The sequence below is a fragment of the Pirellulales bacterium genome, from assembly GCA_036499395.1.
Classification (GTDB): Bacteria; Planctomycetota; Planctomycetia; order Pirellulales; family JACPPG01; genus JACPPG01.
On sequence record DASYDW010000019.1, the window covers coordinates 57,672 to 173,014 of the forward strand.

The window sequence follows — 115,343 nt, forward strand, 5'->3', positions numbered from 1 at the left end:
ATCGCCAAGCATTAGGCCGTTACCTTTGCCTTTCGGATGGACGCCCTTCACACGCGCCGCAACCGCCCGACAGCAGCAACCCCATGACGAACGAAGCGACCGAAACGAAGCCGGCCCCCAAGACGCGCGTCCTCTCCGGTATCCAACCGACCGGACGGTTTCATTGGGGCAACTACTTCGGCGCCATCCGCCAGTACATCGATTTGCAGGACGCCGGCGAGTCTTATTACTTCATCGCCAACTTGCACGCCCTGACCACGGTGCGCGATCCGGAGCGGCTGCGGCAGTTATCGCTGGATGCCGCGATCGACCTCTTGGCGCTCGGGCTCGACCCGAACCGGGCGGCACTCTTTCTGCAATCAGACGTGCCCGAGGTTTCCGAGTTGTGCTGGATCCTGATGACCGGCACACCGCTGGGATTGCTCGAGCGCGCCCACGCCTACAAGGACAAGAAAGCCAAGGGGCTGACGGCCGACGTTGGGCTGTTCACGTACCCGGTCCTCATGGCGGCCGATATTCTGATCTACGATTCGACGATCGTACCGGTCGGTGAAGATCAGGTGCAGCATATCGAAATCTGCCGCGACATTGCCGGCAGCTTCAACCATCAGTTCGGCGAGACGTTCGTACTGCCGAAGGCGCAGCTCTTGGACGGTTCGGCCCGCGTGCCAGGCACCGACGGCGAAAAGATGTCGAAGAGCTACAACAACACCCTGGAACTTTTCGAGCCCGCCGCGGCGCAGCGCAAGAAGATCATGCGCATCACGACAGATTCTCGCCCCATGGAAGAGCCGAAGGAGCCCGACGGCGATCACCTGTTTCAGCTTTTTTCGTTGTTCGCCAACGAGGCCGAGCGTGCCGACATGGCCGCGCTCTATCGCCGCGGCGGCTTCGGATACGGCGAAGTGAAAAAGGCACTGGCCGAGCAAGCCGAAAAGTACTTTGCCGAGGCGCGTGCTCGGCGGGCCGACTTCGAAGCTCATCCCGAGCGCGTCAGTGCCATCCTGGCTGACGGTGCCAGCCGCGCCCGGAAAAGAGCGTCCGAGGTCCTCAATCGGGTCAAAAAGGCCTGCGGCATTCAGCTCTGATCGCGCGCGTTTAACCGACTTCGCGCAATTGAGGTTCTACCCCGCGCTCGGCTACGATTGCGGGCATGGAATGCGCGCAACCTGGCTCAACTGCTAATCCAATCACCCCGCCGGTATCTCGCCGTTTTCGGCCCGTGCGGTTCGCAATCTGGCTGACGGCTGCCATCGGATCGGCAATCGTTCTCTCCTGGTTGGCCGTTGAGGCCGCGGCCTACTTTGCACCGCTCGTCGTCTTCCCCACGGCGTTAGGATTGGCGCTGGGTGGCGTCGTCATCCTCGTGGCGCGTGTCACTGACACGGCCCATCGATCAAGCGTGCTGGCCGGCACGTTGTTGGCCGGCGCTATCCTGGCGCTCGGGCAGCATTATGCAAGCTATCTCTCGGCGCGCGCGGTCGAATCTTCGGCGACCACCGCGCTTGCCGCGCATGCGTTTCCCGAGCTTCAGGACCGCCTCAATTCGCGCAACGCCGGCTTCGTGGAATTCATGCGTGACTCGGCGAACCATGGCATGACGCTTGCCGGCGCCACGCTGCGTCCGCGTGGCGTCTGGCTGTTTTGGATTGCCAACGCGCTGGTCACGATCTCGACGGCCACGATCGTCACCGCGATCGCCCTGCGGCAATCGTATTGCGACCGCTGCGGTAGTTGGTATCGGCTGACGCGCCACGGGCGACTGGATGCAGAAGTGGCAGCAGCCGTTGGTGATTGTCTCGGCTGTGCGAACTCTCCATCCGAAACAGCCCAATACGAAATCCGCACCTGCCGTGGCGGCTGCGAGCCGGCCGGTTGTACGCTATTATGGAAAGGTGCCCCTGGGCGCCGCGAATTCGCCTGGCTCGATCGATCCGCACTGGCCAGAGTCAATTCTTTGATCCATTAAGGTGCGGCCGCGAGCCCACGATCTGGCCAGGGAAGTTCGCGGATTTTTGACAACCATGCAGGCCGGCCAACTCGGACATCGATCGCCCCGGACACGGAACGGATAGTGAGCAACGACGACAACCTGCCTCGAAACATCGTCGGCATCGGCACCGACATTGTCGAATGCCTGCGAATCGCGCAAATGATCGAGCGGCACGGCGATCTGTTCATCAATCGCGTCTATACGCCGCTCGAGATCGGCTACTGCCAAAGCCGCAAGGCCTCGACGCAACATTACGCCGGTCGCTGGGCCGCTAAGGAAGCCATCCTCAAGGCGATCGGCACCGGCTGGCGGCGCGGCATTAGTTGGCGCGACGTCGAGGTGCGTAACGACAAGTCCGGCCGCCCCGTAGTTGGCATGCGCGGCGGAGCGCGTGAAGCGGTCGAGTTGCTGGGGATCCGCAAAATCTTGGTTTCGATCTCGCACTGCCGCAGTCACGCCACGGCCTATGCCATCGCGCTCGGGCGCGAGCGAAAACGCAAACGCAAGCCGGCCGAATAGTTTTGGCAACCGCATTTTCGGCAGATCCGCGCCTCGCGTTTCTGCAGCCGGCTTCTGCGATGCCGGGGCGTTTCTCTAGCTGGCCTCGACCACGCTATGCACTCACCGCGCATAACATGACGCGGCGCCATTGAGCATCGAAGTAGTCTTGAAAACGCTGCTCTAGCCCTGCAGGGGCGGCATAGTGTAGCCGTGTGGCGCAAGCCCACGGTTAACCGTTTCGCAGCGCAATTAAAGCCCCGCAAGGGGCGACAGCGATCGTCCCCCGACAATTCGCTGTCGCCCCTCGCGGGGCTTACGACGGGTATAAGCGCTGAACGTTTTCCGTGGGCTCACGCCGCACGGCTACACGCTGTCGCCCCTTACGGGGCTCGAATGCCTTACTATTGCTGTGAAAGGCACCCGGTAATTGCATCATGTTATGCGCGCTTGGGTCGCAGCCCCCGACCACAGATGTTGCGGTTCTTCTGCTGTCCCTTCTGCCGGCTGCTGCACATCCGCGCGCCGGTTGTTACGATAGCGCCGGGTAAGCTTTGGGCAATACAGTCGCCGTTAACGCTTCACCGACCTTACGCAACGCAACGAGAAACGCATGCCTTTGCCACTGGCTCAATCGCTCCTTTCCCGCAGCCGATCCCTCCTGCTCGCATCGATTGTCGGTTCGCTGCTTCTCGGTTTTGCCCTGTGCCGGGCGGCCCCTGCCCAGGAAAAAATGGCCTCGCGCCATTTTCCCGCGATCATGGTCGATTGGGTTCCCTATGAAAAGAATCCCGTCTTCACCGCCGCCGGGCCGGGCAACTGGGACGTAAAAATCCGCGAACGTGGCTGGATCCTGCGCGACGGCGACAAGTACCTGATGTGGTACACCGGCTACAACGGTCAACGCACCGGGTTCAAATCGCTCGGGCTCGCCACCAGCGACGATGGAATCGCCTGGACCCGCTACCCGAAGAACCCGATCTACGACCAACACTGGACCGAGGACATGATGGTCGTCAAGCAGGGGGGAACTTTCTATATGTTCGCCGAAGGCTTTCGTTTCGGCCGGGCGTACCCCTTCGCGGGGCGCCTGCAAGATGAGCCTCATTTGCTCACCTCGGCCGACGGCATCAAGTGGACCCGTCCCGGGTCGCTCACGTTCCAGAATCGATCGGGTATCAAGGCCAGCGGCATCTATGGCACACCGGTCGGCTGGTACGAGGACGGCCAGTGGTATTTGTTCTACGAAAAGATGGATCTGGGCGTCTGGATCGCGCGCTCGCGCGACCTGCTCACGTGGACCAATGTGCAGGACGAGCCGGTGATCATGCCGGGCCCCAGCGATTACGACAATCGTATGATCGCGCTCAACCAGATCGTGAAATACAAGGGACGCTACTACGGCTACTACCACGCCATGGGGGATGCCGAGCCAGGCAAGTGGTCGACCTGCGTCGCCGTTTCGGACGATTTGCGCCAATGGCACAAGTATCACAACAATCCGCTCGTGAAGGACAACAAGTCGAGCGGCATCCTGGTTCCCGACGGCGATCACTTTCGCATGTACACAATGCACGACCAGGTCGACTTGTACTTTCCGAGGAAACAATGATCAGCACGCCGCAATCGGGCAATGATTGGACCGTACTGTCTTTCAACGGCCCGCTTCTATTGGTCGTGCTCTTCATCGCGGCCCTGATTCTCGTCGAGCGTAATTCCGTAACGGCTGCCGACCGTTCGGCGATCCCCATTCTCGACGTCGCCACTCCGCTTCCCCCGCCCGACTGGGCGCTTCTCGAGCGCGAGCTTCTGCGTGCGACGAGCACAGCATGCGATCTGTACTTCGCACGTTATTTCGACGATCGCGGCTATCTGGAATGTGTCGAGCGGTGGGGAGGCGATGACGGGCCAGACGATGCCATCGAATGCCTGGCCGATTGGCCGCTGCTGTATGCGCTGGGGGGCTCGCCGCGCGTGCTCGATCTGTACAAGAATGCGTGGGAAGGGCATCTCCGGCAATACACCGCGGCGCGGACGGTCGACGTCGAAATGGCGCGGGAAGGGATGTATTACAAGGAGTTTCCCGTCTCGCTCGATTGGCTGCACCACGCCGAAGGGCTGACTGCATTTATCAACTCGGCGTTGGCCGATCCGCACGACCCGGCCTTCGCGCGCCGCATTCGCCGCTTTGCTGGATTCTATTTGGGCGAAGAGCCCGGCGTCACGAATTACGATCCGCAGCATAAGATCATTCGCAGCCTGTTCAACGGCAGCCGTGGCCCCTTATTGCGCAAGGCCACCGCACTGGATTGGGCCGGCGATCCCATCGAGGTCGAGGGACGGTTCTCGCCGCAACATGGCGAGCGCAGCTACGCCGAAATGCTCGCCCATTTCAAGGACTACAACGACATCGTCGGCGACCACCCGCAAAATCTCTGCGCTACGAGCCTGGCAACCACGGCCTTTATGCTCGGCCACGAACCGAAATACCGCGACTGGGTTCTCGAATATGTCGACGCCTGGGTCGGCCGCATGCGATCCAACGACGGAATCATTCCCACCAACATCGGACTCGACGGTTCGATCGGTGGCGAGTGCGGGGGACGCTGGTACGGGGGCGTGTACGGTTGGGGCTTTACGGTCGTCACGCCACAGACAGGCGCGCTGGCGAATCGCAACACGCACCATTTCGGCCTCGTCGGCTTTGGCAATGCCACACTGCTCTCTGGCAACCCGCGTTATGCAGACGCCTGGCGCCAGCAAATCGAGGCTGTGAACTCACACGCCCGCGTCGAAAAGGGCGTCACAGAATATCCGCAAATGTGTGGCGACCAGGGTTGGTACGCCTTCGCGCCGGCGAAGTACAGCCAAGGTGCGCAGGACGTGGCCTATTGGTCGATGAAGCCGGACGATCAAGAGCGAATCGCGACCGGCGGTTGGCAAGCCTTTCTCGCCGGCAAGGATCCTGGCTACCCTGCCACGGCTCTGCGGGCTGACCTGGAAACGCTGCGTGCCCGGATCGTCTCGATCCGCAACGACAAGACGACGCCCGACACTCGGCTGGCCGACGATCCGCTCGGTTTCAGCCCGGCCATTGTGCCGTCACTCGTCAATTTGACCACCGGCGGACTCTATCCGGGTCACGTGGCATCGCCGCTACACGCTCGGGTGCGCTATTTCGATCCTGACACGCATCGCGCTGGACTGCCCAACGGTGTGGCCGCCCTCGTCGAAAAGCTCTCGGCCGACGCTGCGACCGTGACGCTCGTGAATATCGACCCGCTTGCCTCGCACTCAGTCGTCATGCAGGCGGGCGCTTACGGCGAGCACAGCTTCGAGACGGCAAAGATCGCCGACCGGGATACCGCGATCGATGGCCCGCTCGTGCTCGTACGCCTGCAACCGGGCTGCGGCACGCGCATCGACCTTAAGACTCAGCGATATGCCAATCCGCCGACGTTGGCCCAACCGTGGGACGACGCGAACTAAGCGGCGGACACCTCGCTGGCGAAAACTTTCCGCCACCTCTCGGCAGCTTGCAACCCATTGTCAATCAATGAGATGTGGCGATACATGAGCGGTGCAAGGCCACCTTTGGCCGGCTTTTTGCTTGCAATCGGACCGGCCACTTTGTATCACTCATACACGATTGCTGATGTGTTGATATGTTGCTGTTTTGAGCACCTTAATCACACGCGAGTAATTCACCCACCTGAAGTACGGCGCTCTGCAAAGAGCGTCACCTGCCCCGAGAACTGACTCCGGCCCTGCCCTCCAGGAAACCCGCGAGTCGGTCCGACACCGGCCGGTCGCCAGACCAGCCGGAACTTGCCAGCGGAGGAAGCTGCATACCTTGCGTGGATGCAGTCGACTTCGCGCGTTTCGTTTCCGGATGACGGTGCGTACCGCCCGTCGGGCAATGTTGCTCGACTCGTGACGCCCGCCTCGGATCGCGGTGCGCGCGGGTCACCCCCTCCGCCGATTTTTACCCAGATATCGGAGGAGACACTCATGCGGACGCCGACACAGAAACGTTCGTCACGCGGTTTCACACTCGTCGAGTTGTTGGTGGTGATCGCGATCATCGGGATTCTGATCGCGCTCTTGCTGCCAGCCGTGCAAATGGCCCGCGAATCCGCCCGCCGCTCGCAATGCAAGAACAACCTGAAGCAGCTTGGCCTGGCCCTGCAGAACTTCGAATCGGCCCGCGGCGTCCTCCCCACCGGCGGACAAGGGTCGAAGACTGTGCCAGGCAACCCCGCGACTTATACGTCCACTTGGGACGTGCAAGGGACCTTTGCCTACATCATGCCGTACATGGAGTTCACGCAGGTGGCGGACCTGATGAACTTGATGCTCGCTTACAACGACAAGCGAGCAATAACGAATCAAACCGCGGCGCGCGTGCAGCCCCCCTCGTTTATCTGCCCGTCGAATGGGCTCTACGAGGAGGATCCGCAGGGTTACGGTCAGGCGGACTATGCTCCGACGGTGGGCACTTCGATCGATCCCACGACAGGCGTGCCCAACAACACCATGCAGGCCGCGGGGGCGCTCGGCGTCGGATCGGTTCGCATGGCGCAGATCACCGACGGTACGAGCCAAACCATCGTCATGGCCGAAGACAACCCGATCAACTTTCCCACGCTTTACCCCAACGTCGGCGCCGGCGGTGCCGATCCGACGATCGCGGCTGGCAATAGCGCAGATCCGATCATCACCGATCCGATTCTCGGTCAGATTACCGGCCGCGCGACGAATCGTTGGGCTGAGCCAGACAAGGCGATTAATATCTCCGGTCCCTCCAATGGCAAGGCCGGCGCACTGAAAAGCTTCGTCAACAACAACAGCTCGCCGACCGGTGGTCCGAGCGACTGCCCCTGGAAAAACGGCGATTGCGGTCCGAACGGCGAGATTTTCAGCCAACATCCGGGCGGCGCGAATGTGCTGCTGTGCGACGGCAGCGTCTCCTTCATCACCGAAGGAATCGACTTCCGCGCCATTCGCTGTCTACTTACACGCGAAGAGGGCGTGCCGGTGCCGGCCTATCAGTGAACCCCCGCTTGGCCCGCGCCGCGGCGCTCCCTGACTGCCGCGGCGTGGGCCTTCTCTTTTTGCTAACGGCTTTCCGCGAAAACCACGGACAAACCGGGTACTTTTGCCTACACGCGGTAGATGCGCACCATCACGAACTGGCTTTTTGCTTGCAATCCGGCCGGTCCTTCTGGGATACTCATGCGGGCTTGCTGATGCGTTAAGTTGCAGGCACGCCCCCTGCCCTAACTCACACCAACAAACTCCATCCCAATACATAACACCCTGCAACTTTGCAGGCCCCGCCCGATTACTGCCCGGCCACGATCGTCTCGCACACGTTTCACCGGCCAGCGCCCCCTGCCGAGTAAGAATGCTCGGTGGTCCGCCCGTTACCGAGGAGTTCGCATGCCCCACTCCACGGGTCGAGCCCAATACGAAGCGCCCCGCTCGGTAGCCCCGGCTGCCCTGCTGGTGGCTGCGCTCGCTTGCGTCGTCAGCACATTGCCCGCGGCGCGCGTGATTGCCGATGAGTCGCTGCACGAACGGATCGACCGCCTGATCGAGGCCGATCAGGTCATTCCGCTGGCGCCGCTGGCCAACGATGCCGAATTTCTGCGTCGCGTCACGCTCGATCTCGTTGGGCGTGTTCCGTCGGTCAGCGAAGTGCGCGCGTTCGCGGCCGATGCTTCGCCCGAGAAGCGTTCCGTACTTGTCGATCGCCTGCTGGCCAGCCCCGAGTATGCGCGGCACATAACGAACGTCTTCGACGTGATGCTGATGGAGCGCCGGCCCGAAAAGAATGTGCCGATCGCCGAGTGGCAGAAGTATTTGTACGAATCGTTCGCGGCGAACAAACCATACGACCAGCTCGTTCGCGAGATTCTGTCGGCCGACGGCGTCGATCCGGCCGCCCGTGCTCAGGCGCGGTTTTATCTCGATCGCGAAGGTGAACCGAATCTGCTGACGCGCGACGTCGGCCGTATCTTCCTGGGCATGGACCTGCAATGTGCCCAGTGTCACGATCATCCGCTGATTGCTGACTACTACCAGGCCGACTATCAAGGCCTGTACGCCTTCTTCAATCGCAGCATCCTGTTCACTGACAAGGACAAGAAGGTCTTCCTCGCCGAGAAGGCCGACGGAGACGTCGCGTATGTCTCGGTCTTCGACGCCACGCGCAAGGGAACGGCCCTGCCACAATTGCCCGCAGGTGAGCCGGTCCCCGAACCGAGCTTCAACAAGGGGGAGGAATACACCGTCGCCCCGGCCGACAACGTGCGACCCGTACCAAAATACAGTCGTCGCGCTCAACTTCCCGAGCAGTTGACAGCCAAGCGGAATCCTCACTTCGATCGCACGATCGCCAACCGGCTCTGGGCTCTACTGCTTGGTCGCGGGCTGGTCGATCCTGTGGATCTCGATCACGAAGGCAACGCTCCTTCGCATCCGGCCGCGCTCGCTCTCCTGGCCGAATCGCTGCCGGCGATGAAATACGACCTTCGCGCCATGCTGGCCGAGTTGGCGCGCACACGCACCTACGCCCGTTCGATCGATCTCGCGGCTGAACTGCCGGCGCAGGCCCAAACGCTCGAACCACAACTGTCGGCCTGGGAGGCTGATCGCGCCGCGCGAGCTGCGGTGTACGAAGCCTCGCAAGACAAAGCCGGCAAAATCGGCGTCGAATTCGCCGCAGCCCGCACTGCCGCAGCGCCCGTGGCGGACGAGCTTGCGAAATCACGTACTACAGCGGCCGAGGCCAAGAAAAACGCCGAGGCGGCCGTGGCGACTTTCACCGCCGCGCAAAATTCGCTCCCCGCCCGGCAAGAGGCCGCCGCGCTCGTCGGCGAAGCAAACGCAAAAACGGCCGCAGCCGCGCAAAAACTCGCGGACGACAAAGAGTTGGCCGACGCGGCCGCGAAATTGAAAGCCCGCTCCGAGCATCTTGCGACCGAGGTCGTGACGCTCACCAAGGCCGTGGCCGACGGCCCGGCGGCAGTAAAAGCCACATCCGAGGCGCTCGCGGCCGCCGACCAGACGCTGGCCGCAACCACCGAGAAATTCGCTCCCTTGCAGGCGCGGGTCACGGAGTTAACCGTCCAAGCCAAGATGGCCGACAATCAGTCGCGCGCCGATAGTGCGACACTCACCACGATTGTCAGCAAGATTGACGACGCCAAGGCCGTGGTCGATTTGGCCCGTTCGCAAACAACGGTGGAAGCCGCGCGCGCGTCCGTCGTAAAGGCCGACGCCGATGTGGCTACAGCGCGACAAGCGATTGCCAACCATCAAGGTGAAATCGATCGCGCGAACCAGGCACTGGCCGGCGCCCAGCAAGCGGCCACTGCGGCAAACTCGGCCACCGAAGACGCTCGCAAGCAAAAATCCGATCGCCAAGCGACCTATGATGCCGTGGCCGAGGCGGCAGCCAAGACCCAGATCGCGCAACAAAAGCTCCCCGACTCCGCAGAGCTGGCGCTGGCCGCACAGTCACTGCAAGGCAAAGCCAATGAACTGGCGGCGGGCTTGAAAATGGCCGACGCCCAGGTTGCCGAGCGCGAGGCCGTCGGCAAGACCATGGTCGACCAACTCACCGCCGCGCAGTCGGCCGTTACCGCGACCGCCGAAGCACGTGCAAAACTCGTCGAGCAAGCCCAGCCATTCGAGCTGGCGTCCGCTACGGCAAAGCAACAACTGGACGCTGAATTGGGTACGGTCGACACGGCACGTCGTAAAGTGATCGATCGTAGCGGCGCCCGATGCGCCGTCGCCGTGCTGAAGCCACTCACGCCTGAGCAACTAGCTTGGAGCATGTTACAAGCCTCGGGCGTGGCCGATCGCGAACGGGCCGCGGTCGAGGCCGAGTGGAACAAGAATCATCCCACGCCAGACGACGCGGCACAGGCCGCGCGACCGCGCGATCTTGACCGCGCACTGAGTGACAAGCTCAAAGGGTCCGTGCAATCCTTCGTGGCGCGTTTCGCCGCGGGGCCGGGTCAGCCGCAACAAGCCTTCCAGGCCACGGTCGACCAGGCCCTGTTCCTGGCCAACGGCGGTGAAGTTCGTTCGTGGCTCGCACCGGTCGAAGGCAGTCTCACCGATCGCGTCGTTAAACTGGCCAATCCGCAGGAAGCGACTGCCGAACTGTATCTCACCGTGCTTTCCCGCGCGCCCACGGATCAGGAAACGGCCGCGGTCGCGACTTACCTTGCCGGTCGCGACGCTGATCGCGCCGCCGCCGTAGGAGAACTCGCCTGGGCACTGTTTTGCTCGGCCGAGTTCCGCTTCAATCATTAAAGAGGGAGGACTCCTCGATGCGCTGCGACTACGCTTGCCACTCGCCCGAGCACTTGCTCGCCCGGCGGCGATTTCTCGGACAACTGGTCGCCGGCAGCGGCGTCTTGGCCGTGGGTAGCGGAACGCTCGGCGGTCTGGGGAGCCTGGTCCAACCGGCCGCGGCGGCGCAGCTCGCGAAAGATCAAAAGCGAATCCTCTGCTTTTACATGGCGGGCGGGCTAAGCCAATTGGAAAGTTGGGATCCCAAGCCCAGCACGGATACGGGCGGCCCCTTCCGCGCGATTCCCACGTCGGTGCCCGGCGTACACATTTCGGAATTGCTGCCGAACATCGCCAAGCAAATGCAGCATCTGATGATCGTGCGCGGTGTGAACACCAAGGAAGACGATCACGGTAAGGGTGGGTACATGATGACGACCGGCCGTCGGCAAACACCGGCCGCCGATTACCCCACGCTGGGCGCGGTCACGGCCAAAGCACTCACCCCGAACGATGCAGCCATACCTGGCCATATTCGCATCACGCCTGGAGGTGGCGGTGGACGCGCGGACGACGCCGCTTATCTTGGCCCGCGTTATGCCAGTATCGTGCTGGGCAACGGCAACCCGCCGGCCGATAGCGCCCGCGATGGATCGCTGTCGCTCACCGCCGACGAGCAACGCAATTTGCTCCGCCGTCAGGCTGACGAACGTTTCTTGTCGCGGCGCCGCACGGCGCTGACCGACGCCTACACCTACAGTTATGAACAAGCACAGCGCCTGATGGGCGAGCGCGATCTGTTCGATGTGAGCAAGGAGCCCGCCGCGGATCTCGAACGTTACGGCACGTACGATCTCGGGCGGCATTGCCTGCTCGCGCGGCGGCTACTCTCCGGCGGTGCGACGTTCGTGCAGGTCACCCACTCGAACTACGACACGCACAACGAAAACTTCGATTTCCATCTCGAACAGCTTGGCGAGTTTGACCGCTCGTTCGCGGCCCTCGTGGCCGACCTGGCTGACCGTGGGATGCTCGACAGTACGTTGATCGTGGTGATGGCCGAATTTGGGCGCACACCGCGGATCAATCATTTCTACGGTCGCGATCACTGGTCCGCCGCTTGGAGCGTTCTGCTAGGCGGCTGCGGCGTGCAGCGTGGCGGCGCCTTCGGCAAGACCAACGCCAATGGCACCGAAGTCATCGAACATCAGGTCGATCACGCCCAATTGTTCCACACGTACCTGTCGGCGGTCGGGCTGGATCCCACGGATAGCTTCGACGTTGGCGGCCGGTCGATGCCGATGGCCGATCCGGCGGCCGGCGCCATCAAGGAACTGCTGGTATGAGCGACCCGGTCCCCAAAGCAGATCCCGCGCAGACGTACGTTGCGACGGAGTGGAAATACACGAGCCCCTTCATCTCGTGCCGCTTCGATCCGACAGGCCGCTTCGCGTTCGCGAGCGCCCAGGACAACACCGTGCAGCGCTGGGAGGTCTCGAGCGGCGCGAACGTCTCGCTAGCTGGTCACGAAAGCTGGGTTCGGGCTTTGGCTTTTTCACCCGATGGCCAGACGCTGTACACCGGCGGGTACGAAGGGCGATTGATCTTCTGGCCTGCGATGGCCGACGCGCCGACTCCGCTGCGCACCATCGAAGCGCACACCGGCTGGCTGCGCGGCGTGGCGGTCAGCCCCGATGGTCAGCGCATCGCGACCTGCGGCAATGACAATCTCGTCAAGCTGTGGAACGCCGCGGACGGTGCGCCCGTATTGACACTTCCCGGGCACGCGGCGAACGTTTTCAGCCTCTTGTTTCACCCCACGGGGCAATGGCTCCTATCCGGCGACCTGCTGGGACAAGTGCATCAGTGGGAGGTCGCTAGCGGCAAGCTTGTGCGGACATTCGACGTCAAGGAACTGCACACGTACGAAAATGGCCAGGCCGTGCATTACGGAGGTGTGCGCAGCCTGGCCCTCTCGCCGGATGGCAAAAGCCTGGCCTGCTCGGGATTGCACAAGGCGACCAATCCGCTGGGCGCCGTGCAAGATCCGCTGGTGATGGAATTCGACTGGGAATCGGCGAAGCCACGGATCACGCACGCCCCGGACGCGAAATCGATCGCCTGGCGCATCGTCTATCATCCGGACGGCTATCTCGTAACCTGCTGTGGCGGCACCGAACCCTTGTTCCTGTTCTTCAAATCGGACCAGGACAAGGAATTCTTCCGCTTCAAGCTCCCCAACACAGCCCGAGATATGGACCTGCACCGCGACGGCGTGCAGCTGGTCACCGCGCACTTCGACAATCACGTGCGCATCAGCCGCATGACGCCGAAACCGGCATAACGTGCGATTCAGAAGCGGTGTGGGTGCCATACTTTTTCGCCGTAGGCGAATAAGCATGCTGATGACCGCGATGAGAATGCCCTCGCAACTCCCCACGCGAAATGAAACTGCCTCAGATGGCGCCGATGGCTCGCTCAAAGCATCGGGCGCCACCTGAGGCCAGTGTGGCGGTCACAACGATTTTTTCAAGGACTTCAGTCTGTCGACCAGATGTTGTTTCGATCCTGCGCGATTCCCGCGGCAGCCCCCTCGGCGGCACAGGCCACGGTGTTCTGGACGGCTTTATCCCCTGTGTGAGCCGGGTCGAACTGTGCTTCTTCGGTCGAACCAGTGAGGGCCGTGGTCGAAGCCTCGCCGCGCGACACGCATTGCGTCACCTGGTCGAAGTAGCCGGTGCCGACGAATCGTTGATGTTTCGTCGCGCGGTAATCTCCTTCGGCTTCGCAGGCGAACTCCCGCTCTTGGAGAGCGGCGTAGGCCGTCATGCCGTGGTCGCGATAGCCGCGTGCCAGCTCGTACATCGACAGGTTCAACGCGTGAAACCCCGCCAGCGTGATGAACTGAAATTTGTAGCCCATCGCTCCCAACTCGCGCTGGAAACGAGCGATCGACGCATCGTCCAGCTTCCGTTTCCAGTTGAAGCTGGGCGAACAGTTGTAAGCCAGCATCTTGCCGGGGAAGCGCTCATGCACCGCTTCGGCGAACGTACGGGCTTCTTCCAAATCGGGGTGCGAGGTTTCGCACCACAACAGGTCGGCGTACGGAGCGTAGGAAATCGCCCGATCGATGGCGACTTCCAGCCCGCCGGTCATGCGGTAAAACCCTTCGGACGTGCGCTCACCGGTCAGGAATCGCCGGTCGCGAGCGTCGATATCGCTGGTGACCAATCGCGCGGCGTCGGCGTCGGTGCGTGCGATCAGGATCGTCGGCACGTCGAGAATATCGGCCGCGAGTCGGGCCGTGGTCAGCGTGCGGACGAAGTGTGACGTCGGCACCAGCACTTTTCCGCCGAGATGGCCACACTTCTTCTCGCTAGCCAATTGATCTTCGAAGTGGACCGCCGCGGCGCCCGCTTCGATCATCCCTTTCATCAATTCGAAGGCGTTCAGTGCGCCCCCGAAACCGGCCTCGGCATCGGCCACGATCGGCAGAAAGTAGTTCCTGTCGTTGCGTCCTTCGGCATGTTGAATCTGGTCGGCACGGCGCAGGGCGTTGTTAATCTTGCGCACCACGTTCGGCACGCTGTCCGCAGGATACAGGCTCTGATCCGGATACATCTGGCCCGCATTGTTCGCGTCGGCCGCGACTTGCCAACCGCTGAGGTAGATGGCCTGCAACCCGGCTTCGGCCATTTCGATCGCCTGGTTGCCGGTGAGCGCCCCGAGCGCGTGAACGTACGGCTTGCTCTGCAGCAGCTCCCATAGCCGCTCGGCTCCGATGCGGGCCAGGCTGTGTTCGACGTGTACGCTGCCGCGAAGACGCGCGACTTCCTCGGCCGTGTATTCACGGCAAATCCCTTCCCAGCGCGCGTCGGCGTCCCAACGCTCCTTCAACTCTCCGATCGACGGACAGGCACGGCGAATCATCACAGTCTCCCCCAAAATGGCTTTTACAAGGTTTGCGATGCGGCGAAAAATCGATATTCAACAAGCTTTAGAAACGAAAGATGCTAGTCAGCGCTACGGCAGATCGTCGTAGGCTGGCAGCGTAAGGAACTCGACGAACTCATCGCTGGCTACGATGCTGTCCATAATCTCGGCGGCGCGCTGATACTTCCCAGCGTTAAAGGACTCGTCACCGACGGTGGCGCGAATCTTGTCGAGTTCTTCTTTCAGCACGTCCTGGAACAGCGCGAGCGTCACGCGTCGTCCGTCGGCGAGCATGCCTTGCGGATGGCGAATCCATTGCCAGATCTGCGTGCGGCAGATTTCGGCCGTGGCGGCATCCTCCATCAGGTTGTAGATCGGTACGCAGCCGTTGCCGCGCAGCCACGACTCGAGATACAGCAGGCCGACGTTGACGTTGATCCGCAGTCCGGCCTCGGTGATCGGCCCTGTCGGCACTTCAAGCAAATCCCTGGCCTCGATCCGGACGTCGTCACGGCGCACGTGCAGTTGATTGGGGGTCGGCATATGCTCGTCGAAAATCGCGAGCGCCACCGGCACTAGCGCCGGATGAGCGACCCAGGTACCGTCGTGGCCATCGGTCACTTCACGCAACTTGTCTTGGCGCACTTTTTCAAGTGCCACTTCGTTGGCGGCCGCGTCTCCTTTGATCGGAATCTGAGCCGCCATGCCTCCCATAGCAAAAGCGCCACGGCGGTGGCACGTTTTGATCAGCAATTGCGAATAGCTGCGTAAAAAGTGCGTGGTCATCGTCACCAGGGCCCGATCCGGCAGCACGAAATCAGCCCGCTGGCGAAACTTCTTGATGAAGCTGAAGATGTAATCCCACCGGCCGCAATTCAGCCCGACGCAGTGTTCGCGCAGCTCCCACAGGATTTCGTCCATTTCAAAGGCGGCCAGAATCGTCTCGATCAGCACCGTCGCGCGGATCGTGCTGCGAGGCAAGCCGAGTTCGTCCTCGACCGCGACGAACACCTCGTTCCACAGCCGCGCCTCGAGATGGTTTTCCATCTTCGGCAGGTAGAAATACGGGCCGGAACCTTTCTCGAGCAATTGCGCCGCGTTGTGATACGCATACAGCGCGAAATCAAACAGCGAGGCCGATACCGGTTGCCCATCCACCTGCACGTGCTTCTCGACCAGGTGCCAACCGCGAGGGCGGACCAAAAGCGTGGCCGTCTGGCGGTTCAATCGATATTGCTTTCCCTCAGGCGTCGTCAGTTCGATCGTGCCGCGCACCGCGTCGCGCAGGTTGATCTGCCCTTGGATCGTGGCATCCCACGTCGGCGCGTGCGAGTCCTCGAAGTCTGCCATGTACATCCGGGCGCCGGAGTTGAGAGCGTTGATCACCATCTTCCGATCAACCGGGCCTGTGATCTCGACCCGACGATCTTGCAGGTCAGCGGGAATGTCCACCACGCGCCACGCGCTGTCGCGGATGCCGCGTGTCTGCGGCAGGAACTCGGGCAAGTACCCCTCGTCGATCCGCTCCTGCATCTGGCGGCGGCGGGCCAATAATTCCCGGCGACGACCGTTGAAACGGCGTTGCAGCCGGGCCACGAATTCCAGGGCCTGCGGCGTCAAAATCTCGGCGAATTCGGGCGTCATTGGGGCCGTCACCTGGGCGGCCGACAGTCGGGGGCGGGCGAGCGTCATCGAACACATGACAAGGGATCCCTTCTACGTTTGCTGCGGGCGGTGGCGTGGTCGCGATGCTTTGACCGGCAAGAAATCCGTCCAGCCGGCGATTTCTCGAGACGCGAATAACAGCGTGTATTTCGCGAGTCGTTGTCACGATCGTACGGCGTGAGCTATTATTTGTGAAAGTAATTGTGTCAATAGATTGAATTGCTACAATCAATCAAATACTCAGCATTTGCTATATCAATGCTTCGCGGGAGCGCCTGATTTATGGCCGGACGACGCCTCACACATGCCTACAAGGGAAGCCGTTTGCCGCAGCTGCGCAGCTTCTGTTTCGCGGCTCAAGCCGGCAGCGTTTCGAAGGCGGCCGAGCGCATGTTTCTCAGCCAGCCCACCGTTTCGCTACAGATTCAAGCGCTCGAGCGCGAGTTGAAAACCGCGCTCTTCGAGCGGCGCGGGCCGCGCATCACGCTGACGCCCGAAGGAAAGACGATGTACGAACTGGCGCTGCCGCTGGTCGAAGGGATCGATGCGCTCGGCGAGAAATTCGCGGCGCGCCGCGGCGGTATCGAGGCGGGCCGGTTGGACATCGCGGCCGGCGAATCAACGCTGCTATATCTGCTGCCGCCGTTCATCAAGGAATTCGCCGATCGCTATCCGGCCATCGAGTTGAAGTTGCATAACGTCACCGGCCGCGATGGCGTGGCCATGCTCCGCGCGGACCAGATCGATTTCGCCGTCGGCCCCATGACCGAAGAAGGCGAAGGCATGGACTATCGCGACATGTTCGCGGCCGAGCCGATGCTGATCACATCGCGCGACCATCCGCTGGCGAAAAAGAAGGAGGTCACGATCCGCGACGTGGCGGCCCATCCGTTGATCCTGCCGCCGCGGCACCTGGCCACCTGGCGCGTGGTCGATTTCGTCTTCCACAAGCACAAGCTGAAATACCACGTCAAGCTCGAGGCAGGCGGCTGGGAAGTGATCAAGAAGTACGTCGAGCTGGGACTCGGCATCTCGATCGTGGCCAGTCTGTGCCTGACGGGCAAAGAGGCGCTAGCGGCCATTCCGATGAAGCGCTACTTTCCGACGCGGCGCTACGGCGTCGTCACCCGACGTGGCAAATTCTTATCGCCGCAGGCGCAGCGATTCCTGGAAATCATGGCCAAGGCCGTGCCGAAGCGCACCGTCGCCCCGGCAGCGCAAGGAAGTTAATGCGCCAGGTACGCGTGCATGATCATGACGCAGCTAATCCTTCGCGATCATCACATCCGACGCTTTGATGATGGCCGTCACGCGATCCCCCGCCGCCAGCTTCATCCGCTCGGCCGAGGCGCGCGTGATTGCCGCCACGATCTCGACGCCTGCCGCTGAAATCACGACTTCCGCCGCCACCTCGCCCAATTTCACCGCGGTAATTTGGCCCGGCACTTGATTGCGCGCACTAATCATGGAACAAGTCTCCTATCGTGTGATGCGCCCCGCATAATAATGCGGCCGACTGGATCCGAGTCGAAAGTTTACCGATTCGCCCGCCCCCGGCCCAGAACATCGCGCCCGCCCAAGGTAGGATTGTAGGTGCCGGTCCCACAAGTATTAATTTGCTCGCGGTAGCGGCGGCAACTTGCTGGAACGAGCCGACGAGCGATAAAATGCCGTGACGCCGGTTTGCCTTCGCCCGCGATCTCGCGACGCGAAATTCCCCCGACAGTCTGCAACTTACGGATGCGCATGAGCGAGGATTACTACAAGACACTCGAGGTCGCCCGCGACGCCTCGCAGGACGATATTCAGAAGGCTTACCGCCGGCTGGCGCGAAAATTCCACCCCGACCTGCACCCCGACGATAAAACGGCCAAGAAGAAATTCCAGGAAGTACAGGGCGCATTCGACGTTCTGAACGACCCGAAGAAACGCGAAATGTACGACCGCTACGGCAGCTCGTACGAAAGCGCCGCGGCAGCCGGTGCCGGCGCGGCGCCCGGAGGCGCGCAGTGGCGCACTGCGCCCGGGGGCCCGGAATTCGAGAACGTCGATTTCTCGCAATTCTTCGGCGACCGGTTTGGTGGCGACGAGGGAGGCGGTTTCTCCAGTATCTTCGGCAATCTCGGCGGCGGTCGAGCTGGCAAGCAATCGCGGCGGGGCCGTGCCGCGCAAACGCCGGGCGCTGATCTGGAGAGCAAGATCGAAGTCTCGTTCGAAACCGCGGTGGTCGGCGGCAAAGCGCAACTCAGCGTGCAGCGAGGCACCGGCAAGGTCGACACGATCGACGTCAAAATTCCGGCCGGCATCGAAGACGGCAAAAAGATCCGCCTCCGCGGTCAAGGCGAACCCAGCCCCAGCGGTGGGCCAAGCGGCGACATCTTGTTGACGGTGCATGTCGCCCCGCATCCGTTCTTTCGCCGCCGCGGCGACGACCTGGACGTGCGCGTTCCCGTCACGCTGCTCGAAGCGGCCGAGGGGGCCAAGGTCGACGTGCCGACGCCGCGTGGCACCGTCACGCTGCGCATCCCGCCTAAGACCTCGAGCGGCGCCAAGCTGCGTGTGAAGGGGCACGGCGTCGCCAAGAGCGGCAAAACGCCTGGGGATTTGTACGCCGAAATCGCAATCATGCTCCCCAAGCAATTGAGCGCTGACGATATTGAGCAGATTCGCGCCATGTGCCAGAAGGGGCCCATCGATCCACGAGCGGAGTTGCGATGGTAAACGCCTGGGGCGTGCGAGTCGTCGCCCCTTTCCTGGATCCGACGTCCGCCGTCCTGTGGGCGGCCGACGACGCGGCCGCTGAGCCCGCCGGCGACCTCGACCCGGCTACCCGCGCCACACTACTGCTAGCACTGCTGGCGATTATCGTATTAGGGATCGGGCTGATCGCGATGGTCATTCTCGGTGGCAGCATGGTGCGCCGCTGGGCACGACTGACTCCGCCGTCACGCGTGCCGGTCCGAGTCCCTACGCCGCCGCCGCGGGAGCTGATTCTCGATCTTGAAGATGATGAAACCGACGCTGAAACCAATCATGGAAACGATGCCCGGCCATGAATTGCCGCCGGAGTATCGCCTGAAATCTCGAGGAGATTTCGCGCGCGTTTTCAGCCATCGCGTCACGGCCACCGACGGCGTGTTGCGCCTGCATGCCAGCATCGCCACGTCAGGGCATCCTCGCTTGGGCCTGTCCGTTTCCCGGCGGGTAGGTAACGCTGTGGTGCGAAATCGGTACAAGCGACTGCTGCGCGAAGCCTTTCGATTGATACGCGATCAATTGCCACCACTGGACATCGTCGTCATTCCTCAAGCGCGCCAGCAGCCGGAACTGCAAGCGTTTCAAGCGTCGCTGGTGAATCTGGCCCGCCGCCTCGACCGGCGTCTGCGGAGCAATTCGCCATGAAGGCCCTGCTGCAAGGCTGCGTGCGATTGCCGGGCGAGTTGCTGATTCTGTTCGTCCGCGTCTATCAGTACACGCTTAGCCCCATCGTAGGGCGTCAGTGCCGGTACGAGCCGACTTGCAGCCATTACTTTATCGGCGCCGTCCGCAAGCATGGCGCCGTGGTCGGCAGTTTGCGCGGTCTATGGCGCATTTGCCGCTGCCACCCGTTTCATCCGGGGGGATACGACCCGCCGTGATGTGCGCGCCACGAACATCGTTGGCGAACTGGGGGAGCCGAATGGTTATCGGCAACCTGCGTTTGAAGTGACGTTGGGGTAACTTCGCCTTGACGCCCCGACAGCGTGCCACTATCTTCCCCGCCCGTCTACCTTTCTCTCTTCCTTTCGCGACATTTGCCAGCGCTGGTCAGTGACGGCCTTCGTGCGCCTTGCGCATGCTTTTCTTGGGCCGTGATTCGACAGGCGCACACGTACGGAGCGCTGTGGCATGAGGCCTGAACGCTTGTCGTTTGTCGTCGTTCTGGTCGCTCTATCGGGCTGTGCGAGCTCGTTCTTCCGCTCGCAAAGCCCCGAGCCCGACGTCGACATGCCCCGCACGAAGCTCGTCGGCGATTACGCCGTTCCCTTCGGCTTGCATCCGGTCAAGGTCGAGGCCGTGGGCCTGGTTACCGGGCTGCCCGGCACCGGCAGCGATCCCGATCCCTCGGCGCAGCGCGATGAACTCATGGCCGAAATGAAGGCCTACAGCGTTTCGCATCCCAACGAAATCCTGGCCTCGGGCACGGCCTCGCTGGTACTGGTGCGCGGTTATTTGCGTCCTGGCATTCAGCAGGGAGACCACTTCGACCTCGAAGTGCGCGTTCCCAGCCGCAGCGGAACGACCAGCTTGCGCGATGGTTGGCTGATGGAAACACGATTGGCCGAAATGGCCGTGTTGCACGGCAGCGTGCGCGAAGGCAGTCTGCTGGCCAAGGGACAAGGCGCGGTCCTGGTCGATCCCTCGGCCGACAGCACCGACGACAATCACGTCTCGATGAGCCGTGGCCGAGTGCTGGGCGGCGGCATCGCGCTGAAGTCGCGCCCGTTGGCGCTGGCTCTCAAGCCTGACCATCGCAGCGCGCATCTCAGCGAGCAACTTGGCCGGTCGATCAATCATCGCTTTCACACTTACAACGGCGGCATCCAAAAGGGAGTCGCCAACCCGAAGGATGATCAGCATATCGAGCTGATCGTCCACCCGCGTTACAAGGACAACGTCGAGCGCTTCGTACAAGTCGTGCGTTCGATCGCACTCAAGGAAAGCTCGGGCCAGCAGATGGCGCGTATTGTCTTGCTCGAACGCCAATTGCTCGACCCGATCACGGCCGCGTCGTCGGCGCTCAAGCTCGAAGCGATCGGCAAGGACGGCATTCCGACCTTGCAAAAGGGACTGCAATCGTCTGACGCCGAAGTCCGGTTCTACGCGGCCGAAGCGTTGGCCTATCTGGATCAAAAAGAAGCCGCCCCGCCGCTGGCCGAGGCTGCTCGCGATGTGCCAGCCTTCCGTGCTTATGCCCTGGCGGCTCTCAGCGCGATGGACGATTTGGCCGCCTACGAAGGCTTGCGCGAGCTGCTGGACATGCCCAGTAACGAGACTCGTTACGGCGCCTTCCGCGCTTTGTGGGCCATGAACGATCAAGATCCGCTGGTACGCGGCGAACGCTTGGGCAACCATTTCAGCTACCACGTGCTCGATACGATGGGTCCGGAATTGGTTCACGTGACGCGCAGCTACCGGCCCGAGATCGTCGTCTTCGGACAAGAGCAACGCTTGACGACCCCGTTTATGTTCGAGGCCGGCAAGGAAATCATGATTTCGGGCAAGGACGATCGTGTCACCATTGCTCGATTCGCGCCGAATCAACCCGATCAGAAACGGGTCGTCTCGACGCGACTCGACGACTGCATCCGGGCCATCGCCGACCTAGGGGGCAGCTATCCCGATGTCGTGCAAGCCTTGCAACAAGCCAAAGCCAAGGGAGCCCTCGCCGGTCGCTTCGCGATCGACTCGATTCCCAGTGGCGGCCGCCGGTACGACCGTGGCAATTCGACCTCGAAATCGGATGATGACGAGCAGTCCGACGGTGAAAAGCACGTGGACGAGGGCGGAACCGTATCGCCCGACGGGGATGAGGACGAGGTCGAGGACGGCCCCGGCGTGGCCATGGCCAATCCCGTGCCCGGATTGTTCGACAATGGCCGGCGGACCTTCGATCGGGACAAGAACAAGAAGCCCCTCAGCGCCGAGCCGGATACGAATTCCGAAGAGAAGAAGGCCGGGTCGCTGGGCTCGTGGTTGGGTACAATAAAGTAACGCCGGTGCCTGGTCGATCCGGCGGCGGGCCTTAACGGCCCCGGCTCAATAGGGCGGCCTGGCCGGCATGGCTTTCGCCGTTCGAGGCCAGTCCGGCGTGCCCGGTGGCAAGTCGCCCGGGGTCCTCATACCTTCAACCACGATCTCGAATCTTCGTCATGCTTAAGGCGCTGGAACTTGTCGGCTTCAAAAGCTTTGCCGACAAGACCCGTTTCGACTTTCCGCGCGGCATTACGGCCGTCGTCGGTCCCAACGGCAGCGGGAAGTCGAACGTCGTCGACGCCATTAAGTGGGTGCTCGGCGAGCAAAGCGTTAAGAGTCTGCGCGGCAAGGAAATGGCCGACGTCATTTTCAACGGCTCCGCCAGCCGAACGCCGTTGAACTTTGCCGAAACGACTCTCACGCTCGATAACAGCACCCGCCGCCTACCGATCGACACCGCCGAGGTGTTGGTCACGCGCCGTGTCTATCGCAACGGCGAGGGCGAGTACATGCTCAATCGCCAGCCGTGCCGGCTGCGCGACATTCGCGAGCTGTTCTCCGGCACCGGCGTGGGCGCCGAGGCCTACAGTGTCATCGAGCAGGGTAAAGTCGATGTCCTGCTGCAATCGTCGCCGCGTGATCGGCGGCTAATCTTCGAAGAGGCGGCCGGCATCAGCCGCTTCAAAGCCAAGAAAATCGAATCGCTACGGCGACTCGAACGCGTTGAGCAAAACCTGCTCCGCTTAGGAGACATCGTCGCCGAAGTCGAGCATCGGCTCCGCCAGGTCCGACTGCAGGCCGCTAAAGCCCGCCGCTACAAGGAATACTCCGACCGCATGCAGCAGCTCCGCACCCACGTGGGCATGGCGGACTGGCGACAACTGAGCGCGCAGTTGGAAGAAATGGACAGCGCGTTCGCTGCTCTACGGGGACAGCGCGACGAAGGGACACTGGCTGCCGACCAAAGCGAATCGGCCGCCACGACGGCCGAGCAGAATTCCCTCGCGGCCACCGATGCGATTCGCGCCAGCGAATCCCACGGCGCACAGATCCGCGAAGCAATCGCCACGCGCGAGGCCGCGCTCGACCACCATCGCCGCCGCGCGGTGGAGTTGGAAAAGGAAGCAGATCGTTTACGCCGACAATTGGCGGCCGTGAACGTCCGCGCAGGATCGCTCGATCAGCAGTTCGAGCAGCTCACCGCGCAACTCGGCACGGCCGAAGCGGAATACGCGCGCGTTGCCGCCGCCACTTCGACCGAAGATTCCCGCCTGGTGGAAGTCAGCAGCCGGCTGTCGACCTTGCGCCGCGAGGCCGACAAATCGCGTGAAGCTTACCTGGCCGAGATGCGGCGGGCCGCACAATGGGAAAGCGAAATAAGCTCGCTCACCGCAAGGCTGGAATCGGCTCGCACTCGTCGTGTGCAGCACGAGCAGAAGCAAGTCGATCTGACCGCGGGACGCGAGAGCATCAATACTGAGTTGGCCGCGTTCCAAACTCAGAGCACCGAGCTGATAACGGCGCTCGACGACGCGCGTCATGCCGCCACGGCCGCGGCCGAAAAATCGGCCGAGCTAACCGCGCGGCATGTCCAGATTCAACAGGCCATCGCCCAGCTACGCGAACAACTCTCAGCGGCACGCGAGCGTGCCACGGTCCTGGAAGAATTCCAGCGGCGGCGCGAAGGTTATTCCGAGGCCGTCAAGGAAATCCTCGAGGAAGCCGGGGCCGGCACAGGTCCCTTTCAGCATGTCCAGGGAGTTGTCGCCGAGCTGTTGCAGGTCAATCTCGAGATGGCGCTGCTCATTGAAGTGGCTCTCGGCGATCGGGCGCAACACATCGTGGTCGGTTCGCTGGAAGAAGTGATCGCGTCGGTAAAGCAACAACACTTTCCCAGCCAGGTAACGTTCACTCCCATCGACGCGCGCGAATACCGCACCGCGGCACGCGAAGTCGATCTGCACAACCAGCCCGGCGTCTTGGGACGGGCCGACGATTTCGTCCGCACTTCGACGCAGTTCGTCCCACTGGCGGTTCGCCTGCTGGGCCGAACGTGGATTGTCGATACACTCGATCGCGCGACGAGCCTGGCCGCCGCGAATCCCGGGTTGAGCTTTGTCACGCTGGCAGGCGAAGCACGCTCGGCCGACGAAACGTTATCGTTCGGTCCCTGCTCGCCGGCCGCCGGCTTAATTTCCCGGCATAGCGAGTTGGCCGCGCTTCACGGCCAGGTACAGACGCTTGAAGAAAGGCTGGCCGCAGAAGCCACGGCCGTCGCCGAGATCGCGGCCCAGTCGGCCGTGGCTCAGCAGGCGCGTGCCGCGGCCGAAGCGGAAGCTGCGCGTTTGAAGTCGGTGCAGGGCGAATTGCAATTGCGCACCAAGACAGCGCGCGATCGCGCCGCGGGAATCGACGAAGAATCACGTCGCCTGGCGCTCGACCTCGACGCAACAACAAAAACGATCGACGCGATCGAGGCGTCGCTGCAATCCTCGCGCGAGCGGATTGATGCCTCGCGCGTTGCCCAATCCAACCTCGAAAGCGAAGCGGCGATACTGGCCGAGAAGACCTCGGCGCTCGATACCGAGCGCTCCACGATCGAAGCCGCGGTCGCGACCGTCAAAGTCGAACTCGGCAAAGGCGAGGAGCGGCTGGCCAATCTACGACTACGGGCCAGGCAACTCGAACAAGATCAGCGCGAACGCCGACGCACGGTCAGCGATGCCTCGGCCGAGCTGTCCCGTTGCCTGGACCGCATCTTGGATTCGGATCGGCACGTCCTGGCCACGGAATCGGAGCTCGCGCTGCTGTACCTGGACAAAGAGGCAAACCTGGCCGGCACCACGGGGCTCGTCTCGCAGGAAGAACTTCATCGCGCGGCCCGCCTGGCGCATCTCGCCGAAGCGCAGCGCTGGCGCGCCGCCACGCGCGACGCCGAAGAGAAATTGCACGCGCAAGAACTTGCGGCACACGAAGTTCGTCACGCCCGCACGACCATTGCCGATCGTTTGCGCGAAGATTACGCGCTCGACCTGACCGTGGTCGAGGCCGCCGAAACAATCGAAGAAAGTCGACAACGTGAGGAAATCGACGCCGAAATCGCCGATTTGCGCCGAAAAATTACGCACATCGGCAACGTCAACCTCGACGCGCTGGCCGAGCTCGAAGAACTCGAAGTGCGGTTCGCCCATCTGTCGGAACAGCATCGCGATCTGACGGGCGCCAAGCAGTCGCTGGTCGAAATCATCGACCGGATCAATACCGACAGCCGCCGGCTTTTCGCCGAGACGCTGGCGGTGGTGCGGACGAACTTTCAGACGCTATTCCGCAAGCTCTTCGGCGGAGGCCAGGCCGATATCGTGCTGGACGAAGGGGCCGACATCTTGGAAAGCGGCATCGAAATCGTCGCCCGCCCCCCCGGCAAAGAACCGCGTAACATCTCGCTGCTCAGCGGCGGCGAAAAAACGCTAACCTGCGTCGCGCTGCTATTGGCGATTTTCCAGTTTCGTCCCAGCCCCTTCTGCGTGCTGGACGAAGTCGACGCGGCGTTGGATGAAGCCAACATCGAGCGTTTCATCGGCGTCCTGCAGGAATTCCTGGCCTGGACGCAATTCATCGTCATCACGCATTCGAAGAAGACCATGACCTGCGCCACGACCTTGTACGGCGTAACGATGCAAGAGTCGGGGGTCTCGAAGCGCGTGGCTGTCCGATTCGAAGACGTCACGGCCGACGGCGAACTACGTGCGCCGACAGACGAGCGCTCGGAAGAGACCGACAGCGACGACGAGACCCAGGCTGCCTAAATCGCGCCTTCTTCTTACCGCAGCCGTTCGCTGCCCTTGCTTGCAACGCGTTATCGCCGCGCGATGGCTGTCTCGGCGAGTGAATTGACTAGTTGCTGGCAGCCGTTGTTACAGCGACTCTCTTCTGCAGTCGTTATGGGTGCCGTGCAGATTGTGCCGGTGATCCACATTCTCTTGGCCGGCGGTAAATCCGGAATAAGCCCGCCGCCCGGCAATAATCGAACAGGGATCGCATCCGGCCGTTCCCACGCAGATAGGCGGCTTTCTGTCCGCGCCAAGAGCGGCACGATCAGGGAGGCCGTTACGATTGGAAAAAGTTTCTAAAGTCACAAGCGGCTTTCTCTCGAAACTTACTTTCGGATAGTTCATCGGGCACACAGCGCCTCAGCCGAGGTTTGTGCTGCCGGGATGAACTCGCAGGGGGGACCTGCCACAAGACACGCCTGATTTGCTGGTCGGTTGGCCATTACGGTCAACCCGTGCGCCGGCTCCCCCCTCCGTGCTGTTTCGCCGCATTGCCTTGCTTTTAGCTAGCAGAGACTCTCCGCTTTGGCGCGATGGGAACGCGTGTTCCCTAGATTGCGGATTTTCTCTGCGTGCTGATTGCAGTGCATGCCGATACGGAGCTAGTAAGGCACCGGTCAGAGGGAGCTGAGCCAGAGCCGACACAAGCAAATAAGTAGAGCCCCGACCCAGATGCTTGCCCGAATTGCGGCCCGGTTGCCCACAGCCGGCACGAAGGACCGCGAGCAGGTCGCAATTGGTGCGCAAGCGAGGGGCTGATGCTCGTCCGAGACCCTGGTCGTCTCGGGAGAGCGAAGATCCCAAACAACGTGAACGAATTGGAGAGTTTGCGATGAAGGTCTTTACAACTGGACAGGTCGCGAAGATCTGTAAAGTAGCGCCCCGCACAGTCAGCAAGTGGTTTGATTCCGGCCGGCTGAAGGGCTATCGCATCCCCGGCTCGCAAGACCGGCGGATTCCCCGTGAGTATTTGATTCGCTTCCTCAAGGAGCACGGCATGCCGCTGGGCGACCTGGAAGATGAAGCGATGGCGAAAGTGTTGATTGTCGGTCAGGATCAGGTCCTGATCGAGAATCTGAAGCGCGAGCTTCCTGCCGAGCGTTCGTTCCGCGTCGCGGTTGCCGCCAGCGGATTCGAGGCTGGCATTCAGGCTGAGAGCTTCCATCCGGATTCGATCATCGTCGATTTCTCGATCGGCCGCACCGAAGCCCTGCAGATCTGCCAGAACCTGCGTCGCAACTCCGAGTACTCGGACACGATCCTGATCGCTCTGCTGCCGGATGACGGCAACGCGAACAGCTTCGATCGTTCGAGCATCAACGAGACGTTCAAGAAGCCGTTTGACGTGGCTCTCTTGGCCGAACGCGTCCGCACGTTGATTGGTGCCCGCAAGGAACTCGTCTAAGCACTCACCCGCGAGTGTTTCGCTTCGCCGACCATGTGATCAACCCGTCGCGGTAGACCCCCGCGACGGTTCGGAACCAAAGAGGCAGCCGAACGAATCGGCTTATGGCAAAGCTGGGTATTCCCGGACCCAGCATTGCCCCTCAAGCTCTCGCCTGCGGCGCCGCACACGCATTCGGCGGCGCCGCATTCTGCAGTGAGGGGCGTCGCGCATCTCGCGAGCCCCGGTTCAGAACGAACGGAACTCCGCTGTTCATTGGCCCGCCGGACCGTGCGCCGGCGTTTCGTTCGTCGCCGGTTCCGACTCTCGACGCCGTCCGCGCCGCGCTTACAATGGCGTCTTGTACTTTACATCTTTGCCGGACGCGCGACGTCGATGGGAAAGCTCAGCCATTTCGATGAGCAAGGCGCCAGCCGCATGGTGGACGTCAGCGCCAAGCCCGTCACCACACGCATGGCGCGCGCCAGCGGTCGGGTAAGGATGGCCCGCGAGACGCTCGCTCTCGTGCGTGACCGCCGCGTCGCCAAAGGGGATGTGCTGGAAGTGGCCCGGCTGGCAGGCATCATGGCCGCAAAGCGCACCAGCGACCTGATCCCGCTGTGCCACCCACTGGGGTTAGACTCGGTCGAAGTAGCTTTTGAATTTCCCGACGACGAGTCGATCCTGATTAGCGCCACGGCACGTCTGGCGGCGCGAACAGGCGTGGAAATGGAAGCTTTGGTCGCGGTAAGCGTTGCGGCACTCACGATTTACGACATGTGCAAAGGCGTCGATCGAGGGCTGGAAATCGGCCCTATCCGCCTCGAGGAGAAACTGGGGGGGCGAAGCGGACATTATCAACGCGATGCCGGCACCTAAAGAGGCAGGTTTCCGATAGTGCCTGGATCGGTTAAAACCCGAGAGGCCGTGCGGTTAGGGTGCTGGCGAGAGAGAGGCGAAAAAGATGGCCCGGCGCGAGAGCTTAGGCAGCTTCCCGCAACCTAAAATCGAACGCGTGATCTGCCACGGAGCGGCAGCGACACCGCGCGAGAGGATAGGACGACAGCACTCTACTGAGGTGCGCCCGCCTAAAGTGTTTGGGGCGGGCTTCCCCTTGGGGACCGGCCGCCGGAAGTCAGGAACCACCTACAGCGCATGGCAGCGAGTCGAGGAAAGGCATGAGCCGATTGGCTGACGTTTCCGGGGAAAGTAACAAAGGGCTGCTCGAGCGGCTGTACAATCCCATCGCTGAGGAGCTCGCTCAGGCCGAAGATATCTTGCGAAGCGAGCTGCGCAGCAAGTTTCCCTTCGTCGATGAGCTGGTGCGACACAGCTTTCGCCTGGGGGGCAAACGCCTCCGCCCGGCCTTGGTCCTGTTGGCCGCGAAGGCGACGGGCACAGTCGCACACGATCATCTCGTACTGGCCGCGGTAATGGAGATGATCCATACCGCCACGCTCGTTCATGACGACGTGCTCGATCAAGCCAGCCTGCGGCGCCATCTCGACACCGTAAACGCTCGCTGGGGTAATGAAACCAGTGTGCTGTTGGGCGATTACCTGTTCACGCACTCATTCTACCTGGCCAGCACGCTGGGCACGACGTTCGCCTGCCGGACCATCGGTAAAGCCACGAACATCGTCTGCGAAGGTGAGCTGCGACAAATCGCCAGCCGGGGCAACTATGACCTGACGGAGCAAGCGTACTTCGACATCATCGAGGCCAAGACGGCCGAACTCTGTTCTTGCTGCTGCCGTCTGGGCGCACACTACGCCGGCGCGGATGCCGAGGTCGAAGAATCGCTGGCCCGTTTTGGTCGCTATCTGGGCATCGCCTTTCAGATCATCGATGATCTGCTCGACATGCAAGGCGATGAGGACACGACCGGCAAATCGCTGGGCACCGACCTGGAACAACGTAAGCCGACGCTTCCCCTGATTCGACTGCTTGGACAGGTCGACCAGGCGCAACGTGCCACGATCATCGCGGCGCTGGAAACCAATGCGCCGGATTGCGACGGCGCGCTGGATCGATGGTTCGAAGCGAGCGATGCTCTGGCCTACACCCGCGACAAAGCTCGCTGGTACGTCGATTTGGCCCGCGCCGAACTCGCCCAGCTTCCCACCAGTGACGCCCGAACGGTGCTTGAGTCGGTGGCTGAGTTCTCGCTCGAACGTCAGCATTAGAGCGTCGATACTCGCGCGTTGTTATGAGCAAGGCAGTCGCTGCGCGACGAATTGCGCTAACTTTGCCGCCGAACGCGACAACGCTTGGCCGCGGCGATGGCCGAAATTCCCACGCCGACCGCGAACAGCAAAATGCTCGCCGGCTCGGGCACACCTGCCGCTTGAGAATTCGTCGGAACCATGGCAGCGGAAGTCGTGCCCCAATTGGCCGAAATCAGGGCCAGGTCCTGACCGTTGACGATGCCGTCGCCGTTGACGTCTCCGGTCAAACCGCTGCCGCTGGCCAGCCAATTGCTCGACACCAGCGCCAGGTCTTGACCGTTGACCACGCCATCGGTATTCACATCGCCGGGTAGCGCCACGAACGTGTAATCCGCCACCACCGGCAAATGGTCTGTAATGGTCGTCAAAGCCGAGAGCACCGCCGATTGGTTCGGCAGGTCCGACAGGGCCGTATTGCTGCTTGCTGCAACGGTGCCTCGGTAAACCGTCGATCCGTTATTGCCAAATGCCGTGTAAGAGCCGGGCACCAACTGCATGCCGTACTCATTCTGCATCGGGCCGGTGCTCAATTGCACATCGTCGCGATATTGCAGCCGCGTGGCGCTCTCGGTGAAGATGCCGGTGAATGCGGAAGTGTCGGTCCAATTCTGCGCGGGATTCACCGGGTCAAAGGCTTTTCCGACGCCGCTGGCGACCAGAGTCTTGTACGTCTGCTCACTGCTGTCGTTCAGATTCCAATCGCCCGCATAAATGATGTGCGCGTTGGCTCCCAAAGTCGCCGCGTCGGCCCGAACCGCGGTCGCCTCGATGTTGCGGCGTGTGGAGTCGGACGCCGTTGTGCCGGATTTGGCATGATCGACGTACAAATAGAAATCCGACGCACTGCCGTAGCCGACAGGTGCCAGTTCAAAACGCATCGGATCGCGCGGCGCGCCGCTGCTGCTGGGCGTGCCGATCGCGACTGCTCCTAGATCCTGCACCGTGTGGGTGTTGTAAATAAACCCACTCGGTCCGTTCCCGGTAAGAAAGTTGCCATTCGTAGGATCGGTCGTGGTGTCATAGGCGTAGGTTCCTGCGCCATAAATGGCGTTTAGCTGTCCGACGACGTATTGCAACGTCGTGGTTGGATTGCCGTACAGCTCTTCGAGCGCAAGTACATCAATCGGCTGTGAGTTGCCGGCCAGGCTCGCGGCGCCAATGGCTTGCAATACTGTGGCCATGCCCGGTCCCGAGGTCGGGCCGCCGGATTGTCCGGTTGCTCCGCCGGTATCCGCGTCGATGTTATAAGTCACGACGCGCAGCGTCTGGGCCCTAACGTCGTCGACCAGAATTTGCACACCAGCCAGCACCGCCAACGAAAGAATCGCAAGGCGGAGAGTCTTGTCGCTTTTCAAACCGAGCATTCGTCTTACTGTCCTTCGCGCTGATCCCGGCCCCTGTAAATTCGCGGCACGCGAAGTGAAGAACGCGCGTCGCGTCTGGCGATCACGTGTTAAGTTCACGGCGGAGTGGCCGGCTCGCCGCCGTTGCGGGTTCCCAGGGCGCGCCACACTTGCAGGTCGACGCCATTGGTGACCGTGCCGACATGACCGTCGCCATAACAGACGTTGACCACGCCGGGATGTTCGCTGCGAGCTGACACCAAGGCATGCTCGCCGGGCGTGTCCGCGATCGGATCGTAGGCGCAGTCGTAGCCCTTCCAGTTGGGCGTCGCGACGTGGTTGTACATCGTCGCATCGTAAGCAGCGAAGGGCCAGCCGTTGGAATAGCTGGTCGTCGCTTCGGTGAGCCAACGCCCGGTTGAACTGAAGCTGTACTGGCTAACCGTCGGAACGTAATTTAGGCAGGCGTTATAAATCGTATCAACCGGCACGAGTCCGGCGGGAATCGAACGCATGTCAACAATATCTGCGCGCGTCGGCAGCGCCGTCGTCATATCCAGGCCGCTCCCCTTGGTACGTTCCGAGAAGAAGGCCGTATTCGACAATCCGTCGCTGAAATCGCCTGTTCGAAAGGCGGTTCCATACGTAAAGGCGCCGTTGCCCAGGCTCACATCGGTGCGCGTCGCCTGGCTGCTTGTGTCGACGGCACCGGCATAGGGCGTGGAACCACCGAAGTTATACCGGTAGTTATTTTCCGAAGTGACCACTCCCGTGTTGGGATCGGTCGGACAAATGAACAAGCCAAGCGCCTGCGAATAAGCGTTGTAGTTCACGTTCACCGGACTGCCATTGATGGTCATGACGTTGGTCTGGCCAACGTTCAGGTTCATCTGGTCCGAAATGACCTGCTGCTCCATGTACGGCAACAGAAATACGTGAACCGAGATATTGCCCGTTTGCCAGCTCGCGGTCTGGGAAACGCTGCCATAACTCGTATAGCTCGTCTGAATCGGCTTGCTGGAACTTTTGTTTTGCAGGTCCGGATACTTGCGACCTTGAGGGAAGGCCTGCAGCGCGCTTTCGTGATTCGAGAGCGCCACGCCGATTTGCTTCAAATTATTGATGCATTGCGTCCGTCGCGCCGCCTCGCGCGCCATTTGCACAGCCGGCAACAACAGCGCAATCAGGATGCCGATGATCGCGATCACGACCAGCAATTCGACCAGCGTAAACGCCGTGCGAATCGGAACCGTCTGTCTGCTTCGCACCCCGACATCCTGCAACATACTCGTGCGCCGCGCGTGTTGAAGGGCATTCCTCGCCCGCGCGTCCCCAAACTGCATGACAAACACCACTTTTGAAAAAGCACGCCGCATGCCAAGCGAATAGGAGCGCCTACGTCCGCTTAACCGAGGCAAGACGAACTACCCGAAAAGCCGCCTGTCGCTTTGTCCGCGTCGTAACGGCACGCAGCAAATTCCCGCTACTTGGCGCACCGCCAGCTTCCGCTCGGCGCGACCTGTCGCGCCGAGCAGAATTCTAGCTAGCAATTGTTTGCGCCTTATTTGGCTCACTTCAGAAACACGTTAGGAGTTCGTGAGGAAACGTGAAGAGACCGCTTCACACCCTCCGACTCGTTCACGCGTTCTTTCCACTGCGGGCGCTGGCGACGACGCTCAACAGCTCGTCGTCGATGTTCGACGTCAGCAGGTCGTCCTCCAATACGTCGGTGATCGATGACTGGTGATCGACGCCCGACGCCGTCACTTGGCCATTGCCGGCAGCTGTACCCTGCGACGACACCGGAGCAGCAACGCCCGCAGCCGCAGCGGCATCGAATCGGCCAACAAACGCCGCCACACGATCCGGTTGGATCGGTCCGGCAAACGACGCCGTGGAAAGCGTGCTCAGCACCGCACTGTGCTGCACGATCGATGGCGAGAAGTTGCCTTCAATCGGCCCGATGCTGCTCAAATCAATCGCGATTGGGCTCGTGGCCGCCGCACTTTGCGCTGCCGGAGCGACTGTTACAGCAGCACTCTCGACCGAGGCCTGCGCACCGCCGGCGGGCAACGTCGCCAGCCAACTCGAGGAAATGGCCGCCAGGTCCTGGGCATTGATAATCCCATCGGCGTTAACATCGCCGTGCGGGCCACTCTTCAACCAACCCGAAGACACGATTGCCAGGTCCTGAGCGTTGACGACGCCGTCCTGATTGGCATCGCCAGGCAAAACGTTAAAGCCGAAATTGAAGTCGCCGCCAGCGGTCCCATTGCCCGAAGGATACGAGCTGACACCGTTGGTCCACTCGCCATCCAACGGATCCCCGGCGGTGTCCGTCACGGCCCCTGCGCCGCTGGCATGTACGACCAGGTTCAAGCGATCGCGACTGATTCCATTAACCAGTGTCCAGGTAGCCGTGAACGTCGAGGGGTTATAGCTGAAATTGCTGACCGCGTACGAACCGTTAACTCCGGTCACGCTTAAGCTCGATTGCGAAACGTTCACCGCCTCGCTGAATGTCACCTGCACCTGGTTCACATTGCCCCAAGGAAGCGAATTCAGCTGCGCTGTCGATCCCACGGGGAACGAATAGCCCAGGCCATTTCCCTGACCCGCGGCTTGCAGGGCACTTAACGCCGTGGGCGACCAGCTAGTGCCGTCCACGACGACACCCGTTATCGTCGGTGGGGTGGCAGCCACGGTCCCGGTCTCAGTCAACAGCGTCAACTGTGGCTGACTGACGAGGTAGTTACCCTCCCAGTCGGCCGCCACGGGGCTCCCCTGCGACGGCGTGATCGCGAAGCGGATTTGCGACGCGCCGCCCGAATTCAAATCGCTCGCGAGCGCCGTCCGCACGGCAGCCGGCAGGTTATCAAATACGAAATCGTTGTAGCCGACCTGGTTGTTCGTGAAGTTGGCCGTGCCGACGTAAATCGGAGTGGCTTGCGTGCCGATCACCGCCGGTCCGGTCGTTCCGTTACCGCCACCATAGACCAGCGCGGTGTCGTCCACGGTGTTGTCGGTCAACAGGTAGAGATCGAAGCTCCCCGGCGTGCCGGCAAAACTGCCCGAGGTCGCCAGATTGAACAGGCTCAGCTTCAGGCTATCGACGGTCGAGGCCGTCGTGCCCGTGAAAACCGTCGAGCCAGCGCCGAACGTCAGGACCGGCATCGTGGCAAAACCGAATCCCGAATGCGGCGTTGACGCCAGGTTCATGAAGTTGTTGACGTAGAACGGACCGTTCGTCTCGACGCCCGAGGTCTGGGTTGTGATACCCGTGGGAGTGTCGCTATTGGCGACCGTGTTATCGGTGATCGCGACCGTGGTGGCACCCGGCGTCGTGATCTGCGTCCCCGTGCTGACGTTGCTCAGCGACGCGGTGAACGAGCGAGTGCCGGCGAAGGTCGCCACGTTGATTAGCGGAACATTGATCGTCGCCTGCGACTGACCAGCGGCAAAATGCACGGCGTATGTGGGTGCGGTCGTATTGCCCGACGTGCCGAAATCGCGGCCGGCCTGAGCGTCTTGCGGGTTTTGCGGATCATTCTGATACGCCAACCCACTGGCAGTCGACAAGGTCACGTCGGCCGTGGAACTATTCACATTGCTTCCCGTGCGATCGATCTTGATCGCCACGGTGCCGGCCGTTTCGTTGACGTTGTACGAGCTTTGATCGATGAAGACCTGCCCGGCTTGCAGATAGTTGATCGTCAGCGGCGCCGTGCTTCCGCCCGCCGGAAAGACGGGGGCGATGGGATTGCCGCCGTGATCGGTCAACGACAGGCTTATGCTTCGGCTGGGGTCGCTGGTCGTAATGTCGTTGAAGCTGACGGTAAAGGTCTTGTCGCTCGTGTCACCGGCGTCCCAGTGCAGCACGCCCGAAGCCGCCGTATAGTCAGCCGGCTGGTGCGCCGTGACGTCACTGGTCTGATAGTTTATGTCTAGCGACGTGCTGGGGTTACCACTGCGATGGACCGAAATCGTCGCTACCGTGGTATGGCCTGAGATTTGATCGACTTCGTTGACCGAGAAGCTCGACGAGCCAAAGCTCACCAGGGGAGCCTGGTTAACGTCCAATTGGACCTGCGGATACTCGTTGTTGAAGCTGCCTTCCCAGTCTGCCTTTCCGGTGTTGTCCAGCGAGACAACGACGAAACGCACGTTCGTGCCATTGTTCAAATCGGTCGCGATGCCTGTCTTCGCGCCGCCCCCCAAGCTGTTGAACGTGAAGGTGGAGTATCCCTGCGGCAGTCCCGACGTGACGCTGAACGTGCCGACCAAGTCCGACGAATCGATGCCCAGCGTCGAGGCTCCGCCCGTCGTGGTGCCGATGGCCGCCAGGTCGACCTGCGTTCCGGCCTTGGTTCCGGTCGGACCGCCAAAGCGCATGCTGCTGACGGGCGTCGTATTGTTCGGCACGAAGTAAACGGCGAACGAACCGTCAGTCGGCGCGAACTTCCCGGAGGTCGCCGTGTTGAACAGATTCAAGCTCAGGTTGTTCACTCCCGACACGCCCGAATTCAAGGCAAAGGCGCTCGCAGGAACATCGATATTGCCAAACGACGAAAACCCGCTGTAGGAATTCGGACCGCTTCCGACCGGCAAAAAGGTGCTGAACGGGCCTGTGTATTCGATCGTCGTCCCGACGCCATTGGCTAGCGCACTGGCGGTCAGCAGCTCGCGTCGCTCGAGCGGTTCCAGCCGGCACACGCGGCGACTCTTGTTGTTGTTGCGCCGCATCGAACTGCCGCGATCGGAACGGAACGAATGGGTCATGAGATGCTCCCTTGAGAATGAAAATGCGAGCCGCGAAACTTTCCTTGCCAGCGCCGAGACGACGCTCGAGCGCCCGAGACTCGCGATTACAAGCAAAGTTTGCGGGATCGTAACGCGCGCACGTTTGCAAGCAATGAACGCCGTGTGAGAGTTGCAATAGATTCGCGTTAACGCTGCATGTGCGAAATATCAGTGCGGCGTTAGAGTTTCGTGAGAAGTTGGCGCGCCGCTTGACGACTGGCCGGCACCGCGTAGATTCGGCGCGACTCGTCTGGTATCAACGCACGACGAGTGGAACCACTAATCCGCACCCAGAGCTGTGTTTCTATGCGACTTCGACGGATCGTTACGCTGGCCTGTTTGCTACTGCTCTTCCCCGCGTCCGCCGTGCGTGGCTGGAGCGAGGCCGGGCACAAGATCATCGCCTCGATCGCGTTTCGGCAACTTTCCCCAGCGCAGCAAAGCAAACTCGCCGCCTTATTGAAGCAGCACCCGCGCTATGCCGAAGACTTCGCCCCGCACATGCCGCCCGAAGTAGGCAAGGGCGCGGCCGAGATTCAAGGCGAATGGTTGCTGCAACAGGCGGCCATCTGGCCCGATATGGCGCGCGGTCTGCCGGATGACTTGAAGCAGAAATACAACCATCCCACCTGGCACTACATCGACCTGCCGACATTTCTTAGCGATGCGGACCGGACGGCCATCGAGAAATCGCTGTCGTTGAATCAGTCGCTCGACCCGCCGAATAGTCCGCAGTCGGACATGAACGCGGTGCAAACGATTCGCCTGGCGCGCAAGACGCTCGCCGCGCGACCGGCCTCGGAGGCTGAAGCCGCGGTCTGGCTCTGCTGGCTGTTGCATGACGTCGGCGATCTGCACCAGCCGCTGCATTCCACGGCGATGTTCTCGACAAATTTGTTCCCCGAAGGAGACAAAGGGGGCAATTCGGTACCGACGCAGCAAGGCTTCAACTTGCACGCGCTGTGGGACGAGTTCCTGGGCGATTGGACCACGTTCGCGGCCGCCCGGCGTCGTGCCGGCGAACTCTCGGCCGATGTTCGGCTCGCACAGCTCGGTCGAACCGCCGCCGCGCAACTTGACGAAAAGCAATGGCTGACCGAAAGCCGGCAACTCGTCGATTCGGTCGTCTATACGCCGGAAGTGCTGGGCTACCTGCGCGTACAACCGGCGCGCACCGATGGGCGTCCCCCCCTTCCCCTCCGGGTCAGCGAGGAATATCTAACGACCGGCGTGCGCATCGCCACGGATCGCGTGGTGCAAGCCGGTTTTCGATTGGGCGCGGTGCTGAAACCGCTCGCCGGCGAGTAGAGAACCTAGCAGCTATGGCGCCGGCTCGTTCTTATCGAGCATCGGCTGCAGTTCCTCGACAAAATCGCGGACATCCTCGAAGTCGCGATAGACGCTGGCAAACCGCACGTAGGCCACCTGGTCGAGTTGCCGCAGGTGTTGCATGGCCAACTCACCCAGGTTGCGGCTGTTGACTTCGGCGTCGAAGTTGGCAAAGACCTCGGCCTCGATCGCCGCGACCGTGGCCTCGATCTGTTCGTCGCTGATCGGCCGCTTCCAACAGGCCCGTTCCAACCCCCTTTTGAGTTTGTCGCGCTCGAAAGGGACGCGCACGCCATCCTTCTTCACCACCTTGACGGCCTGCTCCTCGATCCGTTCATACGTGGTATAGCGGCGGTGACAGTTCACACACTCGCGGCGGCGGCGAATAGCGAAGCCATCCTCGCTAGCTCGCGAATCAGTCACGCGGTCGTTGTCGACCCGACAGAAAGGGCACTTCATAAGTGGCTTGCCAATCTCAGTCCGATGGCCGTCGCAGGTTTGCAACGCGGCAATCTACGCTTCCGGCCGGGCGAAGAGAATCGGGGGATCGCACCATTCACCATCGATCGATGCGTCCTCACGGCTCAGGCGCCCTCCCCCGCACGGGGAAATTCCAGGCCCAGACCTATAGGCCCAGCCTAGAGTTCAAGTCTACTCTACCGCTCTCGGACCAAGTAGGACTTATGCCAGCATGGCGCCGTACGTGTAACGGCTAGTCGCCGTCACCTTCGCCATCGGCAGCGTCATCGTCGAGGGCGGCCGCCAAATCTCCTGCGTGCCCCGCCGCTCCGTTCTGCGATGCGGAATGCTCGCCTGCCGCGGCCTCGCCGGGGGCAATCGTCCAGTCGCGCCGTTGGCGGGAGCTGGGAATCTTCATCGCCTTGCGATACTTGGTCACTGTGCGGCGGGCCACGGAAAGGCCGTGCTTTTCCAACTCCTTGACCAGCTCGTCATCGCTATGAGGATGCTGCTTGCTTTCGCCGTCGACGATCTCTTGCAGCTTCAACCGCACCGCGTCCCAGGCGACTTCCTCGCCCGCCGCGCTGACGGTGCCGCCGCCGAAGAATCGCTTCAAGGGGAAGATGCCGCGCGGCGTCTGGATCCATTTATCGTCGACGGCTCGGCTGACCGTCGTGACGTGGACCCCCACCTTGTCGGCGATCTGCTGCATCTTCAAAGGCTCGATCGACTCGGGGCCTTTCGTCAAGAATTCGGTCTGGTGATCGACGATCGCCTGCGCCACGCGCGTCAGCGTATTGCGGCGCTGCTCAATTGATTCAATCAGCCACTGCGCCGAGTTGATCTTGCGCTTGATCCATTCCTTTTCGGCGTCGGTCGCGTCCCCTTTCATCAGCATCTTGCGATAGTAGGGGCTGATGAACAGGCTGGGCGTACGACCGTCTTCGAGCCGGACCTTGTACTTCCCCCCTTCGATGACGTCGATGAATACGTCGGGCGTAACCGTCGGCGCCGGCACTTCGCCGAAATCGGCCCCCGGCTTAGGATTCAACTTGCGCAATTCCTGCAGCGACTCCTGGATCAGCTCCATCGAGTAACCGGTGCGCCGCTGAATTACGGGCCAGCGATTGTGCTCGATATCTTCCAAGTGCCCCGAGACCAGCGTCCGCAACTGTTCGTAGCAGTGCATGACCGGCGTCAGTTGCAATAGCAGACACTCGCGCAAGTCATGCGCGCCAATACCGGGGGGATCGAGCTTTTGCACCACGGCCAAGGCGCGTTTGGCCAGGGCCAGTTGTTCGAGCCCACCGTTGGGATCGATCAAATCCTCGAGCTGTCCGCGCAGCCAGCCATTGGCGTCCAGGCTGTAAATGATGCGCTCGGCCATCTGCCGAGTGCTTTCGTCGAGCTCGAACCAGCTCAACTGATCGCACAGGTAATCTTGCAACGTCTGCGGTCGCGCCACCATGTTGGCGATCGCATCATGCTTGCGATTGGCGTCTTCCTCCATCCGCGTGCTGGAGGTGCGTGGCCGCTCGTCGAAGGTGTCCGGCCACTCTTCGTTGAGGTTCAGCAGCCGCTCGAAATCGTCTTCGTTGTTCTTCGTTTCATCGACGACCAGCTCGCGTTCCTCTGCCGTCGGTGCGTTCGGGTTTTCTTCGATTTCGCCCGTCTCGTCTGGCAAGTCAGGATCGTTTTCCAGCTTGTCGAGGCACGGGTTTTCAGCAATCTCTTGCTCGATCCGTTCTTGCAGCTCCATGATCGGCAACTGCAGAATCTCCATCGACTGGATCATCCGCGGCGCCAGAATCTGCTTCTGGACGAGCTTCAGCTCTTGACCAAAGGACAAACGCATGCGAGTTGCTTCTTCTGCTTGATGTCAGCCGCCGGCGGAATCCTCCGCCCACGCTGGCCCCCAGTGGCATTCTATAGCGCCGCGCCCCAGAACGGTGCCGACGATTACGCGAAATGACTTAAAACTTCTGCCGCCCCGACAAGGCATCTGCAAGGATCTCCTTGTTAGCAAATTCTAGCACGCTGCCGGTCGTGATTCCCCGAGCAAGTTTCGTGATTTCCACCCCAGATTCGGCCAAACAGTTGGAAATGTAAAGCGCCGTGCCATCCCCTTCCAACGTCGGATTCGTACCCATGATCACTTCGCGAAACTCACCGACCCGCACCCGCTCGGTCAGTGCATCGATCGTCAATTGATCCGGTCCTACGCCTTCCAGCGGCGCAATCCTTCCCAACAGTACGTGGTACAGGCCGCGATAGGTTCCGGCCTGCTCAAGCGCCATCAAGTCGCGTGGTTGTTCGACCACGCATAACAGCTTTTGATCGCGGCGTGCGTCGCCGCAGATCTCGCAAAGCTCGCCTTCGGCCAGGTTGTAACAGACCTTGCAGTAATGAACGTTTTCCTTGACGTTGCGAATCGCATCCGCAAGCGCCAGCGCCTCGGTCTTGCTGACGCGCAAGACGTGGTACGTCAATCGTTCAGCGCTCTTCTTGCCAACGCCCGGCAAGCGCGAAAACTCTTGCACCAGCCGGCTCACCGATTCCGTCAACTGCGGCACGTGTGCGATTCCTCTCCGTCAAGTATTTTGCTCAACCGCCGGGCGCTCAACCGCCGGGGGACGGTCCGCCACCCAGTTTCGCCAGCGCCTCGCTGAAGCCGGGCATATCCGCGCCCCCCATCACCTCCTGCATCGCCTGGGCATGAAACTGCCGGGCCTTGGCAATCGCGTCATTCGAAGCGCCGCGCACCAGGTCTTCCAGCAGCTCACGATCCCCCTGAGCAAACAGCGAAGGGTCGATCCGGCAACTCAGCACTTCCTGTAATCCATTGACCTCGATTTCGACCATGCCGCCGCCGGCGCTCCCCGTGGCGCGCTTGCCGCGTAATGTATCGTTCATGCCTTCCAGCTTGCCACCGATCTGCTGGGCTTGCCGGAGCATCGAAGCCAGGTTTCCTAATCCGCCGAACACACGTTCCTCCACTGGCGCTTACGCACCGTGATGATCATTCCTACCAGTCGGTGTGGTTCGTTGCCGAACTCGATCTGCAACTGGTTAGCTTCTCCGTTCGTCGACCCGCACCGGACGAGCGTCGAATAACTCCATCGCACGGGTCACCATCGGATGTTTCGCCACCTCTCGCACTCGATCCCGCCCTTGTGTCGGTCTCGGGGCCGCGGTGGCCGCCTCGGGACCGGCATCCTGGTCGAGTTCAAAGGTGACGCGCACCATCCGGCCCGCCACTTCGGTCAAAGCCCGCTCGATTTTTTCCGCCTGTTCAGGCTTCTCACAGAAGGCTTTGGCCAAATTATACTTCTTTGCGAAGGTAACGACCAGCGAGTTTGGCGCAGAAATTGCTACACGATCAGCCGAAGAGGCATAATCGGCAGTCATGCCTTGTAGACGCGCCAAGGTTTGCTGCCACAGACGTATGGCATCGGCCGGTTGTAGCGGCACCGCGGCTGGCGAAGTTTGAGCTGTCTGCGCGGTTGAAGTTTTTACAGCGGGTGCAAGAGCAGACGACGTCGATTCGCTTTCTTCATCAGCTAAGACTGGCTCATCGTTTTTTTTTAACGAAGCGTCCGCTGCGCTCGGCAGCGCTACACGTGGCGCCTCTGGACGAGACAGTTCAGCACGAGGCAACGTCACGCGTTCCGTTGAGCGCGCAGAAATCTCAACTACGCCCGCACCGGATCGCACCTGCTCAACCAACGTCGACAGTTCTTCCAGATCCGCGAGTTGGCAAATACGTACGAGTGCCAACTCCGTCAGCACGCGCCCTTGCGTGCTGTACCGCAGCCGCGCGATCGTGTGATCCAGGATCTGCATCGCGGCCATCACGGTTTGCAACCCGAGTTGCTCGGCCTGCTCGATCGCAAGGCGCTGCGAGGTCGGATCGGTTTGCAGCAAGATTTCCGACGATCCGCCGACCGCGGCCACCATCAGATCGCGGAAGTAAACCAGCAATTGATCGAGCAATTGCCCGGTATCGACCCCTTCGGCCGCTGCCGCATCCAAATCGGCAATCGCCGCCGCGGCATCACGCGCGACTAAGTGTCCAGCGAGTCGCGACAACCGCTCATCGGACGCTGTGCCCAGCAGATTGTTCACGTCATCGACCGTGATCTGCTTGCCGCCGACGGCCAATAACTGCTCTAACAGCGATTGGCTATCACGCATCGAACCACCAGCCCGCCGCGAAAGCAGCACAAGTGCCTGTTCGTCGGCGCTGATCCCTTCGGCGGCCACGATTTGCTTCAAGCGGCCGACGATCGAGCCCGCCTGGATGCCGGCGAAATCGAACCGTTGGCAGCGTGACAGAATCGTGACCGGAATCTTCTCGGCCTCGGTCGTGCAGAAGATGAACTTCACATGCTCCGGCGGCTCTTCCAGCGTTTTCAGCAAGGCGTTAAACGCCTCGCGCGTGAGCATGTGGACTTCGTCGATGATGTAAATCTTAAAATGCGAACGGCTGGGACGAATGCCCACGTTATGCCGCAATTCGCGCATCTCTTCGATGCCGCGATTGCTGGCGCCGTCGATTTCAAGCACATCGACATCGTCGCCGGACGCGATGCTCAGGCAGCTATCGCAACGGTCGCACGGCACGGCGGCCGGCCCTTCGACGCAGTTCAGGCACTTGGCCAGGATTCTTGCCGCGGACGTTTTGCCAACACCGCGGGCGCCAGTAAACAGATAGGCGTGGCCTACGCGATTGCTCGTAATCGCGGCCGTCAGGGCTCGCGCGACATGCTCCTGGCCGACCAACTGCCCGAAAGCCTGTGGCCGATAACGCCGCGCGACAACGACGTACTCTTTACGGCCGTGGTCCCGCTGGCCAGCAAGGTCGGATGGCGGGGCGTCGTCGTCCTGCGTGTCCTGGGGCAGACGCTCGCTCGCCATGAGAATTCGCCTCCTTGATGCACCTCAAAGATCGTCGTGCTCGGCGACCGCTCGCGGATTCGCACCTGTGCGCCGCGCGGCGTAGCCTCGACGGAACGGGGGCGGCTCGAACCAGCTAAACGTGGAATCGGGCTCACCCAGGATCGCTGGTCAGGCGACCGGTGAGAGACCCCCGCACAAAGAGCTGACTGCTTATGGCTGCTGGATTTCTCCCCTGACCAGGTTCACAGCGCCCCATTGCGGGGGCCTCTCATCGGCAGCCATCTCGCTGCCGCGCCGAGCGACCTCCCTTTTGTACGGTCCGCAGGGCGATCCGTCAAAGCGGGGTCCGAAATCGGTCGGCAGCGGCGGCAAAGGTGTTAAACGCTGCCCGACGAGCGTCTTCCCAGCCGGGGCCAGACTATGCAGCAGCCCGGGGTCAGAGGCGGTCGAGCCCCTACGTCCAGCTCAGTTGATAGGTCTCGCCGGGGCGGGCCGCATTGATGCGCCAATAAGCCAGGTTGCCGGGCACAAGCGCCAGCGGCTTCTCGGCCGCAGGCAACAGCGGCGCCCCCGCCTTGCGACGCCATAATCCGCGCAGCACGCGAAATGGTTCGTTCGTCGGAAACTTCACCAACAGCGTCAAACTATCGGTCGGGTAGGCGACGTGCGCGGGAAAAACCTTCTGATGCGGGCGCGAGAATCCATCGTTGAATTCCACCCGATTCTGCACGAGGGTCGCGTCGGAGCGCGGCTCGGAAAGTGTCAGCCGAAGCGCCCGAAATCGATCGCGCGGGGCATGTTCACTTTCGCGCAGGCGAACTTCGCTCATGCCCATCCACGCCGCATTCCTGGCGTGCGACAATGACACTCCGTCGATCTCTCGGCCCGGATAATAGAACATGATCTCCGCGGCATGCTCAGGCGCCCCGCGCAGACAAACCGTGTCGGTCAGTACGGCCATCTTGGTCGACGCGACGTCCGCGCCGCTGGTGGAATTGGCCGCCGAGGACGGCAGTTCCAGCAGCTTGATGTTCTCGCGGAAGGCCAGACCGCTATTGCCTCCTCTTGCGGTTCCCTCCGTGTCCCGTCGCCGCATTAGCAGGTCGGATAGCTGCACAGGCCGGCCCAGGCAGACGCCCAGCACTGTGGCGATGGCCGTCAGTGTTGCCGCCGTGGTGGGACGTCCTCCCTCGACGTTCCCGATCGTGCGCAGGCCGTAGCCGGCTCGTTGCGCCATTTCGTCTTGAGTCAGGCCAGCCTCGCCACGTAATGTGGCAACGCTAGCGCCGTCCGGAAGGACGTGTCCTCTTGGCATAGGGGAAGCTCTCTGAACCGGGAGCAAGATAGGTTACTTGCACTACGCGGCGAGTTCGCTGCGCGTTCATTACCTTGCCTTCGCCCGCATTTCCGGTAAAGATCGTCGCACCGCGAATCGGTTGGGGGGATTGCAGGGGTTCCCCTACCACATCTTCGCCGGCTCAGTCCGGCCCAAGGTTCGCGCCGCTTTCGTAGAGCCAGTAGCAGCGCCTCCCCGCGCGCCAAGTCGCGACAAAAGTTCGGGGAAACGGCTCGTCTCGCAAATACAGGCGTTGGCGTTCGCGCACTCGCGAAACGAACGCGGCGCAGGGAAACACCACCAGGAACTTGCACCATGAACAAATGGAATCAGCAGCGAAACTGGCTCGCGCGCTTCGGTCGCTCAAACAGCCCAAAGAAACAAAAACCTGGCCGCCGGATGTTCGGCGCCCGCACTTTCGAAATGCTCGAAGATCGCAATATGCTGGCCGCCGGCGTGCTGGCCACCTATACGCTCACCAACGATTGGGGCTCCGGCTATCAGGCACAGCTTCAACTTACGAACCAGCAGGCCACGAGCATTCCGAACTGGCAGGCCCAGTTCGATCTGGCCCGCAATATCACCTCGATCTGGGATGCCAAGGTCGTCAGCCACACCGGCAACCATTACGTCATCCAAGGGCTGTCGTACGACAGCACGCTGGGTGCGAATTCCAGCGTGAGCTTCGGCTTCGTCGCCAGTGGCGGCGGCAACATCGCGCCGACGAACTACGTCGTCAACGGTGTGGCAGCCGGCGGCGGCGGTCAGCCTGCCCCCGCGCCAACACTCTCGATTGCCGACGTCACGCAGGCCGAAGGAAATTCCGGCACGTCGAATTTTGTTTTCAACGTCTCGCTTTCGGCTGCCGCGACGACGCCGGTCACCGTCAAGTATTCAACCGCTAACGGCACTGCGACCGCCGGCAGCGACTACTCGACCACCACCGGCACGCTGACCATCGCCGCTGGGCAAACCACCGGGCAGATCGTGGTACCCGTACTTGGGGACACCACGGTCGAATTAAACGAGACCTTCACCGTCTCGCTCAGCAATCCCACCGGCGCGACGATCAATCGCGCAACGGCAACCGGCACCATCACCAACGACGACACCGCCCCCTCGACCGGCAATTTCAAATACCAGGTCACCAGCGATTGGGGATCAGGCTTTACCGGTCAGGTCACCGTCACCAACAGCAGCCAGCAGCCCGTTACGAATTGGACCCTGGAATTTGACTTCCCGGCCACGATCACATCGATCTGGGACGCATCGATTGTCAGCCATACGGGCAATCACTACGTCATCACGAACGCCGGTTGGAACAGCACGATTCCGGCCGGAGGCACGGCTTCTTTTGGATTTAACGGCAGCCCCGGCAATTCGACGGTCGTGCCCACCAACTATCTGCTGCACAGCGGTTCCACAACAGGTGGCACATCGGGCGGAGGCACAACCAACCATTCCCCAACGCCGGCCGCCGATGCGCTGCTGGTAAACCCTAATCAGGCCACGATCGTCAACGTCTTAGCCAACGACACCGATCCCGATGGCGATCCGCTAACCGTCACCGCCGTGACTAAGCCATCGCACGGCACGACGCTGCTGAACTCCAACGGCACCGTGACGTACACGCCCACGACCGGTTACCTCGGCACAGACAGCTTCTCGTACACCGTCAGCGATGGTCGCGGCGGTACCGGCTCGGCGATCGTGACGCTGACGGTCGGAACCCCGGCGTCGACCGTGGCCTGGCCGGCGCAGTACTACGCGCCTTACGTCGATGTGACGCTGTATCCGACCTACAACCTGGTGTCCGCAACGCAAACGCAAGGCGTCAAGTATTACACGCTGGCCTTCATTACGGCCGACGCGCAGAATCAGCCTGCCTGGGGCGGTTACAGCGAGTATGAAGTCAACGGCGGCGCCTTCGACATGGCGCTGCGTCAGCAAGTGGCTTCGGTCCGATCGCTCGGCGGCGACGTGATGGCATCATTCGGTGGCGAAGCCGGACAGGAACTCGCCCAAGTCATCACGAATGTAAAGACGCTCACCGCGGCCTATCAAACCGTCGTGACGGATTACAACCTGACGCACATCGATTTCGATATCGAAGGGGCCGCCGTGGCGGATCACGCCTCGATCGATCGTCGCTCGCAGGCCCTCGCCGCACTGCAACAGGCGCAGGCCGCGGCAGGCCAGCCTCTGACGATCTGGTTCACACTGCCGGCACTCCCCTCGGGCCTCACGGCCGACGGGTTGTACGTGTTGCAATCCGCGCTGAAATATGGCGTGCAGATCGGCGGTGTCAACGTCATGACGATGGATTACGGCGAGTCGGCCGCGCCGAACCCGCAAGGGCAGATGGGGACCTTTGCCATCGAGGCCGCCAATAGTCTGTTCGCGCAATTGCAAGGACTTTACGGCACGGCCAAGACCAGTGCGCAGTTGTGGCAGATGATCGGTGTCACTCCGATGATCGGTGTCAACGACGACACGAACGAGGTCTTCGACAAGCCTGCCGCCCAGCAGCTTACGACCTTTGCCCAGCAGCATGACATGGCACGGATATCGATGTGGTCGCTCAATCGCGACACCGCCGGAACGGCCAAGAGCTACGTCGACAACACGTCGAGCAGCATCACGCAAAGCGCGTTCGACTTCTCGAAGATCTTCGAGACGATCTGATCGCGTCGTTTGCGTTCACGATGCACGGGCCGTGGCGGTGCGGTCGCGGGATCAATTCCCTTGCCAGATCCCGGACCAGCCGCCACGGCTTTTTTTCACGCTTGGACGCTTCGATTGGCGCGCGTCGATGGGGGCCAGTGCTTCTGTTGCACAGGACGTCGAATTTACGTGGCCTGTCCATCGACGGGAACGCCGGCCGGACCAATCCCCGCCAGCAATTGCCGCAGAGTATCGAGGCTGGTCGGCTTTACCAGGTGATGATCGAAGCCGGCCTCTAGCGCTGTCCGGCGGTCGTCTTCCTGCCCGTAACCGGTCAGCGCCACCAGCACGACCTCAGGCAATTCCGCCCGCATGCGGCGTGCCACGTCATACCCGCTCATGCCTGGCATGGCGATATCCAGAAATACAACGGCCGGCCGGTTGGCGAGCGCCCACTCGATGCCGGTCGGCCCGTCGTTCGCCTCGGCCACCTCCTGGCCAATCACGCGCAGCATCATGGCCAGGGTATGCGCCGAAGCGCGTACGTCGTCGACGACGAGAATGCGGTGCGCCGGCACACTGGCCACCTGTTCGACGCGATAGCGCATCTCCTGGCCATCGCCGTTGGCGTCTGTCGGAGCAAGCGTGGGCAACTTCACGACGAATTCGCTGCCGCATCCCGGACCATCACTGTGTGCCTGGATTGAGCCGCCATGTTCCTCGACCAGCCGTTTGACCAGCGTCAGGCCAATGCCCAGTCCGCCGTTGGCTCGCTCCAGCGAGTTGTCTCCTTGGCGAAACATCTCGAAGATTTCGCCCAGCATATTGGTGGGAATGCCCGGTCCGTTGTCGCGAAATCGCACGACGACATGACCGTCGGTGGATTCTGCGCTGACCCAGATGACACCGTCGCGGCCTGTGAACTTCGAGGCATTGTTCAGAATATTTCCAAAGACTTGCGTCAGACGGGCCACGTCCCCATCGACTAATACGGGGCTCTCCGGCAGCGTCACCGTCAAACGTTGCCCGGCCACATCGATGAATGGCTTAACCGTTTCGATCGCCTCGTTGATCGGGGCCGTGATATCGACCTGTTGTTTTTGCAAATGAATGTGGCCGCGCGTCACGCGCGAAACATCCAAGAGATCGTCGATCAAGCGATTCATCTGCCGCAGTTGTCGCACCATCAGCACGCGCAGGCGTTCCAATTCGGCCGGGTTGTCCTTCACGAACGGCCACAACTGCAGGGCATTGCTCAGGGGCGACAACGGATTGCGCAATTCGTGCGCCAATGTCGCCAGAAACTCGTTCTTGCGACGATCGTCCTCGGCCAATTGATCGGCATGCGACATCAATTGCCGCTCGTACAACTTTCGCTCAGTGATCTCGCGAAACACCAGAATCGCTCCTCGGACCTCGCCGGTGCGGGTGCGAATCGGTGCGGCGCTGTCGTCCAGCGGCCACTCGACGCCATCCTTCGCGATCAGGATCGTGTGGTTCGCCAACCCCACGATTTGCCCTTCGCGCAGCGCGCGCTCGGCCGGGTTGTCGACAACCTGCCGCGTTTCCTCGTTAACGATATGGAACACGCGGGATAGTGGCTGGCCTGCCGCGTCCGACTCGTTCCAGCCCGTCAGCCGCTGCGCCACCGCATTGAGAAAATTGACGCGCCCCTCGTGGTCCGTGGCGATCACACCGTCGCCAATGCTGATCAGCGTGGCGTGCAGCAGCTCGCGCTGGTCGTGGATTTCGGCCGCCGACTTGTCAAGCACCTGCAAATAGCGATAGACCAGGTACCAGACGGTCGCCAGCGCCGCCAGGCCCACGAGCACGTTAACGATCACGTTCCGCAGCGCGGACGAGAACGTCCGGTTGTTCGCCGTCTCGCGCTCGGCGAGCAAGCTACGCTCGTCTTGCTGCATCTCGTCGATCAAAGACCGAATTTGGTCCATCGACGCAAGGCCCCGCCCTTCCTTGATGCGCTCGCGCGCTCCGGCGGTATCTTGATTCTTCGCCAGTTCCAAGGGGACTTGCAGCTCGGCCAGGCGCTTACGAACCACCTCTTGCAATCGTGCAATCTTTTCCTGCTGGTCCGGGTTGTCGCCGGTCAACTTCTCGACTTCCGCCAAGGAGGCCTGGCAGTCGGCTTGTGTGGCGTCGTACCGGGACAGGTAATCGTTGTTACCCGTAATCACGAAGCCGCGTTGGCTGGTCTCGGCGTCAGTGATCGTGGCAATACACTTTTCCAACGCACCGATCACCTCGTGCGTGTGGGCCACCCAGCTCGAGTTTTCGTGCAGCGCGCTGATTTCCCGAAAGCAAATGCTGCCGGCAACAATCAACAAGCACGCGAAAATGCCCGTGGCCAGCGTTGTCCAGGAATGTGTGCCTGCACGCATATCGGGTGGGTCTGTTTTCAAGGCGATAGCGATTGCAATAGGCGTCCCGAAACGCCGCCGAGGAAGCCGGTCCGTGAGTCATCACGTTAGAAAACCGGCGTTGCAAGCTTGTATCGGATCGGACGATCGGGAAAGATTCGGCGGGTGGCAGCGCAATTTTCGCGAGCGCGGCTGATAAGGTCAACCCGCGTTTCGCAATGCCGAATCGCAAGATACGCCGATGACGTCACGCTGGTCGCGAAACGACCAGCATGGCATTTAACAAAACATTCAGGCACGAATCGTTCAGGCGCTGCCTGCAACCACGACGCCGGTCTCGTTCAAGACTGGCCCCGCCGAGGCGGCGTCCGGCGGCGCAGGAATTTCGCCCGCCGTAACCGGGGGCGTCCCGCCCAGCGCGCCATTCTCGGCGCGACCGGCCCGCGCCAGATCGTGGATGAAGCGCAGCTTCGCCACGACGGGCTCGACGAAGATCTCGGGCACCACATCCAGCAACCCCATGCTGCGATTCACTTCGTTCAGCGCGATCCCCAATTGCTGATAGCGCCGCACCATTGCGTCGAGATCCGCGGCGATCGGCTCGGCGACGCCACCAAAACCGACATGTTGGGCCGTATCAAGGCCGCTGATCATGTCCAGATAAGTGGCCCACGTCTCGGCGAAATCCTCCCAAGGATGCATCGTCGCGTAGGCGCTGACGTAATTCTGCGACCAATCCACGGGCGCACCGTCCTTGTAATACTTTTCGATCGCCTCGGCGTAAGTTGGATTATCGTGGTCGCCGAAGACGGCGCGGCACTCATCCTCGCGCCGGCCCTTCACTAGTTGGTCCCAGTAATAATGCCCGATCTCGTGACGGAAGTGGCCGATCAGCGTACGGTGTGCCTCGCCGAAGTCCACGCGTAGCTTTTCGCGCTCGACATCGTCCGCTTCGCGAATGTTGATCGTGATCCGGCCAGCGGCGTGCCCGGTGAACACCTTTTCGACCTTGCCGATCGAGCGCCAAAAGTTCTTGACGGGGATTACGTCGGCCTTGAAGTCGAACGTGAGCGGCGGATCGACCTGATCGCAGGCCTGACCGTACGGCAGGCCGAGTTCCTCCAGATCATAAAACAGCCGGCGTTTGGCCGTTTCCAAGCGTTGCCATTTCTCCCAATTGCCCGCAACGGACAGGTCCGGAATAGTTTCGTTGAATCGGCAACAATCGCATAACGTCCCCGCGGCATCGGCCGGTACGCTACGATTGCAGACGTTATGTTCTGCGTAGTTCTGACACTTGGCCAGTGCCGCGCCACATTCGGGGTTGCCGCACAGGTACCCGCCCTCTTCTTGAGGCAACAGTGCGACCACCAGCCGGCACGTGGGGCAGAATCCTTGCTCCCGCCTGCAAGCGATGCATTGGCTGTTGTGGAAAAAAATAGTATTTCCGCAGACGCAGTGATAGTTGCGCATAGCTGTCCACCCAAACGTTTATCGAATCGGCCGCCGCAGATCACGGCAGCCCCCCCTTGCGGAGCGCATCACGATCCCGCCACCGTCAGGATCGCTCCTCAAGCTTAGCTTAGCAACAGCCGTGCCAAATTCGATTCACAGTCGGACGGCGGACGTCGGCGGAATCTCGCTACTCACTCGGCGAACACACACTTTTCCCCAGGGCGTGTTTGCCCATCTTATTTGCCTGCCGTGCGAAAGCGATAGACGATCGCCTTTAGGGGGACGCCGAAGCTGCTTTGGAAATTGACGTTGTGGGGATCATTGAGCCCGATTTCGTAATCGTGCCCTGGTTCCAGCTTCACCGAGATTGCGCACACCCGGCCATCCGACGACCATCGTGGCGGGATCGTATTGTCCATCTTGGGAACTTTCGGCCCGCGGCCGGTCCACGACATTCCTTCTCCCATCGGCCTGTCGAACGTGACCTGCAACTGCGTCGTACTTGGATCAACATCCTGCGCATCATTGGCGGGCGAGAGGGAGACGATTTTCGGAACTTCAACCCGAGCCGCCACATCGGCATTCGCCCCCTTGGTCGCAAAATACAAGGCCGAGGGGGGCGCCGGCGGACCGCCCTGGGCTCGAAAATTCCGGTAGCTCGTCGAATTGATGCCCAGCCGATAATAGGTGCCTGCCGCCAGTTTGACGGGCAATACGCAGGTGCGTTGGTCTTTCCATTTCGCCTGGCGTTTCTCATCCGTTTGAGGGAAGAAGGGCGGACCACCGGTCCAGCTCATGCCGTCGGCCATGTCACGATCGAAGGTGACCGTAATCCATTGCAGGTCTGCTGCCACGTCCGTCGCGCCGATCTTGGGGGTCGTGGAAACAATCTGGGGATAAGGTGTTTTCTCCGGCAAGTCCGATGCCTTGCCGGGCTGACTAGCGCCAGGCGCTATCGGCAGCACAAGCAGGGCCAAGGCCGCGACTGCCAACCGGGACCACCAACCAAATCTTCGTGCCGCGGATTCGTGATTCACGATCTCCTCCAATCGGTTTTGCAGTTTTGTTCCACGTTCGAAAACACCGACCAGACTGCCCGTCGCCATCGACCTCGCGCGCGCCGCCATCAACACCCGCACGATCGAGTCGCCGTACTGCTGCGGGCGTACTTCGCCAAGTCGCAGCACTGCCTCGTCACAAGCGCATTCACGCTCGTGGCGTAGCTCGCGGTTAACCCACCACAGGAACGGATGAAACCAGAACATCCCCTGCCCCACGACTTGCAACCAACCGATCCAGACGTCGCGGCGCTGCCAATGAATCAATTCGTGCGTCAACACCGCACGCAATTCGGTTTCGTTTAAATCCGCCATCAAGGCCGCCGGCAGGACAATCCGTGGCCGTAACGCTCCGAACAGAAAGGGACTGCTCACGCGCAGCGTGGCCAGCAACTCGGGCAGGCGCTGCAAGTGTAACGCCAAGCCAATCCTCTCGGCCAAAACCCGGATGGGCCCCTCGTCAATGACCGTTGCCTCGCGAACGACGCGCAAAACCTCTACATACCGAGCCAGGACAACGACGGCGAACACAAAGAGCCCCGTGAGCCAGGCCAACATCAAGCAGGCGCGAGTTGAGAGCCCAACCGCGTCCTTGGTCGCCCGCGCCAGCCTGGAGTCATTCTGCGCCGCAACGATTCCCGCGGCATCGTCGTCGACAGCAATCGAGCCATCTTCAGTCTCGGTGCTGTCCGCCTTTTGAATGGCGCCGTTAGGCGAAAGCGAAATCCCTGCGGCCGCAACCCGCGGAGCCACGAACCGGCCGATGCTCCACGGCGCCGTCAGGCCGGGGGGCAGAAAGACTTTTACCAAGACGATCAGCCATAGGGCGTGGCGCAATCGGGGCGAGGCACGGCGCAGCAGTGCCACAAGCGCCCCGACGACGCAAGTCACAATCGCTAACTGCCAGCTTGCCGCGACAATCCAGTTCCACCAGCGACCCGACAGCAGCTCAATGGTGTCCACGCCTTCTCTCCCGTGTCGCTAGCGCGAGCGATCGTTGCGCTTCTGATCGAGTTGCCGCTTCAGCGCGCGAATCTCTTCGTCCGAAAGCTCGGCTTCTTCGATGAACTGCGCCAGCACGGGCGCTGATGCCTCGCTAATCAGGCGTTGAAAGATGCTGCGAACTTCCTGCCGCGTCATCCGCTGCCGGTCGACGGCCGCACGATAGAGGTACGAATTCCCGACCTGGTCGTAGGCCAAGGCGTCCTTGGCGACCAACCGCGACAGCAGCGTCTTCACGGTCTTGTAGGCCCAGCCGTGTTGGTCAGGCAATCGTGCATAGACGTCGCGCGCCGCGAGCGGCCCGTGGTCCCACAGGACCTTCATCACTTCCCATTCCGCGGGCGATAACGGCGTTGGCTCTTCACGAGCAGCCATGACCAGACCTCTTCATCAAGTCGTTCGCCTACCGATGACGCCATTAGACTATACTTGTAGTCCTTTGTCAACAAAATAAACGCCGGATGCAGCTTCTACGAATGGACACACCAAGTCAGCGCCGGCGGCGGGGCGTTTGCGACGACTTATGCCGACGCGCTCGCTGCGGCTTCGATATGTTGCGCGCGCTCGAGAAGCCTCTGAAGACCGCATCGGCGTCTAGAAGCTTGCCCTGATCGGCCCGTTCCATGGCAGCACGAACGTCGCCACGAAGCTGGTCGCGCCGTTTCAAGAGCGCCAGCGCTTCGTCAATCGCTATGCTGCTCATCATCGTCGCGCGTTCTGCCTACGGCGTAACAATCGGGAACCAGGCGTCGAACGTGTCAAGCAGGCCAAACAGTTGTCCCACGCTTGCTACCTTGCCGGTGATTTTGATGTCGCCTGACGCCAAGGCCTCGGGCATCGTCACCTGACGCAGCATGATCTTGTTCAGCAATGTGCGCGACAGCTTCAAAGTGGCGTCAGCGTCAGCCGCCTGCACGCCATCGGAATGGTTCAACACCGAATGGGCCAGCGTCAACACGTACTTCTCGCCCGTGTCACTGAAATCGAAGTTCAGCGTGATCCGCTTGCCGGCGGCCTTCGGTGCGTTAAGCCGTATCCCCAGGTAATCGAAGAATTGATCCAACGTCAGCGACGCGACAACGTCCCCCACCGACGAGGCGACATCGGTTTTGACGATCCCCTGCCGCAGCTCCTTGGCCGCGCTCAGGTAGAAATTGCGACAGGGCCCCGATTCCGCCTGATATCCCAATTGCTCGAGCGCATTGGCCTGCAGCTCCTTGGCCGCGCGATTCTTCGGGTCGGCGAACACCACATGGTTCACCACCTCGGCCACCCAGCGGTAATCTCCGTTGTCGAAGGCCTCGCGTGCTTTGGCAAGTACTGCGTCGGCGCCCCCCATGTACTCCACGTATTTTTTGCTTCCTTCGACCGGCGGTAGCGGATGCAAAGTCGCTGGGTTGCCGTCGAACCAGCCAAGATAAAACACGTACGTCGACTTCACGTTGTGATTCAAAGTGCCGTAGTAGTCGCGGTTCGACCAATATTTGGCCAGCGACTCGGGCAGTTCGATCTGCTCGGCAATCTCGGTCATCGTCAGCCCTTGATTGGCCAGCCGTAAAGTTTGATCGTTGATGAATCGATACAGATCGCGTTGCCGCTCAAGATGTTCGATAACGCGCTCCTTGCTCCACACCGGCCAATGATGCATGCCGTACAGTACCTCAGCCTTGCCTCCCCATTTCCGCACCGAGTTGTGCAGATACTTCGACCACGCCAGCGGATCGCGCAGCTTCGTGCCGCGCAGCGAATACAAATTGTGCAGAGTATGGCAGGCATTCTCAGCCACGGTCAGCGCCTTCAGTTCCGGCAAATACCAGTGCATTTCCGATGGCGCTTCGCTCCCCGGGGCGAGCATGAACTCGAACTTCAGCCCGTCGATGGTTTCTTCCTGGCCGTCGCGGCTGATGTACACCGTCGGTGGAATCAACGTCACGGTGCCGGTCGAGGTCGTCATTCCCAGCCCTGCCCCCACCTGACCGCGCGGGTCGGGGGGCAGCAGGTTGCCGTACATGTACCCGGCCCGGCGTCCCATGACGTTCCCGGCCATCACGTTTTCGCTAATCGCGTGTTCGAAGAATCCCTCGGGGGCGTAGATCGCCACCTTGCCCGCCTTCACATCGTCGGGCGAGACGACGCCGCGCACCCCACCGAAATGGTCGACGTGCGAATGCGAGTAGATCACGGCAACAATGTTTCGCTTCGGCCGGTGCGAAAAATACAGCGCGAGCGCCGCGCGGGCCGTTTCGGCTGACACCAAGGGATCGACGACGATCAAGCCCGAGTTCCCCTCGATCAGCGTCATGTTCGACAGGTCGGCATTCCTCACCTGATAGATGCGCTCGGTGACCTCGAACAGGCCCGAGATATTCACTAACTGCGATTGCCGCCATAGGCTGGGATTGACCGTGTCCGGCGCCGCGGCATCTTCCTTGATAAAGCCAAACTGATTCGGGTCCCAAACCACGTCCCCCTGGTCGGTGCGAATAATGTCTGCCGACAAGGGAGCGATAAGCCCGCGGCGCGCGTCGGCGAACGACTGTTGATCGGTAAAGGGCAACGTCTCGCGCACCCGTGCGTTCGCCTGCATGGTCGTGGCCGTAGCGTCGGCCGGCGGCGTCGCTTCCTCGTTCGCCTCGGCAGCTGCGCCGACGCTCATGCTCGCCACCAACAAAACGGCGCCCAGAAAACGCATGATGCTCTTCCTTATTCGTTCGATCGCAGCCGGAGAAATTTCGAGATCGGCCTCTTTATTACCGCACCGCCCCGCGCTTGGCAAAGTAACGATATATCAAGCTTACGGCGCCCCGTGGAGGCACCTCCGCCGCGAGCCGCTAGAATTCTGCGACCAAGACAGCCATGATAAGTAGGGCCGTGGGCACACCCCGGACCGCTCGGGAACGGAACAACAGGCAACCGAAAGCTTATGAGTGCCGACAGTAGCGGGAACGCCAACTTCGCCATTCGCGCGGTCGATCTCGTGAAATCGTACGACTGCGCCGCGCAACCGGTCTATGCGCTGCGCGGCATTTCGTTCGAAGTCCGGCCAGGCGAGCGCGTGGCACTCTTGGGAAAATCAGGCTCAGGCAAGTCGACCTTGCTGAACCTGCTGGGCGGCCTCGATCGCCCGAAATCCGGTTCGCTGCAAGTGGCCGGAGAGGAACTGAGCACGCTTTCGGATCGTCAACTGGCCCGCTTCCGATCAGCCTCGGTCGGCTGCATCTTTCAGTCGTTCAATCTGATCTTGTCGCGGACGGCGCTAGAAAATGTCGAGCTGCCGATGATCTTCGCTGGGCAAACTTCGGCCGCGCGCCGCGCCATTGCCCGTCAGGCACTCGAAGCGGTGGGACTTGTCGCGCGATTGGATCATTTCCCCACACAACTCAGCGGTGGCGAGAATCAGCGCGTGGCGATTGCCCGCGCCTTGGTGAATCGCCCGCGCGTGTTACTGGCGGACGAGCCGACAGGTAATCTCGACAGCGCCACGGCCCGCGAAGTGGTGGCGCTGCTCACCGCGCACGTTGCCGAGCATGGCACAACGTTGATCCTCGTCACGCATGACGAGGAACTGGCCGCCTCGTGTACCGACCGTGTTATCCGCTTGCAAGATGGCCAGATCCTGAATTGACATCCCGACGGAACTCTCTGCCGTGCGTACGATCGACCAGTTAACCCTGCCACTCGTGGCCCTCGCGCAACAGAAGTCGCGCACGCTGATGACCACGCTCGGCGTCACGTTCGGGGCGTTCGTGCTGGCGGCGAGCCTCTCGATCGGCCAGGGCGTGCAGGACACGATCTATCGCGAAACGCATCGCACCGATTTTCTCCGCAAAGTTCATGTGCAATCGAAATGGATCACCGGCGATGTTAACGCCGCGGCCGAGGTCGTTGACGTGCCCGGCAAGATGAGCGCCGAGCGACGCGACCGATTGCGTCATGCCATTCGTCAGGCGAACGCTTACAACCGTAACGACGCGCCGCAATTGATCCTTTCCCAGAAAGCGCTCGCCGATATCGAGGCGCTGCCGCACGTCGAGGCCGTCGTGCCGGTGATTCACGAGCGATGCTTCGCGATTCTGGACGGCCACTCAGAACCGATAAAGCTGTCCGGCGGCCGCCCCGGTGACGACTATTTCGGGTCACGCCTCGTCGCGGGGCGGATGTTCGACGCTGACGATCAACGCGCGGCGGTCGTCAACGAATTACTGCTCTATCGTTTCGGCGTGGTCGATGAGAAAAGCGTCCCGATGGCGATTGGCAAGAAAATCCGCCTGCAGATGCAAGCCCAAGCCGCGCCGCAGGGTGGTTTCCGCCTGGTCCTGTTGAAGCCCGACGGATCGCCGTTGTCGCTCGAACAAAATAGCGTGTTGGCAAAAATCACGGCCGCACTCCCCGCGGCTCTCGATAAGTTGAATCTCAGTGGCGAAGAGGTGTCGGCCATACGCGCGGCATTGGCCGCCAAGCCCGATCCCGCGGCTGCCGATCCCATTACCGAGGAAGTGACGATCGTCGGTGTCACGCGCCAACCCACGGCCGCCGAACAAAAAGCTCCCTGGGATCCCTCGCGGCAGGCAACCGACGTGGTGATCCCCTATCGGCTTGCCACCGACATTGCCTTTCGCCAGCCCGGCTATAAACAGTTCGGCGTCAACGAAGCGGTCGTAATCACCGACAGCGAGGACCACACGCTCGAGGTTTATAAAGCCGTCACTGCGAAGAATTTCAATGGCCGCGCGGCGATCGAATACGTCGAACAGCAACGCTTGATGTATCTGCTGATCTTTTCGGGCATGACCTGCGTCGCCGCGGTGGCGCTCTTGGTCGCGGCTCTCGGCATCGCCAATACCATGTCAATGAGCGTGCTGGAGCGGACGCGCGAGATCGGCATCATGAAGGCCGTCGGCGCCGCCAGCGGTCAACTGCAGATCATGTTTCTGATCGAGGGAGCGCTGATCGGCCTGATCGGTGGACTGTTGGGGCTGCTACTGGCCTGGGGCGCGTCGTTTCCGGGCGATGCCTGGGTCCGGGCTCGCGTGGCGGGCAAGCTCGAGGTCGACCTCGATTCGTCGATCTTTGTCTTTCCCGCCTGGCTATCGATCGTGGTTCTGGTAGTCGTCGTCACCGTCACCACGCTGGCGGCTTTTTATCCAGCCCGACGGGCTGCGCGGATCGATCCGGTCACCGCGCTACGGCATGAATGACTCGCGCGACGCGTCAGGCAGCATGCCGGCGATGCGAAGCGATTACTTCTTGGCCGTGGCTTTTTCTACGGCCGCGACCAGAATCTTCTCGGCGGCCGGACGGCCAAGCGTCGTATCCTCGCCGCTGACGCTGACGGTCACGATCCCCGCCTCGGCGCGATTCACCTTAACGCGCCCCATCGCGCCCAGCGGCAGCCCGGCTTCGCTCAGATAGCGCAAGAACTCGGGCGACTGGTCAATCACTCGCGCCAGCCGAAATTGCGCCCCCACTTCGCAATCGGCCAGCGAACGGAGCCGCTCGTCCGGCAGCGAACCGTCGGCCCGGGGAATCGGATCGCCGTGCGGATCGACGTGAGGGTAGTTGAGAAACGCGTCGATGCGATCCACCAACAGATCGCTCACTGCGTGTTCCATATTCTCGGCCTCTTCGTGCACCTCGTCCCAGCTCAGGTCGAGCGTCTTGGTGAGGAACAACTCGATCAGTCGGTGCCGCCGCAGAATGCGCAGGGCCAGGCTCTTGCCGGCCGTCGTCAAGCGCGCTCCTTCGTACGGCGTATAGGTCGCCAGTTTGCTGTCGCCCAGCGTCTTCAACATGCTGGTCACGGTGCCGGGCGAAACATTGAGCGCGGACGCCACCTGCCCCGTCGCGGCGGGCTTGCCGTCCTGCGCGGCGCAAATCTGGTAGATCGTCTTCAGATAATTCTCAACGGTGAGACTGGCCAAGCGATTCCGCTCCACAAAGGGGCATGCGCGTTGTGTTATTTCGATGCATCACGGCGTACTCTCGCCGGTCGCGAACTACCACCGGTCGAACACCAAGCGCCGCAAGTGATACGAAATTCTAGATCACAGGCCAGCACGCGGGCAATTGCCACTCGACACAACAAATCGGCCCCATTGCCAGCAACCGGTCGAAGAACGATCATACAAGCCCGATAGAGATCAAATTTCACGCATTTCGCAGGCTATAACCGTGAAACTCAACGAGCGCGCCGCCACGATCTGCCAGAGCATCATGGCCGATGCCGAGCGGCTGCGCGTCGCTGTCTCGTCGATCGGCGGGGCGACGTTTATTGATGCCGGCATCGCCGTGCCCGGCGGTTTGGCGGCCGGTATGGCGCTCGCCGAAGTTTGTCTGGCGGGCTTGGGACGCATCGCCCTGGTGCCGGCCTCGACGACCTGGTCCGGCCCCGCGGTGACCGTGACGACCGATCATCCGGTGGCCGCCTGCATGGCCAGCCAGTATGCCGGCTGGCAAATCTCGCAAGGCAAGTACTTCGCGATGGGCTCGGGCCCGATGCGCGCCGTGGGCAGCAAGGAGCCGCTCTTCGAGCGCATCGGAAATCGCGAGTCCGCGCCTGATGTCGTCGGCGTGCTCGAAACGCGCAAAACGCCGACACCCGAGGCGATTCAATACATTGCCCAGGCCTGCCAGGTGACGCCCGAACGGGTGACGCTGTTGGCCGCGCCGACGGCCAGCCAGGCTGGCGGCGTCCAGATCGTAGCCCGTTCGATCGAAACAGCCCTGCATAAGATGCTGGAAATCGGCTTCGACATCACGCGCGTGACCAGCGGATTAGGCGTGGCACCATTGCCGCCGGTTGCCGCTGACGATCTGGCCGCGATTGGTCGCACGAACGACGCGATTCTTTATGGCGGCGAGGTCACGCTGTGGGTTCATGGTGCGGACGATGATCTGACATCGCTGGGTCCGCGCATTCCTAGCAGCGCTTCGAGCGATCATGGCCAGCCTTTCCGACAGATTTTTGAACGCTATGAACGCGATTTTTATCGAGTCGATCCACACCTCTTCAGCCCGGCCGTCGTGACGCTCGTGAACCTCGACACGGGGCGGACCTTTCGCTTCGGCCGGTTGCTGCCCGAGGTTATCGAGCAATCGTTCTCGACCTGACGCGGAGTGGATTCCCGATGGACGTAGCGGTGCTGGGCTCGCCGACTAGTTGGTACTTGCGCGACCTGACGCGCGCGGCGGGCACGAGTCACCGGATTGTCCCTGCGACATTTCGCCAATTAACGGCGGCCGTCGATCCGACGCGGCAAAAAATCACCTCGGCCGATCTCGATCTAAGTTCGTTCGACGCGGTGCTGGTGCGAACGATGCCGCCGGGCACGCTCGAACAGGTCGTCTTTCGCATGGACGTGCTTGGCCGGCTGGCCGCGTCAGGCGTCACGGTCCTTAATCCGCCGCGCGCCGTCGAAGCCGCGGTGGACAAGTTCCTCGCCACGGCCCGGCTGCAAGCGGCCGGCCTGCACGTGCCGCGGACGATCGCGTGCCAGACGGCCGACGAGGCCCTGGCTGCCTTCGAACAGCTCGGCCGGGACGTGGTGATAAAGCCGCTCTTCGGTTCCGAGGGGCGCGGTATCACGCGAGTTAACGACCTAGCGCTCGCCGAACGCGCCTTCCGCATGCTCGAACAGCTTGGCGCCGTGATCTACCTGCAAGAGTTCATCGAGCACGAGGGGTACGATCTGCGGCTATTGGTGATCGGCGAGCAAACTCTCGCCATGCGACGCCGCAACCCACACGACTGGCGCACGAATGTCAGCCGGGGCGCCACGGCCGAGGCCTTCACCCCCGAGACACACCTAATAGAACTCGCACGCCGCGCGGCCCAGGCTCTCGAGGCGCCGCTCGCCGGCGTCGACATTCTTCCGGCTCGTGACGGCACGCTGTACCTGATCGAAGTCAACGCCGTCCCCGGCTGGCAAGCCCTGGCCGCGGCCACGAATCAGGATGTGGCGAGATTAGTTCTGGACCTCGTCGAAACATCCGCCAAACGGCCGAGCCAACCGAACAGTGCTCCAACAAATCCCTCTCCCTCTGGGAGATGTTAGGTGAGGGCCAGCGCAAAAAAGCATTCAGCCCAGCGATAAACTCCGCTCCCCCACGTCCCCAGATTCATCGCTCTGCATTCCCTCACGGCCCGCCGGGAATCATCCACGTCATCAAATACGCCTGCACCAGCGTCAGCAGCCCTACCAGGCAAGCCAGCGCGATGCTGTGTGGAAAGACGAATCGCAGAATGGCCCCTTCCCCGCCATTTTGTTCGGTCGCCACGGCCGCGACGACGATGCTCTGCGCGTCGATCATCTTGCCCATCACGCCGCCCGTGCTGTTCGAACCAACGATCAACACCGGCGGTAGGTTCAATTGCTCGGCGGTGATTTTCTGCAGGCTGCCGAAGAGTGCATTTGACGATGTGTCCGAGCCCGTGAGCGCAACGCCCAGCCATCCCAACAGCGGCGCGAAGAACGGGTAGAGCCAGCCGGTGTGCGTGAACGCCAGCCCTAGCGTGGCATCGGCGCCGCTGAACTTGGTCACGAACGCCAGTCCCAGCATGCAGGCGATCGTCACCAGCGCCAGCCGCATGCGCCACAGCGTTTCGAAGAACTGGCGTACGAACACCCCCGGCGCGATGCGCAGCCAAAACGCCGTGATGATTGCCGCCAGGAATATTCCGGTGCCCGTCGCTGACAGCCAATTCAGGTCGTACGTCGCAGGCAGGGGTTTATCCGCCCGGTCCCTACCCGGCGCGACGTTGGCGACCGGCGCCGTCGGGTAAACCACATTGTGTAATCCCGGCACTTCGAACGTCAGCTTACTGATGCCTGCCAGGGCATTGGGGTTCTCGGTCGTTCCGCCGTTGAGAGCCGTCTTAAAAGATGGCCATCCCCACAGGAAGACCATCACCGACAGGATCACCCACGGCATCCACGCATACATAATCGCGCCGCGTGTCAGACGCGTTTTTTCGACCGGCGCAGGTGCCGCATCCGGGAAACGCCATACCACGGCCGGCTGCCAGAACTGAAGGAACACAGCCAGCGCCACCAGCGAGCCGAGCCCACCGATCACGTCAACCAACGTCGGGCCGTGAAAGTTTGACGTCAGAAACTGCAGCCCGGCAAAGCTGCCACCACACATGGCGATCGCCGGCCAGCATTCGCGCACGCCGCGCCAGCCAGACATCACGGCCACGAGCCACGCCGGCACGATCAGCGAGAAAAGCGGCAATTGCCGACCGGCCATCTGGCTCAATTCCATTTCGTCCAAGCCTGACACCTTGGCCAACATGATGATCGGCGTCCCCAAGGCCCCGAACGCCACCGGAGAGGTGTTGGCCAACAGCGCCAACCCCGCCGCGTAGAGGGGTGAAAAGCCAAGCCCGATCAATAACGCCGCTGAGATGGCGACCGGCGTGCCGAAACCCGCCGCCCCTTCGACAAACGTTCCGAACGAAAACGCAATCAACAGCGCCTGCATCCGCTGATCCGACGAAATCGCGGCGACCGATCGCTTCACGACATCAAACTGCCCTGACACAACCGTCAGGTGGAACATGAACACGGCCGCCACGACGATCCAGCCGATCGGCAACAGCCCATAAGCTGCTCCGTTGGCAGCCGCCGCGAGCGCCGGGCCCGTGGGCATTCCGAATCCCAAGATCGCCACGCCCAGCGCGGCCAGCAGTCCGGCGATCGCTGCCCGCTCGGCCGCGATGCCGGCGACGAGTAGCCCCAAGAGCAGGCAGATCGGCGCTGCCGCCAGCAGCGTTGATGCCACCGGCGCACCGAACGGATCGTAGTTTTGCAGCCATTCCACGAAAGCGGGCCTCTTGATGATTTCGCCTGTTGAGAATTCAAACACCTGTGAGTGACCGAGCACGATTCCGCTCGCACCGAACAATTGGCAAGCCCTCGAAGATAACCAGCCAGCGTCGGTGGGGGCAAACCCCGACGCAGCATTTCCCGGTTTCCCGCGCGTCCCGGTCGTGACATAGCCCAACACGCTTCGACGTTTGTAGAATTGCGCTGTACTGCGCCATACTTACCGTCAAAGCAGGAGCGAATCATGCGCGCGATGCTTCTCGATCGGCCGCACTCACCCTTGCGAGCTGCCGACGTCCCCGATCCCACGCCCGGCACGGGACAGCTTCTGATCGAGGTTCGCGCCTGCGGCGTTTGCCGGACGGACTTGCACGTCGTCGACGGCGAATTGTCCTCTCCCAAGCTACCGCTGGTCCCCGGACATGAAATCGTGGGAGTCGTGCGGCAACTAGGCGCGGACGTGCGCAACTTTCAACTCGGCCAGCGTGTGGGCGTTCCCTGGCTCGCCTGGACGTGCGGCGTTTGCCCTTACTGTTTGCGCGGCGAAGAGAATCTTTGCGATCGGCCGCGGTTTACCGGCTATACGGTCGATGGCGGTTATGCCGGGCTGACCATTGCCGACGCGCGCTACTGCTTTTCCATTCCAGAACTCTATTCCGATGCCGAAGCGGCGCCGTTGTTGTGCGCCGGCTTGATCGGCTATCGCTCGCTGCGCATGGTGGGCGACGCGCGGCGATTGGGGATCTATGGTTTTGGCGCCGCCGCACACATCATCGCCCAGGTCGCGATTCACGAGGGGCGCGAAGTGTTTGCCTTCACGCGCGCCGGCGATCGCCAAGGCCAGGATTTTGCGAGATCGCTCGGAGCCGTCTGGGCCGGCGCCTCGGAAGAACGACCACCGGCCGAACTCGATGCCGCGATCCTTTTCGCGCCTGTCGGCGGGCTGGTTCCACTTTCGCTGGCGGCCGTGCGCAAAGGAGGCATTGTCGTCTGCGCTGGCATACACATGAGCGACATCCCGTCGTTCTCTTACGATTTGCTGTGGGGGGAACGCATCGTCCGCTCGGTCGCCAATCTCACCCGCCGTGACGCCGAGGAATTTCTCGCGCTGGCGCCGCAGGTACCGGTGCGAACGGCGGTTGAGACCTTTCCGCTGGCGCGTGCGAACGAGGCACTCGCGGCGCTGCGAGCCGGCAGCGTGCAGGGGGCCGCCGTGTTGTTACTTGCCCAATAGTACTTGCGCTCAATCGCCATTCGTAGCGGCGCAATCGACGACGCTGGCGCGCATCTGTACGCGGCTTGTCCCTCTGCAGAAATGACACTCCCCCCTCTGCAGAGACCAATTTGTACGATTCCAAACAAATCTGGCCCAACTCGCGATTTTGCGCGTCCGGTTTCTCGCCGTTTCGCAATTAGTGATATAGGGGAGCGGGCATCACGCCCGCTGCACTGATTTCAAGCTACTACGGGGAGAGTGGTCGTGCAGAACATCACACCCACCGCGGGGAAGCGGGTGCGAGAGCGTTTTTTAGTGCTGTGGGGCGGGAATACGGTTAGTGGGCTCAAGTGCGCCATTGGGCCTGCCACGACGTTCCGATCGGTGGGCTCCATTTTACGGCTGGGCCCGCGATGGCAGGAAGCCGCGCGCTTCCGCGATGGGCAGTGGCACAGCCGCAAAACCGGGGGACGGTTCCAGTACCTGTGGACCGAAACCCCCTCGCTGCTGCGACTGGAGAATCCAGCCACCGGGCAATCGATGACCGTCGGCACGTACGACATGATCGGCGTCCTGCGCAACACGATCTATGCCGAGCGCGAGAACAGCCGACCGGTCGTCATGCTGGACGAGCGCACCGGCCTGTGGCACACCGTCGACGATGATCGCCGCTGGCCGGAACTCACGGTGCAGCCGGTGACACAGCCGGCATGGCCCGTCGACATCCTGGCGCAATTGCCAGCCCCCGGTTTCCCCTGGCCCGAGGCGGCTGTCCATTAGACGAAGCGCATTAAACGCTGTGCATGGAACGCAGTGGATTTATGCCGCGCAAAAAAGAAACTCGGGGGGAGCGACACTGTGTGTCGCCGAAAGGCGAAACTCCGCGTCGCGCGGGGCGGGCCCTAGCACCCACGCACTGTGCTTGGGTCACGCTCCGACGCGGTGCGGTTTTCGCATTTCGGGTGATACCGTGACGCTCAGCCTCGCGATTCTTTGGCCCCTTCCGCGGCGGCGGCCAGGCATTGGCGAATGTCCTCGAGCGGATCGTCTGGCTTCTCTTCGTACTCAAGCGCCAGACAGGCGTCGATCGGAAATTCCGCCTTACGCAGCGCGCGGAACGTAGCCGGCAGGTTCAACTGTCCGCGTCCTAGGATCACGCCCGCGGCATCTTTCTTCGGCTCGGCGAAATCCTTCAAGTGGACGCCGTACAAGCGGCCGGTCAACAGCGAGATTGCACGCACCGGATCTTCGCCGGCGCGAATGTAATGCCCCAGATCGGCACACGCGCCAATCGAGGGATGATGCCCCTTGATGGCGTTCAATACGTCGGCCACTTTGTCATACCGTGCGCCGGGACCATGATTGTGAATCGCGATGCGAATGTCGTATTCGGCCACGAGTTTGTCGAGGCTATCGAACGAATCCTCGTGCGGATCGGCCGACAAATATCGCACGCCGGCCTTCTTGGCAAACTCGAACATCTTGCGGTTGGCTTCATGGTCCTTCGTAAACGGCACAACGCCATAGCCCAGCGCAGTCAGCTTTCGGGCGTTCAGCTTTTGCTTGACGCCCTCGATCTGCGAGGCCGAATCAGTTTGCGGTAGATGGCCGGGGAAGAATTCCAACGTCTTCACGCCGAAATCGCGCGCCAGGTCGAGCATCTTGTCGGCCGAATAATTGCGCAGCGAGTACGTCTGCAACCCCATCACGAAACCGGCGTAATCGTCTGCCGCCCGTGCCCGCGCGACACGGCCGAACATCGCAGCGCCCGCGCCTGCCGCGGCCCAGCCGAGGAAGCGTCGCCGTGAGAGGTCTCCCGCGGCGCGCCGGGCGCCACGCTGCGGGCCGCTGTCACGGCCAGTTGTTTCGTACGATCGCGTCATCTTGGGTTCTCCCACAAGGTTGGTCGTGCGTGGATTTTCGACGGGGCCAATTATGCCCAGCGCCGGAGGTTGCCGGTCACACTGCTTGGGTCGCAAGGTGTTGTGGGTGCAAGTCTAATTGCGGTCACCACCCTCGCACAAGCAGCCCGCCCCGCCCGCGAAACCGGCGCCGCAGGCCAAATCGGACTGGACCGCACGTACCCCGGTTTGCTACAGAAATGACGGAACCGCCGCCTTTCCTGCCATCCGGCATGTGCTAACTATTGGGGGTAAAGGTCGAGGATTCCGTTCGTCTGACAGCCTGGGAAAAGGATCTCGCCGCTTGGCCATGTCAACGGAAACTGCGTTTGATGTGGGGACACCGTCCCTGCCGCGCATCGAGGACGAAATCGCCAACAGCATCACGCACGGCATCGGCCTGGCGCTGAGCCTGGTGGGCGCCGTCGTTCTGGTGACGCTGGCCGTGCGTACAGGCAGTACGCGCGAAGTGATCGGCTGCGCGGTCTACGGCGCATCGCTCGTGGCGGTTTATGCCGCATCGACATTCTCTCACATCTTTCAGCAGCCCCGATTGCGACGTGCCTTTCGCATGCTCGATCAGGGGTGCATCTATCTGCTGATCGCAGGCACCTTTACGCCGCTAGCGCTCAAATACCTGAGTGACGGCTACTGGTGGCTGCTGCTGGTCGCGATGTGGATGATCGCGCTCTTGGGCTTCTGCTCGAAGGTCTTTCTGGCCCATCGTGTCGAAGCGGTCGCGACGCCGCTCTATGTCCTGATGGGTTGGCTGCCTGTGATCGCCGCCTGGCATTTGATTGCGGTCGCGCCGGGCACCTGCTTATGGTTGATGCTCATCGGCGGCCTGTGCTATAGCGTGGGCACGATCTTTCTGACATTCGACCGCAAGGCCCTTTACCTACATGCCATTTGGCATATCTGCGTCATCGCCGGCAGCACGGTGCACTACTTCGCGATCCTGGAATACGCCCTGCCGGGAGCGGCGTCTTAGCTCGAAAACAGCGAGAAAGCCGCACCATCGTTCAACTGCCGCAACGGGGCGATACCGCACGCGTTGCCACCTGCACAATATTCGTTTGCGCCCTAGGAATGTAATTAAATTTACGCAAGGCAGCTCGGCACGGGTGGAAATCGCGGCCACCGACTGATATTCTCAGGGCATCTTGCGATTTCGACGCACAGCTCCGGGGCGGAAGCTAATGAAAACCAAACGAGTCTCTTAGGCACTCGTCTTCGCATTGGTTTTCGGAACAGGCAACAGAGGAGCTTCCATGTCATCGATCATCCGGCGCGCCTCCGTGCGCGCACGACGCACTCATTTTGGACAATTCGTTCCACTAGATTTCGGCACTATTATTCGCGGCAGTCTCTTTGTTTCGGCGTTCATATTCTCCGCGCTGCTTGGCCGGAATGCTCAAGCAATCGAAATCAGCATCGCTTCGGTCACGCTCTTACCCGATACCACGCCGAGCGGCGTTTATACGGGATCGGGCCAAGGGACCTCGGCCTGGGATAATGAACTCACGACGCTCAATCTGGGCGGCACAGCGCCCACAAAGGTTGGCGCGAGCGCAACCGCCGAAATTCGCGATGCTTTTTCCATGAGCACTGTCGCGCCGAGCGATAGTGCGGCGGCATTTTCGACGACAATCCATTTGTCCGTAACGATCGAAGTCCAGAATGACGATCCGATCAATGATCCGGTATACCAGTTGGGTGTATCGACAGGCTTATCGATCGCGGACGTCACCGGCGGTGCGTTCCTCTCGAGGAGCACTTACACCATTGCGGAAAGTCCGTTGCAGATTGGCAGCGGAACATCCAATTTCACATTCGGGCCAAACGGCGGTGGCCCAGGAGGTTTTGGTGCGATTGGCGCTCCAGGCGATATACCGTCGGGAACTGGAGCGTATCTGCCGGGCACCGGAACAAACTTCTACACGCTCGATCTCGAACTGACGACGACGACAACCGCAACCGCTGGCGGGAACATTTCAGTATTGGCGGGCTCCGACGCCGGCTTGAATCCATTGCTAGGTGCAAGTCAGCACTACCCGATATTGCCTCCGCCGGCAACGATCGCACCTCATACGGATCCATCCCTTGACGGCGTGTTCCTGTTGTTTACCGCCAAGGTGACTTCTGCGCCTGAACCCGATTCGTGGATCTCGCTTCTCTGCGGCACAGCGATCCTCAGTTCTGTCCTGGGGGCCGCGCGTTGGCGTCGGGCTCGTGAACTGCACGGGGAATTCACTGTTGAGGCGGGCAGGTAACGCTTGCCCGCCTCAATTCTCCTCGCGCCACGTAAGGCAATTCCTCCCCAACAGGCCGCAGATTGCAGCCGGGTTCCCCTTCGGTTATCGTTTACCCAGGTGTCAGACTGCGTTGTCGGAACTCCGTCGTACCAAGGTGGTTCGATGGATCCCCTAGCCACGCTTAGGCGGCCTGCGATCGTCGAACCATCTGAGTTGGATCGTACGTAGCAGGAGATAAGAGCGCGGCCCCTGCCCGGGCGGTAACGCAAAGCATGGTTTTTCCCTCAAGGGGCGCGGCGGAGTGTTTGCCTACCTCACGCGCTGGCGGTTCTTCAGCAATTGCCGACCTGCCGCAACGAAAACAATCTCTCCCATTTAGTTCGAAGGAGTTTCGCACATGAGTCGTCACACGAGTCGTCGTGACTTCCTGAAATCTACGACCGCCGCGGGCGTCGGCTTCTGGGCCGCCGCAGGCGCCACAGCCGCCGAAAGCAAGTCGGCCAACGAACGCATTCGCTTCGCGTGTATCGGCGTCGGCGGCAAGGGGAGCAGCGATTCGAAGGACGCCAGTCGCGCTGGCGACATCGTCGCCATCTGCGATATCGACGACAACACCCTCGGCAAGGCCGGCGAAACTTTCGCAGGCGCGAAGAAGTTCAACGACTTCCGCAAGATGCTTGAAGAGATGGGCCCGAACATCGACGCCGTCACCGTCAGCACGCCGGACCATACACACGCCGCGGCCTCGCTGATGGCCATGCGGATGGGCAAGCACTGCTTTACGCAGAAGCCGATGACCCACAGCATCTACGAAGCGCGCCGCATGGGCGAGGTCGCTCGCGAGATGAAGGTCGCCACGCAGATGGGCAACCAAGGCACGGCCAATCGTGGCCTTCGCCAGGCGGCCTCCGTCGTCAAGGCCGGCACGCTGGGCAACGTCAAGGAAGTTCACGTCTGGACCAATCGCCCCATCTGGCCGCAAGGCGCAGGCCGCCCGGCCGAGACCGAGGTGCCCAAGCACGTTCACTGGGACCTGTGGATCGGTCCGGCCGCTTACCGCTCGTACGCCAACGGCTATCATCCGTTCGCCTGGCGCGGTTACTGGGACTTCGGCACCGGTGCCCTCGGTGACATGGCCTGCCATACGATGAACATGCCGTACATGGCTCTCGATCTGCAGCATCCGACGTCGATCGAAGCTCAGACCTCGGGTCACAACAAGGAAACCTATCCGAGCTGGTCGATCATCAAGTACGAATTTCCCGCCACCGAGAAGCGCGGCCCGGTCACCTTCACCTGGTACGACGGCAAGAAGCTGCCGCCGATCGAGCTGTTTGAGAAGGTCAAATGGCCTAAGGAAGCCATCAAGGATGGTCCGAAGGGGGACAAGGCCGAGGCGTTCGAAACCTCGATCTCGGGCGCTCTGCTGATCGGCGACAAGGCCTCGCTCTATTCGCCGGGCGATTACGCCGACAAGTACTATCTGCCCGAAGGGATGGAGAAGCCGAAGGTCGAGTTCGACGCTTCGCCAGGCCACTTCGTCGAGTACGCTCGCGCGATTAAGGAAGGGATCCCGGCCACGTCGAACTTCCCGAACTACTCGGGCCCGCTGACCGAGATCGTTCTGCTCGGTAACCTGGCCGTGTGGAGCGGCAACAAGGTGAACTGGAACGCCAAGGAACTGAAGGCCGACGGCGCTCCGGAACTCGACAGCATGATCCGCCCGACCTACCGCGAAGGCTACACGCTGTAAGAAGCTCGGCATGCAAAACTCGATAGCGACTCATCATCGCTAACGAGGACAACTCAGTACGATCAGCAGGCTGCCAGGGTTGGCGCAAAATCCTCCCTGGCAGCCTTGCTCGCTTCTACCCACTCGCAATCGACACAAGCGTATGCGTATAGCGCATAAACCCCTCTCCCTCTGGGAGAGGGCAGGGTGAGGGGCGAACACGACGCGGCCGCAGCGTAATCGGCCGGTCGCCTGCCGCAATAAAACATTCTCGAGAGACGACGCCGTGATACGACCTGTGATGCTGTCCGTTCGATTGCTGCTGGCCGCACTGGTGGTTGCTTCGTTGGCCTCGGTGACACTGGCCGATGACGCCGCCGCGGCCAAAACACTGGAAGACCTCGGTGCCCTGGTCAAGACGAACGACGCGAAGCAAATCACGAGCGTCAATTTTGGCGAGCATCCGGTCACCGACGCCGACCTGGCGCTGGTCGCTCCACTTGCGCAGCTCGAACAACTGATCGTCACCGGACCTGGGGTGGGTGACGATCAGCTCACGACGATCGCAAAAATCGCGAAGCTCAAGGATCTGTCGCTGGAGAACACCAGCGTGTCGGACGAAGGGATCGCGCGGCTGGCTCCGCTGACGGCGCTCAAGTCGTTGAATCTGCGCCGCTGCTCGCAGGTTACGAATGCTGGGCTGGGGAATCTCGCCAAGCTGCCGCAACTCGAACAACTACACTTGCTGTACACGAATACGGCCGACGAGGGGCTCGCCCGGCTGGCCCCGCTGCAAAAGCTGCGCGTTCTCGATCTGCGCGGCTGCGTCGGCGTCACCGATGCCGGCATGGTACACCTCGTGGCGCTCAAAAGTCTCGAGCGGCTCAAGCTGCGCAACCCGGGCGTGACGGACGCGGGCCTGAAGTCGATCGGCAAGCTCGCCAAGCTCAAAGGGCTGTGGCTCGAAGACACCGTCGTCAGCGACGATGGCCTGGCCGATCTCGAACCGCTGGTCCTGCTCGACGAGCTGTATCTATTGCGCACCAAGGTCGGCGACCCGGGTCTGGTGCATTTGAAGAATCTCAAGCAGCTCAAACGTCTCGAAGTACGCGATACGGCCGTCAAAGGTCCCGGCCTGGCGTCGATCGAAGGTCTGAAGAAGATCAAAGTCCTCGATTTCGCCGAGACCGCGCTCACCGATGAAGGCCTAACGCATGTCGCGGCGCTACCCGAGCTGGAACGCCTGGACCTGTGGTCGACGCGCGTCACCGACGACGGATTGAAGAACATCGCCGGTCTGAAGAATCTGCAATACCTGAACCTCGAAGCGACGCCGGTCACCGACGATGGTCTGGTGAACCTGTCTGGGCTCGTGAATCTCAACACGCTCAGCCTGGCCAGCACGACGGTCACCGACGAGGGTCTCAAGAAGCTAACCGGCTTGAAGAAGCTCAAGCAACTCGACCTGGCGTTCACGCAAGTCAGCGAAGACGGGATCGAAGCCCTCAAACAGGCCGTGCCCGGCATCAAGATCAACTGGTAAGCGCGACGCAACGGAGCGACCAAGCGCACGAACGAATGAATCACGCCCAGGGTTAACGTGCCATGCTTTTTCCGCCCTCGGCGGAATAAACATGCCGTCGCGAACGACTACTCGTCCTCGACCGCTTTCGCTGCCTTGGCAGCCTTTTTCTTCGCGCCCTTTTTGGCCGACTTCGCGCCGCCGCCGCTCGCTGCCTTCTTCTTCGCGGCACGCAATTTCTGGCGATCGGTCGGTCCAGCCTCGGCCCGGGTCGCGAGTAGCGCGAGCGCCTGCTCCAACGTGACTTCTTCGATCGCTTGCTGCTTCGGCAGCGACGCGTTCGTCACGCCGTCGGCCACGTACGGTCCGTAGCGCCCTTCCAGCAGCTTCACTTCCTCTTTCGTTACCGGCGACGTGCCGAGCACTTTCAAAGGCTCTTTGGCCGCGCCAAAGCCGCGACGCTGCTTCTTGGGCTGCGCCAGCAACTCGACCGCTTGCTCGAACGTGACGTCCAGCGGCGACAGATCCGCTGGCAGGCTGCGCGTCTCTTCCCCCGATTTGACGTACGGTCCAAAGCGGCCGTTATAGGCCGTGATCTTCAAGCCGGTCGGCGGATTCGCGCCCAGGTCGCGCGGCAGAGATAACAGCCGTAGCGCGACTTCGACCGTAATATCCTCAGGCTTCATCCCCTTCAGCAGCGAAGCGTTCTTCGGCTTCTCTTCGTCATCGGGGTTGCCCAATTGAACGTACGGACCGAAGCGGCCGGTCTTGATGAATACCGGCTTGCCCGTTTCGGCGTCGTGCCCCAGTGGCTTGTCTCCTTCGGCCGCCTGATCGAGCAATTTCAGTGCCGCGTCCATCGTCATTTCGTCGGGCGAGTAGGTGTCGGGAATGCTCGCCCGCCGCTCGCCTTGTTCCAGGAACGGTCCGTAACGACCGACGCGCACGAAGACTTGCTCGCCGCCGTCCGGTTGACCGAGATAGATGCGGCTGACGTCGCGCGCGTCGATCTGATCGACCTTGTTCTCTAATTGCTTTTTGAGTCCTCCCTGAACGTTTCCGCCTCCTCCCTGTCCGTTGCCAAAGTAGAAATTGTTCAGGTATTCGGTGTACTTCCGCTCACCGCGGCTGATGGCGTCCAGGTCGTCTTCCATTTGGGCCGTAAAGCGATAGTCGACCAGGTCCGGCAGATGCTCGGAAAGCAATTGCGAAACCGAGAATGCCACCCACGTCGGCACCAGCGCATTGCCACGCTTGACGACATACTCTCGCGCCAGAATCGTCTCGATGATCACGGCATACGTGCTGGGACGACCGATGCCCAACTCTTCGAGTGCCTTGGTCAGGGTCGCTTCGTTAAACCGCGCTGGCGGCTGTGTATTGTGTTCCTTCGGCTCCATCTCCCGGCAGCTTAGGATCTCGCCCACCGCGACGTCGGGCAGAATGGTTTCCTTGTCGGCCAGTTCGGCCGCGGGATCATCGGCCCCCTCCACATAGGCTCGCAAATAGCCTGGGAAGTCGATGGTTTTGCCACCGACCTGAAAGGCCGCCTCGGCCCCTTCGATCGTGATCGAAATACGTCGTCCGCGCGCATCAACCATCTGGCTCGCTACGGTCCGTTTCCAGATCATGTCATAGATCTTGAACTCTTCGGCCGAGAGCTTGTCTCGCAATGCTTCCGGCAGCGCGAACGGATGCCCGGCCGGACGGATGGCTTCGTGTGCCTCTTGCGCGTTCTTGACCTTGGTGCGATACTCGCGCGCCGCGGCCGGCAAGAACTCCTTGCCGTATTGCGAAGCCACCAAGTCGCGGGCCGCCTCGATGGCCACGCTGGCCAGGTTCGTCGAGTCGGTACGCATATAAGTAATGTGACCGTTCTCGTACAGGCTTTGCGCCACCTGCATCGTGCGGCGGGCCGTGAAGCTCAGCTTGCGGTTGGCCTCTTGCTGCAAGGTGCTAGTTGTGAACGGCGGATAAGGCTTTGACGAGTAAGGCTTGTCGTCGATCGACGCGACGCGGAATACTTCCGGCTTCAAGCGCGTCGCCAGATCCACGGCCTGCTGCTCGTTCAGGATCAGCAGATTGTCGTCCTTTGGCTTGCCCGTGGTCGAATCGAAGTCCTTGGCCGACGGGACGCGCCGCTTCTGATACGTCTGCAAGCCGGCCTGCAACGTCTGACCTGTCGACTTGGCGAACAGGCCGAGCAAGTCCCAATACTGCGACGAGACAAAGCGCATCCGTTCGCGTTCGCGCTCCACGATCAAGCGGACGGCCACGCTTTGCACGCGCCCGGCCGACAGCCGCGGCCGCACCTTGCGCCACAACAGTGGCGAGACTTCATAGCCGTACAGCCGGTCGACGATGCGGCGCGTCTCTTGCGCCTTGACCAGGTCATCGTCGATGTCGCGCGGATGTTCGAGCGCCGCGTGGATCGCCTCGGAGGTGATCTCGTGAAATACCAGCCGGTGGACGGGCACCTTCGGCTTCAACAGTTCGCGCAGGTGCCAACTGATCGCCTCGCCTTCGCGGTCTTCGTCCGTCGCCAGGAAAAGTTCGTCGGCATCTTTGAGCAAGCCCTTCAGCTTGCGAACCTGCTGCGTCTTGCCGGGCGGAATGATATAGACCGGGTCGAAGTCCTTATTGACGTTGACGCCCAGGTAGGCCCACTCCTCGCTCTTGAATTCCGCGGGGATTTGCTTGGCCCCCTGCGGCAGATCGCGAACGTGGCCGATGCTGGCCTCGATGATATAGTTCGGGCCAAGGAATTTGCTGATCGTCCGCGCCTTGGCCGGTGATTCGACGATCACCAGGGCCTTACCGCGGGGAGTAGCCGATTTGCGCGCCATATTTCGTCTGTTCGTCAGAGATCGAGAGAAAACCGCGGGCGGTCGCTCAAAACAAGAATGCAAGTCCGGCAGCCGTTTACCCGCTGACGAGACTTCGCCGTGCGCCGCACCTTGCTGTCTACGTTGTTGCCACGCCCCCGGCTGACAACGCCTGTAACCCTTCATCGTGTGACATACCCGGGGCATGTCCACTCTATCTTTACGCCCCGCGCATCATGCAACCAGCCGCCACGCTGGAGCGAGTCGATTCGACGGCACTCCTTTTTGGCGTTGCGTTTACGTCGATTATCCCTACAATCGGAATCATCGCACGCAGTCGGGCAGGACGCCCACTCCTTAACCTTTCGATTACCCGGCTGTCAAGGCTTCTTGCCTTAAACATGGCCGCGGTCTGTGAGGATACTTCCCATGGCAAGCCCTCTGGCACTGTTCCGTAAGTACGAACGCGCGATGATGGCCGTGATCTGCGTGATGGCCATGATCGCCTTTGTTTTCTTCGATCCAATCTTCGGCAATCGCAGTGGCCGCGGCGGTGCCAAAGACCCGGTCGTCGCGGAAACCAAGCTCTACGGCGACATCCACGAATCGGACGTCGCCCGCATGATGTCGGCCCGTGGCCTGACGAATCGTTTCGTCGCACAAACCTACAACATTATGTACGGCTTTTCGCCGCCGGGCTTCTTCGGCTCCGAAACGGAATCGGCCGTGGTCGAAACCATGCTGCTGGCGCGCAAGGCCGAGCAAATGGGAATGCGGGTTACCGACGACGAAATCACCCGGTTCCTGCAGGTGCTCAGTGATAACCGCCTGACCGGCGACCAATTTTCCCAGATCCTGACCGGCATCAGTGGTCGCCGTGGCGGCATCAGCCGCCGTCAGTTGTACGACTCGTTGCGGACCGAGATGCTGGCCCGCCAACTGACGAACAATTTCCTCTCCAGCCAGCAGACCACGCCTGCCGAGCGCTGGGAAGCCTATCAAAAGCTGAACAGCCGCGCCGCGGTCGAGGCCATTCCCGTGGCCGTCGCCGACTTCATTGATAAGGTGCCCGAGCCGGACGCGACCGCCATTCAAACGCTGTTCGACAATTACAAACAGTTCGAACCGGTGCCGGGCAGTCCGACCCCCGGCTTTAAGATCCCGGCCAAGATTGCCATTCAGTACCTGGCCGCGAATTTCGAGCAATTCGAAGATCCCAACGCCGTCACCCACGAAGCGGTCGTCAACGAGTACGAAAAGAACAAGAACACGCGTTATCTCTATTCCGGCGACCGTGGCGCGGCGGGCGACGCGGAAGCAAAACCTGATTCCGAGAAAACGCCGGACGCCGAAAAGACTCCGGACGCTAACAAATCTCCGGACGAAGGGCCCGCCGATCAGGGCACCGAAGAGAAGCCGGCCACCGACGCTGCACCAGACGCGGAGAAGCCGGCTGATGCCGCGCCGGCCACGGAACCCGAAACCAAGCCCGAGGCGGCTCCGCCGCAAAGCCGGGTTCGCACCGGGTTGAACGGCACAGAATTGGCCCTGGCCACTTTCGCGCAAGACGAGCAGCCCGCGGCTGACAAGCCGGCCGAACAGCCTGCCAGCGATCAACCCGCTGCCCCTGCAGCTTCGACTGATGCTGCCCCTGCGACGGAACCGGCAGCCGGTGACGCCGCGCATCAACCGGCCACGGGCGAAGCCGGCGAAAAGCCAGAGGCGAAGACCGGGGCCCTCAGCGACGAGTTCGCTCTGCCGACGGATGTCAATGCACCGAAGTATGATCCGCTGTGGAAGGTCGAGCCGGCAATTCGCGCCGAACTCGGCAAACAAGTGGCGGCCGACAAAATGCAGCAGGCGCTGAACCAGCTTCGCGAGCAAAAGCTGGTGAAGTACGGCAACGACCGTACCCGCTGGGAAGTGAAACACGAGAAGGATAAGACGCTCAAGCCCCCCACACCGTTGGACTTTGACGCTCTGGCCACGGAAAACCACCTGACCGCGCACACGACTAAGCTGCTGTCGGCTTACGAGTTGAGCCAAGTCGACGGAATCGGCGAATCGTTCATCGGTCAAAAGTCATTCCTGCAACACGCGTTTGGACCTCTGCAGCTCTATCAGCCGGTGATCACGATGGATGCGGCCGGGAACCAGTACCTGGTCTGGAAGATCGAGCAGCAAGAAGCCCGCGTCCCCGAGCTGAGTGAGATTCGGGACGAAGTGGTGCGTGCCTGGAAAATGATCGAGGCCCGCAAGCCCGCCATCGAGCACGCCCGCCAACTGACCGAAACGGCCACGAAGGACAAGATTCCGCTGACCGAATTGGCCACGCGCGACGTATTGGCGATCGTCAAGCCGGAAGAATTTTCGTGGCTGACGTATGGTACGACCCCCAATATCAACAACCGCAACCCACCGCGGCTGAATACGGTGCAGGACGTCGAGGATGCCGGAAACGACTTCATGGCCGCGGTCTTCAGCCAATCGGCGGGGGGCCTGACCACGGCCTTCAACAATCCGCAGACGATCGCCTATGCGATCCAGGTGTCGGAATTCGATCCCAGCCTGGACGTCTTGCGGCGCAGCTTCTTGGCTGACGATTTCAGCAAGTACGCCCAGGTGACAAATCCGCATCGCCAAGAACAGCTAATCGCCTGGAATCAGGCCATTCAGCAAGAGGCCGGCCTGAAGTGGATCCGTAAGCCTGATGCTCGTCGCGGCAGCGGCGACGAGGAGGATTTCGGCGACGATGCAGGCGACATGGGGGACTAAGCCCGGTGATTATCACCCTGCAGCTGGGCAGTCGTCCGGCAATCTCATAAATCGATAACGGCAAAAAAGAAACGCCCGAGCCTGGAACTGGTATTCCAAGCTCGGGCGTGATTTTTATCGTCGCGGCTGACAGTTTCGGCGCGACGTTGAATGCACAGGATTGTCGTTACTCGGCGCTGTCGTTACTCGGCGCTGTCGTTACTCGGCGATCGCGTCCAGCGATGCCTGGCCACCTAGCGTCGCGGCTTCAACACCGTGAGTGCCAAGGGCGGAATCGCGATCTGGATCGAGGCCGGCCGGCCATGGCTGCCAACGGCTTCGGCCATCACGCCTGGGCCATTTCCCAGGTTGCTGCCGCTGTAGTACATCGAATCGCTGTTGAACACCTCGTCGTACCAACACAGCTCGGGCACACCCAGGCGATGCGACAGGCGGGGCGACGGCGTGAAGTTGCAGGCCACGACCAGGAAGTCGTTAGGATCTTTGGCCCGGCGAATGTAACCGAGCACGCTCTCGTCGCAGTTGCGGCAATCGATCCACTCGAATCCCGACGGATCGAAGTCCACTTCGTACAACGCCGGCTCTTTGCGGTAGAGCCGATTGATGTCCTGCACCATCTTCTGCACGCCCTGGTGCGATTCCCACTGCAGCAGGTCCCATTGCAGGCTGGTGTCGTAATTCCATTCGTTCCATTGGGCGAACTCGTCACCCATGAACAGCAGCTTCTTGCCGGGATGCGTCCACATGTACGAATACAAGAGCCGCATGTTGGCGAACTTCTGCCACAGGTCACCTGGCATCTGATCCAGGATCGAACCCTTGCCGTGTACCACTTCGTCGTGCGACAGGGGAAGTACGAAGTTCTCGTGGAACGCGTAGATCAGGCTGAAGGTCAGCTCGTCGTGGTGATACTTGCGATGAATCGGATCGTGACGCATGTAGCGCGTCGTGTCGTTCATCCAACCCATATTCCATTTCAAGCTGAAGCCCAGGCCGCCGACGTACGTCGGACGTGACACGCCGGGCCAGGCCGTCGATTCCTCGGCGATCGTCAGCGTGCCGGGATACTGCGAGTGCGACTGCACGTTCAGCTCCTTCAACAGGCTGATCGCCTCGAGATTCTCGCGGCCGCCGAATTCATTGGGGATCCATTCCCCGGCCTCACGGCTGTAGTCCAAGTAGATCATCGACGCCACGGCATCCACACGCAGCCCGTCGATGTGATACTTGTCCATCCAGAACAGGGCGTTGGACAGCAGGAAGTTGCGTACTTCGTGCCGGCCATAGTTGAAGATCAACGTGCCCCAGTCCTTGTGCTCGCCCTTGCGCGGATCGGCATGTTCGTACAGCGCTGTGCCGTCAAAGCGCGCCAGGCCATGTCCATCGCGGGGGAAGTGGGCCGGCACCCAATCCAGGATGACACCCAAACCACTCTGGTGGCAGTGATCCACGAAGTACATGAAGTCTTCGGGCGAACCGTAACGGCTCGTCGGGGCAAAATAGCCCACCGTCTGGTAGCCCCAGCTTCCCGAGAAGGGATGCTCGGAGACCGGCAACAGTTCCAGGTGCGTGAAGCCCATTTCCTGGGCATAGTCGACCATCGCGTGGGCCAGTTCGCGATACGTCATCCAGCGGTGATGGTCGTCGCCCGGACGGCGCCAGCTTCCCAGATGCACTTCGTAAATCGACATCGGCGCTTCGAGCTTGTTCGCTTCCAGGCGCTTTACCATCCAATCAGCGTCGGACCATTTGTAGCGATCCAGGCTGACAACCTTCGACGCGGTGCGCGGCGGCAACTCGGCGGCAAAACCGTAGGGATCAGACTTCTCGAAAACCTCGTCGTTGTGCTTGACGCGGTATTTGTAGAGCGTCCCTTCGGTCAACCCTGGCACGAACAATTCCCAGAAGCCGCTGGGAATGTGCTTCCGCATCGGGTGCCGGCGACTGTCCCAGTTGTTGAAATCACCGATCACGCTGACGCTGGTCGCGTTCGGCGCCCAGACGGCGAAGTTCACCCCTTGGACACCATCGACGGTGCGCAGCTGCGCGCCCAGCCGATCGTAGCTGCGCCAGTGAGTTCCCTCGCTGAGCAAATACAGGTCGTATTCGGTCATCAAGTTCGGGAAGGCATACGGATCGTGCATGGTGGCTCGGTTGCCGCTTTCATCGGCGGTTTGCAGAAGATACTTATTCGCCGAGCCTGTCGTCGGCATGGGACAGATCGCTTCGAACAATCCGGCCGGATGGATCCGACGCATCGGCTGCGACGCACCGGGGGCCGCGGCCGGGTCGACCACCCAGGCTTGCGACGAGTGCGGAAAATAGGCCCGCACCGCCAGCGCCTGTCGTCCCTGGTCCTCGACGATATGCGGCCCTAGCAAACCGAACGGGTTTTCGTCGCGTTCCTCGATCAATCGTCCCACATGGTCTAACGCAATGGTCGTACGCACGCTTCCGTACCTCCGTGTCGGTCCCAGCCTTCCCCCGCCGGACCGCTCGATTGTGGATGTTCCCTGGTAGTTCGTCCAGCGCCGGCCCGCTCCGGCTGCCGCAAAATCGCTTTCCCTGGCGCCGTCTTATTTCAGCCAAGGGTATGGCAGTAAAGAAGTTCCAAGCTGTGCCGCCGACAGCCACACGCGTTCGCACCGCTCGGCCAGAGCCAGCCGAAAACGGAGCCACAGGCCCCGTCCGACCTCGAGCAGCCGCTCGACGGTCAGGGCGTCGTTGCCGAACGAGGGGGCCGTGTCCGACGGTCCAGACGCTGCTGCCTGTCCGGTGTGGGCGCTGTCGATGCGCCAAGCCGTCCCTTGGATGCGATGGATTTTCAAGGCCCGGTCCAACCGCTGCCAGAGGTCCTGGTTCTTCACCGGGACCATCTCGCCGAAGTGTTCCCACTTCCAGCCGTTGCGCCCCCATTCGGGCAAGCCGTAGTTAATCCCTCGCTTGACGTACCGGCTCGGCGTCACCAGCGTCACGCGTGACGGCTGGTCGAGCGCTTCGAGTCCGCGCACGACGGCAAGTAGTTCCAGCCGTTCGCCATGAGCATCGGGCTCGGCGTCGGCGGCCTTCAACGTGGCCGATCCATCAGCCGCTTTCAGGACGAAACTCCATTCGTCCCGGTTGCTCCCCCTGTTCGCCTGAGAGAACAGGAAGAAATGCGGCGTCGGAATTTTCATAAAAGAGCATTCACCGTTTGCAATGCCGTGGGTGCGGGATTGTTGCGTAGCTTTGATCCCGGATGGCCGCCGCAGAGCCCGAAAGATGATCGGCAGCCCAAGCTACGCTCCTTGGATGCTTTCACTTATCGGCAAGCTTCACGTAGATTCCGCAGTTTTACTGGCGTGAACTTTTCGAAGCGGGGGTCCACGGTTGGTAAAGCTGCAGAACGCGGCCCGCGGCAAGCCGTAACACAGGCTTACGGCAGAATGCGCAAACCCACGACGCTATCCAGCTTTAGCATCGCCCGTCGGTGGCGCACCAGGGCGTCGCGGTATTGCCGGACCAGGTCCTGGTAGTCGCGCTGTGCGATCAGGTAGGCGTAGACGTCTTCTCCCTCTTTTTCCGAAGCTTTCAGGCTGTGATCGCGTACGTGCTTGGCCGCCGGCAGCAGGTGTTTCTCGATGCGTTCGATCATCGCCCGCGAGACTTCGTACTCTTCGCGAGCGTCTTCGACTTCTGCCAGGACACGCCGCTCGATCACCTGCAATTCCAGCCGGCTTTGATCCACGTTGACCGCCGCATGGCGAATGTTTCCCTGATTGCGGTCGTAAATCGGCGCCGTGACCGTCGCGCCCAAGGCCCATGATCGCGAGCTGGGCACACTGAACGGCGAATTATCCTGATACGTATAGGGCTGATAAAGCACATACACGTCAGGAAAGCGGTTCGCCTTGGCCAATTTCACGTCGGCCATGGCGCGGCAAACATTCATCCGGTACATCGCCACGTCAGGTCGCGCGGCCAGAGCCGTTTGCACCAGCTCGTCCGTTGGGGGAGGGGGCGGCACGAGGTCCCGCAACGAGCCGCGCAGCTCCAACGTCTGTGCCGCCTCGCGTGGCAGGCCCAGGACCGTGGCCAGGGTGCGCTTGGCGCTGGCCAGATTCGCCTCGGCGTCGAGCTTGGCTAGTTCGATCGAGTCGCGGTGAATCTCGATATGGTCCTTCTGCAGTTGCTCGTCCTCGGTGTCGTTTCCCTTTTTCCCGTGCGTATCCAAGGCGATGTTCACGGCCGCGAGCCCTGCCTCGGAAAATCGCAACGTTTCGCGCGCGGAGAGTGCGTCGACGTACGTGGTGTACAGATAATCCAGTTCCTGGCGCACCAGGTCCAGAAATTGTGCCTCGGTCGCGCGGCGGGCCTGCGCCGCCACTTCCATCCGCGCAATTCGTTTGCCCGACAGGTCGAAGGGATACGTGATGTTAATGTCGTACTGCGTCGGTCCCCCCGGATTCGTCGTCGTGTTGTAGCGACGATAGGGAATCAACTGGCCGTCGGCGAAGACGAAGGGATTCACGCGCAGCGAGGCCGTCAGCTCATCGGCCCGCGCTTGCGGAATCTCAAGCGACTTGGCGCGCAACGACAGGCTGCCGCGCCGTAGTTGCTCGATCGCCTGATCGAGAGTCATACCATCGAGCGGCCCCTCATCTTCGGGCGTCAGGGGTGCATCGAGCGCAAAGGGCATCGAGCCACTGCCGGGCGCAAAAGTCCGGCCGCGCGGCATCGGTAACGATTGCATACCCGGCGCCCGCCGTACTCCCGATCGTCCGGGCTGTATTCGGGGATGTCCGGCCCGGCCGCCGATGATTCCGCCCGAATCTTGATAGGCCGCGGGGGTCGCCGAACCCGACATGCCCAGCCCCGGACCGACACCTCCGGGCGCAGACAGATCCTGCGCGCCGGCCGGCGCGATCGCTAGCAATACGACAGCGATCCCCCACATCAAACGCATGTTGTGCAGCTTCGCGGCACCAAGCCCCAAGCGAATCAGCGCATAGCATCCTCGTTCAATTAGGAAGGATCGGCAGAATTTGCCTCGTTTAATGATCGAATCGGTTGCGCGAAGCACCGGTGGCTCATTCAAGAAATGCAATCCGCCCTGCTTCATAGCCAACGCAAGCATTGGCAGCACCCCACGCTGCGGCTCAGCAGATATATCGCGCGAAATACGTTCGCGGTCTGGCGCCCTGCCACGGGCAAGCTCGTGGATGGTTTCGACGCGCGCCCCGAACGCCTGAATGCGCTGCGTGGTCGCGGATTCGCGCGGTGAGTGATCTTCGATCGCATCGCTGCGCTGACCGAGATTTCTATTGCGTGAATTCAGGCAATCGGCGAGAACGTGACAGCTTGGGGCGCGCGGGACATCGCGCGCTTTTGGGGGCCGTATCGAGGCGGCAATTTCCACTGCGGATTCATGTTATGAGCAACTGCGATAAATCGTATCGGCGCGCCATCGCCAGCCTGCGAACGATCATTCACCGTCAACACATGTCGCTTTACATCGTGGTCATAGCCTGCGTCCTCGCCGGCTTGGCTAGCGCGGCTGAGAACCCCTTCCGCGCCGAGGAAACCGGGTCGGACACTGCAATAGAAACGGCCATTCAGTCGCTGGCCGCTGACCAAGCCCCCGCTGAGCAGCCCGCCGACGATGCAGGCGCTCCCCGAAGCTTCGCCGTTGAAGTAGAACCCGTGGCGACCGATTTTCCCGCACAACAGCAACTAACTGCTACCACCGCCCCATCCGCCGCGGCGCCCGAAGCAAACCTGAAACTTCCCCCTGGCCATCCGACGAGCGTCGAGATCGACATCGAAGTCGTCGAGGTTTCGCAAATTCAGGATCACGACCAGAAATTCGACGTCGAGTTCAACGCGTACTTTGTATGGAAAGACCCGAGGCTGGCGTTTGATGCCCAGGCCGAGGGCGTAATGAAGAAAATCGTGCCGGCCGACGAGATCTGGACGCCCGACCCGCTCTTGGTCGACGAACTGGACGTCGACGCCCGCGGCGGCGCCACTGCCCACGTGCAGCCGGACGGCACGATCTATTTGAACCGCTATTACCGCGGCTCGATCACGGGCAGCTTCGATCTTCACGAATTTCCGCTCGATCATCACGACCTGGAAGTCGCGCTCGAGGCGACCGGCTATGAGTCCGACGAGGTTGTCTTCGCGGTCGGCGAAGTCCGTCCCGTGAATCCCGAGCACGTAGTGCCGCATGGTTGGAAGATGCTAGGCCTGTCGGCTACGACGGCCGAGTCGAAATATGCGCGGACGAACGAGACGTTTTCGCTATTGAAGATGACGATCCAAGTCACGCGCGATCCGCACTTTTATTTGTGGTCGATCGTACTCCCGTTGATTCCGATCATGGCCACGGCCTGGTCGGTTTTCTGGATGGATCCCAAAGAGTTCAGCTCACAGGTCGGCGTCGGCATCACGGCCATGCTGACGGTCGTGGCCTACCGGATCACGATCGACTCCAGCCTGCCGCCGCTGACGTACATGACGCGCATGGATTACTTTCTGCTCATCTGCCAGACGTTCGTGTTTCTGGCTTTCGTGGCGTCGGTATCGATTCACGTTTTGTACGCGCTCGACGTGCCGCATATGCGCGCCCGCGCGGCGCGGCTCACCGAGATGTGTCGCTGGCTCCCTCCCCTCGTGCTAACGATCGTCAGCGTGTCGCTGGCTGTGCTGCCAGTCCGCTACGGAACCTATGTCATCCTGGCCCCCACAATCCTGGCGGCAGTATGGCTGCGCGGGCCTCTCTTGCACCCGATTCAGACCGTGAAAACCCTGATCAGGCCCGAGCTTCTGATCGAAATGCCCGAGGCCTCGCAGGCCGAAACGCCGGCCCCGCATGGCCTATTCCGCAAGGGCTCGCCGAAGAGCGAATCGCGTGGCGGTGACCGCCGAACGGCCTAGCCAACGCGCAGCACATCGAATCCTCACAAAAAGAACATTCGATACTTTCGCCCCGCTGGCGTGTTCAAGAGTCTATGGGGACCGCGGCACAAGCAGCGGCCAATGCAGGGGGGATGGGGCACGGATCAGGGAGTTTCTTTTATGTCACGGTGCGCGCTTCGGTGGGGCCTGTTTTGCTGTGCGCTTGCGCCAGCAAGTGTTTACGCTCAGACGGATGTTTCGGCCGATTCACCAATCGCCGCAGAAACGAGCCCCGCGGTTGTCAACGAGCCGGCAGTTACGCAACTCGCGATGGCTGACGAAAAGCCCGCCGGAGATGGCCAGGCCTCGCCGGGCGACGGACGACGTGAAGGTCGCCCCCACGTCAGCCGTGAGCAACGCCGCCAATGGTGGGAACAATTCGGCCGCGCGCATGCCGCCTCGCACAAGAAAGACGGCGGCGCCGATAGTCGAGGGGACAGCGAGAAGAAGGACGGTGCCGAGCAATCCAAAGACGGCGACAAGAAGGCCACGGCCTCGGGACACCACGGTCGCCATCATGGCCAGCACGCACGACATCACCGCGATCGTCACGGGCACCACCGCGTCGCCCATCACGGTCGGCATCATCGCCATCACGGCCAAGTCGCGCACCATAAGCATCGCCACCACGGCGATCATGCGTCACAGCAAGCCGCTCACAAACACGGCGCTCATGGACATCGCCATCACGGACACCGTGAACATGGTGATGCAGGCTCGCGTCAATTCGCCCGTCATCACCGCGGTCACCGCCACGGCGCACATGGGCATCAGGGCTCGCACGGCGATCATTCGCAATTCGCGCATCATGGTCACCACTGGCACGGCCGCGACGGCCAACACGTTGCCCACCATCGCCACCACGGCGCCGGGCATCGCGAAGCCGGAGCCCATCATAGTCCGCACCAATTTGCCCATCGCCGTCATCATGGCGAAGGTGCTCGCGGAGCTGCTGGACGTCATGAGTTCGCTCGCGGGCCCCATCGCGGGGAACGCGGCGGCCATCCCGGTTCCGCTGCTCGTGGGCATGACGGTGACCACCAGTTCACAGGCTTCCGTTTCCACGACGGCGCTCCTGCCGGACCGCACAGTGATCGGGGACATGGTGATCGGGCGCGCCCTGCCGGACCGCATGCCGGTCCAGGTCCAGGGGCCGGTCCTCGCCCCGACGATCACGGGCGTGTCGCGGAACTCGAACGAAAAATTGACCACCTGTTTCGGTTGGTCTCCGAAATGCGGCAAGAGGTGAAGAAGCCGTAACCGAATGAGCCCCGGCTGCCGTGGTGTCGGCCGGGGTTCTACGTCCCGCTCCTCTGCGGGCGAACCAATGCTAGCCGGAGACGGTCGTCGGAAACAGCGGCCGTCCCGGCTGGTTTTGTTTAAGGAGGGCCTCGCGCGATCCCACGGTTGCTCTTTTCGCGTTCCTCCCCTGCCCTCTACACTCGTGGTTGCCTGCCCATCGATCGCAATTGGCACGTGCGACATTCTCGCACACGATGGGCTGCTAGCCCGCGGAGCGGAGCGAACCATGAGACACGATCAGCTTTCGACTGTTTCGTCAGCGGCCCGCCTGACGACGCTCGTTGCATTCGTCGTCTTTCTTATCTCGCCACAGTGCAATACCGCTGCGTCGGAAACGCAGTCGGAAAAAGCGAACGTCGTCGACGTTGCTCCCGGGGACGAATCACGTCCAGCGCCTGCAGAATGTGCGCCGCTGGTCAGCGAAGTTCGCGTCATTGGCAACGACGCCATTTCGGCCGGTTGGATCGTCGCCTCGATCAAGACCACGGCCGGCAAGCCGTTCGACGCCAAGACCATGGGCGCCGATACCAAGAACCTGATGCGGACGGGCCGCTTCAAGGCGGTCAAGATGCGCCGCGAAAACCAGCCTGACGGCAAACTGCTGGTTATGATCGAAGTCGACGAAGGTACACCGCTGCGCTACATCAAAATCGAAGGCACGACGAAGTCCGACAAACTGCTCGTGAAACATTCAGGGCTGAAAGTCGGCGAGCCCTTCGATGCGACGATCACCGAGCAAGCGCGCAGGGCCGTTGAAGAGTATTTGCACGGCCGCGGCTATCCCCACGCGAAAGTCTCGATCCTCGAAGGAGACAAACCCGAAGACCATGGCGTTCGATTGCATGTCGACGAAGGAGAGCGATCGAAGTCCTTCGGTTTCGTGGCATCGCTGCCCGGTGGAGAGCAGCAACCCATCACGATGTCGTTCCACGGTGGCGTCGATCAGACGCGACTCGACAAGATAACCCGTCATGTCACCGACCATTACCGAGGATTGGGCTACTTTCGAGTTCGGGTCGGAAGTGAAGAAGCCTTTGATGACGACCACAACGTGGCCAGCGTTAAACTAGTGGTGAACCTCGGCCCGCGATTTGTCGTCAAGAAAGTCTCATTCGCCGGCAACCGGCTGCTCGCCGACAACCAACTCGATGTCGCGCTGCACTTGAAAGCCGGCGAGTTCTTCGATCAGTCGTGGCAAACCGCTGACGTCGCCCGGCTACGTGCCGCATACGCCGACGAGTCGTATCACTTTTCAGAGATCAAGCCGCGGCTCTTGTTCTCGGACGAACCGGGCGAGTTGGAGCTGGTGTACGAAATCACTGAAGGCAATCAGTACCGCATCGGACGCGTCGACTGCGACCTGAAGGGCGAAGATCAGGACCAACGCCAGAAGTTGTTACTCCAGGATTTTCCTTTGCCGGCCCAGGCCATCGCCGAGAGCAAGGCTTTTCGGAAATGGACGAGAACGGTGGACGCGACGACCTTTCAAGTGGTCCAAGACGCCGACGGAGCGTGCAAAGCCATTGTGCAAAAGTTCGGACCCAACGACCCAACTCCGCTGCCCGAACGCTTGCACGCCGGCGAGAGCATTGAAATCGAACTCCTGCCGGTGCCGGCACCGCTCGTGGGCTTGGACGCTCAGAATTGACCGCCAATCCAGGCGCGAAAACCGAGAAATCCAGAGGCGAAACCTGCATTTGCCCCTTCGGCCCGAACTCTCTAGAATCCCGCGTGTCCTGTGCGGCGGCAGACCCGCGATTCGCCCGTTTTGCCCGAGCCTGCGCGTCAGTTGTCGCATGCTCAATGCCACCACCGCCGACTCGTTCGGAGCCTGATATGCGATTTACCAAGATGCACGGAGCCGGCAACGACTACGTGTATGTCGATTGCTTCCGCGAGCCTGTGCCTGACGATCCGGCCGAAACGGCTCGGCAGATTGCCGATCGCCATTTTGGAGTCGGAGGCGACGGACTGATCCTGATCTGCCCATCGACCGTGGCGGACGTCCGCATGCGGATGTTCAACGCCGACGGGTCAGAATCCGAAATGTGCGGCAACGGCATCCGCTGCGTCGCCAAGTACGTCTACGACCATGCAATAAGCCAGCGCCCCACACTGAAGATCGAAACCGGCGCTGGCGTTCTGGCGGTCGATCTGGAAATCGCCGACGGCGTGGCCGAGCGAGTCCGCGTGGACATGGGCCTGCCGATTCTGGAAGCCGCGAAGATCCCCGTCGCCGCGGCGCTCGGAGGAGCGGATCAGCGCGTCGTCAATGTTTCGCTCGACGCACATGCCAAATTGCCGATCGGTAATTCGTGGCAGAACGATTGCGGCTTCGACGGGCGCATCACTTGCGTCTCGACGGGCAACCCGCACGTCGTGCTCTACTGCGACCACGTCGCTGCGGTGCCGCTCACCACGGTCGGGCCGATCCTGGAAACGCTGGCGATCTTTCCCAAGCGAATCAACGTTCATTTTGTCGAGGTTCACTCCCCCACCGAAGTGACGATGCGCACTTGGGAGCGCGGCTCCGGCATCACGCTCGCGTGCGGCACCGGCGCAAGTGCCGTGTGCGTCGCAGGTGCCCTGACCGGCAATAGCGCGCGGCGCATCCTGACACACCTGCCCGGCGGCGACCTGGAACTGGAGTGGGCCGACAACGACCACATTTACATGACCGGCCCCGCTGCCGAAGTCTTCACTGGCCAATGGTCACCACCAATACCAGCAAACGCACGCGTTTAGCCACTCTCCCTCCGGAAGAGAGATCGGGCGAATAGTCAAAAACCCCTCTCCCTCTGGGAGAGGGCAGGGTGAGGGCGAACAACTAACGACCATCAACTCGAAACAGTTCCCCCTCACCTAACCTCTCCCCCACGGGGGAGAGGGATTAATCGGAAAAAAACCAGCGCTGCCCACAGCGCACCTTACGAAACCATTCATCCGTATGGCAAGGACGCCTGATCGATGAAGATTCATAGCCGCACGCTTGTCAAATCGCTCGCCTTGACGGCGGTCACCACGGTGCGTTCCTGGATGGGCACGCTCGACTATCGAGTGTCGTTCTATGATCCCACGATCGATCCGGTGGACCCGCGCTGCCACGGCCAGAAGATCTATATTTTCTGGCACGAGTACATACTTTTCCCGATCTACTTGCGCGGCCATTGCAATCTGGCCATGCTCCTCAGCCAGCACAATGACGCCGATGTGCTCAGCCATGTCGCGCATCACCTGGGATTCGAATTCGTACGTGGCTCGTCGCGCCGTGGTGGTGCCGCGGCACTGCGCGAGCTGCTGGCCAAAAGCGAGAAGATGCACCTCACGATCACGCCCGACGGTCCGCGCGGCCCGCGCCGCCGCCTGGCGCAGGGCCCGGTCTATCTCGCGTCGAAACTGGGCATTCCGGTTGTGCCGATGGGATTCGGCTACGATCGCCCGTGGCGATTCCGCAGTTGGGACCGCTTCGCCATACCACGCCCTTTTTCGCGCGCCCGGGCTGTCGTCAGCCCGATGATGAATATCCCGCCCGACCTGGACCGCGACGGTATCGAACACTACCGCCGCGAAGTCGAACGGATGCTCAACCGGCTGACGCTCGAAGCCGAAGCCTGGGCCGAAGCCGGCACACGTAAAGTCAACGAATACGTCCCACGCCGCGAACGCGCCGGCGTCGGCCGCGAGACGGCCCCGGGCTGGCCACTCGTGCCCTCCGCCGAAGAGATAAGAAGGAATGCACAACTGAGACACGGAGGCACGGAGTTGGCGGCTTAGCAATCCGTCTCGATTAACGGGGTCACAGTCGCCGTGAAAACTCGACACCTCCCCATTCATCATTCTGCTTTTCTTCTCCATGCCTCGGTGGTGAACCCCGCTGGTATTCACCATCAAGCGCGGCGGATATATTTCTCGTATGTCCGCCGAATTGATTTCCTCCGAACAAACGCCCGTCCTCTCGGTCGGTGATCTCACCGAGCAGATCAAAGGGGTCCTGGAAGGAACCTTTCCGGACGTATGGGTCTCGGGCGAGATCTCGAATCTCTCTCGCCCGCAGTCGGGACACTATTATCTCACGCTCAAAGATGATCAGGCCCAGATCCGCGCCGTGATGTGGCGCACTGCCGCGGCGCGCGTCCGCTTTGAGCTGGAAGACGGGCTCGAAGTCATCTGCCAGGGAAGCGTCGACGTCTATGCCCCGCGCGGCAGTTACCAACTCGTCATTCGGCAGATCGAACCCAAGGGCATTGGCGCTCTGGAATTGGCTCTGCGCAAGTTGCGCGAGCGGCTGGCCGCCGAGGGGCTGTTCGCCGCCGAGCGCAAGCGCCCCCTGCCCCGTTTCCCGCGCGCGATCGCTTTCGTCACCAGCCCCACGGGCGCCGCGGTGCGCGATTTCTTGGAAGTCTTGCGGCGCCGATGGCGCGGCGCGCATGTCATCATCGTTCCGACGCGTGTCCAAGGGGACGGCGCCAGTCGCGAAATTGCCGCCGCGATCGAAGCGGCCAATCGCCTTCCGCTGCCGATCGATTGCCTGGTGGTGGGGCGTGGCGGCGGAAGCCTGGAAGACCTGTGGGCCTTCAACGAAGAGCCCGTGATCCGCGCGATCCATGCTTCGCGCATTCCCGTGATTTCGGCCGTGGGGCATGAAATCGACGTCACGCTCGCGGACCTGGTCGCCGACGTTCGTGCGCTCACGCCTAGCGAAGCCGCCGAGCGAGTGGCCCCTTCGTCGGACGACCTCGCCGCGGCCTTGACGGTTTGCCATCGCCGATTGACCGCCGCGCTGCGCTCGATGTCCGCAGCGGCGCGCGCGCGACTGACTTCGCTGGAAAACCGCCGGGCGTTCCGCCGTCCCTTCGATCGCCTTCATGATCTCGCGCAGCGGCTCGACGAACTCTCGACGCGCAATACGCGCGTGATGCGCCGGCACCTGCGCGACGCCCGGCAGCGGACCGACCATTTCGCGGCGCAGCTCGAATCGCTCAGCCCGCTGGGCGTGCTGGCCCGGGGCTACAGCCTGACGCGCCGCGCTGTGGACAACCAGATCATTCGCGACGCCAAGGAACTCGCAATCGGCGACCGCATCGTCACACGATTCGCCACCGGCGAAGCCACCAGCCGCATCGAAGCGATCGAGTAGCCATCTACCTTACCCCTCTCCCTCTGGGAGAGGCCGGGTGAGGGGTACCCCACAAGTTGATCGTAAACCTGCGTCTGCCCCGAGAAGGCGAGCGGTTTGAAAAAGACTTATTGAAAAGATCGAATTAACGGTTCTCATTAAGGAGAAGCTTGATGACCACTTTGATGACATGCTTGTTGGCGACGACTGTTCTCACGGCGGATGTTATTGCCGAGCGATGGGATAAGGCGATCGCGGCTTTTGAGGAGCAAGACAAGACTTCGCCGCCGGCGCAGGACGGCCTGGTGTTTGTCGGCAGCTCGTCGATCCGACTGTGGGATTTGAAGAAGGGATTGCCTGACCTACCATGCACGAACCGGGGCTTCGGCGGGTCGCAGATGGCGGATTCGGCCTACTTCGCCGATCGGATCGTCATTCCCTATAAGCCGCGCGTTGTCGTAGTCTTCGCCGGTGGGAACGATATCGCGGCCGGCAAAACGCCCGAGCAAGTGGCCGAGGATTTTCAATCGCTGGTGGGCAAGATTCACACGGCGCTACCGAAGACGAAGATCTATTTCGTATCGCTGTTCCCCAGCGTCGCGCGTCAAAAGATTGACGGAAAGTTGAAGCAGGCGAATACGCTCATCGAGGCGTTCACGAAAACCGATCCACGCCTGGGCTATATCGACACCCGCACGCGCATGACCGCCGCCGACGGCGGACCGCGCCCGGAATTGCTTCGGGCCGACAAACTGCACATGAACGATGCCGGCTATGCGATCTGGAACGAAATCGTAGGCCCTGTGGCGCGCGAGGCGTACGCAAAATCAACCGCCGCCGCAGACGAGAAGAAGTGAAACCACGAATGAAACGTGTTTAAAACGCAATTCGTTTCTTACGGCGGTAGCGCGAACTTTTGGATGCGATGATTGAACGCGTCGACGATGTACAGGTCGCCGTGGCTGTCGAAGGCCAAGCCGTGTGGAGCGTAGAATTGGCCGGGCTTCGTTCCTTCTTCGCCGAAGCCTAGCTGATACACGCCATTCGCGGTAAAGCGTTGGATCCGGCCACCGATGGTGCTGATCCACAATCGTCCGCGCTTGTCGAAGCCGAGGCCGGTCGGCCCTTGCATGTTTAGCTTTTCGAAGGCCGTGAAGAAGCCGCCGAACTTGCCGGGTGCGACCTCGTTGTCGCCCCAGGCACTCAGGAATTCGCCGCGCGAAGTAAACTTTTGTACCCGGCCTAGCGGAGCTTCGGTGGTGTAAACGTTGCCTTGCGGATCGCAGGCCAGGAACGTGGGGCCGGCGAAGAACGCTTTCGGGTGGGGATTGCCGCCGAACTGGCCAGGCTCGAGTCCCTTGCTTCCCCATTTGGCAATGAACTTCCCCTGTGTATCGAAAACCTGGACGCGGCGATTGCACTGATCCGCCACGTACACCCGCTGGTCGCGGCTGATCACGATGCCGCCGGGCATGTCGAATTCGCCGTCGCCCTGCCCAAATTTTCCCCACTCGCGCAGCGGCTTACCGGTGGCATTGAAGACGGCCACCTTGTCGCGCTTGCGATCCTCTTCGAAGCGCGACGGTGGAATACCGGCGTGAGTAACATAAATATTCCCTTCACGATCGAAGGTTATCCCGCCTGGGAAAGCCGAGACAGGAAACGCGGCCAGAAATTCTCCATCGGTCGCGAACTTCTGCACGCGCGAGTTATAGAAGTCCGTGACAAAGACCTCGTCCGCGGCACTAACAGCGATGCCGATCGGGAAATTGAACTCCCCGGCGGCCGACCCCAGCCCGCCCCACTCGCGGAGGAATTTCGGGGAGTCCGCCACCGGCTCGGTGGCGCTTGACGGGATCGAAAGCCAAGGGACCAAAGCGAAGAGCAAAGGCGTAAGCAAACGCAGAGAAGCGAGGAAAATGGTGAATTGCTGCAGCACGTGACGTGCGTTGATATACGGCAAGCAATTGTGATGAACTGTTCGCATAGTGCCACCGGTGCGAGATCATTACGAAATCAAGCGTAATGACGTCGAAAGAGAAAGACTAGCACCACCAAGGCAGTGAATCCCACGAATCTGATTGGGACCGCGATGCCTGTTGTCCCGTTTGAACGACGGGCTACGACTCGCTCAGGAAGTCGGTTCAATGGGATAAGACGTTATTTCCAGTTGGATTCCCTTGCCGGCCAGGGCTGAGATCATGGCTGGCGATATGATCGAACTCGAATACGGCGTCAGAAAGTACACCGCGACATCTAGGGTCACGGTAATGTCATCCGGACTTGTCGCGAGCAGGTCTGCACAAGCCGAAGGCATGTCATTCAGCAGTTGCACGGACTGCACTTCGAGCGCGGCACTGGGATCAAGAGAGTTGGCGCGCCAAATCGTGACGTCCCACGACTTTCCACTCGGGTGACGCGCGCCCTTATCATGCGATCCTGCCTGCGGCGGCCGTCCCAGGGCGGTCGCCAACTCTGCAAGCGACATCCTCTTGCTGGTAACCACTAGAGAGACTTCCGTTTTCCTCCGCATGCGGATCTCTCGAGAAGGTGGTGGTTAGCTTGCCTGCGCCGACGTAAGGCGGCTACTCCCCGCTGGTATCCAGCACGGCGAGAAAGGCCTTTTGGGGGATGTCGACGCTGCCGACCGATTTCATCCGCTTCTTGCCTTCGCGCTGCTTGGCCCACAGTTTGCGTTTGCGGGTGATGTCGCCGCCGTAGCATTTGGCCGTGACGTTCTTGCGCATGGCAGAGATTGTTTCGCGGGCGATGATGCGGCTGCCGATGGCCGCTTGGATCGCGACTTCGAACATGTGGCGGTCGATCTCGCTGCGCAGTTTCTTGACAACGGCCCGGCCGCGACGGTCGGCGTCCTTGCGATCGCAAATGATCGACAGCGCATCGACCCGGTTGCCACCGACCAGAATATCCATGCGCACCAGATCGGCCGGGTAATACCCCAGCAGCTCGTAGTCCATGGTGCCGTAGCCACGCGTGCAACTTTTCAGCTTGTCGTGCATGTCGTAGATCACCTCGGCCAGCGGCAGGTCGTAGACCAGCATGGCACGGGTCGGAGACAAATATTCGGTGCGGACATAGATGCCGCGGCGGTCGTTGCAGAGCTGCATCACCGGGCCGATCACTTCGCTGGGCAGCACGAAGCTGACGCGCACAATCGGTTGCCGGAATTCTTCGATCTCGCCGGCGTCGGGAACTTTTTGCGGATTGTAAATCCGCATGGTTTCGCCGTTCTTCGTGAGGATCTCGTACGTGACGTTGGGAGCCGTTTGCACCAGGTCGAGATCGGCCTCGCCTTCCAATCGCTGCTGCACGATCTCCATGTGCAGCAGGCCCAAAAAGCCGCAGCGGAAACCGAAGCCCAGTGCGTCGCTCGTCTCGGGCTCGAACTCGAAGCTGGGATCATTGATCGCGAGCTTCGAGAGCGCGTCGCGCAGCTCTTCGAAGTCCTGGCCGTCTGACGGGTAAAGCCCGCAAAAGACCATCCGCTTAGGTTCTTGATAGCCGGGGAGCGCCACGCCCGCGGGCTCGCCGTTGGTGGTGACGGTATCGCCGATGTGGACTTGATTGAGCGTCTTGATATTGCAAATCAAGTAGCCGACTTGCCCGGCCTGCAATTGATCGCACGGACGCCGTTGCGGCGCGAACTGGCCCAGTTCGAGCACCTCGTGGACGTAGCCGGTTTTGATGAAGCGGATTTTCTGATTCTTGCGGACCGTGCCATTCATTACACGGACATAGGTGATGGCGCCGCGGAACTCGTCGTAATGCGAATCGAAAACCATCGCCTGCAGCGGCGACTCGGGATCACCCGAGGGGGGCGGGATCCGCTCGACGACGGCCGCGAGCACGGCTTCGACCCCTTTGCCCGTCTTTCCGCTGGCCGGCAGAACGTCGGCGGGATCGATGCCGAGCACGGTCTCCATCTCTTGCATGACTTCGTCGGGCCGAGCGTTGATTAGGTCGATCTTATTGAGCACCGGCACGATCGACAGATCGCTGGCCATCGCGGCCAAGGCGTTGGCAACCGTTTGCGCCTCGACCCCTTGGCAAGCGTCGACCAGCAGTAGCGCCCCCTCGCAGCAGGCGAGGCTGCGCGAAACCTCGTACTGAAAATCGACGTGACCCGGCGTGTCGATCAGATTCAGCTCGTATTTCTGGCCGTTGTGGACAAACGGCATGGCCACGGCGCGGGCCTTGATCGTGATGCCGCGCTGGCGTTCCAGATCCATGTCGTCCAGAGTCTGCTCGCGCAGCTCGCGCTTGGCGACGGTGCCGGTCACTTCCAACAATCGATCGGCGAGCGTGCTCTTGCCGTGATCAATGTGGGCAATGATCGAGAAATTGCGGATGTGTTTGCTTTCGAGCTTTGCCAACGTCGGCCTTCCCTTGTCCAACTGTTATTGAACTCTTGTACGTTAGTACTTCGAGCAAGGGAGAGAGCGAGGCGGCGCGACGGCCGTCACGGTTCGTTCCCTGCCCGGGCTGATCAGGCTTGTTCCTGACGGAGATGCTCTTGCCGGGCGACTCCGGCGGCGCCGATGAAACCCGCATCGCCCCCCAGCGAGGCAAAATCGATGACGGTTTTCTCGGCCAGCACGGGAAACGCACGGCGGCGCACTTCGGACCGCACGGTTTCGAGGAAATTCTTGCCGAGCGGTTTTTCGTGGCCACCAAATGTCATCGCCCCGCCCAGCACGATGCCGTTAGGGTCGATGGTGTGCATCAAGTTGACGACTCCCACGGCCAGGTACCGCGCGGTCTCGAGTACGAGTTCCAGTGCCAGTTCGTCCCCTGCCTCGGCGGCCTGGGCGAGCAGCAGCGGTGTGATCGGTTCTTTGCCCAAATGGGTCAAGGACGTGGGGCGCCCTTCGGCCAGAGCTTCGTTCACGCGGCGGACGACCCCTTTGGCGCTGCAAAACGCCTCGAGGTGGCCACGCTGCCCGCACGAGCAAAGCGGTGCGTCAGGGCGACAGTCAATAATAACATGCCCGCACTCGGCGCCGTGGCTATGCTCGCCCCGCAGCACCATGTCGTCGACAACGATGCCGCAGCCGATGCCGGTGCCGAGGGTGAACATAACCATGCTGCGCAGGGCAGATCCGCTGCCGACCCAAAACTCGCCGTAGGCGGCGGCATTGGCGTCGTTTTCGAAGCTGACCGGCAGGCCGGCGTGCGAAGCCAGGCGGTCGCGAATCGGGAAATTGGTCCAGCCGGCCAGGTTCGGCGGATCCAGCAGCATGCCGGCCGGAATGTCCATCGTGCCGGGGGAACCGAGTCCGATGCGGGCCACCTGATCGGGCCGAGCCCCCGCTTTTTCCAGAGCCTGATGCACCGCGGCGCCCATGCGGCGGGCGCCATCTTCGGGCCCTTTCGTGGCGTCGGTATCCACGCTCAACCACGACAGGGGCCGGCCGAGGTCGTCGACAACGCCGACCTTGATGCTGGTTCCTCCCAGGTCGACCCCTACGAAGAGCGGTGCCTGAGCCTGGTCGATCGGGATGAACTTAATCTGGGGCATTGGGCAAGGGTAGGCGGCCAGGCAAGACCGGTCGAACAGGGCGACCAGCAGTGAGTCGGCAGTAGGAGGTGCGCACAGAGGCACGGCCGCCAGAAGTATAGGTTTAACCCCTCCCACTGGCAATCGCAGGTACGCGGTCGATTCACGACCATCGGCGCTGCGCAACGCCGTGGAAAATCACGTTTTAGTGCAGTCGGGCGCTATCGCGCGATGAGGGCCGCGCCTGGATTTCACAGAGCCTGTTTGTTAGGCTTGCGGCGTCGAGCGATTACTGGGGCGCGCTCGATCGAGATCGGCAGGAGTTTTCGCAAGGATGTGGAACCTGGAGCAACGTTCCGGTCCGTGCGCCGCGGTCTCGGCGATCCTATCTACGGCACCGGCGCCCCGTCGATCCTGGCCTGTTTCCGTGCGCCTGTGTCCTTTGTGCCTGGGCGGTTGCGCGAACCGAACGGCGGCTGCCGTGTTCGCTTCAGGAACAAATCCTGGGCGCGGCGTCGATTCTCTGTCTATCGAGTGAGGACTGGTTATGACTTTCCTGTCGGCTGCTGGTGGCGCGTTTCGAGCGAAGCGGGCCGATTGGATGTTGCTGCCGGTGTGCTGCTTGACGCCGGCCATCATGTTGCTCATTACCTCGCCGGTTGTGTACGCGGCCGGTGATGCGACGGCGCCTGTTTCGGCCAAGCAAGAAGAATTGGCCAGCAAGGTCGTGATCTATCGCGACAATTACGGGACGCCGCACATCGACGGCGAGAACGACGCCGCCACGATCTTCGGCTTCGCTTACGCGCAGGCCGAGGATTTTTTCTGGCAGATCGAGGACACCTACATTCTCGGCCTGGGACGATATGCCGAGATTCTCGGTCCGAAGGGGCTGAACTCCGACTTGTTGAATCGCGCCTACGAGATCGTGCCGCGCTCGCAGCAAGATTACGATCAGCTCGAGCCGGACGTAAAGGTGATCTGCGAATCGTACGTTGACGGATTGAACTACTACCTGGCGACCCACCCCGAGGTGAAGCCGCGTCTGCTCAAGCACTTTGAGCCGTGGTACGTGCTGGCGTTCGGCCGGCAGCTAACGATCGAGCTGTGCTTTCGCTACACGCGGCTATCGAGCAATTTCATGCCGCGCACGACCCCCTCGATCTCGGGCGCGGTGGGATCGAACGCCTGGGCGATCGCCCCGTCGCGCACCAAGAATAAACACGCGATGCTGATGGCAAATCCGCACCAGCCGTGGTTCGGCTTTGGCCAAATGTATGAAGCGCATCTGCGCAGCGGCGAAGGGTGGAATTTCAGCGGCTCGACGTTCTTCGGCAGCCCGTTACCGACGATCGGCCACAACGAGGACGCCGGTTGGAGTTTCACGGTCAACGAACCGGACATCGCCGACGTATGGCGTGAAACGTTCGACGATCCGAACGATCCGTTGAAGTACCGCTATGGCGATGGTTATCGGAAGGCCACGGAATGGAAAGAGACGGTACGTGTACGGCAAGGCGTGACCGTCAAGGACAAGACGTACACCTTCCGGAAGACCCATCACGGGCCGATCGTGGCCAAGGAAGGGAAGACGCAGTTTACCGCGCAGATCGGCAAGCTGTACGACGCACTGCTATTGCGGCAGATGAGCATCCTGATGCGGGCGAAAAACGTCAACGACTTCAAACGCGGCATGGGGACGTTGAACTTCGCGATCATGAACGCCGTCTATGCGGACCGGCACGGCGACATTTTCTATCTCTACAACGGCACAATTCCGCGGCGCGATCCACAATTCGACTGGAGCAAACCGGTCGACGGCAGCGATCCACGCACCGAATGGCAGGGCTATCACACGGTCGACGAATTGCCGCAGGTGCTGAATCCCCCCTCGGGCTTTGTGCAGAACTGCAATTCGAGCCCTTTCACGGTGACTGACGACGGCAATGCGCCGCTTGGGAATTTTCCCAATTACATGGCCGAGGATAAAAACGACGATAAGCGACGGGCCAAGATCTCGCGGCAAATCCTGCGCAACATGCACGACGTGACGCTGGCCGACGTCGAACGATCAGCCTTCGACACGACGTTGTATTGGGCGCAGGTCGAGCTGCCGAAATACGCCCGGGCGCTCGAGACGCTGAAGGTCAGCGATCCGCAACTGGCCGAACGCGTGGCGCCGTACCTGGCGCATTTGCTCGACTGGGATTTCCGCGTGACGAACGAGTCGACGCAGGCTCCGTTGTGCGTCGAATGGTACGAAGACCTGTACGGCAGCAACTATCCCGGCGAAACGATGAAGCAGGCCTATCAGGGAGATGTTGCCCTGCAACTGGCGGCGCTCGTGCAAGCGGCGTCGAAATTGCAAACGACCTACGGCACCTGGAAGGTCGCGTACGGCGATGTCTATCGCATCCAGCGACATGCCGACGTGGCCGAGCTGATTGATATCCCGTTCGACGATGCCCTGCCCAGCTTGCCGTGCATCGGCTCGCACGGGCCCATGGGCGTCGTGTTCACGCAATATTACACGCCCACGATTCAGATTCCGTTCGTGAAGTCGCTGAAGAAGCACTACGGCGTGGTCGGTCTGACCTACCTGGGCGTGTTCGAATTCGGCGAGAAGATCACAGGCGGAACGTTGCTGCAATTCGGCTCGAGCGGCGACCCGAACTCGCCTCATTATTTCGATCAGGCCAAGCTATTGTCCGAAACGAAAACGAAGCCGCACCTGTTCTATTGGGACGATGTGAAAGCAGCCAGCCGCAAGCCATACCATCCAGGCGAGCCGGCAACGGAAACGGCGCGCAAAGCCAAGTAGTTACAGGACTGCAGCGGCCGGTGTGTTCACGCCGCGCGGCCAGCAAGATCCGTAGGGTGTGTCCGCGACACACCACATCGATTCTGCCCACAACTTGGCAAGTGTTTTCAGATCGATAAGGCGGTGCGTCGAGGACGTCCCTCGCTGATTGACAATCTGCAATAAACGTCGCATCGTATCTCCATGCTTCGCGCCGAGCCCGACACGAAATACGTTGTTTACCCCTCATGGGCTGAGTTGAGCTACAAGTGGGCGGACTTGCCACGGCTGCTCGCCAATCCGCTGGAAAGCGGATACCTCGATCCTACGAAAGGCTGGTGGGCATTAGGTTATCCCGATACTATCGCTCCCTGTTCTTTCATCGATGGTCCATTTGGCGGCGGGATTGTCGTTGCTGATCACGTGCCACGCATGTGGATGCCAGCCCTAATTCTTCAAAAGGAGGCAAATCTCTGTCGGGCTGAAGGGCAGGTAGTCTCGTCTGACAAGCTGCCATGTTGGGTTGGGTACCTTGAGCCCTACGATGATCCGCTGCTCAATGCGCTTGAGGGTAAGCAGCGAACTCGTAACTATCTCTGCAGCGCAACCCTGGAAAACATAGAAGCTGAGCCCGAGTCGCATTACTGGGTTATCGCATACGAGGGAAAGAGTGAGCCCGACGGCCTTGGTGATTTGCCTACGTGGGCACGTTGTTTTGAATTGGAAGTCTCGCGGGCTGAAAGCATCTCGCAACCGCTTCGTCAGGAAACTTCCGACTGGTTTCGCAATCCGAAACAGAGCTTCGCATGGTACACCGTTAGGAACTACAAGCCTTTGGTTGGTTACTGTTACGCCTTGGTGGTCTACTTGGCTCTCCATCTCAGGAAAATCGCTGGTCGCCGCATGCGATCGATGCACATGCTGGCAAGCATCGAACGAAAGCCGAATATACGGAAATTTTGGCCCCGGCGGTAACGGTGCGGATGGCGGTCTTGCTTGAAACTCGTATGGTGTATCCGTGACACGCCGATGCTACTCTGGTCGTGAATTGACAACGTGTTATCAAAATAGAAGCCGGTGCGTCGAGGACGCACCCTACAACTACTGCGTAATGTAGTGTCGGGGCGACAATGAAAACTTGTTACGCGAGCGCGCGAGCCACGGTTTTCTGCTGTTGGCTAGTTCTGGCGACGCTCTGCGGCGATGTGGTCGCAGACGAAGTTGCTCCACGGGCGATTCGCTACGAATCGGGGCGCCGGTTGCGCCAATTCGAAAGCGCCTGGCGACAAACGTCCGATACGGTGGCACGTCGACGTGCGATTGCACCGCTGAAGCAAGCCGTCAATCAGTTTTTGGGCGGCAAGCAAATCGCAGCCGTCCGATCGCTAGGTGAAGCGCGACTGGCGCTCGCTCACTCCGACGATTATCCGTCCGACGTGCTCTGGGCCGAATCGCTTTACCTCGAATTCAGCAGACGGCTACTCGACGCGGATGATACGACGCTCACGGTTGCGATTCGCGAGCTGTACGAAACAGGGTCGTCGGTGCCAGCGGGGGCGCGCGTCGTAGCCTCGATCGAGCGAGTTGGTGAGCCACGGCCCGTGAAAGTTGAGTTCCCGATCGAGCAACTTCCGAGCGATATTTCGATGCCCCTCGCCGGCCTGGGCGAAGGGGATTTCGCCCTAAGTGTTGTGATCGATGACAAGAATGGTCGACTGGCGTCCGCCGCGTATCGATTCTCGCTGGTGAAGAATCTTTCAGCACGCCTGGCTGCCGCCGCTGCCGCGCTCGACTTTTCGAAAGACGCGAGGAGCATCGATCGTGAATCGATAATCGCGCTGGTGAAACTTCTCACCGGATTGGCCGGCGGCGACGTGCTCGAGACCGAATATCCGGCCGCACGCTTGATGTCCGAGATCGAACAGGCGATCGCCACGACCAAAACCGGCGAGACGTTTTATAATAGCGCACGCGCCGGCGAATTCTGGTTGCGCGTACCGATCGGCGACCAGTCCTGGCCCGTGCGAATCTTCGTGCCACCGGCAGCCGAGGCGGACGGGGCCAGTCCGTTAGTCGTGGCCTTACACGGTGCGGGGGGAAGTGAGAACTTGTTCTTCGATGGTTACGGCGAGGGAGCCATTAAGAACGAGTGTCAGCACCGTGGCTGGATCGTCGTCTCGCCGAGAACCGAAGGTTTTGGGCTGTTGCCCGTCGAGCAACTGGTCGAAGCGCTCGGTAAGAACTACGCGATCGATCGAGAGCACGTGTACCTGATAGGGCATTCCATGGGGGCACTGCAAGCCACGGCGGCAGCGCAAGCCCGACCTGATTTCTACACGGCGGTGGCTGCGCTAGGCGGTGGCGGTGTCGTGAAGCCGAGCGACGCCATCAAGCTGCTGCCGTATTACGTAGCCGCGGGCCGAGAGGACTTCGCGCTCGCGGGCGTCGAACGATTAGTCAGCAACTTGCGCAAAGCGGGAGTCGAGAAGGTCGTATTCCGCGAATACCCCGACGTCGAACACTTGCTGATCGTCCAAGAATCGCTGCCCGAGGTGTTTCAGTTCTTCGACGAAGCCGCGAACGCAAAGTGAGGAAGAGCGACTGATGTTGCATGCTTATTCCGCTATCGCGGAAAAAGCATGGCACGATTGCGGCGCAATGTGCGCTGTCATAGTGACGCTGCGACGCAGCTTCTTCTAATCTGCGAAAATCGGCGCAAACTGCGGACGACAAAGCTTGGTGCGTCGAGGACGCACCCTACAACCACAGATTGCTACGACTACAGCGGTCGGCGCGGAAGTTGGCGCGGGAAGGGAAGCGGCGCGACCGGTGGCAACGGGCCGGAGCCCGATTCTTTCCAGCCGCGGCGGTCTTCTTCGCTGGCGTAATAGCGCAGCCAGACTTCGGGATCGCCGCCGGCATCGGCGCAATCCCAGTGAAGATAATTGTCCGACCGCTCCAGCTTCTTTTCCGGCGACGACAGAATGTCCCGATAGATCAGGCAATAGAGTTGCCGATCCGACAAGTGATCGGTGAAGTCAAGCACGATCCGCTTGTCGTACAGCCGCTGGATCGTGTCCCACAAAAGATCGTGCAGTTGCTCGTCGTTCAGCGCGTCAGGGCGGGGCAGTTCGAGCTTTGGCTCGAACCATTCGCCGATCGGCAAAACGGGCGCCCGCTCCCAGGCCAGCATGCTGGCCAGGTATTCGTTCTCGACGCGCGTGGGGAGCTCGCCGACGTTCAACTGGCTGATCGAGTCGTCGAGGAATGGCTCAAGCTCGTCACGCAACTGCGCGTTGCGCAACAAGTGATCGACCTCGTCCGATCGTGAATATGAAGCTTCTGACATAGTGTGGATGACCCAACCTGCACTCTTGAGATGCCTGTTCACGTGCCTTGAACTTTGAATTTAACAGCAATTGCAAAGCGATCAATAGTTCTGCGCAATTGCCGTGAGCGCTTCTTACACTTGTGGGGCGAATGCACCACTACGACCGTAACAACGTGGCGGCGCAACCCGCACGACCGGCAAAGTCACGGCAAACTTCCCCAATAATGTGCGAACAAGACTGAAGGTCGAAGTTGAAAAGTCGAACTTTTGTAGACAGGTTGCCAACGGATCGAGATCACACCGCGCTGTTGCGAGACGGAATGCATCAGTAACATCTGCGGCGCAATACGCCGCTGCGTCCTCGACGCACACGTTTGCTTAATTCAGCCAACGAAATCGGCTGCTGCTAGCGCGCGGAAGATTTCGCCGTGCTCATTTCGACGGTGATTCCGTCGGATAGCAGCGATTGCTGGATGCGCTCGAAGATCTCGCCGCGATGCACGGTGACGGCGTCGGGGGCGTCGATGCCGATGCGGACTCGATGTCGAGAGAGCTGAACCACGGTAATCGTTACCGTTTCGCCAATCCGGATGGCTTGCCCGGTTTTTCTGGTCAGCACGAGCATGGTCTCCTCCCTACGGAAAAAATGACAGGGACCACCGGCGAGTCATGCGCCGTGCTGGCACTCTATCGAAGCCGCGTGAGCGGATGGTGAGCGCCGGACCAGGATTGCGTGAAAGAAAGCTGCTTCAGGGGGCGTCATGCGCGGCGAGCCGGATTTTGTACCTCCCGGGGCCGAGTGTTACGGGCAGGTTCTTCCACGCGTTTCCAGGAAAACCGCTCGAACCGTAGCCCTTTGCAGTCCGGCTTGCCGTATCAACGACGGCCGTTCACCCACCCTGCGGTCGGCCCGAAATAGTTGCCAGCCGATGGGCGTGCGGGTAGCCTACGGGGAAGCCGATTGTCGGAGCCCCGGCCGTTTGCGAGCGGGAAACGCCCGAGGGTTCTTGAATCCGGCTTGCTCCTGCCGGCACGTATCGGTGCCGCACACGCCTGGGTCCTGCCGTCCGCCCCACCAGAAAATACGAAAGGCCTCGCCATGTCGAGTTCGACTCGCCGTACGTTTTTGAAGCAGTCGCTGGTTGCCGCCGGAGGCATGTCCACCTTCGCCATGGCCGGCAGACGGTCGGCAGCGCGCGACCTGGGGCCGAACGACACCATCCGCATCGCGATCGCCGGGCTGAACGGCCGTGGCCGCGAGCACGTTAAGCAGTTTTCGAACATGAAGGGGGTCGAGATCGTGTACCTGGTCGATCCGGACGAACGTGCTTTCGGCACGCGGATCCCCGGCTCGCCGATCCCGGTCGACACGATCAAGGAAAAGACCGGCGTCACGCCGAAGCTGGTCAAAGACATTCGCGAGGTGCTCGACGATCCGAATGTCGATGCCATCACGATCGCAGCGCCCAACCATTGGCATTCGCTGATGACGATTTGGGGCTGCCAAGCCGGCAAGGATGTGTACGTCGAAAAACCGGTCAGCCACAACATTCATGAAGGGCGGATCGCGGTCGAAACAGCGCGCAAGCACAATCGCATCGTGCAACACGGCACGCAAAGCCGTTCGAGCAACGGTTGGGCCGGCGCCGTGGACTTCATTAAGAGCGGCGCCGCGGGCAAGCTCTTGGTATCGCGCGGCCTGTGCTACAAGGGACGCGGCAGCATCAAGACTCAGCAGCCGTCGGATCCGCCGCCGCAATTGGACTTCAACCTATGGCTCGGCCCCGCGCCCCAACAGGCGTATCACAAGAACCTGGTGCCGTACAACTGGCACTGGTTCTGGGACACCGGCAACGGCGACATCGGCAACCAGGGCGTTCATCAGATGGATATCGCCCGCTGGGGTATTCCCGGTGCCACGCTGCCGAAGAGCGTCGTCAGCCTGGGCGGTCGCTTCGGTTACGAAGATCAAGGACAGACGCCGAATTCGCAGATCTCGGTCATGGACTTCGGCGATACGCAGTTGATCTTCGAGGTGCGCGGCCTGCGTACGCCCGACTTCCACGGCGAGAAGGTCGGCAACTTCTTCCATTGCGAAGGGGGCCTGGTGACCGAAGGGAAGTTCTATCCCAAGGACAGCACCGAAGCACAGCCGATCGCTAGCGCGCCGCGCGGCCCCGGCGGCGGCCACTTCCAGAACTTCATCGAGGCGGTGCGCAGCCGGCAACAGTCCGACCTGAACGCCGACATCCTGGAAGGGCATTACTCCAGCGCCCTGTGCCATTTGGCGAACATGTCGTATCGGTTGGGCGAAGAGACTCCCTTCGTGCCGCAGACCAAATCGTTCGGCGACAATGCCGAGGCGTACGAGACCTTGGCGCGGATGGAAGAGTACCTCGGCAAGACCAACTCGATCCCGCTCGAAGGGCTCAAGTATCGGCTAGGCCGCAAGCTCACCGTGGACGGGCCGAACGAGACGATCACCGGAGACGAGGACGCCGTAGCACTGCTGACACGCAACTACCGAGCACCGTTTACCGTGCCCGACAAGGTCGCCTAAGCGGCCAGAGCGTGTCATCCATTCTCACCAAAAAACCTCTGTGACTTCTGTGTGCTCGGTGGCTGAATCCCTTAGTTCTGGAATTTGCCACCGAGGGCACAGAGATCGCCGAGGTTCTTCAATCTGCGTCCATCCGCGCAATCTGCGGATCGATCATGTATTCGTTTCGACGAATGCAGGACGCAAAGAATCCATCCGCAGATGACACAGATTTCGCAGATTGGTGGACGCGCGCTGGTAGCCGCACATTGTATTTCAAGAATCTCTGTGGCCTCGGTGCACTCGGTGGCTAATTGCCTTAACCGGGCGCGGGCGGTTTCAAGCCGCGGCGGATGTCCTCGGCTTCGATCTCGGGCCGTTCGAGCATTTCGCCTGGCGGGCCGTCCAGGGCACGGGCCACGTCGTCGTCGGTCAAACGATAGACGAGGATCGAGTAGCCGATTTCGTCGTCCGGTTCGCGTTGGCGCAAGAAACTGGCCAACCGACTGAATCTCAGCATTTCGTACGCCCAGAAAACTTTGGCCCAGGTACTCTCGGGCGCTTCGCGCATTAGTTCGGCGAGCCCTGCCTGGGTGCCGGAGCGTGCTTGGAAGCTCTCGACTCGTTCGCGCAGTTGCTCGTACTGTTGCTGGTACGATTGATTCCACAGGCCCGAGTACGGGATCGCCACACACTGGAGCATCGTGGCGCTGATCAGATACGTGCCGCCGGTCAGCGGCCGCGGCACGGCAGGCTGCCAACGATCAGGATGTGACGGCAGCCGCACGGCCTCGATGCCATACAGCTCAGGCGGAGTGGGGCCGAAGTACGACAGGTAAACCCGCTCGCGATTGGTCGCGTCCTGCGGATGCGCGTCGAGCCAAGATTTCAGCCCTTTGAGATCCTGCCCCCAATCGAGCGAGCTATCGACCAGATGGCGGTATGCATTCCCAGGTCCACCGACTGCCAGATTGAAGTAGGCCAGATAGTTCGGCCAGGTCCAGATCGCTTCGAACGCGGTAAATGCGAGCGCCGCGGCGACAACGGCGCTCATCACAGGAGTCGATCGCGGGTTGGCGCGCTGGGGGGCGGGCGTTATCCACGTAACGGCAGCGCCGGCCAGAATAAAAAGCGGCGGATACACGGGCAGCAAATGCCGGTGCCCGATATTCAGATGACTGGCGAGCGCAACGCCCCAATACACGGCGAGCAGCACCAACAACGGCGCGATCTCGTAGAGCAGCGCCAGGCGATTATCATTTGCTGAATCGGGGGCGCTTCCCGAATGACCACTGCGCAATTTGATCCCTATCGCACCTGCGGCGGACACCAGAAGCACAAACAGCCCCAGCGGCGTCTTCGTGGCAAAACAATACGGAAAGAAGGCGAGCCAGCCGCCGCGGCGCACCTCCCCGTTCAGGAACGCATTGCGATCGGACGCCAGGTGCAAGGTATGGCTGAAGCCGAACAAGTACGCCTCGGGCAGCAGACGATGCTCGCGCGCAAAACCAATGCCCGCGTCGGTCCTTGCCGAGCCGGTGGCAACGTCCTGCCAGGGGACTTGCTCGTCCGGCTGCGCGATCGCCGGATTGAGAAGTGAATAGCGGAAGCCGAAGGCCGTCCAAATCGAAAAGGCGACCATTAGCACAAGCACCGCGACGACCGCGCTATAGAGGGCCAGGAGCCGGCCCTTCCCAGATACCTCCCAGGTGCGACCAAGCTGCACAAGCGAAGGGGCGCGATGGCAAAGTCGCACAACCAAAAGCGCCGCGCCCATCGGTACGATCGTCGGCGCCGAGAATTTCGACAAGAACAAACCCGACAGTGCCAGCCAGGCCGCGACCAGCGTGCCGGCCGACACGCGTTTCAGCAGTAACCACCACGCCCCGACCGCGGCGGTGAAAAACAATGCCGTGGCCATGTCCGAGGTGATCAAGAAGCCGTGGGCGAGCATCGTCGGCGAAAAGACGAACAGCGCCAGGCTAAACAAACCGGCCCCAGGGCCGAACAAGGCTCGCGACCAGGCATAGACGATCAATGCCAGCCCCACGGCCAAGAGCGCCGTCATCACGCGCCCCTGTACCAGCAGGCGATCGACGTCATTGCCCGAGCGAAAGAACAACAGCTCGGCGAAATCCCATTCGTGCAGCGTGCGCCACGACGGGTCTTCGAGCGATGGGAACCGAGAGCCCCCTAGCCAGGCGGGCAGGGCGCACCATCGTTGCGGCAGATGCCCACTCTCGGGCAGGATCCGGTAATCATGCGTGGTCCAATCGCTGATGCCGCCGGTGAGATGAATCGGTTCGTCGTACGCAGGCGACTTCTGCCCGATGGCGCTCAGTCCCAAGATTAGGAACAAAGCCAACAGCGCACCGACCGCTAAAGCCGTCGGCAGCGAAAAGCGTGCGGGCACGGGCGAGGCGGGATTGCGTTTCGATGTTGCCCGCGAATTCACGCCCAACCTCGCTGGCGATTTCCCGTGACGCGTCTTACACCAGACGCACGGCCCTGCTCGTAAAAACAATCGTCGCCTGCCCATCGCGGCGGCACAAGATGCGAGCGCCGTGGGATTCCGATCCGGTTGCCACGATCGCGGGTTACCCGATCGCTTCTCAGGAACAGTCGCGCCGGCCTAGCGACGTGCGAACTCGGCATCAGACCGCGAGGGCATGATCGTTGACTGCCGGGCCATCGCCTGTGGAACGGACTTGATCGAGCGCGATTCCGAGACGCCTCCGCCGCGCAGGCGGGAGTAGAGGTCGAGATGCTGCCGGGCGATGTGTCGCCAGTCGAATTCTTGCACGATCTGCGCGGCGTTACGGCCGTAACCGTGCGTGACCGATTCATCGGATAGTAATTCCGCGAGCGCGGCGGCGAGTGCCGTTGGGGATTCCGGCGGCACGAGCAAACCCGTCTGATCCGGCGTGACCAGGTCCGCCAGGCCAGGGATCATCGTGCCGACGACTGGCTTGCCGGCGGCGAAGCTTTCGAGCACGACCAGCGGAAACGCCTCCCAGGTGCGCGACGGAATCACGGTAAAGCGGCAGTTCTGCAACAACCAGACCTTGGCGGCGCCACTGACAGCGCCGACGAAATGGACGCGTCCCGCGAGGCCTAGCTGCGCACATTGCGCGGCAAGCGCCGTGCGTTCGTCGCCATCGCCGGCGATCACTAGCGGCGTGGACAAGTGTGGCGGCAGTTGCGCCAGGGCATCGACCAGCACGTCAACCCCTTTGCGACGATTCAATCGCCCGAGGAACAGGATGTACTCGCCGGCCGGAATCGCTGACGACAACTGTTCGGGCCGGGCTAGCGTCTGGGCAAACGGCGCGAGATCGACGCCATTCGGGATGGCTTCGATCGTAGTCGCGGTCGGACAAAGCCGCTGGTACCCCGCGGTCGTAAATTTGCTGATCGAGATCAGGGCATCGGCCGCGGCCAGGCTGCGCTCATACCGAGCAGGGATGCCGGGCTTGGCCAGGCGTCGCCCGGCGGCATGCACGTCACCGCCGTGGCTGGTAATCACCAGCGGCACGCCGAACTCGTCCCGGCACAGCGACGCCAGGTAGGCGCACGGATAAATCGAGTGGCAGTGCAACACATCGAACGCATGGCGACGAAACGCGCGTCGCAGAAAGGTCGCATACCATTCGACAAAGTAGCGCGTCGAAACAAAACGCGGATGCCGCAGCACCGGGTAGGGCAACTGCGCATCGTGCGCGGCGACGCGGCGGCGTTTGGGCGGCGGCGCCAGCACCAGTGGTTCGTGTCCCAGCGCAAGGAACTGCCGCGCCAGGGCGTCAATCACCAGCTCCTGGCCACCCAGCTTCGGCAGGGCCGTTTCGGTGTAAAAGCAGATCCGCATCCAGAAAGACTCCGCGCGAAATCGTCAGGTCCGTGCGGCGTCGATCATCCGGCACGGCCATGCTCCCGAACGGCGCGCAGCGGTCGCTGCGACCGTCAGGGCCGCCAGATGATAGCCGGGCCTGGTATTTTGCGGAATGGCAAACAGCTTGCGCGGGCTGCGACAGCTGATAGCTCAGACCTCGCCGAAAATACGGTGCGCTAGATACACGCACTCGAGCGTCCGATCGGCGCTGATGGCGTTAGACAGCCGCCGCCGAGAGCCGGTAACCAGCTCCGGATCTTCGTCAATCAGTTCTGCGATGTCGGAAGGCGCAATGGCCTCTTCGCAGCAGAAACTCAGAAGCGCGTGGCGAAACTTTTGGTATTTATACCAGGGGCTTTCGTAGACGAAGTTCCGAGCCACCATCGCCAGGCCGGAACGCGATGTATCCAGCTCGGGCAAATCGCAATGACATCCGACCTGATAGAGGGTGTTGCTGACGCGGGCGGCCAGAAGAGGCGACGCCGTGGCCAGTGCGTCGAGGACTTTGAGCGCGCTATTGGGAGATTCGACGATCCGCGCAGCGAGTTGACGCGCATCCTGCTCCAGCTCGGCCGCCGGGAAAAGTACGGATGCCTGAACAAAGTCGAGGATGTGCGGCGCGATACTGGACGTCCAGGGGGAACTTTTAATGCGATAAAGTCCGCGCCATGTACGGGCATCGCGCAGCAATCTTTCGCTTTCGTCAAAGGTCGTTTCGAGCCGCGAGTGCAAATGGTGGGCGCCGTTGAGTTGACGACTCAGCGTCTGGACAAAGTCGGCATGCGGCTCGCGTTTGTCCCATGCGGCATGCTCGATCGCACGAAAGAGTAAGTTGGCCCAGATCAACTCGTCGACGGCCAGGATGCGCGCGGCCGAGGACTCGATGTCGCGCGTCATGGTCTCCACGCATAAGGATGGGCGGGTTGTCTGACCGTGGCCCAGACGCTGGCAAGCACGCCAACGGCAATCGAGTAGGTCCGCGATGTCGCGCGGGTCGGAGAGCGCGAGCACAAGTTGCTCGACAGGCTCCAGCAGGGCCTCCTGCGGCGAGGCCTGCAGGCGTTGACGAAATATCGCCCCCAATCGCGACGACAGCCCGTGAACGCGCAATCCCTGTGTTAACCAATCGAGCGCGGTGCGAGCCGGCGAGGCCTGCGGATAGGTGAACGCCAGCCAGTACAGACGCAGATACGCCTCTTCGGGTTGATCCCCGGCCAGGACACGTCTCGAGATGTCCGCGTACGCGCTATCGACATTGCCGGCCAGGGCTTCCTTCCAGGCGCTCTCGAAGGGATCGGCTGGGATAATCCTCTCTGACGTTGGCGCTACTGGTCCGGGATCAGTCGGGGCCGAATCGTTATTCGGCGTAGACGTAACGGTAATCTGTGCGGTTGGCGGGACGTCGAACGAAATCGAAACGTGACCTTGGTCAATGATCCAATTCTGCCCAGTGGCGAGCCTTTGAAGTGCTTCGTAGGCGTCGCGCAGGCGTCGGAATTCCTTGGGATAGTGCTCCGGCTTGTAAATCTTGATGAGCCGTACGTAAGCTCGCTTCACCTCGCGCGCGTCGGCGCCCGGCTTGACCCCCAACAATTGACGGGGATCACGCGGCCATTCACGCATGTCTTCCGGTAACGGCTTCACGCTGCGTTATTCCTGTTTGCCATTGCGATCGGGAACCAAGATGTGCAACCGATTGGCGTCCTTCAAATTGCGCTCGCGGCGATGGCGACGTTCGAACGCCGATTGGCGGCGGCGCTCGAAGTCGCTCAGCGATTCATTCGGATTCGGCAGCGGCTGAGGAGCAAGCCCCTGCTGTTTGCGCTCTTGCGACCCCTCATATAGACGCTGAATTATTTCTTTCGCCACTTCGACCTTATCCCGATTGACGGCGCTTGGCACGGTGTACATCGGCACGGGATTTATGGGAGGAGGGCTAGGTTTGCGCGATTCGACAAACCACCCCAAGGGCAACGCAAGCAGCATGAATGCGCCGAACAGCAAGGGAAACGTGCTGCGGCGTAGCTTGGCGACAGCCGCTCCCCCTCGGCGATTGCGGCGTGCCTCGGCGATTCTCTGCCGACGAAGCCGCCTGCGCGATGGCCGCGTAGCAAGGTAGTTGACGTAACGCGGATCGCACGCTGCGATATCCGAATAGTCGTCCCGCAGCTGCACCGCCGCGGTGCGCCACCGCACGACTTCGCCCGAGAGAGTCGCCAGGTTTGCTTGTCGGCGGATGGCGCGCTCGGCCGGTGGCAAGGTCCCGGCGGCCAACAGTTCGTCGGCCAACGCCCGTGCATCACTTTGCGCATCGGGGAACTGGTCGATCGGCGTGGCCAGCGACGACGCCACGCGATCGACGCGGGCCAGCAACGTCGGAATCCCTGCACACTTTCTGGTCAGTACCAGGCGGCGTTCGCGCCGCTCTGCTGGCGAAAGCCCGCGCGACTCCTGGGCGAACTTTTCGAGTTCTGCTTGCAAGGCCGACGTTAGGAAACGCTGCGCGGCGCGTGGCAATGCCGCGAAGTCCTGTACGGACGCGTCGTCGGCAGTCAGCAGTGCGAGGGCATAGCGCGATTCCGCCGTCGGCAGGAATTCTGCGGCATCCAGCCGATTCAAGAACGCCCGGCGCGCTTCGTCCGGCGTGTGCCCCTCAGGCAGGGACAACTCACCGCGTGCCCAGCGTCGCAACAGATCGACGGTCTCGACAGATAGCTCAGGCATCCGCATCCTCCGCGGCGTCTTCCTGACCTCCGTCGTGAACGTCCAGGAATTCGACGAGCGCTACGCGAAAACGCTCGATCGCCTGCGCATCCTTGACATCTAACGCACCCTCGAACCCATCCAACAGTCCGGTGAGAAACTCGCGCTCGGCGAGAGGCAATTCGCGATACACACGCTCGGCACGCTGCAGCAAAAAGCGATTTGTGGCTTCTTCGCGCGGGCTTGTCTTGAGCTTGGCCATGTCCCGGGCCGCGGCCTCGATCTGGGCCGCGGAGAGACCTTTGGCGTGTTTAGTGATCAAGCGACGCATTCTTTGTTTGGTCGAGACGACCGTTGCTTCGACTTCGAGCACTCCGTTCAGGTCATACGTGAAGCGGACATCGACATATTCCGAACCGGCCGGGCCACGCGGAATTTCCGAGACCATGAATTCACCCAGCAGCAGGTTTCCCGCCACGCGTCGGCTTTCGCCTTGATAGACTTTGACTTTGAGCTGCGTCTGATTGGCGTCGAGCGTGCTGAACCGCTTCACTTCGCTGACGGGAATCGTGGTGTTGCGATCGATAATGGGGGCAAAATAGCCGTCGCGCCGCTCGCGGCCGAATTGTTTGCTGGTTTCGATTCCCAACGAAAAGGGGCAGACGTCCGTGACGACCAGGTCCGCGACACCGCGGTGCTGCGCGATCAGACCGGCCTGCACGGCGGCGCCTAGCGCGACGACTTCGTCGGGGTTGAGCTTCTGCCGCGGCTCTTTGTTGAACATGCGGCGTACCAATTCGACCACGGCCGGCATCCGCGTAGCGCCCCCCACGAGAATGACCTGATCGATATCGTTGCGCCCGAGCTTCGCATCCCCCAGAGCGCGACGGATCGGCAATTCGACGCGGGCCAGCAGCGATTGTGTCCACTGCTCGAAGTCTGGACGGCGTAGGGTCACTTGCGGCGCGTCGGGACCAAATTCTCCGTCCCGAGTGCAAATCCGCACCTCGGCGGTTTCGTCGCGCGACATCCGGCGTTTGGCAATCTCGCACTGTTGAATGATGCGCGATACCAGACGCGGTGCTTGCGCCTCGGCATGTTCAAACGACAGCCCCTGCGTTTCCAGCACGCGCGCCGCCATGGCGCGGGTGAAATCCTCGCCCCCGAGAAAGCTTTCGCCGGACGAAGCCCGGACCTCGACGGCCCCCTCGAAAATCTCGACCACCGAGACGTCGAACGTACCGCCCCCCAGATCGAAGACCAGGATCAACTTATCCTCGGCCGCTTCGTGAAAGCCGTAGGCCAGGGCGGCCGCCGTGGGTTCGTTGACGATGCGCTCGACAACGAAGCCGGCCATTTCGCCAGCCGCGATCGTTGCCTTGCGCTGCTGATCGTTGAAATAGGCCGGGACCGTGATCACGGCGCGGCCGATCGTTTCGCCGAGCGCGGCCTCGGCATCTTGCTTCAAGGAACGGAGCACCAGGCTCGATAGCATTTCCGGCGTGAACTTGCGCCCGCCAAGTGTCGTGGACCAATCTGAGCCCATGAATCGCTTGAACAGTGATGCGCACCGGTTCGGCTCGGTCACTTGCAACTCAAACGCCGCTTGCCCGACCAGCAACACCCCGGCTTTATCGACGGCAACCACGGACGGGGTGAGCGGCTGGCCCAAGGCATTAGGGATAATGCGCGGACCATCGTCGGTCAGGTGGGCGGCCAGCGAGTTGGTCGTGCCCAGGTCGATTCCGAGGATCGTAGCCATCGAATTGCCCGCTAGGAGTGGAATGTGGGTCCTTCATCATGGCAGACACATGGGCACGATTCCAGTTCGGGGGCCGCGACGTTTCTGGGGGTTGGAGATTGTTGCGGCTCGGCGGCGTCGTTAAAATTTCTAACAGTGTTCGATCGTGCGACGGAGGTTGATTTCTGAGTCGCCGCCCGACCGGACGCCGCGTCCCAAAAGGCTGTAATTAACCAGCCACCCGCCCACAGCGCATCCCGCCTTCGAGGTTCGCATGCCCCGGCTTTGCATGATCAGCCGGCAACGAATGGTCGCGATTTTTTGCGCGGCCGTTTCGGTTTGCGTAAGCGCAGGCTCGTTGCTTTCAGCAGCGCAGGCCGATGACGCTGCCACTCGCGTCGATTTTGCAAGCGATGTTGCACCCCTGCTCGTGAAGAAGTGCCTGGGTTGCCACGCGGGGAACGATCCGGCTGGGGGACTGAATCTGACCGGCCGCGATAGCGTACTGTCCGGCGGTGAAAGTGGCGCTGCGATCGTGGCGGGTAAACCGGACGAAAGCCCGCTCTTGGATCGGGTGCGACGGGGCGAAATGCCGCCGCCGGAGAAAGGGGAGCATCTGACCGAGGCCGAAGTTTCGCGCCTGGCGTCGTGGATCGCCGACGGTGCGAATTGGCCTGCGGATCGCGGGCTCAGCCCTTATGAATATTCGACCGAGAAGCGCGCCGGGCTCGATTGGTGGTCGTTGCAGGCGCCGGTGTGGCCGGACGTGCCGGCACAGGCAATCGACTGGGGACGCAACGCGATCGATGCCTTTATCGCGCGCGGCTTGGTCACGGCAGGACTGGGGCCGACGCCCGAGGCTGACCGGCGGACGCTATTGCGTCGCGCGAAGTTCGACCTGCTAGGGCTGCCGCCGACGCCCGAGGAGGTCGACGAATTTCTGGCCGACGCGGCGCCCGATGCGTACGAACGATTGATCGATCGTCTGCTCACTTCGCCCCACTATGGCGAGCGGTGGGGCCGGCACTGGCTGGACGTCGTCCGCTTTGGCGAGACCGACGGCTACGAAACGAACAAGCCGCGGCGCACCGCGTGGCCCTATCGCGATTACGTGATCGATGCCTTGAACGATGACAAGCCGTTCGCACAGTTCATCCTCGAACAATTGGCCGGAGATCAACTGGGCGCGGACGCCGCGACCGGTTTTCTGGTCGGCGGTACGCACGACGTCGTCGGCATTCAGAACATCGAAGGGCAATTGCAGCAGCGGGCCAACGATCTGGACGACATCTTGTCTACGACCGCCACGACTTTCTTGGGAATGACGGCGGGCTGCGCGCGGTGCCACGATCACAAGTTCGATCCAATCACGCAACGCGACTATTACGCGTTGCAAGCGGTGTTCGCCGGAGTACGGCATGGCGAGCGCGATTTAAAACCCCCGGATTATGAACAACGGCAGCGCGAGGAACCCGATGTCCGGCGCGAATTGGCCACGATCGAGCGCCGCCTGGCCGACTTCGAGCCTTTAGCAATAGTGGCCGACGGAGCCGCGGCGCAACGGGCGCCGGTGCATACAAGCGCAAACGTCGATCGATTTGTTCCAGCGCCGGCGAAATTCGTGCGCTTCAGCGTGCAGGCCACCACCGGCGCGGAACCCTGCATTGACGAGCTAGAGATCTACACCGCCGAAGCGACCCCGCGCAATGTGGCGCTGGCTTCAGCCGGGGCGAAGGTAACGGCCTCGGGCGTTTATTCGGATGGGGCGTCGCCGCTGCACCGGCTCGAGCATGTTAACGACGGGCAGTACGGTAACGCCCGCAGTTGGATTTCTTCCGAGAACGGTGCCGGCTGGGTCATGGTTGAGTTGGCCGAGCCCGTGGAAATCGCACGCGTGGCCTGGGCGCGCGACCGCGAAGGGAAATTCGCCGACCGTCTGGCGACGAAGTATCGCATCGAATTGGCGCTACGGCCTGAGCAGTGGCAGACCGTGGCGACGAGCGACGATCGCCGGCCGTACGTTGCTGACGCGAAACCCCCATCGCTATCGCCCGAAACTGTGCCCGCCGCGCAGGCCGAGGAATTCAAAACTCTATTGGCCGATCGCGACCGGTGGCTGGCGCATCTGCCCAATGCAGGCACTCGCAAGATTTACGCCGGCACCTTCGAGCAGCCGAAGAGTACGCATCGGCTGCATCGCGGCGATCCGATGCAGCCGCGCGAAGAAGTCTCGCCCGGCGCGATTGTGGCGCTTGGTAATCCTCTGTCACTGGCCGCCGATACGCCGGAGCATGAACGTCGGTTGGCACTAGGACGGTGGCTCGCCGATCCGCGGAATCCTCTGGTCGCGCGTGTCTTGGTCAATCGGTTGTGGCATTACCATTTCGGCCAAGGGCTGGTAAGCACGCCGAGTAATTTTGGATTTCATGGAGGGCATCCCTCGCACCCCGAACTGCTGGACTGGCTGGCGAGCGAATTTCTCGCGCGCGGCGGCAGTCTGAAAGCGATGCATCGGCTGATCCTATGCTCGGCAACGTATCGTCAAGCCAGCACGACTAGCGCGACGGCGTCGACCATCGACGCGGACACAAGGATGTTATGGCGCTACCGACCGCGCCGGCTCGAGGCCGAGCCGATTCGCGATGCCATCCTGGCCGTTAGTGGCAATCTCGACTTGCGCCGCGGTGGGTTGGGATACGATCCTTTTGAGCCGGACGACAGTTATGTACACATTTATGTGCCGCGGCAGTCATTCGGACCGGCCGAGTGGCGACGCATGGTCTATCAACTGAAGCCGCGCGTATTGCAGGATGCGACGTTCGGTGTGTTCGATTGCCCGGACGCCAGCCAGGTATCGGCGAAGCGAAATATCTCGACCACCGCGATGCAAGCCTTGAACTTGCTCAACAGTCCCTTCATGGTGCAGCAATCGCGCGAGTTTGCGGCGCGCGTGCGGCGCGAAGCGGGCGACGATGCCACGGCACAGGCGCGACGGGCGTTTCGTCTGGCCCTGGCGCGCGAGCCCGACGCCGACGAATTTGCGCGGGGCACGGCTCTCGTCCGCGACCACGGCTTGGAAGCGTTGTGCCGGGGGATTTATAACGCCAGCGAA

Annotated in this window: 81 protein-coding genes and 1 other RNA gene (2 of these 82 cut by a window edge); 45 read left to right on the forward strand and 37 right to left on the reverse strand. The window is 61.5% G+C overall.

What is annotated here, in order from left to right; genetic code table 11:
- The 10 genes from VGN12_03825 to VGN12_03870 form a co-directional block, all read left to right on the forward strand.
- Window positions 1–15: the 3' end of a dihydroorotate dehydrogenase gene (locus VGN12_03825; protein HEY4308561.1), read on the forward strand. Its footprint begins 924 nt before the window's first position; the window shows 15 of its 939 coding nt (coding positions 925–939); the start codon falls outside the window, past its left edge; it ends in the stop codon at window positions 13–15.
- A 68-nt stretch (window positions 16–83) separates the two neighbouring features.
- Window positions 84–1,088: a tryptophan--tRNA ligase gene (trpS, locus tag VGN12_03830; protein HEY4308562.1), complete on the forward strand. Its 1,005-nt coding sequence runs from the start codon at window positions 84–86 to the stop codon at window positions 1,086–1,088.
- A gap of 134 nt (window positions 1,089–1,222) precedes the next feature.
- Window positions 1,223–1,969 (forward strand): hypothetical protein, encoded by a 747-nt coding sequence (locus VGN12_03835; protein HEY4308563.1) that lies wholly within the window; start codon window positions 1,223–1,225, stop codon window positions 1,967–1,969.
- Between the two features lie 105 nt (window positions 1,970–2,074).
- On the forward strand, window positions 2,075–2,512 hold the full coding sequence (gene acpS / locus VGN12_03840) for a holo-ACP synthase (GenBank protein ID HEY4308564.1): 438 nt from the start codon (window positions 2,075–2,077) through the stop codon (window positions 2,510–2,512).
- A 592-nt stretch (window positions 2,513–3,104) separates the two neighbouring features.
- The gene (locus VGN12_03845) at window positions 3,105–4,103 is read left to right on the forward strand and encodes a hypothetical protein (GenBank protein HEY4308565.1); all 999 of its coding nucleotides are present in this window, start codon (window positions 3,105–3,107) and stop codon (window positions 4,101–4,103) included.
- Window positions 4,100–5,980, forward strand: a complete 1,881-nt coding sequence (locus VGN12_03850; protein ID HEY4308566.1) for a hypothetical protein — start codon at window positions 4,100–4,102, stop codon at window positions 5,978–5,980. Before VGN12_03845 ends, VGN12_03850 begins: the two co-directional genes overlap by 4 nt.
- 522 nt (window positions 5,981–6,502) lie before the next feature.
- Entirely contained in the window at window positions 6,503–7,546 is a 1,044-nt protein-coding gene (locus VGN12_03855) for a DUF1559 domain-containing protein (GenBank protein HEY4308567.1), read from the forward strand.
- A gap of 387 nt (window positions 7,547–7,933) precedes the next feature.
- Window positions 7,934–10,822, forward strand: a complete 2,889-nt coding sequence (locus VGN12_03860) for a DUF1549 domain-containing protein (GenBank protein HEY4308568.1) — start codon at window positions 7,934–7,936, stop codon at window positions 10,820–10,822.
- A 17-nt stretch (window positions 10,823–10,839) separates the two neighbouring features.
- Complete coding sequence (locus VGN12_03865; protein HEY4308569.1) at window positions 10,840–12,147, forward strand: DUF1501 domain-containing protein; 1,308 nt, start codon at window positions 10,840–10,842, stop codon at window positions 12,145–12,147.
- Entirely contained in the window at window positions 12,144–13,145 is a 1,002-nt protein-coding gene (locus tag VGN12_03870; protein HEY4308570.1) for a WD40 repeat domain-containing protein, read from the forward strand. Before VGN12_03865 ends, VGN12_03870 begins: the two co-directional genes overlap by 4 nt.
- 194 nt (window positions 13,146–13,339) lie before the next feature.
- On the opposite strand, the gene aceA is transcribed toward VGN12_03870, so the two are convergent.
- A complete protein-coding gene (gene aceA / locus VGN12_03875; protein ID HEY4308571.1) occupies window positions 13,340–14,731 on the reverse strand; it encodes an isocitrate lyase in 1,392 nt (463 codons plus the stop codon).
- A gap of 93 nt (window positions 14,732–14,824) precedes the next feature.
- The gene (gene aceB / locus VGN12_03880; protein ID HEY4308572.1) at window positions 14,825–16,435 is read right to left on the reverse strand and encodes a malate synthase A; all 1,611 of its coding nucleotides are present in this window, start codon (window positions 16,433–16,435) and stop codon (window positions 14,825–14,827) included.
- Window positions 16,436–16,681: 246 nt separating this feature from the next.
- Here aceB and VGN12_03885 point away from each other — a divergent pair, with 246 nt between their 5' ends.
- Window positions 16,682–17,629: a LysR family transcriptional regulator gene (locus VGN12_03885; protein ID HEY4308573.1), complete on the forward strand. Its 948-nt coding sequence runs from the start codon at window positions 16,682–16,684 to the stop codon at window positions 17,627–17,629.
- Window positions 17,630–17,662: 33 nt separating this feature from the next.
- Here the strand turns inward: VGN12_03885 and VGN12_03890 are convergent, their stop codons facing one another.
- Window positions 17,663–17,866 (reverse strand): TOBE domain-containing protein, encoded by a 204-nt coding sequence (locus VGN12_03890; protein HEY4308574.1) that lies wholly within the window; start codon window positions 17,864–17,866, stop codon window positions 17,663–17,665.
- Window positions 17,867–18,145: 279 nt separating this feature from the next.
- Here VGN12_03890 and VGN12_03895 point away from each other — a divergent pair, with 279 nt between their 5' ends.
- The 9 genes from VGN12_03895 (at window position 18,146) to VGN12_03935 (ending at window position 29,535) form a co-directional block, all read left to right on the forward strand.
- Window positions 18,146–19,120, forward strand: a complete 975-nt coding sequence (locus VGN12_03895; GenBank protein HEY4308575.1) for a DnaJ C-terminal domain-containing protein — start codon at window positions 18,146–18,148, stop codon at window positions 19,118–19,120.
- Window positions 19,114–19,455 carry a hypothetical protein gene (locus VGN12_03900; GenBank protein HEY4308576.1) on the forward strand — a complete coding sequence of 114 codons (342 nt, stop codon included), beginning with the start codon at window positions 19,114–19,116 and terminating at the stop codon, window positions 19,453–19,455. Before VGN12_03895 ends, VGN12_03900 begins: the two co-directional genes overlap by 7 nt.
- Window positions 19,433–19,801: a ribonuclease P protein component gene (rnpA, locus tag VGN12_03905; GenBank protein ID HEY4308577.1), complete on the forward strand. Its 369-nt coding sequence runs from the start codon at window positions 19,433–19,435 to the stop codon at window positions 19,799–19,801. The genes VGN12_03900 and rnpA overlap by 23 nt, the downstream gene beginning before the upstream one ends.
- Complete coding sequence (gene yidD / locus VGN12_03910; protein ID HEY4308578.1) at window positions 19,798–20,037, forward strand: membrane protein insertion efficiency factor YidD; 240 nt, start codon at window positions 19,798–19,800, stop codon at window positions 20,035–20,037. Before rnpA ends, yidD begins: the two co-directional genes overlap by 4 nt.
- Window positions 20,038–20,287: 250 nt before the next feature.
- Window positions 20,288–22,153 (forward strand): flagellar basal body P-ring protein FlgI, encoded by a 1,866-nt coding sequence (locus tag VGN12_03915; GenBank protein HEY4308579.1) that lies wholly within the window; start codon window positions 20,288–20,290, stop codon window positions 22,151–22,153.
- A 158-nt stretch (window positions 22,154–22,311) separates the two neighbouring features.
- Window positions 22,312–25,941: a chromosome segregation protein SMC gene (smc, locus tag VGN12_03920; protein HEY4308580.1), complete on the forward strand. Its 3,630-nt coding sequence runs from the start codon at window positions 22,312–22,314 to the stop codon at window positions 25,939–25,941.
- 856 nt (window positions 25,942–26,797) lie between these two features.
- A complete protein-coding gene (locus VGN12_03925; GenBank protein HEY4308581.1) occupies window positions 26,798–27,370 on the forward strand; it encodes a helix-turn-helix domain-containing protein in 573 nt (190 codons plus the stop codon).
- 375 nt (window positions 27,371–27,745) lie between these two features.
- On the forward strand, window positions 27,746–28,228 hold the full coding sequence (gene moaC, locus VGN12_03930; GenBank protein ID HEY4308582.1) for a cyclic pyranopterin monophosphate synthase MoaC: 483 nt from the start codon (window positions 27,746–27,748) through the stop codon (window positions 28,226–28,228).
- A gap of 299 nt (window positions 28,229–28,527) precedes the next feature.
- On the forward strand, window positions 28,528–29,535 hold the full coding sequence (locus VGN12_03935; protein HEY4308583.1) for a polyprenyl synthetase family protein: 1,008 nt from the start codon (window positions 28,528–28,530) through the stop codon (window positions 29,533–29,535).
- Between the two features lie 56 nt (window positions 29,536–29,591).
- On the opposite strand, the gene VGN12_03940 is transcribed toward VGN12_03935, so the two are convergent.
- The 3 genes from VGN12_03940 to VGN12_03950 form a co-directional block, all read right to left on the reverse strand.
- Window positions 29,592–30,941 (reverse strand): dockerin type I domain-containing protein, encoded by a 1,350-nt coding sequence (locus tag VGN12_03940; protein HEY4308584.1) that lies wholly within the window; start codon window positions 30,939–30,941, stop codon window positions 29,592–29,594.
- Between the two features lie 95 nt (window positions 30,942–31,036).
- Window positions 31,037–32,188: a DUF1559 domain-containing protein gene (locus VGN12_03945; GenBank protein HEY4308585.1), complete on the reverse strand. Its 1,152-nt coding sequence runs from the start codon at window positions 32,186–32,188 to the stop codon at window positions 31,037–31,039.
- 370 nt (window positions 32,189–32,558) lie between these two features.
- Complete coding sequence (locus VGN12_03950) at window positions 32,559–35,699, reverse strand: Calx-beta domain-containing protein (protein HEY4308586.1); 3,141 nt, start codon at window positions 35,697–35,699, stop codon at window positions 32,559–32,561.
- Between the two features lie 327 nt (window positions 35,700–36,026).
- Here VGN12_03950 and VGN12_03955 point away from each other — a divergent pair, with 327 nt between their 5' ends.
- Window positions 36,027–37,028 (forward strand): S1/P1 nuclease, encoded by a 1,002-nt coding sequence (locus tag VGN12_03955; GenBank protein HEY4308587.1) that lies wholly within the window; start codon window positions 36,027–36,029, stop codon window positions 37,026–37,028.
- 12 nt (window positions 37,029–37,040) lie between these two features.
- On the opposite strand, the gene nrdR is transcribed toward VGN12_03955, so the two are convergent.
- From nrdR to VGN12_03990, 7 genes are all read right to left on the reverse strand, one after another.
- Window positions 37,041–37,508 (reverse strand): transcriptional regulator NrdR, encoded by a 468-nt coding sequence (gene nrdR / locus VGN12_03960; protein ID HEY4308588.1) that lies wholly within the window; start codon window positions 37,506–37,508, stop codon window positions 37,041–37,043.
- Between the two features lie 253 nt (window positions 37,509–37,761).
- Entirely contained in the window at window positions 37,762–39,363 is a 1,602-nt protein-coding gene (gene rpoN / locus VGN12_03965; GenBank protein HEY4308589.1) for an RNA polymerase factor sigma-54, read from the reverse strand.
- 118 nt (window positions 39,364–39,481) lie between these two features.
- Window positions 39,482–40,081: a recombination mediator RecR gene (gene recR / locus VGN12_03970; GenBank protein HEY4308590.1), complete on the reverse strand. Its 600-nt coding sequence runs from the start codon at window positions 40,079–40,081 to the stop codon at window positions 39,482–39,484.
- A gap of 46 nt (window positions 40,082–40,127) precedes the next feature.
- A complete protein-coding gene (locus VGN12_03975) occupies window positions 40,128–40,505 on the reverse strand; it encodes a YbaB/EbfC family nucleoid-associated protein (protein ID HEY4308591.1) in 378 nt (125 codons plus the stop codon).
- 72 nt (window positions 40,506–40,577) lie between these two features.
- On the reverse strand, window positions 40,578–42,425 hold the full coding sequence (gene dnaX, locus VGN12_03980) for a DNA polymerase III subunit gamma/tau (protein ID HEY4308592.1): 1,848 nt from the start codon (window positions 42,423–42,425) through the stop codon (window positions 40,578–40,580).
- Window positions 42,426–42,582: 157 nt separating this feature from the next.
- Window positions 42,583–42,680: signal recognition particle sRNA small type (gene ffs / locus VGN12_03985), an RNA gene on the reverse strand.
- 181 nt (window positions 42,681–42,861) lie between these two features.
- Window positions 42,862–43,722, reverse strand: a complete 861-nt coding sequence (locus VGN12_03990) for a helix-turn-helix domain-containing protein (GenBank protein HEY4308593.1) — start codon at window positions 43,720–43,722, stop codon at window positions 42,862–42,864.
- Between the two features lie 336 nt (window positions 43,723–44,058).
- Between VGN12_03990 and VGN12_03995 the strand changes: the two genes are divergently transcribed.
- Window positions 44,059–46,428, forward strand: coding sequence for a cellulose binding domain-containing protein (locus VGN12_03995; GenBank protein HEY4308594.1), 2,370 nt, complete (start codon window positions 44,059–44,061; stop codon window positions 46,426–46,428).
- A gap of 164 nt (window positions 46,429–46,592) precedes the next feature.
- On the opposite strand, the gene VGN12_04000 is transcribed toward VGN12_03995, so the two are convergent.
- From VGN12_04000 to VGN12_04020, 5 genes are all read right to left on the reverse strand, one after another.
- A complete protein-coding gene (locus VGN12_04000; protein HEY4308595.1) occupies window positions 46,593–48,806 on the reverse strand; it encodes a CHASE3 domain-containing protein in 2,214 nt (737 codons plus the stop codon).
- A 285-nt stretch (window positions 48,807–49,091) separates the two neighbouring features.
- A complete protein-coding gene (locus VGN12_04005; GenBank protein ID HEY4308596.1) occupies window positions 49,092–50,258 on the reverse strand; it encodes a putative zinc-binding metallopeptidase in 1,167 nt (388 codons plus the stop codon).
- A 218-nt stretch (window positions 50,259–50,476) separates the two neighbouring features.
- Window positions 50,477–52,261, reverse strand: coding sequence for a M56 family metallopeptidase (locus VGN12_04010; GenBank protein ID HEY4308597.1), 1,785 nt, complete (start codon window positions 52,259–52,261; stop codon window positions 50,477–50,479).
- Between the two features lie 18 nt (window positions 52,262–52,279).
- Window positions 52,280–52,675, reverse strand: a complete 396-nt coding sequence (locus tag VGN12_04015; GenBank protein HEY4308598.1) for a BlaI/MecI/CopY family transcriptional regulator — start codon at window positions 52,673–52,675, stop codon at window positions 52,280–52,282.
- A 346-nt stretch (window positions 52,676–53,021) separates the two neighbouring features.
- A complete protein-coding gene (locus VGN12_04020) occupies window positions 53,022–54,992 on the reverse strand; it encodes an alkyl sulfatase dimerization domain-containing protein (GenBank protein HEY4308599.1) in 1,971 nt (656 codons plus the stop codon).
- Between the two features lie 231 nt (window positions 54,993–55,223).
- Here VGN12_04020 and VGN12_04025 point away from each other — a divergent pair, with 231 nt between their 5' ends.
- Both VGN12_04025 and VGN12_04030 read left to right on the forward strand, forming a co-directional pair.
- Window positions 55,224–55,925, forward strand: coding sequence for an ABC transporter ATP-binding protein (locus tag VGN12_04025; GenBank protein HEY4308600.1), 702 nt, complete (start codon window positions 55,224–55,226; stop codon window positions 55,923–55,925).
- Window positions 55,926–55,947: 22 nt separating this feature from the next.
- Window positions 55,948–57,498, forward strand: coding sequence for an ABC transporter permease (locus tag VGN12_04030; GenBank protein ID HEY4308601.1), 1,551 nt, complete (start codon window positions 55,948–55,950; stop codon window positions 57,496–57,498).
- A gap of 42 nt (window positions 57,499–57,540) precedes the next feature.
- On the opposite strand, the gene VGN12_04035 is transcribed toward VGN12_04030, so the two are convergent.
- Complete coding sequence (locus VGN12_04035; GenBank protein HEY4308602.1) at window positions 57,541–58,221, reverse strand: metal-dependent transcriptional regulator; 681 nt, start codon at window positions 58,219–58,221, stop codon at window positions 57,541–57,543.
- 250 nt (window positions 58,222–58,471) lie between these two features.
- Here VGN12_04035 and mch point away from each other — a divergent pair, with 250 nt between their 5' ends.
- Window positions 58,472–59,410 carry a methenyltetrahydromethanopterin cyclohydrolase gene (gene mch, locus VGN12_04040; GenBank protein ID HEY4308603.1) on the forward strand — a complete coding sequence of 313 codons (939 nt, stop codon included), beginning with the start codon at window positions 58,472–58,474 and terminating at the stop codon, window positions 59,408–59,410.
- Between the two features lie 17 nt (window positions 59,411–59,427).
- Window positions 59,428–60,354, forward strand: a complete 927-nt coding sequence (locus tag VGN12_04045; GenBank protein ID HEY4308604.1) for a RimK family alpha-L-glutamate ligase — start codon at window positions 59,428–59,430, stop codon at window positions 60,352–60,354.
- A gap of 82 nt (window positions 60,355–60,436) precedes the next feature.
- On the opposite strand, the gene VGN12_04050 is transcribed toward VGN12_04045, so the two are convergent.
- Window positions 60,437–62,122 carry a lactate permease LctP family transporter gene (locus VGN12_04050; protein HEY4308605.1) on the reverse strand — a complete coding sequence of 562 codons (1,686 nt, stop codon included), beginning with the start codon at window positions 62,120–62,122 and terminating at the stop codon, window positions 60,437–60,439.
- A 249-nt stretch (window positions 62,123–62,371) separates the two neighbouring features.
- Between VGN12_04050 and VGN12_04055 the strand changes: the two genes are divergently transcribed.
- Window positions 62,372–63,361: a zinc-dependent alcohol dehydrogenase family protein gene (locus VGN12_04055; GenBank protein HEY4308606.1), complete on the forward strand. Its 990-nt coding sequence runs from the start codon at window positions 62,372–62,374 to the stop codon at window positions 63,359–63,361.
- Window positions 63,362–63,607: 246 nt separating this feature from the next.
- Window positions 63,608–64,123 (forward strand): hypothetical protein, encoded by a 516-nt coding sequence (locus VGN12_04060; protein HEY4308607.1) that lies wholly within the window; start codon window positions 63,608–63,610, stop codon window positions 64,121–64,123.
- 197 nt (window positions 64,124–64,320) lie between these two features.
- Here VGN12_04060 and VGN12_04065 read toward each other — a convergent pair whose 3' ends face one another.
- Window positions 64,321–65,226, reverse strand: coding sequence for a sugar phosphate isomerase/epimerase (locus VGN12_04065; protein ID HEY4308608.1), 906 nt, complete (start codon window positions 65,224–65,226; stop codon window positions 64,321–64,323).
- Between the two features lie 328 nt (window positions 65,227–65,554).
- On the opposite strand from VGN12_04065, the gene VGN12_04070 reads away from it, so the two are divergent.
- The 4 genes from VGN12_04070 to VGN12_04085 all read left to right on the forward strand — a co-directional run bounded on the left by VGN12_04070 (window position 65,555) and on the right by VGN12_04085 (window position 70,774).
- Window positions 65,555–66,235, forward strand: coding sequence for a hemolysin III family protein (locus VGN12_04070; GenBank protein ID HEY4308609.1), 681 nt, complete (start codon window positions 65,555–65,557; stop codon window positions 66,233–66,235).
- 280 nt (window positions 66,236–66,515) lie between these two features.
- Complete coding sequence (locus tag VGN12_04075; protein ID HEY4308610.1) at window positions 66,516–67,517, forward strand: hypothetical protein; 1,002 nt, start codon at window positions 66,516–66,518, stop codon at window positions 67,515–67,517.
- Window positions 67,518–67,896: 379 nt separating this feature from the next.
- Window positions 67,897–69,252, forward strand: a complete 1,356-nt coding sequence (locus VGN12_04080) for a Gfo/Idh/MocA family oxidoreductase (GenBank protein ID HEY4308611.1) — start codon at window positions 67,897–67,899, stop codon at window positions 69,250–69,252.
- Between the two features lie 277 nt (window positions 69,253–69,529).
- Complete coding sequence (locus tag VGN12_04085; protein ID HEY4308612.1) at window positions 69,530–70,774, forward strand: hypothetical protein; 1,245 nt, start codon at window positions 69,530–69,532, stop codon at window positions 70,772–70,774.
- 107 nt (window positions 70,775–70,881) lie between these two features.
- Here VGN12_04085 and topA read toward each other — a convergent pair whose 3' ends face one another.
- On the reverse strand, window positions 70,882–73,599 hold the full coding sequence (gene topA / locus VGN12_04090; GenBank protein ID HEY4308613.1) for a type I DNA topoisomerase: 2,718 nt from the start codon (window positions 73,597–73,599) through the stop codon (window positions 70,882–70,884).
- A gap of 408 nt (window positions 73,600–74,007) precedes the next feature.
- Here topA and VGN12_04095 point away from each other — a divergent pair, with 408 nt between their 5' ends.
- The gene (locus VGN12_04095) at window positions 74,008–76,353 is read left to right on the forward strand and encodes a hypothetical protein (GenBank protein ID HEY4308614.1); all 2,346 of its coding nucleotides are present in this window, start codon (window positions 74,008–74,010) and stop codon (window positions 76,351–76,353) included.
- Between the two features lie 233 nt (window positions 76,354–76,586).
- Here VGN12_04095 and glgB read toward each other — a convergent pair whose 3' ends face one another.
- The 3 genes from glgB to VGN12_04110 form a co-directional block, all read right to left on the reverse strand.
- Entirely contained in the window at window positions 76,587–78,803 is a 2,217-nt protein-coding gene (glgB, locus tag VGN12_04100) for a 1,4-alpha-glucan branching protein GlgB (GenBank protein ID HEY4308615.1), read from the reverse strand.
- Window positions 78,804–78,929: 126 nt separating this feature from the next.
- The gene (locus VGN12_04105; protein ID HEY4308616.1) at window positions 78,930–79,529 is read right to left on the reverse strand and encodes an RNase H family protein; all 600 of its coding nucleotides are present in this window, start codon (window positions 79,527–79,529) and stop codon (window positions 78,930–78,932) included.
- A gap of 239 nt (window positions 79,530–79,768) precedes the next feature.
- A complete protein-coding gene (locus VGN12_04110; protein HEY4308617.1) occupies window positions 79,769–81,469 on the reverse strand; it encodes a TolC family protein in 1,701 nt (566 codons plus the stop codon).
- A gap of 296 nt (window positions 81,470–81,765) precedes the next feature.
- Between VGN12_04110 and VGN12_04115 the strand changes: the two genes are divergently transcribed.
- Entirely contained in the window at window positions 81,766–83,271 is a 1,506-nt protein-coding gene (locus VGN12_04115; GenBank protein ID HEY4308618.1) for a hypothetical protein, read from the forward strand.
- A 228-nt stretch (window positions 83,272–83,499) separates the two neighbouring features.
- Here the strand turns inward: VGN12_04115 and VGN12_04120 are convergent, their stop codons facing one another.
- Entirely contained in the window at window positions 83,500–83,829 is a 330-nt protein-coding gene (locus VGN12_04120) for a hypothetical protein (protein HEY4308619.1), read from the reverse strand.
- On the opposite strand from VGN12_04120, the gene VGN12_04125 reads away from it, so the two are divergent.
- The 6 genes from VGN12_04125 to VGN12_04150 all read left to right on the forward strand — a co-directional run bounded on the left by VGN12_04125 (window position 83,810) and on the right by VGN12_04150 (window position 90,567).
- Entirely contained in the window at window positions 83,810–84,541 is a 732-nt protein-coding gene (locus tag VGN12_04125) for a hypothetical protein (protein HEY4308620.1), read from the forward strand. The two genes, VGN12_04120 and VGN12_04125, sit on opposite strands and share 20 nt — an antisense overlap.
- Before the next feature lie 279 nt (window positions 84,542–84,820).
- Window positions 84,821–86,242 (forward strand): POTRA domain-containing protein, encoded by a 1,422-nt coding sequence (locus VGN12_04130; protein HEY4308621.1) that lies wholly within the window; start codon window positions 84,821–84,823, stop codon window positions 86,240–86,242.
- Window positions 86,243–86,430: 188 nt separating this feature from the next.
- Window positions 86,431–87,339: a diaminopimelate epimerase gene (dapF, locus tag VGN12_04135; GenBank protein HEY4308622.1), complete on the forward strand. Its 909-nt coding sequence runs from the start codon at window positions 86,431–86,433 to the stop codon at window positions 87,337–87,339.
- 222 nt (window positions 87,340–87,561) lie between these two features.
- Window positions 87,562–88,368 carry a lysophospholipid acyltransferase family protein gene (locus tag VGN12_04140; protein HEY4308623.1) on the forward strand — a complete coding sequence of 269 codons (807 nt, stop codon included), beginning with the start codon at window positions 87,562–87,564 and terminating at the stop codon, window positions 88,366–88,368.
- A gap of 139 nt (window positions 88,369–88,507) precedes the next feature.
- Window positions 88,508–89,731, forward strand: coding sequence for an exodeoxyribonuclease VII large subunit (xseA, locus tag VGN12_04145; GenBank protein ID HEY4308624.1), 1,224 nt, complete (start codon window positions 88,508–88,510; stop codon window positions 89,729–89,731).
- A gap of 152 nt (window positions 89,732–89,883) precedes the next feature.
- A complete protein-coding gene (locus tag VGN12_04150; protein HEY4308625.1) occupies window positions 89,884–90,567 on the forward strand; it encodes an SGNH/GDSL hydrolase family protein in 684 nt (227 codons plus the stop codon).
- A 38-nt stretch (window positions 90,568–90,605) separates the two neighbouring features.
- On the opposite strand, the gene VGN12_04155 is transcribed toward VGN12_04150, so the two are convergent.
- The 4 genes from VGN12_04155 to VGN12_04170 all read right to left on the reverse strand — a co-directional run bounded on the left by VGN12_04155 (window position 90,606) and on the right by VGN12_04170 (window position 95,249).
- On the reverse strand, window positions 90,606–91,697 hold the full coding sequence (locus tag VGN12_04155; GenBank protein HEY4308626.1) for a hypothetical protein: 1,092 nt from the start codon (window positions 91,695–91,697) through the stop codon (window positions 90,606–90,608).
- A gap of 144 nt (window positions 91,698–91,841) precedes the next feature.
- Window positions 91,842–92,216: a hypothetical protein gene (locus VGN12_04160; GenBank protein HEY4308627.1), complete on the reverse strand. Its 375-nt coding sequence runs from the start codon at window positions 92,214–92,216 to the stop codon at window positions 91,842–91,844.
- A gap of 79 nt (window positions 92,217–92,295) precedes the next feature.
- Window positions 92,296–94,104 (reverse strand): translation elongation factor 4, encoded by a 1,809-nt coding sequence (lepA, locus tag VGN12_04165; GenBank protein ID HEY4308628.1) that lies wholly within the window; start codon window positions 94,102–94,104, stop codon window positions 92,296–92,298.
- A gap of 113 nt (window positions 94,105–94,217) precedes the next feature.
- Window positions 94,218–95,249 carry an ROK family protein gene (locus VGN12_04170; protein HEY4308629.1) on the reverse strand — a complete coding sequence of 344 codons (1,032 nt, stop codon included), beginning with the start codon at window positions 95,247–95,249 and terminating at the stop codon, window positions 94,218–94,220.
- 526 nt (window positions 95,250–95,775) lie between these two features.
- Between VGN12_04170 and VGN12_04175 the strand changes: the two genes are divergently transcribed.
- The 3 genes from VGN12_04175 (at window position 95,776) to VGN12_04185 (ending at window position 100,619) form a co-directional block, all read left to right on the forward strand.
- Window positions 95,776–98,049, forward strand: coding sequence for a penicillin acylase family protein (locus tag VGN12_04175; GenBank protein ID HEY4308630.1), 2,274 nt, complete (start codon window positions 95,776–95,778; stop codon window positions 98,047–98,049).
- A gap of 183 nt (window positions 98,050–98,232) precedes the next feature.
- On the forward strand, window positions 98,233–99,003 hold the full coding sequence (locus VGN12_04180) for a hypothetical protein (GenBank protein HEY4308631.1): 771 nt from the start codon (window positions 98,233–98,235) through the stop codon (window positions 99,001–99,003).
- Window positions 99,004–99,329: 326 nt separating this feature from the next.
- Window positions 99,330–100,619 (forward strand): alpha/beta fold hydrolase, encoded by a 1,290-nt coding sequence (locus tag VGN12_04185; GenBank protein HEY4308632.1) that lies wholly within the window; start codon window positions 99,330–99,332, stop codon window positions 100,617–100,619.
- Between the two features lie 188 nt (window positions 100,620–100,807).
- Here the strand turns inward: VGN12_04185 and VGN12_04190 are convergent, their stop codons facing one another.
- Window positions 100,808–101,377, reverse strand: coding sequence for a hypothetical protein (locus VGN12_04190; GenBank protein ID HEY4308633.1), 570 nt, complete (start codon window positions 101,375–101,377; stop codon window positions 100,808–100,810).
- 388 nt (window positions 101,378–101,765) lie between these two features.
- Window positions 101,766–101,984, reverse strand: coding sequence for a carbon storage regulator CsrA (gene csrA, locus VGN12_04195; GenBank protein ID HEY4308634.1), 219 nt, complete (start codon window positions 101,982–101,984; stop codon window positions 101,766–101,768).
- 474 nt (window positions 101,985–102,458) lie between these two features.
- Between csrA and VGN12_04200 the strand changes: the two genes are divergently transcribed.
- On the forward strand, window positions 102,459–103,919 hold the full coding sequence (locus VGN12_04200; GenBank protein ID HEY4308635.1) for a Gfo/Idh/MocA family oxidoreductase: 1,461 nt from the start codon (window positions 102,459–102,461) through the stop codon (window positions 103,917–103,919).
- A gap of 298 nt (window positions 103,920–104,217) precedes the next feature.
- Here VGN12_04200 and VGN12_04205 read toward each other — a convergent pair whose 3' ends face one another.
- The 5 genes from VGN12_04205 to VGN12_04225 all read right to left on the reverse strand — a co-directional run bounded on the left by VGN12_04205 (window position 104,218) and on the right by VGN12_04225 (window position 112,252).
- Window positions 104,218–106,353 carry a hypothetical protein gene (locus VGN12_04205; protein ID HEY4308636.1) on the reverse strand — a complete coding sequence of 712 codons (2,136 nt, stop codon included), beginning with the start codon at window positions 106,351–106,353 and terminating at the stop codon, window positions 104,218–104,220.
- Between the two features lie 177 nt (window positions 106,354–106,530).
- On the reverse strand, window positions 106,531–107,763 hold the full coding sequence (locus tag VGN12_04210; protein HEY4308637.1) for a glycosyltransferase family 4 protein: 1,233 nt from the start codon (window positions 107,761–107,763) through the stop codon (window positions 106,531–106,533).
- A 174-nt stretch (window positions 107,764–107,937) separates the two neighbouring features.
- Window positions 107,938–109,431: a J domain-containing protein gene (locus VGN12_04215; GenBank protein ID HEY4308638.1), complete on the reverse strand. Its 1,494-nt coding sequence runs from the start codon at window positions 109,429–109,431 to the stop codon at window positions 107,938–107,940.
- 6 nt (window positions 109,432–109,437) lie between these two features.
- Window positions 109,438–110,511, reverse strand: a complete 1,074-nt coding sequence (locus VGN12_04220) for a hypothetical protein (protein HEY4308639.1) — start codon at window positions 110,509–110,511, stop codon at window positions 109,438–109,440.
- Window positions 110,504–112,252, reverse strand: coding sequence for a molecular chaperone HscC (locus VGN12_04225; protein HEY4308640.1), 1,749 nt, complete (start codon window positions 112,250–112,252; stop codon window positions 110,504–110,506). Before VGN12_04225 ends, VGN12_04220 begins: the two co-directional genes overlap by 8 nt.
- Before the next feature lie 253 nt (window positions 112,253–112,505).
- On the opposite strand from VGN12_04225, the gene VGN12_04230 reads away from it, so the two are divergent.
- A protein-coding gene (locus tag VGN12_04230; GenBank protein HEY4308641.1) for a DUF1553 domain-containing protein crosses the window boundary here: on the forward strand, window positions 112,506–115,343 show its 5' portion. It continues 18 nt past the right edge of the window; the window shows 2,838 of its 2,856 coding nt (coding positions 1–2,838); the start codon lies at window positions 112,506–112,508; the stop codon falls past the right edge of the window.

What these genes read in the sequence shown, in the direction of transcription:
- dnaX (HEY4308592.1), bottom strand. Translation starts at nt 42,425, where the DNA reads ATGGCGAGCGAGCGTCTGCCCCAGGACACGCAGGACGACGACGCCCCG.
- VGN12_04130 (HEY4308621.1), top strand. Translation starts at nt 84,821, where the DNA reads ATGAGACACGATCAGCTTTCGACTGTTTCGTCAGCGGCCCGCCTGACG.
- VGN12_04065 (HEY4308608.1), bottom strand. Translation starts at nt 65,226, where the DNA reads ATGACGCGATCGTACGAAACAACTGGCCGTGACAGCGGCCCGCAGCGT.
- aceB (HEY4308572.1), bottom strand. Translation starts at nt 16,435, where the DNA reads ATGTGTTCGATGACGCTCGCCCGCCCCCGACTGTCGGCCGCCCAGGTG.
- VGN12_03955 (HEY4308587.1), top strand. Translation starts at nt 36,027, where the DNA reads ATGCGACTTCGACGGATCGTTACGCTGGCCTGTTTGCTACTGCTCTTC.
- smc (HEY4308580.1), top strand. Translation starts at nt 22,312, where the DNA reads ATGCTTAAGGCGCTGGAACTTGTCGGCTTCAAAAGCTTTGCCGACAAG.
- VGN12_04000 (HEY4308595.1), bottom strand. Translation starts at nt 48,806, where the DNA reads ATGCGTGCAGGCACACATTCCTGGACAACGCTGGCCACGGGCATTTTC.
- VGN12_03990 (HEY4308593.1), bottom strand. Translation starts at nt 43,722, where the DNA reads ATGCCAAGAGGACACGTCCTTCCGGACGGCGCTAGCGTTGCCACATTA.
- VGN12_03865 (HEY4308569.1), top strand. Translation starts at nt 10,840, where the DNA reads ATGCGCTGCGACTACGCTTGCCACTCGCCCGAGCACTTGCTCGCCCGG.
- VGN12_04190 (HEY4308633.1), bottom strand. Translation starts at nt 101,377, where the DNA reads ATGTCAGAAGCTTCATATTCACGATCGGACGAGGTCGATCACTTGTTG.
- VGN12_03950 (HEY4308586.1), bottom strand. Translation starts at nt 35,699, where the DNA reads ATGACCCATTCGTTCCGTTCCGATCGCGGCAGTTCGATGCGGCGCAAC.
- VGN12_03895 (HEY4308575.1), top strand. Translation starts at nt 18,146, where the DNA reads ATGAGCGAGGATTACTACAAGACACTCGAGGTCGCCCGCGACGCCTCG.
- VGN12_04180 (HEY4308631.1), top strand. Translation starts at nt 98,233, where the DNA reads ATGCTTCGCGCCGAGCCCGACACGAAATACGTTGTTTACCCCTCATGG.
- rnpA (HEY4308577.1), top strand. Translation starts at nt 19,433, where the DNA reads ATGGAAACGATGCCCGGCCATGAATTGCCGCCGGAGTATCGCCTGAAA.
- nrdR (HEY4308588.1), bottom strand. Translation starts at nt 37,508, where the DNA reads ATGAAGTGCCCTTTCTGTCGGGTCGACAACGACCGCGTGACTGATTCG.
- VGN12_03900 (HEY4308576.1), top strand. Translation starts at nt 19,114, where the DNA reads ATGGTAAACGCCTGGGGCGTGCGAGTCGTCGCCCCTTTCCTGGATCCG.
- csrA (HEY4308634.1), bottom strand. Translation starts at nt 101,984, where the DNA reads ATGCTCGTGCTGACCAGAAAAACCGGGCAAGCCATCCGGATTGGCGAA.
- VGN12_04155 (HEY4308626.1), bottom strand. Translation starts at nt 91,697, where the DNA reads ATGCGAACAGTTCATCACAATTGCTTGCCGTATATCAACGCACGTCAC.
- VGN12_04105 (HEY4308616.1), bottom strand. Translation starts at nt 79,529, where the DNA reads ATGAAAATTCCGACGCCGCATTTCTTCCTGTTCTCTCAGGCGAACAGG.
- VGN12_04115 (HEY4308618.1), top strand. Translation starts at nt 81,766, where the DNA reads ATGAGCAACTGCGATAAATCGTATCGGCGCGCCATCGCCAGCCTGCGA.
- VGN12_04140 (HEY4308623.1), top strand. Translation starts at nt 87,562, where the DNA reads ATGAAGATTCATAGCCGCACGCTTGTCAAATCGCTCGCCTTGACGGCG.
- topA (HEY4308613.1), bottom strand. Translation starts at nt 73,599, where the DNA reads ATGGCGCGCAAATCGGCTACTCCCCGCGGTAAGGCCCTGGTGATCGTC.
- VGN12_04015 (HEY4308598.1), bottom strand. Translation starts at nt 52,675, where the DNA reads ATGGCTGCTCGTGAAGAGCCAACGCCGTTATCGCCCGCGGAATGGGAA.
- VGN12_03890 (HEY4308574.1), bottom strand. Translation starts at nt 17,866, where the DNA reads ATGATTAGTGCGCGCAATCAAGTGCCGGGCCAAATTACCGCGGTGAAA.
- VGN12_04125 (HEY4308620.1), top strand. Translation starts at nt 83,810, where the DNA reads ATGGCCAGCACGCACGACATCACCGCGATCGTCACGGGCACCACCGCG.
- VGN12_03885 (HEY4308573.1), top strand. Translation starts at nt 16,682, where the DNA reads ATGGCCGGACGACGCCTCACACATGCCTACAAGGGAAGCCGTTTGCCG.
- VGN12_03850 (HEY4308566.1), top strand. Translation starts at nt 4,100, where the DNA reads ATGATCAGCACGCCGCAATCGGGCAATGATTGGACCGTACTGTCTTTC.
- VGN12_03855 (HEY4308567.1), top strand. Translation starts at nt 6,503, where the DNA reads ATGCGGACGCCGACACAGAAACGTTCGTCACGCGGTTTCACACTCGTC.
- VGN12_04020 (HEY4308599.1), bottom strand. Translation starts at nt 54,992, where the DNA reads ATGCGTTTTCTGGGCGCCGTTTTGTTGGTGGCGAGCATGAGCGTCGGC.
- VGN12_03995 (HEY4308594.1), top strand. Translation starts at nt 44,059, where the DNA reads ATGAACAAATGGAATCAGCAGCGAAACTGGCTCGCGCGCTTCGGTCGC.
- VGN12_03845 (HEY4308565.1), top strand. Translation starts at nt 3,105, where the DNA reads ATGCCTTTGCCACTGGCTCAATCGCTCCTTTCCCGCAGCCGATCCCTC.
- VGN12_04200 (HEY4308635.1), top strand. Translation starts at nt 102,459, where the DNA reads ATGTCGAGTTCGACTCGCCGTACGTTTTTGAAGCAGTCGCTGGTTGCC.
- VGN12_04120 (HEY4308619.1), bottom strand. Translation starts at nt 83,829, where the DNA reads ATGTCGTGCGTGCTGGCCATGATGGCGACCGTGGTGTCCCGAGGCCGT.
- VGN12_04210 (HEY4308637.1), bottom strand. Translation starts at nt 107,763, where the DNA reads ATGCGGATCTGCTTTTACACCGAAACGGCCCTGCCGAAGCTGGGTGGC.
- xseA (HEY4308624.1), top strand. Translation starts at nt 88,508, where the DNA reads ATGTCCGCCGAATTGATTTCCTCCGAACAAACGCCCGTCCTCTCGGTC.
- dapF (HEY4308622.1), top strand. Translation starts at nt 86,431, where the DNA reads ATGCGATTTACCAAGATGCACGGAGCCGGCAACGACTACGTGTATGTC.
- VGN12_03860 (HEY4308568.1), top strand. Translation starts at nt 7,934, where the DNA reads ATGCCCCACTCCACGGGTCGAGCCCAATACGAAGCGCCCCGCTCGGTA.
- VGN12_03925 (HEY4308581.1), top strand. Translation starts at nt 26,798, where the DNA reads ATGAAGGTCTTTACAACTGGACAGGTCGCGAAGATCTGTAAAGTAGCG.
- VGN12_04055 (HEY4308606.1), top strand. Translation starts at nt 62,372, where the DNA reads ATGCGCGCGATGCTTCTCGATCGGCCGCACTCACCCTTGCGAGCTGCC.
- VGN12_04080 (HEY4308611.1), top strand. Translation starts at nt 67,897, where the DNA reads ATGAGTCGTCACACGAGTCGTCGTGACTTCCTGAAATCTACGACCGCC.
- VGN12_03940 (HEY4308584.1), bottom strand. Translation starts at nt 30,941, where the DNA reads ATGCTCGGTTTGAAAAGCGACAAGACTCTCCGCCTTGCGATTCTTTCG.
- rpoN (HEY4308589.1), bottom strand. Translation starts at nt 39,363, where the DNA reads ATGCGTTTGTCCTTTGGTCAAGAGCTGAAGCTCGTCCAGAAGCAGATT.
- VGN12_03935 (HEY4308583.1), top strand. Translation starts at nt 28,528, where the DNA reads ATGAGCCGATTGGCTGACGTTTCCGGGGAAAGTAACAAAGGGCTGCTC.
- VGN12_04175 (HEY4308630.1), top strand. Translation starts at nt 95,776, where the DNA reads ATGACTTTCCTGTCGGCTGCTGGTGGCGCGTTTCGAGCGAAGCGGGCC.
- yidD (HEY4308578.1), top strand. Translation starts at nt 19,798, where the DNA reads ATGAAGGCCCTGCTGCAAGGCTGCGTGCGATTGCCGGGCGAGTTGCTG.
- VGN12_04220 (HEY4308639.1), bottom strand. Translation starts at nt 110,511, where the DNA reads ATGCCTGAGCTATCTGTCGAGACCGTCGATCTGTTGCGACGCTGGGCA.
- VGN12_04150 (HEY4308625.1), top strand. Translation starts at nt 89,884, where the DNA reads ATGACCACTTTGATGACATGCTTGTTGGCGACGACTGTTCTCACGGCG.
- VGN12_04070 (HEY4308609.1), top strand. Translation starts at nt 65,555, where the DNA reads ATGTCAACGGAAACTGCGTTTGATGTGGGGACACCGTCCCTGCCGCGC.
- VGN12_03915 (HEY4308579.1), top strand. Translation starts at nt 20,288, where the DNA reads ATGAGGCCTGAACGCTTGTCGTTTGTCGTCGTTCTGGTCGCTCTATCG.
- moaC (HEY4308582.1), top strand. Translation starts at nt 27,746, where the DNA reads ATGGGAAAGCTCAGCCATTTCGATGAGCAAGGCGCCAGCCGCATGGTG.
- VGN12_03870 (HEY4308570.1), top strand. Translation starts at nt 12,144, where the DNA reads ATGAGCGACCCGGTCCCCAAAGCAGATCCCGCGCAGACGTACGTTGCG.
- trpS (HEY4308562.1), top strand. Translation starts at nt 84, where the DNA reads ATGACGAACGAAGCGACCGAAACGAAGCCGGCCCCCAAGACGCGCGTC.
- VGN12_04025 (HEY4308600.1), top strand. Translation starts at nt 55,224, where the DNA reads ATGAGTGCCGACAGTAGCGGGAACGCCAACTTCGCCATTCGCGCGGTC.
- VGN12_04225 (HEY4308640.1), bottom strand. Translation starts at nt 112,252, where the DNA reads ATGGCTACGATCCTCGGAATCGACCTGGGCACGACCAACTCGCTGGCC.
- aceA (HEY4308571.1), bottom strand. Translation starts at nt 14,731, where the DNA reads ATGATTCGCCGTGCCTGTCCGTCGATCGGAGAGTTGAAGGAGCGTTGG.
- VGN12_04095 (HEY4308614.1), top strand. Translation starts at nt 74,008, where the DNA reads ATGGCAAGCCCTCTGGCACTGTTCCGTAAGTACGAACGCGCGATGATG.
- VGN12_04170 (HEY4308629.1), bottom strand. Translation starts at nt 95,249, where the DNA reads ATGCCCCAGATTAAGTTCATCCCGATCGACCAGGCTCAGGCACCGCTC.
- VGN12_04045 (HEY4308604.1), top strand. Translation starts at nt 59,428, where the DNA reads ATGGACGTAGCGGTGCTGGGCTCGCCGACTAGTTGGTACTTGCGCGAC.
- VGN12_04110 (HEY4308617.1), bottom strand. Translation starts at nt 81,469, where the DNA reads ATGCTTGCGTTGGCTATGAAGCAGGGCGGATTGCATTTCTTGAATGAG.
- VGN12_04075 (HEY4308610.1), top strand. Translation starts at nt 66,516, where the DNA reads ATGTCATCGATCATCCGGCGCGCCTCCGTGCGCGCACGACGCACTCAT.
- VGN12_04005 (HEY4308596.1), bottom strand. Translation starts at nt 50,258, where the DNA reads ATGCGCAACTATCACTGCGTCTGCGGAAATACTATTTTTTTCCACAAC.